General features: G+C 53.3%; 112 protein-coding genes, 1 tRNA gene, 1 pseudogene and 2 riboswitches (2 of these 116 running past the window's edge). Of the genes and pseudogenes, 91 read left to right on the top strand and 23 right to left on the bottom strand.

Going from position 1 to position 113,600, the window contains the following annotated elements; genetic code table 11:
- From MHFGQ_RS10630 to MHFGQ_RS10610, 5 genes are all read left to right on the top strand, one after another.
- Window positions 1-30 carry the end of a thiamine pyrophosphate-dependent enzyme gene (locus MHFGQ_RS10630; RefSeq protein WP_106005221.1) on the top strand. The gene continues 783 nt to the left of window position 1, outside the view, so the window shows 30 of its 813 coding nt (coding positions 784-813); its start codon lies beyond the left edge, outside the window; the stop codon is at window positions 28-30.
- A 146-nt stretch (window positions 31-176) separates the two neighbouring features.
- The gene (locus MHFGQ_RS10625; protein ID WP_106005596.1) at window positions 177-692 is read left to right on the top strand and encodes a 4Fe-4S dicluster domain-containing protein; all 516 of its coding nucleotides are present in this window, start codon (window positions 177-179) and stop codon (window positions 690-692) included.
- Window positions 692-2,521 carry an aldehyde ferredoxin oxidoreductase family protein gene (locus tag MHFGQ_RS10620; RefSeq protein ID WP_343105504.1) on the top strand — a complete coding sequence of 610 codons (1,830 nt, stop codon included), beginning with the start codon at window positions 692-694 and terminating at the stop codon, window positions 2,519-2,521. Before MHFGQ_RS10625 ends, MHFGQ_RS10620 begins: the two co-directional genes overlap by 1 nt.
- A 116-nt stretch (window positions 2,522-2,637) precedes the next feature.
- Window positions 2,638-4,077 carry an aldehyde dehydrogenase family protein gene (locus tag MHFGQ_RS10615; RefSeq protein ID WP_106006623.1) on the top strand — a complete coding sequence of 480 codons (1,440 nt, stop codon included), beginning with the start codon at window positions 2,638-2,640 and terminating at the stop codon, window positions 4,075-4,077.
- 130 nt (window positions 4,078-4,207) lie between these two features.
- The gene (locus MHFGQ_RS10610; RefSeq protein WP_106006578.1) at window positions 4,208-4,981 is read left to right on the top strand and encodes a GntR family transcriptional regulator; all 774 of its coding nucleotides are present in this window, start codon (window positions 4,208-4,210) and stop codon (window positions 4,979-4,981) included.
- 41 nt (window positions 4,982-5,022) lie between these two features.
- Here MHFGQ_RS10610 and MHFGQ_RS10605 read toward each other — a convergent pair whose 3' ends face one another.
- The 6 genes from MHFGQ_RS10605 to MHFGQ_RS10580 all read right to left on the bottom strand — a co-directional run bounded on the left by MHFGQ_RS10605 (window position 5,023) and on the right by MHFGQ_RS10580 (window position 10,409).
- On the bottom strand, window positions 5,023-5,409 hold the full coding sequence (locus tag MHFGQ_RS10605; RefSeq protein ID WP_106006579.1) for a DUF1634 domain-containing protein: 387 nt from the start codon (window positions 5,407-5,409) through the stop codon (window positions 5,023-5,025).
- Between the two features lie 9 nt (window positions 5,410-5,418).
- A complete protein-coding gene (locus tag MHFGQ_RS10600) occupies window positions 5,419-6,258 on the bottom strand; it encodes a sulfite exporter TauE/SafE family protein (protein WP_106006580.1) in 840 nt (279 codons plus the stop codon).
- 27 nt (window positions 6,259-6,285) lie between these two features.
- Window positions 6,286-7,020 carry a GntR family transcriptional regulator gene (locus MHFGQ_RS10595; RefSeq protein WP_170066425.1) on the bottom strand — a complete coding sequence of 245 codons (735 nt, stop codon included), beginning with the start codon at window positions 7,018-7,020 and terminating at the stop codon, window positions 6,286-6,288.
- 52 nt (window positions 7,021-7,072) lie between these two features.
- The gene (locus MHFGQ_RS10590) at window positions 7,073-8,494 is read right to left on the bottom strand and encodes a lactate racemase domain-containing protein (RefSeq protein WP_106006582.1); all 1,422 of its coding nucleotides are present in this window, start codon (window positions 8,492-8,494) and stop codon (window positions 7,073-7,075) included.
- Window positions 8,479-9,441 (bottom strand): triose-phosphate isomerase family protein, encoded by a 963-nt coding sequence (locus MHFGQ_RS10585; RefSeq protein ID WP_106006583.1) that lies wholly within the window; start codon window positions 9,439-9,441, stop codon window positions 8,479-8,481. The genes MHFGQ_RS10590 and MHFGQ_RS10585 overlap by 16 nt, the downstream gene beginning before the upstream one ends.
- Window positions 9,442-9,563: 122 nt before the next feature.
- A complete protein-coding gene (locus MHFGQ_RS10580) occupies window positions 9,564-10,409 on the bottom strand; it encodes a class II fructose-bisphosphate aldolase (protein ID WP_106006584.1) in 846 nt (281 codons plus the stop codon).
- 111 nt (window positions 10,410-10,520) lie between these two features.
- Here MHFGQ_RS10580 and MHFGQ_RS10575 point away from each other — a divergent pair, with 111 nt between their 5' ends.
- From MHFGQ_RS10575 to MHFGQ_RS10515, 13 genes are all read left to right on the top strand, one after another.
- Window positions 10,521-11,288: a GntR family transcriptional regulator gene (locus MHFGQ_RS10575; RefSeq protein ID WP_106006585.1), complete on the top strand. Its 768-nt coding sequence runs from the start codon at window positions 10,521-10,523 to the stop codon at window positions 11,286-11,288.
- 68 nt (window positions 11,289-11,356) lie between these two features.
- Window positions 11,357-12,586, top strand: a complete 1,230-nt coding sequence (locus tag MHFGQ_RS10570) for a diphosphate--fructose-6-phosphate 1-phosphotransferase (protein ID WP_106006586.1) — start codon at window positions 11,357-11,359, stop codon at window positions 12,584-12,586.
- On the top strand, window positions 12,579-13,685 hold the full coding sequence (locus MHFGQ_RS10565; RefSeq protein WP_106006587.1) for an ABC transporter ATP-binding protein: 1,107 nt from the start codon (window positions 12,579-12,581) through the stop codon (window positions 13,683-13,685). The genes MHFGQ_RS10570 and MHFGQ_RS10565 overlap by 8 nt, the downstream gene beginning before the upstream one ends.
- A gap of 39 nt (window positions 13,686-13,724) precedes the next feature.
- A complete protein-coding gene (locus MHFGQ_RS10560) occupies window positions 13,725-15,029 on the top strand; it encodes an ABC transporter substrate-binding protein (RefSeq protein ID WP_106006588.1) in 1,305 nt (434 codons plus the stop codon).
- A complete protein-coding gene (locus MHFGQ_RS10555) occupies window positions 15,019-15,945 on the top strand; it encodes a carbohydrate ABC transporter permease (protein WP_106006589.1) in 927 nt (308 codons plus the stop codon). The genes MHFGQ_RS10560 and MHFGQ_RS10555 overlap by 11 nt, the downstream gene beginning before the upstream one ends.
- A 29-nt stretch (window positions 15,946-15,974) precedes the next feature.
- Window positions 15,975-16,820, top strand: coding sequence for a carbohydrate ABC transporter permease (locus MHFGQ_RS10550; RefSeq protein WP_106006590.1), 846 nt, complete (start codon window positions 15,975-15,977; stop codon window positions 16,818-16,820).
- 22 nt (window positions 16,821-16,842) lie between these two features.
- Window positions 16,843-17,985, top strand: a complete 1,143-nt coding sequence (locus tag MHFGQ_RS10545) for a uroporphyrinogen decarboxylase family protein (RefSeq protein WP_106006591.1) — start codon at window positions 16,843-16,845, stop codon at window positions 17,983-17,985.
- 72 nt (window positions 17,986-18,057) lie between these two features.
- A complete protein-coding gene (locus MHFGQ_RS10540) occupies window positions 18,058-19,359 on the top strand; it encodes an L-fucose/L-arabinose isomerase family protein (RefSeq protein ID WP_211292956.1) in 1,302 nt (433 codons plus the stop codon).
- Between the two features lie 14 nt (window positions 19,360-19,373).
- The gene (locus tag MHFGQ_RS10535; protein ID WP_106006593.1) at window positions 19,374-20,750 is read left to right on the top strand and encodes a Na+/H+ antiporter NhaC family protein; all 1,377 of its coding nucleotides are present in this window, start codon (window positions 19,374-19,376) and stop codon (window positions 20,748-20,750) included.
- A 14-nt stretch (window positions 20,751-20,764) separates the two neighbouring features.
- The gene (locus tag MHFGQ_RS10530) at window positions 20,765-21,931 is read left to right on the top strand and encodes a Gfo/Idh/MocA family protein (protein WP_106006594.1); all 1,167 of its coding nucleotides are present in this window, start codon (window positions 20,765-20,767) and stop codon (window positions 21,929-21,931) included.
- Window positions 21,932-22,031: 100 nt separating this feature from the next.
- Window positions 22,032-23,138, top strand: coding sequence for a M24 family metallopeptidase (locus tag MHFGQ_RS10525; RefSeq protein WP_106006595.1), 1,107 nt, complete (start codon window positions 22,032-22,034; stop codon window positions 23,136-23,138).
- Between the two features lie 7 nt (window positions 23,139-23,145).
- The gene (locus tag MHFGQ_RS10520) at window positions 23,146-24,255 is read left to right on the top strand and encodes a type I phosphomannose isomerase catalytic subunit (RefSeq protein WP_106006596.1); all 1,110 of its coding nucleotides are present in this window, start codon (window positions 23,146-23,148) and stop codon (window positions 24,253-24,255) included.
- Between the two features lie 170 nt (window positions 24,256-24,425).
- A complete protein-coding gene (locus MHFGQ_RS10515) occupies window positions 24,426-25,097 on the top strand; it encodes a superoxide dismutase (RefSeq protein ID WP_106006597.1) in 672 nt (223 codons plus the stop codon).
- Here the strand turns inward: MHFGQ_RS10515 and MHFGQ_RS10510 are convergent, their stop codons facing one another.
- A complete protein-coding gene (locus MHFGQ_RS10510) occupies window positions 25,098-26,684 on the bottom strand; it encodes a glycoside hydrolase family 57 protein (RefSeq protein WP_106006598.1) in 1,587 nt (528 codons plus the stop codon). It abuts the gene before it with no gap.
- A gap of 66 nt (window positions 26,685-26,750) precedes the next feature.
- Window positions 26,751-27,350 (bottom strand): DUF4912 domain-containing protein, encoded by a 600-nt coding sequence (locus MHFGQ_RS10505; protein ID WP_170066426.1) that lies wholly within the window; start codon window positions 27,348-27,350, stop codon window positions 26,751-26,753.
- Window positions 27,351-27,505: 155 nt separating this feature from the next.
- Here MHFGQ_RS10505 and MHFGQ_RS10500 point away from each other — a divergent pair, with 155 nt between their 5' ends.
- From MHFGQ_RS10500 to nrfD, 8 genes are all read left to right on the top strand, one after another.
- Entirely contained in the window at window positions 27,506-27,706 is a 201-nt protein-coding gene (locus MHFGQ_RS10500) for a hypothetical protein (RefSeq protein ID WP_106006600.1), read from the top strand.
- A gap of 35 nt (window positions 27,707-27,741) precedes the next feature.
- Window positions 27,742-28,440 (top strand): CPBP family intramembrane glutamic endopeptidase, encoded by a 699-nt coding sequence (locus tag MHFGQ_RS10495; protein WP_106006624.1) that lies wholly within the window; start codon window positions 27,742-27,744, stop codon window positions 28,438-28,440.
- A 1-nt stretch (window position 28,441) separates the two neighbouring features.
- On the top strand, window positions 28,442-29,719 hold the full coding sequence (gene rlmD / locus MHFGQ_RS10490; RefSeq protein ID WP_106006601.1) for a 23S rRNA (uracil(1939)-C(5))-methyltransferase RlmD: 1,278 nt from the start codon (window positions 28,442-28,444) through the stop codon (window positions 29,717-29,719).
- A gap of 83 nt (window positions 29,720-29,802) precedes the next feature.
- The gene (locus MHFGQ_RS10485; protein ID WP_106006625.1) at window positions 29,803-31,494 is read left to right on the top strand and encodes a sigma 54-interacting transcriptional regulator; all 1,692 of its coding nucleotides are present in this window, start codon (window positions 29,803-29,805) and stop codon (window positions 31,492-31,494) included.
- 15 nt (window positions 31,495-31,509) lie between these two features.
- Window positions 31,510-33,720 carry a molybdopterin oxidoreductase family protein gene (locus MHFGQ_RS10480; RefSeq protein ID WP_245907925.1) on the top strand — a complete coding sequence of 737 codons (2,211 nt, stop codon included), beginning with the start codon at window positions 31,510-31,512 and terminating at the stop codon, window positions 33,718-33,720.
- A 221-nt stretch (window positions 33,721-33,941) separates the two neighbouring features.
- Window positions 33,942-36,500 carry a molybdopterin-dependent oxidoreductase gene (locus MHFGQ_RS10475; protein WP_245907926.1) on the top strand — a complete coding sequence of 853 codons (2,559 nt, stop codon included), beginning with the start codon at window positions 33,942-33,944 and terminating at the stop codon, window positions 36,498-36,500.
- Window positions 36,500-37,186: a 4Fe-4S dicluster domain-containing protein gene (locus MHFGQ_RS10470; RefSeq protein WP_106006604.1), complete on the top strand. Its 687-nt coding sequence runs from the start codon at window positions 36,500-36,502 to the stop codon at window positions 37,184-37,186. The genes MHFGQ_RS10475 and MHFGQ_RS10470 overlap by 1 nt, the downstream gene beginning before the upstream one ends.
- A gap of 72 nt (window positions 37,187-37,258) precedes the next feature.
- Window positions 37,259-38,506, top strand: coding sequence for an NrfD/PsrC family molybdoenzyme membrane anchor subunit (gene nrfD, locus MHFGQ_RS10465; protein WP_170066427.1), 1,248 nt, complete (start codon window positions 37,259-37,261; stop codon window positions 38,504-38,506).
- Here the strand turns inward: nrfD and MHFGQ_RS10460 are convergent.
- The 3 genes from MHFGQ_RS10460 to MHFGQ_RS10450 all read right to left on the bottom strand — a co-directional run bounded on the left by MHFGQ_RS10460 (window position 38,503) and on the right by MHFGQ_RS10450 (window position 40,417).
- Complete coding sequence (locus MHFGQ_RS10460; protein ID WP_106006605.1) at window positions 38,503-38,766, bottom strand: AbrB/MazE/SpoVT family DNA-binding domain-containing protein; 264 nt, start codon at window positions 38,764-38,766, stop codon at window positions 38,503-38,505. The two genes, nrfD and MHFGQ_RS10460, sit on opposite strands and share 4 nt — an antisense overlap.
- A 169-nt stretch (window positions 38,767-38,935) precedes the next feature.
- On the bottom strand, window positions 38,936-39,322 hold the full coding sequence (locus MHFGQ_RS10455) for a PAS domain-containing protein (protein WP_106006606.1): 387 nt from the start codon (window positions 39,320-39,322) through the stop codon (window positions 38,936-38,938).
- Window positions 39,323-39,391: 69 nt separating this feature from the next.
- Window positions 39,392-40,417, bottom strand: coding sequence for a hypothetical protein (locus tag MHFGQ_RS10450; protein WP_106006607.1), 1,026 nt, complete (start codon window positions 40,415-40,417; stop codon window positions 39,392-39,394).
- Between the two features lie 318 nt (window positions 40,418-40,735).
- On the opposite strand from MHFGQ_RS10450, the gene MHFGQ_RS10445 reads away from it, so the two are divergent.
- The 6 genes from MHFGQ_RS10445 to MHFGQ_RS10420 all read left to right on the top strand — a co-directional run bounded on the left by MHFGQ_RS10445 (window position 40,736) and on the right by MHFGQ_RS10420 (window position 46,500).
- Window positions 40,736-41,431, top strand: a complete 696-nt coding sequence (locus MHFGQ_RS10445) for a 4Fe-4S binding protein (protein ID WP_170066428.1) — start codon at window positions 40,736-40,738, stop codon at window positions 41,429-41,431.
- A 25-nt stretch (window positions 41,432-41,456) separates the two neighbouring features.
- Window positions 41,457-42,050: a TetR/AcrR family transcriptional regulator gene (locus MHFGQ_RS10440; protein ID WP_106006608.1), complete on the top strand. Its 594-nt coding sequence runs from the start codon at window positions 41,457-41,459 to the stop codon at window positions 42,048-42,050.
- A gap of 140 nt (window positions 42,051-42,190) precedes the next feature.
- On the top strand, window positions 42,191-43,378 hold the full coding sequence (locus tag MHFGQ_RS10435; protein ID WP_106006609.1) for an HlyD family secretion protein: 1,188 nt from the start codon (window positions 42,191-42,193) through the stop codon (window positions 43,376-43,378).
- A 3-nt stretch (window positions 43,379-43,381) separates the two neighbouring features.
- Window positions 43,382-44,353, top strand: a complete 972-nt coding sequence (locus MHFGQ_RS10430; protein WP_106006610.1) for an ABC transporter ATP-binding protein — start codon at window positions 43,382-43,384, stop codon at window positions 44,351-44,353.
- A complete protein-coding gene (locus tag MHFGQ_RS10425) occupies window positions 44,350-45,294 on the top strand; it encodes an ABC transporter ATP-binding protein (protein WP_106006611.1) in 945 nt (314 codons plus the stop codon). Before MHFGQ_RS10430 ends, MHFGQ_RS10425 begins: the two co-directional genes overlap by 4 nt.
- A 57-nt stretch (window positions 45,295-45,351) precedes the next feature.
- Window positions 45,352-46,500 (top strand): ABC transporter permease, encoded by a 1,149-nt coding sequence (locus MHFGQ_RS10420; protein ID WP_245907927.1) that lies wholly within the window; start codon window positions 45,352-45,354, stop codon window positions 46,498-46,500.
- Between the two features lie 182 nt (window positions 46,501-46,682).
- Here the strand turns inward: MHFGQ_RS10420 and MHFGQ_RS10415 are convergent, their stop codons facing one another.
- Window positions 46,683-47,015 (bottom strand): cupin domain-containing protein, encoded by a 333-nt coding sequence (locus MHFGQ_RS10415; protein ID WP_106006613.1) that lies wholly within the window; start codon window positions 47,013-47,015, stop codon window positions 46,683-46,685.
- Window positions 47,016-47,246: 231 nt separating this feature from the next.
- On the opposite strand from MHFGQ_RS10415, the gene MHFGQ_RS10410 reads away from it, so the two are divergent.
- The 3 genes from MHFGQ_RS10410 (at window position 47,247) to pckA (ending at window position 50,432) form a co-directional block, all read left to right on the top strand.
- The gene (locus tag MHFGQ_RS10410) at window positions 47,247-48,239 is read left to right on the top strand and encodes a hypothetical protein (protein ID WP_106006614.1); all 993 of its coding nucleotides are present in this window, start codon (window positions 47,247-47,249) and stop codon (window positions 48,237-48,239) included.
- A gap of 161 nt (window positions 48,240-48,400) precedes the next feature.
- On the top strand, window positions 48,401-48,694 hold the full coding sequence (locus MHFGQ_RS10405; protein ID WP_106006615.1) for a carboxymuconolactone decarboxylase family protein: 294 nt from the start codon (window positions 48,401-48,403) through the stop codon (window positions 48,692-48,694).
- A 157-nt stretch (window positions 48,695-48,851) separates the two neighbouring features.
- Window positions 48,852-50,432, top strand: coding sequence for a phosphoenolpyruvate carboxykinase (ATP) (gene pckA / locus MHFGQ_RS10400; protein ID WP_106006616.1), 1,581 nt, complete (start codon window positions 48,852-48,854; stop codon window positions 50,430-50,432).
- A gap of 58 nt (window positions 50,433-50,490) precedes the next feature.
- Here pckA and MHFGQ_RS10395 read toward each other — a convergent pair whose 3' ends face one another.
- Window positions 50,491-50,934 (bottom strand): OsmC family protein, encoded by a 444-nt coding sequence (locus MHFGQ_RS10395; protein ID WP_106006617.1) that lies wholly within the window; start codon window positions 50,932-50,934, stop codon window positions 50,491-50,493.
- Window positions 50,935-51,032: 98 nt separating this feature from the next.
- On the opposite strand from MHFGQ_RS10395, the gene nth reads away from it, so the two are divergent.
- Window positions 51,033-51,710, top strand: coding sequence for an endonuclease III (nth, locus tag MHFGQ_RS10390; protein ID WP_170066429.1), 678 nt, complete (start codon window positions 51,033-51,035; stop codon window positions 51,708-51,710).
- Between the two features lie 29 nt (window positions 51,711-51,739).
- Entirely contained in the window at window positions 51,740-52,114 is a 375-nt protein-coding gene (locus MHFGQ_RS10385; RefSeq protein ID WP_106006618.1) for an ATP-binding protein, read from the top strand.
- Window positions 52,115-52,209: 95 nt separating this feature from the next.
- On the opposite strand, the gene MHFGQ_RS10380 is transcribed toward MHFGQ_RS10385, so the two are convergent.
- Complete coding sequence (locus MHFGQ_RS10380) at window positions 52,210-54,132, bottom strand: aconitate hydratase (RefSeq protein ID WP_106006619.1); 1,923 nt, start codon at window positions 54,130-54,132, stop codon at window positions 52,210-52,212.
- Window positions 54,133-54,218: 86 nt separating this feature from the next.
- Here MHFGQ_RS10380 and MHFGQ_RS10375 point away from each other — a divergent pair, with 86 nt between their 5' ends.
- Both MHFGQ_RS10375 and trmL read left to right on the top strand, forming a co-directional pair.
- Window positions 54,219-54,500 (top strand): DUF503 domain-containing protein, encoded by a 282-nt coding sequence (locus tag MHFGQ_RS10375; protein ID WP_245907928.1) that lies wholly within the window; start codon window positions 54,219-54,221, stop codon window positions 54,498-54,500.
- Between the two features lie 21 nt (window positions 54,501-54,521).
- Window positions 54,522-54,986, top strand: a complete 465-nt coding sequence (gene trmL, locus MHFGQ_RS10370) for a tRNA (uridine(34)/cytosine(34)/5-carboxymethylaminomethyluridine(34)-2'-O)-methyltransferase TrmL (protein ID WP_106006621.1) — start codon at window positions 54,522-54,524, stop codon at window positions 54,984-54,986.
- Window positions 54,987-55,056: 70 nt separating this feature from the next.
- Here the strand turns inward: trmL and MHFGQ_RS10365 are convergent.
- Window positions 55,057-55,135, bottom strand: a tRNA-Pro gene (locus MHFGQ_RS10365).
- A gap of 137 nt (window positions 55,136-55,272) precedes the next feature.
- Between MHFGQ_RS10365 and MHFGQ_RS10360 the strand changes: the two genes are divergently transcribed.
- Genes MHFGQ_RS10360 through MHFGQ_RS10350 form a run of 3 tightly spaced genes read left to right on the top strand, consistent with a single transcriptional unit; the run spans window position 55,273 to window position 59,135 of the window.
- Window positions 55,273-56,835 (top strand): spore germination protein, encoded by a 1,563-nt coding sequence (locus MHFGQ_RS10360; RefSeq protein ID WP_106006622.1) that lies wholly within the window; start codon window positions 55,273-55,275, stop codon window positions 56,833-56,835.
- 23 nt (window positions 56,836-56,858) lie between these two features.
- Window positions 56,859-58,007 carry a Ger(x)C family spore germination protein gene (locus MHFGQ_RS10355; protein WP_343105503.1) on the top strand — a complete coding sequence of 383 codons (1,149 nt, stop codon included), beginning with the start codon at window positions 56,859-56,861 and terminating at the stop codon, window positions 58,005-58,007.
- Window positions 58,008-59,135 carry a GerAB/ArcD/ProY family transporter gene (locus MHFGQ_RS10350; RefSeq protein ID WP_106004149.1) on the top strand — a complete coding sequence of 376 codons (1,128 nt, stop codon included), beginning with the start codon at window positions 58,008-58,010 and terminating at the stop codon, window positions 59,133-59,135.
- A gap of 9 nt (window positions 59,136-59,144) precedes the next feature.
- Here MHFGQ_RS10350 and MHFGQ_RS10345 read toward each other — a convergent pair whose 3' ends face one another.
- Window positions 59,145-59,567, bottom strand: coding sequence for a ferritin-like domain-containing protein (locus tag MHFGQ_RS10345; protein WP_106004150.1), 423 nt, complete (start codon window positions 59,565-59,567; stop codon window positions 59,145-59,147).
- 200 nt (window positions 59,568-59,767) lie between these two features.
- On the opposite strand from MHFGQ_RS10345, the gene MHFGQ_RS10340 reads away from it, so the two are divergent.
- Complete coding sequence (locus MHFGQ_RS10340) at window positions 59,768-60,793, top strand: YeiH family protein (RefSeq protein ID WP_106004162.1); 1,026 nt, start codon at window positions 59,768-59,770, stop codon at window positions 60,791-60,793.
- On the opposite strand, the gene MHFGQ_RS10335 is transcribed toward MHFGQ_RS10340, so the two are convergent.
- On the bottom strand, window positions 60,767-61,684 hold the full coding sequence (locus MHFGQ_RS10335; RefSeq protein ID WP_106004151.1) for a selenium metabolism-associated LysR family transcriptional regulator: 918 nt from the start codon (window positions 61,682-61,684) through the stop codon (window positions 60,767-60,769). The two genes, MHFGQ_RS10340 and MHFGQ_RS10335, sit on opposite strands and share 27 nt — an antisense overlap.
- A 129-nt stretch (window positions 61,685-61,813) precedes the next feature.
- Here MHFGQ_RS10335 and MHFGQ_RS10330 point away from each other — a divergent pair, with 129 nt between their 5' ends.
- Both MHFGQ_RS10330 and MHFGQ_RS10325 read left to right on the top strand, forming a co-directional pair.
- A complete protein-coding gene (locus tag MHFGQ_RS10330) occupies window positions 61,814-62,962 on the top strand; it encodes a YkvI family membrane protein (protein ID WP_106004152.1) in 1,149 nt (382 codons plus the stop codon).
- 18 nt (window positions 62,963-62,980) lie between these two features.
- A complete protein-coding gene (locus MHFGQ_RS10325) occupies window positions 62,981-63,220 on the top strand; it encodes a small, acid-soluble spore protein, alpha/beta type (protein WP_106004153.1) in 240 nt (79 codons plus the stop codon).
- Here MHFGQ_RS10325 and MHFGQ_RS10320 read toward each other — a convergent pair.
- Both MHFGQ_RS10320 and MHFGQ_RS10315 read right to left on the bottom strand, forming a co-directional pair.
- Window positions 63,145-63,660, bottom strand: a complete 516-nt coding sequence (locus MHFGQ_RS10320) for a hypothetical protein (protein ID WP_106004154.1) — start codon at window positions 63,658-63,660, stop codon at window positions 63,145-63,147. The two genes, MHFGQ_RS10325 and MHFGQ_RS10320, sit on opposite strands and share 76 nt — an antisense overlap.
- Window positions 63,660-63,983, bottom strand: a complete 324-nt coding sequence (locus MHFGQ_RS10315; RefSeq protein ID WP_106004163.1) for a YtrH family sporulation protein — start codon at window positions 63,981-63,983, stop codon at window positions 63,660-63,662. Before MHFGQ_RS10315 ends, MHFGQ_RS10320 begins: the two co-directional genes overlap by 1 nt.
- Before the next feature lie 133 nt (window positions 63,984-64,116).
- Between MHFGQ_RS10315 and MHFGQ_RS10310 the strand changes: the two genes are divergently transcribed.
- From MHFGQ_RS10310 to MHFGQ_RS10280, 7 genes and pseudogenes are all read left to right on the top strand, one after another.
- Window positions 64,117-67,542, top strand: coding sequence for a DNA polymerase III subunit alpha (locus MHFGQ_RS10310; RefSeq protein ID WP_106004155.1), 3,426 nt, complete (start codon window positions 64,117-64,119; stop codon window positions 67,540-67,542).
- 82 nt (window positions 67,543-67,624) lie between these two features.
- Window positions 67,625-68,107 carry a pantetheine-phosphate adenylyltransferase gene (coaD, locus tag MHFGQ_RS10305; RefSeq protein ID WP_106004156.1) on the top strand — a complete coding sequence of 161 codons (483 nt, stop codon included), beginning with the start codon at window positions 67,625-67,627 and terminating at the stop codon, window positions 68,105-68,107.
- Between the two features lie 45 nt (window positions 68,108-68,152).
- On the top strand, window positions 68,153-68,386 hold the full coding sequence (gene mtrB, locus MHFGQ_RS10300; RefSeq protein ID WP_106004157.1) for a trp RNA-binding attenuation protein MtrB: 234 nt from the start codon (window positions 68,153-68,155) through the stop codon (window positions 68,384-68,386).
- A 6-nt stretch (window positions 68,387-68,392) separates the two neighbouring features.
- A complete protein-coding gene (locus tag MHFGQ_RS10295; protein ID WP_106004158.1) occupies window positions 68,393-68,593 on the top strand; it encodes a glutamate decarboxylase in 201 nt (66 codons plus the stop codon).
- A 35-nt stretch (window positions 68,594-68,628) separates the two neighbouring features.
- Window positions 68,629-69,588, top strand: a complete 960-nt coding sequence (gene pfkA, locus MHFGQ_RS10290) for a 6-phosphofructokinase (protein ID WP_106004159.1) — start codon at window positions 68,629-68,631, stop codon at window positions 69,586-69,588.
- Window positions 69,589-69,611: 23 nt separating this feature from the next.
- Window positions 69,612-71,030, top strand: a pseudogene (pyk, locus tag MHFGQ_RS10285) (pyruvate kinase); the annotation flags it as partial.
- A gap of 61 nt (window positions 71,031-71,091) precedes the next feature.
- Window positions 71,092-71,862: a DUF169 domain-containing protein gene (locus MHFGQ_RS10280; RefSeq protein ID WP_106004160.1), complete on the top strand. Its 771-nt coding sequence runs from the start codon at window positions 71,092-71,094 to the stop codon at window positions 71,860-71,862.
- 2 nt (window positions 71,863-71,864) lie between these two features.
- On the opposite strand, the gene minC is transcribed toward MHFGQ_RS10280, so the two are convergent.
- Entirely contained in the window at window positions 71,865-72,542 is a 678-nt protein-coding gene (minC, locus tag MHFGQ_RS10275; protein ID WP_106004161.1) for a septum site-determining protein MinC, read from the bottom strand.
- A gap of 158 nt (window positions 72,543-72,700) precedes the next feature.
- On the opposite strand from minC, the gene MHFGQ_RS10270 reads away from it, so the two are divergent.
- Window positions 72,701-74,506, top strand: coding sequence for a hypothetical protein (locus MHFGQ_RS10270; protein ID WP_106004164.1), 1,806 nt, complete (start codon window positions 72,701-72,703; stop codon window positions 74,504-74,506).
- A 43-nt stretch (window positions 74,507-74,549) separates the two neighbouring features.
- Window positions 74,550-74,714: riboswitch (cobalamin riboswitch) on the top strand.
- Window positions 74,715-74,980: 266 nt separating this feature from the next.
- On the opposite strand, the gene MHFGQ_RS10265 is transcribed toward MHFGQ_RS10270, so the two are convergent.
- Window positions 74,981-76,228, bottom strand: coding sequence for an IS4 family transposase (locus MHFGQ_RS10265; RefSeq protein WP_343105502.1), 1,248 nt, complete (start codon window positions 76,226-76,228; stop codon window positions 74,981-74,983).
- A 176-nt stretch (window positions 76,229-76,404) separates the two neighbouring features.
- Between MHFGQ_RS10265 and MHFGQ_RS10260 the strand changes: the two genes are divergently transcribed.
- Both MHFGQ_RS10260 and MHFGQ_RS10255 read left to right on the top strand, forming a co-directional pair.
- Window positions 76,405-78,501, top strand: coding sequence for a ribonucleoside triphosphate reductase (locus MHFGQ_RS10260; RefSeq protein ID WP_106005577.1), 2,097 nt, complete (start codon window positions 76,405-76,407; stop codon window positions 78,499-78,501).
- An 81-nt stretch (window positions 78,502-78,582) separates the two neighbouring features.
- The gene (locus MHFGQ_RS10255; protein WP_245907845.1) at window positions 78,583-79,401 is read left to right on the top strand and encodes an anaerobic ribonucleoside-triphosphate reductase activating protein; all 819 of its coding nucleotides are present in this window, start codon (window positions 78,583-78,585) and stop codon (window positions 79,399-79,401) included.
- 133 nt (window positions 79,402-79,534) lie between these two features.
- Here MHFGQ_RS10255 and MHFGQ_RS10250 read toward each other — a convergent pair whose 3' ends face one another.
- Window positions 79,535-80,026, bottom strand: a complete 492-nt coding sequence (locus MHFGQ_RS10250) for an ABC transporter substrate-binding protein (RefSeq protein ID WP_106005582.1) — start codon at window positions 80,024-80,026, stop codon at window positions 79,535-79,537.
- Between MHFGQ_RS10250 and MHFGQ_RS10245 the strand changes: the two genes are divergently transcribed.
- The 13 genes from MHFGQ_RS10245 to MHFGQ_RS10185 all read left to right on the top strand — a co-directional run bounded on the left by MHFGQ_RS10245 (window position 79,952) and on the right by MHFGQ_RS10185 (window position 88,861).
- On the top strand, window positions 79,952-80,812 hold the full coding sequence (locus MHFGQ_RS10245; RefSeq protein ID WP_340637896.1) for a double-cubane-cluster-containing anaerobic reductase: 861 nt from the start codon (window positions 79,952-79,954) through the stop codon (window positions 80,810-80,812). The genes MHFGQ_RS10250 and MHFGQ_RS10245 overlap by 75 nt on opposite strands.
- Before the next feature lie 340 nt (window positions 80,813-81,152).
- Window positions 81,153-82,007 (top strand): metal ABC transporter substrate-binding protein, encoded by an 855-nt coding sequence (locus MHFGQ_RS10240; RefSeq protein ID WP_211292899.1) that lies wholly within the window; start codon window positions 81,153-81,155, stop codon window positions 82,005-82,007.
- Between the two features lie 12 nt (window positions 82,008-82,019).
- Window positions 82,020-82,742: a metal ABC transporter ATP-binding protein gene (locus MHFGQ_RS10235; protein WP_106005576.1), complete on the top strand. Its 723-nt coding sequence runs from the start codon at window positions 82,020-82,022 to the stop codon at window positions 82,740-82,742.
- An 86-nt stretch (window positions 82,743-82,828) separates the two neighbouring features.
- On the top strand, window positions 82,829-83,659 hold the full coding sequence (locus tag MHFGQ_RS10230; protein WP_422879834.1) for a metal ABC transporter permease: 831 nt from the start codon (window positions 82,829-82,831) through the stop codon (window positions 83,657-83,659).
- Between the two features lie 40 nt (window positions 83,660-83,699).
- Window positions 83,700-84,305, top strand: coding sequence for a class I SAM-dependent methyltransferase (locus MHFGQ_RS10225; RefSeq protein WP_106005575.1), 606 nt, complete (start codon window positions 83,700-83,702; stop codon window positions 84,303-84,305).
- A 287-nt stretch (window positions 84,306-84,592) separates the two neighbouring features.
- Entirely contained in the window at window positions 84,593-85,654 is a 1,062-nt protein-coding gene (gene yedE / locus MHFGQ_RS10220; protein ID WP_106005574.1) for a YedE family putative selenium transporter, read from the top strand.
- 23 nt (window positions 85,655-85,677) lie between these two features.
- Window positions 85,678-86,229, top strand: coding sequence for a DUF3343 domain-containing protein (locus MHFGQ_RS10215; RefSeq protein ID WP_170066288.1), 552 nt, complete (start codon window positions 85,678-85,680; stop codon window positions 86,227-86,229).
- Window positions 86,205-87,107 (top strand): ATP-dependent (S)-NAD(P)H-hydrate dehydratase, encoded by a 903-nt coding sequence (locus MHFGQ_RS10210; protein ID WP_343105501.1) that lies wholly within the window; start codon window positions 86,205-86,207, stop codon window positions 87,105-87,107. The genes MHFGQ_RS10215 and MHFGQ_RS10210 overlap by 25 nt, the downstream gene beginning before the upstream one ends.
- A 28-nt stretch (window positions 87,108-87,135) precedes the next feature.
- The gene (locus MHFGQ_RS10205; RefSeq protein WP_106005573.1) at window positions 87,136-87,354 is read left to right on the top strand and encodes a sulfurtransferase TusA family protein; all 219 of its coding nucleotides are present in this window, start codon (window positions 87,136-87,138) and stop codon (window positions 87,352-87,354) included.
- 192 nt (window positions 87,355-87,546) lie between these two features.
- Window positions 87,547-87,837 carry a hypothetical protein gene (locus MHFGQ_RS10200; RefSeq protein WP_106005572.1) on the top strand — a complete coding sequence of 97 codons (291 nt, stop codon included), beginning with the start codon at window positions 87,547-87,549 and terminating at the stop codon, window positions 87,835-87,837.
- The gene (locus MHFGQ_RS10195; RefSeq protein ID WP_106005571.1) at window positions 87,827-88,495 is read left to right on the top strand and encodes a nucleotidyl transferase AbiEii/AbiGii toxin family protein; all 669 of its coding nucleotides are present in this window, start codon (window positions 87,827-87,829) and stop codon (window positions 88,493-88,495) included. Before MHFGQ_RS10200 ends, MHFGQ_RS10195 begins: the two co-directional genes overlap by 11 nt.
- A 40-nt stretch (window positions 88,496-88,535) precedes the next feature.
- A complete protein-coding gene (locus MHFGQ_RS10190; RefSeq protein ID WP_106005570.1) occupies window positions 88,536-88,742 on the top strand; it encodes a hypothetical protein in 207 nt (68 codons plus the stop codon).
- Complete coding sequence (locus MHFGQ_RS10185; RefSeq protein WP_245907843.1) at window positions 88,739-88,861, top strand: hypothetical protein; 123 nt, start codon at window positions 88,739-88,741, stop codon at window positions 88,859-88,861. Before MHFGQ_RS10190 ends, MHFGQ_RS10185 begins: the two co-directional genes overlap by 4 nt.
- Window positions 88,862-88,927: 66 nt before the next feature.
- On the opposite strand, the gene MHFGQ_RS10180 is transcribed toward MHFGQ_RS10185, so the two are convergent.
- Window positions 88,928-89,323 (bottom strand): MerR family transcriptional regulator, encoded by a 396-nt coding sequence (locus MHFGQ_RS10180; protein WP_106005569.1) that lies wholly within the window; start codon window positions 89,321-89,323, stop codon window positions 88,928-88,930.
- A gap of 220 nt (window positions 89,324-89,543) precedes the next feature.
- Here MHFGQ_RS10180 and MHFGQ_RS10175 point away from each other — a divergent pair, with 220 nt between their 5' ends.
- The 23 genes from MHFGQ_RS10175 to malQ all read left to right on the top strand — a co-directional run.
- On the top strand, window positions 89,544-89,864 hold the full coding sequence (locus tag MHFGQ_RS10175) for a MerR family transcriptional regulator (protein WP_106005568.1): 321 nt from the start codon (window positions 89,544-89,546) through the stop codon (window positions 89,862-89,864).
- 36 nt (window positions 89,865-89,900) lie between these two features.
- Complete coding sequence (locus MHFGQ_RS10170) at window positions 89,901-91,133, top strand: (Fe-S)-binding protein (RefSeq protein ID WP_106005567.1); 1,233 nt, start codon at window positions 89,901-89,903, stop codon at window positions 91,131-91,133.
- On the top strand, window positions 91,130-94,363 hold the full coding sequence (locus MHFGQ_RS10165) for an FAD-dependent oxidoreductase (protein ID WP_170066287.1): 3,234 nt from the start codon (window positions 91,130-91,132) through the stop codon (window positions 94,361-94,363). Before MHFGQ_RS10170 ends, MHFGQ_RS10165 begins: the two co-directional genes overlap by 4 nt.
- Before the next feature lie 21 nt (window positions 94,364-94,384).
- Window positions 94,385-95,593: an NAD(P)/FAD-dependent oxidoreductase gene (locus MHFGQ_RS10160; protein WP_106005566.1), complete on the top strand. Its 1,209-nt coding sequence runs from the start codon at window positions 94,385-94,387 to the stop codon at window positions 95,591-95,593.
- Window positions 95,594-95,700: 107 nt separating this feature from the next.
- Window positions 95,701-96,255: a 4Fe-4S dicluster domain-containing protein gene (locus MHFGQ_RS10155; RefSeq protein WP_106004949.1), complete on the top strand. Its 555-nt coding sequence runs from the start codon at window positions 95,701-95,703 to the stop codon at window positions 96,253-96,255.
- Window positions 96,252-97,115, top strand: a complete 864-nt coding sequence (locus tag MHFGQ_RS10150) for a CoB--CoM heterodisulfide reductase iron-sulfur subunit B family protein (protein ID WP_106004948.1) — start codon at window positions 96,252-96,254, stop codon at window positions 97,113-97,115. The genes MHFGQ_RS10155 and MHFGQ_RS10150 overlap by 4 nt, the downstream gene beginning before the upstream one ends.
- A gap of 33 nt (window positions 97,116-97,148) precedes the next feature.
- Entirely contained in the window at window positions 97,149-101,612 is a 4,464-nt protein-coding gene (locus MHFGQ_RS10145; protein ID WP_106004947.1) for an FAD-dependent oxidoreductase, read from the top strand.
- Window positions 101,613-101,615: 3 nt separating this feature from the next.
- Window positions 101,616-102,095, top strand: coding sequence for a hydrogenase iron-sulfur subunit (locus MHFGQ_RS10140; protein ID WP_245907810.1), 480 nt, complete (start codon window positions 101,616-101,618; stop codon window positions 102,093-102,095).
- Window positions 102,092-102,763, top strand: a complete 672-nt coding sequence (locus tag MHFGQ_RS10135) for a methylenetetrahydrofolate reductase C-terminal domain-containing protein (protein WP_106004946.1) — start codon at window positions 102,092-102,094, stop codon at window positions 102,761-102,763. The genes MHFGQ_RS10140 and MHFGQ_RS10135 overlap by 4 nt, the downstream gene beginning before the upstream one ends.
- The gene (locus MHFGQ_RS10130; protein WP_106004945.1) at window positions 102,760-103,683 is read left to right on the top strand and encodes a methylenetetrahydrofolate reductase; all 924 of its coding nucleotides are present in this window, start codon (window positions 102,760-102,762) and stop codon (window positions 103,681-103,683) included. Before MHFGQ_RS10135 ends, MHFGQ_RS10130 begins: the two co-directional genes overlap by 4 nt.
- Window positions 103,684-103,776: 93 nt before the next feature.
- Window positions 103,777-103,914, top strand: a riboswitch (molybdenum cofactor riboswitch).
- A gap of 89 nt (window positions 103,915-104,003) precedes the next feature.
- Entirely contained in the window at window positions 104,004-104,732 is a 729-nt protein-coding gene (locus tag MHFGQ_RS10125; protein ID WP_106006429.1) for a Rossmann-like domain-containing protein, read from the top strand.
- 19 nt (window positions 104,733-104,751) lie between these two features.
- The gene (gene modA / locus MHFGQ_RS10120) at window positions 104,752-105,555 is read left to right on the top strand and encodes a molybdate ABC transporter substrate-binding protein (RefSeq protein ID WP_170066404.1); all 804 of its coding nucleotides are present in this window, start codon (window positions 104,752-104,754) and stop codon (window positions 105,553-105,555) included.
- 26 nt (window positions 105,556-105,581) lie between these two features.
- Window positions 105,582-106,373, top strand: coding sequence for an ABC transporter permease (locus MHFGQ_RS10115; protein WP_106006431.1), 792 nt, complete (start codon window positions 105,582-105,584; stop codon window positions 106,371-106,373).
- A gap of 461 nt (window positions 106,374-106,834) precedes the next feature.
- On the top strand, window positions 106,835-107,059 hold the full coding sequence (locus tag MHFGQ_RS14000; RefSeq protein ID WP_106006432.1) for an FmdB family zinc ribbon protein: 225 nt from the start codon (window positions 106,835-106,837) through the stop codon (window positions 107,057-107,059).
- Between the two features lie 19 nt (window positions 107,060-107,078).
- Window positions 107,079-107,921: an MBL fold metallo-hydrolase gene (locus MHFGQ_RS10110; RefSeq protein WP_106006433.1), complete on the top strand. Its 843-nt coding sequence runs from the start codon at window positions 107,079-107,081 to the stop codon at window positions 107,919-107,921.
- 70 nt (window positions 107,922-107,991) lie between these two features.
- A complete protein-coding gene (locus MHFGQ_RS10105) occupies window positions 107,992-109,080 on the top strand; it encodes a radical SAM/SPASM domain-containing protein (protein WP_106006434.1) in 1,089 nt (362 codons plus the stop codon).
- A 172-nt stretch (window positions 109,081-109,252) separates the two neighbouring features.
- Entirely contained in the window at window positions 109,253-109,630 is a 378-nt protein-coding gene (locus MHFGQ_RS10100; RefSeq protein ID WP_106006435.1) for an iron-sulfur cluster assembly scaffold protein, read from the top strand.
- A gap of 3 nt (window positions 109,631-109,633) precedes the next feature.
- Window positions 109,634-110,053: a Fur family transcriptional regulator gene (locus MHFGQ_RS10095; protein WP_106006436.1), complete on the top strand. Its 420-nt coding sequence runs from the start codon at window positions 109,634-109,636 to the stop codon at window positions 110,051-110,053.
- A gap of 80 nt (window positions 110,054-110,133) precedes the next feature.
- Window positions 110,134-111,033 carry a metal ABC transporter solute-binding protein, Zn/Mn family gene (locus MHFGQ_RS10090; protein WP_106006437.1) on the top strand — a complete coding sequence of 300 codons (900 nt, stop codon included), beginning with the start codon at window positions 110,134-110,136 and terminating at the stop codon, window positions 111,031-111,033.
- A 14-nt stretch (window positions 111,034-111,047) separates the two neighbouring features.
- Window positions 111,048-111,809: a metal ABC transporter ATP-binding protein gene (locus tag MHFGQ_RS10085; protein ID WP_106006438.1), complete on the top strand. Its 762-nt coding sequence runs from the start codon at window positions 111,048-111,050 to the stop codon at window positions 111,807-111,809.
- Complete coding sequence (locus tag MHFGQ_RS10080; protein WP_245907911.1) at window positions 111,796-112,605, top strand: metal ABC transporter permease; 810 nt, start codon at window positions 111,796-111,798, stop codon at window positions 112,603-112,605. The genes MHFGQ_RS10085 and MHFGQ_RS10080 overlap by 14 nt, the downstream gene beginning before the upstream one ends.
- Window positions 112,596-113,024: a Fur family transcriptional regulator gene (locus MHFGQ_RS10075; RefSeq protein ID WP_106006439.1), complete on the top strand. Its 429-nt coding sequence runs from the start codon at window positions 112,596-112,598 to the stop codon at window positions 113,022-113,024. Before MHFGQ_RS10080 ends, MHFGQ_RS10075 begins: the two co-directional genes overlap by 10 nt.
- A 53-nt stretch (window positions 113,025-113,077) precedes the next feature.
- Window positions 113,078-113,600, top strand: partial view of a 4-alpha-glucanotransferase gene (malQ, locus tag MHFGQ_RS10070; RefSeq protein ID WP_106006440.1) — the beginning only. Its footprint extends 1,523 nt past the window's final position; 523 of the gene's 2,046 nt are visible here — the first part of the coding sequence; the start codon lies at window positions 113,078-113,080; its stop codon lies off the right edge, out of view.

Genomic DNA, 113,600 nt, shown 5'->3' with positions numbered 1-113,600 from the left:
CCCCAGGCGCGCTTTGCCCATATGCTTTAATATCGTACATCCGTTACCCGACTCTAGAGAGTCGGGTTTTTATTTTAATATCTACTTGCGATTAGCGGGGTTTAATATTATAATGAATAAAAATATAAATTTATATAATTTAACCCCTGGATAATTAAGTTGAGGGGAGTTGTTTTATGAACGTCCTGGTAACTTATCCCGAACGCTGTGTAGGATGCCGCATATGCGAGCAGTGGTGCTCCTGGAAGCATGAAGGACAGGTTAATCCCACCAAATCCCGGATACGGGTCCACAGGGTGCACAGCAAGTATCTAAATATCCCGGTTACCTGTATGCAGTGCGCCAAAAGCCCGTGTATTGCCGCCTGCCGGGAGGGGGCCCTGAGAAAAGATTCTGCTACAGGGGCCGTTATAGTGGACGAAGAAAAATGCATCGGCTGTCGTCGCTGCGTCCGCGCCTGCCCTTATGGCGCCGTGGCCATCGATAAGGATAAAAGGATCGTTCTCATATGCGATCTTTGTGGCGGTGAACCGCAGTGCGTGGCCCATTGCCGCGAGGGAGCCATCGAATACGTGTCCCTGGCCGTAGCCGATCGGGGCCACAGGGCCGCCTATGTGGAAACGGTTGTCGCCACCATGGCGGCAGAAACAAAGGACGGTATAAAAGCTACAGGGGAAGGGGGTTGCCAGTAATGGCCTTAAAAGGGCTGGCCGGAAAGATCTTAAGGGTAAATTTGACCAGTGGCAGCATTACCAAAGAGCCGACGCCTGATGATGTATTTGCCGGTTATATCGGCGCCCGCGGCGTAGGAGCTTACCTGTTACTTAAAGAACTCAAGGCCCATACTGACCCTTTGGGGCCCGACAACAAACTGATTTTCCTCACTGGACCCGTGGAAGGCACCCTGGCGCCGGGGGCCAATAAGATTACCGTGACTTTCCGTTCGCCCCTGACCGGGACCTATTCCTTTTCCCTGTGCGGCGGTCACCTGGCGCCGGAAGTGAAGTTTGCTGGTTATGACGGCATTATCATTGAAGGTCGGGCCGACCGCCCGGTTTACCTGTGGATTGACGACGACAGGGTGTCTTTAAAGGATGCCTCCCACCTGTGGGGAAAACTGACCCATGCCACCGAGGACGCCATCCGGGCGGAATTAAAGGACGACGCCATCCGCGTAGCCTGCATCGGCCCTGCCGGGGAAAAACTAAGCCGCTTTGCATGTATACAGAGCGATTACCACCGGGAATTCGGCCGCGGCGGCGCCGGGGCCGTGATGGGTGCCAAAAACTTAAAGGCCATAGCCGTACGCGGCACAGGAAGCGTTGAGGTAGCCGACCCGGAAGCCCTGGAAGCCCTGACGGAAAAGGTCTACGGCATCCTGGCCGCAAATCTTAAAGCCAGGGCTCGGCGTTATTACGGCACACCGGAGATGGTAGACGGGACAAACGGCCTGGGCTACTGGGGCACCCGCAACTTCAGCACCGGATATTTTGAAGAGGGACATAATATAAATGCGGCAAATATGAAAGAAAAAATATTCGTCGGCAGTATGTCCTGTTATGCCTGTCCCATCGCCTGCGGCAAAGTAAGTTTAATAAGAAGCGGTCCCTACGCCGGCACCATGATTGAAGGGCCCGAGTTTGAATCGACTGGGCTTCTGGGAGCCAACTGCGGCGTCTCCGACCTGGAGGCCCTGGTGAAGGTAGTGGAGATCTGTGATATCTACGGTCTGGATACCATGTCCGCCGGGGCGGTAGCCTCTTTAGCCATGGAGTGTTATGAAAAAGGAATAATTACCAAAGAAGACACCGGCGGGCTGGAGCTTAATTTTGGCAACGGTGAAGCCTTGGTAGCCTTAATGGAAAAGATCGCCCGCAGAGAGGGTATCGGCGACCTCTTTGCTGAAGGGGCGAAACGGGCGGCGGAGAAGCTGGGCGTACCTGAACTGGCCATGCAGGTCAAGGGGCAGGAATTCGCCACTTATGAACCGCGGGGCTGCAAGGGCATGGGCTTGGGTTACGCCATTTCACCTAAAGGAGCCCACCATATGATCGCGCCCACTATGGGGCCAGAGACAGCCGGCGACGGTAGTAAGCGCTTTGAATACAAAGGCAAGGCCGCCCTGGTGCGGGAAACCCAGTTTCTTATGGCGGTTGTCGACTCCCTTTCCCTGTGTTCCTCCATGCGTTTCGCCCTGGGATTGAAGGAACAGGTTGAGCTCTATCGCGCTGTTACGGGACTATCTTTGGACGAGACCGGTGCTTTAAGTCTAGGGGAAAAAATAACAAATTTAGAGCGCCTATTTAATCTGCGGGAAGGTTTCGACCGCAAGGACGACTATCTACCATCGCGGATGCTCAAAGAAAAGATGCCCACCGGTCCCAGTCAGGGTCACCTGGTAGAGTTAGATCCTATGTTGGACGAATACTACGACCTCATGGGCTGGGACCGCCAGGGCCGGCCTACGGCGGCCAAGCTGGCCGAGCTCGGTTTGGCTGAACTATGGCAGGAAGTTAAGTAAGCCAATTCCTCCCCTAAAATAAATATAATGTAAATGGGGAAGGGCAGATACCTTCCCCAAATTCTTTAAAATACGTTATGTTTTTATAAACATAACCACAAGGAGGATTCATGAATATGCTTCCTGAATACCGTTTGTTTATTAATGGTGAGTGGGTGGCCACGGAGCAAAAGGATATGGTAATCAATAAGGCCACCGGCGAACCCCTGGCGGAGTATTGCCTGGCCGGCCCAGCGGAAGTAGAAGCTGCGGTGACCGCTGCCCATAACGCCTTCCAGCGAGAGAAAATAGAACCTTATCGCCGTTATGAAATACTAAAGAGGGCAAGTGAACTTTTGCTGGAACGCCGTGAAGACCTAGCCCGCACCATTAGCCAAGAAGTGGGCAAAACCTTAAAGGAGGCCCGGGTAGAAGTTGAGCGTGCCAGCCAAACCCTGCTGGTATCGGCGGAGGAAGCCAAGCGCCTGCAGGGAGAGATTGTACCCATTGAAGGTTCCCCCGGTAACGCCAACCGCCGAGCCTGGACAATACGGGTGCCCAGGGGTGTGGTCTGCGCCATTACACCCTTTAACGCGCCCCTGAACCTCTCCTGTCATAAAATCGGCCCGGCCCTGGCTGCCGGTAATGCTGTCGTCTACAAGCCGGCCAGCGCCACTCCCATTATCGGCGCCAAACTATGCCAGGCCCTGGCCGACGCCGGTTTGCCGGCAGGTTACCTGAATATGGTCCTGGGTTCCGGGGCCGTGGTCGGCGACGCCCTGGCTAAAGATGAGCGTATCGCCTTCTACAGTTTTACTGGCAGCCCGGCGGTGGGCCTGCGGCTAAAGAAGAGCGTCGGCTTCCGGCCTGTAGCCTTGGAACTGGGCTCCAATTCACCTAATATCGTCCACAACGACGCCGACCTCTCCCTGGCGGTTGAGGCCTGCACCCGTTCCGCCTTTGCCAACGCCGGCCAGCTCTGTATTTCCGTCCAGCGGGTCTATGTCCAGCGCCGGGTCTACGACGAATTCTGCCGGCGGGCCGTTGCTCTAACCCGCACTTTAAAGTTGGGCGATCCCCTGGACCCGGCCACCGACATCGGTCCCATGATCAGCGAGGCCGAAGCCCGGCGGGCGGAAAGCTGGATAGAAGAGGCCGTTACCGGCGGCGCCCGGGTACTGGTGGGCGGCCGGCGCCGGGGCGCCTGGCTGGAGCCAACTATTCTCACTGATGTAACCCCGACGATGAAGGTGTGCGCGCAAGAGATCTTTGCCCCGGTTTTTAGTATTATCGCCTACGACACCATTGATGAGGCCATCGCCCTGGCCAACGACTCCCGTTACGGCCTCCAGGCCGGGGTCTTCACCAACTCTCTGGATGTGGCCACCCGCTGCGTCCTGGAACTGGAATATGGCAGCGTGATCATTAACGATTCTTCCGCCTTCCGTGCCGACCTCATGCCTTACGGCGGCGTCAAGGAAAGCGGCACCGGCAAAGAAGGTCCGCGTTACGTTATCCGGGAAATGACGGAGGAGAGGTTGGTAGTGCTGCGCCTACCCTGCCAGGCATTACTGTAGCGCCCCCTGTCGAAAGTGCAGTAGCATTTGTAGCCGGAAAGCAGTTTTTCTGTTGCCAGGCTATAAAAATACGGGTATAATGTCTATATGTATAACTTTATAATAATCGCAGGAATTGCAGGTGGGCTTTGTGAGCATTGATCGCACAAAACCGATCCCCTTACATTACCAGATTAGCGCCGATTTGCGCCGAGCCATCAAGGAAGGCGAGTACCGGGTAGGGGATCTTTTTCCCACCGACAAGCAGCTCATGGAGAAGTACGGTGTCAGCAGCATTACCGTACGCCGGGCCGTGGCGGCCCTGGTGAATGAAGGCCTGCTCGAGCGAAGGCCGGGTAAGGGGACCTTCGTCAAGCGGGAACCGGTGGAAGAAACCCTGGGTAGGCTAACCGGCTTTTTTGAAGAGATGAAAGCCAGGGGATACGAGCCCAGTGCTCGCATTATTTTTACCGGACCGGTAAAGGACCCTGCCAAAGAAAGGCAAAGGGTACCGGAACTCCGCGTTTTCGGTGACGAAACCCTTTATATAATAGAAAAAATCCAGCAAATGAACGGGCAGCCCATAACTTACCTGCGCAGCTACTGGCCGTATGAATATGGAAGCCGCCTGGCGGAAGAGGACCTGGAACATCGCGGTTTGTATGAATTGGTGGAAGAAAAATTGGGTCTGGTTTTGGACAGGGCGGAACAAACTATTACCGCTGGTAAAGCAGGGAAGAGGGAAGCCGAATACCTTAAGGTAAAAGTGGGGACGCCTTTATTGATAATGGAGCGGACGGCTTACGACGATCGGGGTAGACCGATAGAGCTTTCCATCAACGCCTACCGTCCAGACCGCTATAAATACCGTGTGGTGCTGGACCGTAATCGTCCACGACCGGGAAGCGGGGTGATTGTGGAGTGAGAGGGACAATAGAAGCGGGGTTGTTCTCCCGCTTTTTGGGTTTATTCCGCTTTTCCCAGCAATAAGCTTAAAATTAACATAGCCAGTACATAAGTAGTAATTAAAACATAGGGGCGGTCACCATCAAAGAGAAAGGCGATAATCGAAGCGGCGACGCGGAAAATGGGAGTGGCGATGAGCAGCAATAGTCCCAGGTCAATGATGGCAAAGGATTTAAAATAGACCACATCTTTTAGTACCTGCGGTATGCTGGTCGGGAAGAAGCCAGCGGGGTAGCCGCTGTCGCCGGTGAGCAAGTAAATTACCAAACCCACGGCTATTATTATGGCACTAATAACTACTCCCCAGCGCAAAGATCGGCTAATGACATCCTCGACAACGAGGGCGTGGGATTCTTGCGTTAAACCTTTGCTCTCGTTTTTTTCCATAATTAATTCTTACCCCCTCAGCCCTTTTAACAGCATTTCCAGAGAAACGTATAACAACACCGGCACAAAAATTTTCCTCAAGGTAGTATTGCGCAAGCGGACCATGAGGCGTGTACCCAGGGTGGCACCGATAACTACTCCCAGGGCTACCGGGGCGGCAATGGCGGGGTGGATATTACCCCTGGCGAAATATATACCGGCGCTGGCGGCGGCGGTGACACCGATCATGAAGTTGCTGGTGGCTGTGGATACCTTCATGGGCAGTTTCATAAACATATCCATGGCCATTACTTTAAAGATGCCGTTACCGATACCCAGCAGGCCGGAAATTACCCCCGCGCCGTACATTATGCCGAAGCCTTCGTATACCCCCGTTGATGTGTATTCAACCTTGCGCTTTAGAACCTGATCGTAGTAACTCCCCTCTAATTTTAACTTTTTGGCCAAGGGATGGGGCGTAATTCCTTCCGGCAGTTCCTGGTTACGCCGTTTAAACATGGCCAGGGTGGAGTATCCCAGGACCACGGCAAAAATAATATAAAGATAACGGGGACTAATCAATCCTCCTAAATAAGCACCGGTAATGGCTCCGGTGGTAGTCGCCATTTCTAGAAACATTCCGATACGGATGTTGGTAATACGATCGCGGATATAGGCCGCCGCCGCGCCGCTGGATGTGGCGATGACGGAGACGATGCTGGCGCCGATGGCATAGCGGATGTCGATGTTAAGGAGTAGGGTAAGGGTGGGAATAATGACGATACCACCACCCAAACCCAGCAGAGCACCTACTATTCCTGCCAAAACTGCACTGATAAAAATTAAAACAATGAGGGATAGACTGATCAAACTTCAAACCTCCCCACAAATTCTTTTTTAACTGTGGGGGTGTCTTTGCAGGATAACGGTATATTCATAACGATCCCCCCGGTAGACGGCATGGAAAAAACCTATGGGTAATCCCCCTTCAACATAGGTGGTACGTTTGACGACTAATACCGGATATCCCTGCCTGTATTGGAGATGGAGGGCGTCTTCCCGTGAAGCCCTACCGGCGCTAATCCTCTGCCTGCCGTTGCTGATCTTATATCCGTAGAGCTCCAGATGGGTGTAAATGAGATCTTTGGAGAGGTCGAGATTTTGCAGGAGCTGACCAATGGATTGCGGGAAATAACTGTGATCCAGCAATAAAGGCTGACCAGCAACGTTGATTAAGCGGGTGACGCAAAAGGCCGGCTCTTTTTCGGCAAGCCGGAGTTCGTGGCGTATCTCGGATGTGGGTTCTTCCATACCTCTTTTAATAACCTTAATTGCGACCTCCAAGCCTTCTAGGGCCAGCTCTTCGGCCACGCCCAGGAGCCTGGCCAGGGGTCGCTCGATTCTTTTAGGGGCGACAAAGGTTCCTTTCCCATGATGGCGGTATAATAATCCTTCCCTCACCAACTCGCCAATTGCCTGCCTAACGGTAACCCGACTGACTCCATAAATATCCATTAATTGTCTTTCGCCAGGCAAGGCTTCCCCGGGCTTTAATTCGCCGCTGGCAATTTTTTGTTTGAGGATGGCCTTCAGCTGTTCGTATAAGGGTTTGGCACTGCCGGGGTAAAGCACGGGGAAGCCTCCAATCATCCTACTGGGCTTTGCGGCACCGGCCGTTCTGGGTTTATTTTCGTTTTAAATGTACCGCAACCTTCAGGAAGGTTTCCGGGAGTACCAGGATGCGGGGGTTTTTACCGACATATTTTTCCGCCTGCTTTAAAGCATCGGCAAAGGTATTGGTGGGGATACAACCCATGGCCCGGGCATAACCCGGTTTTCTGGCGCCGGGAATAAAAATGGCACTGGTGTGCTTTAAGGCTACACCTCCCATGGAAACCATGGAAAGGGCATGGAAAGGATGATAGCCGTAAGCGTAACGATATTTATATATATACTCCGGATCATGGGCAATTTCATCCTCGAAACGGACTGCTTCGGCAAAATCGGCTACTTCCTGGAGTTTGTGAAATACCTTGCGATAAGAGGGGAACCACTCATCGTTGAACCAGCCGTCGCAGAGGGAAGCCGCTATAATAACCCCGCCATCATTAAAGACGTCATAATTACGGGCTAAGTTAGCGCCGATGGCTTGGAGCATAAGTATCGGATTGGTGCCCATACCCGGTCCATAGTGAAAAGTACGGGGCAAACCAAACACCATAATATCAAATTTGTCTTTGATGTCCAGGTAAACATTGGTGCGACGTTCGGCCAGCTGCCAGCTGGCTTCCTGAACCTCTTTAGCCGCACCGGCATAAACCCCTAGGACTTGGGAATTGGTACCGGTGACGGCGTCGACACAGAAAAATTTTTTCCCCATGCCCTTTTCAATGGCCTGACCGATGGAATCGAACTGCCGGCGCATTAAACTTTTTTCAGTATTGACAGGGATGAAGTCATCCCGGTGCATGGTGTCCGGACAGTGGTGGCAGCGGATGGAGCGCCAGGTAGTTATGCCGGTGACGCACATCTTATAGCCGCCGCTGTAGCCACCGTAGGGGTTTCCCTGGACGTGCCCGATCATAATGGCCAGGTCGGCTTCGGCCACCTCACGGTTGACATTGACGACGTTACCCATTTCGTCGTAGCCGTATTCGACGATACCTTCTGGGTCTTCGGCATCGTGCATAACCAGGCGGTCCGGCCAGAAGGCATCGACAATCTCCCGGCCGAGATACCAGTAGAGTTCTTCTTTGGTATTTTTCCGGTGCAAACCCATGGCGCAAATGAGCTTTATGTCCTTATCTTCAACGCCGGCCTTCTTCAGTTCCTCAACTATAATGGGGATACATACCCGCCGGTGGGCCCTGGGGTGGGCGCCTCCTTTGACCCTATCGGGGAAAGCAATAACTACTTTGCTACCTTTTTTAACTAAGCGATGAAGGGGGGGCATTCCTAAGGGGTTGGCCAGAGCTTTACGAGTGGCCTCCCACGGGTCCACTTCCGGAGGGTCCACGTTATCTCGTCCGACCTGGAAAACGGTTGCCGTATCAGGCACTTCAATGGGCATCTTGCCGTCGCCGTATTCTATCAGGACTTCTTGCATAGGGGGACAGCTCCTTTCTTTGTAGCGTATTTGGCAATGATATTTTTCAACCCTTCCGGCTCAAAAGCGATGTCACCGGTGAATCTGGTTAAAGCCACCAGCCCGCCATCTATCGTGTCAATTTCGGCGATCATTTTCGCGTTTTCTTCTTTCAAACCTCCGCCGTAGACAACAGCCGGCTCGAAATTGAACTTTTCTTTAACTATGGATTTTATAGTTGCCGACACAAAACTTATATACTCCTTCCCCGGCGGTGTCTTGCCCGGGCCTATAGCCCAGACTGGTTCGTAGCCGATTACAATCTCTTGGGGGCCGATTGCACCTTCAATGCCTTGTAAACCCATTTCAAGCTGGGACCTTAAGACGGCTGCAATACGCGGCTTTTGCTCAGCAAAGGGTCCGTAGCCTCTTTCTTCTTCGGTTTCACCTACACAGAGCAATACATTAAGTCCGGCCTTGAGGGCGCACAAGACCTCTTCGTTTATAATTCCACTTACAATTTGTCTTGCCTTTGCCTGTGACCTTTCATTATGGCAACAGGAAGGATCGTAACGCTCTATTATTCCTAGTTTATCCTTACGTTCTTCGGAATGGCCGATGATGGTCCAGGTACAACCAAGATTTTTGGCGGCAGTTGCGGGCAGATTAGTAGTAAAGGCGCCGAAGTTACCACCAGGGGTGATGTCTTCGCGGAATACTCCCTGGCAGCCGACCTGCAGATTTCGCACTTCATCTGTTGGGTAGGAAGCCAGTTTTTCTATAGCACTGATAATAAGGGCTTCAGGTAAAAGACAGATAACCCTTATATTGGGTAGTTTTCCTAACCCGTGTTTTACTATGTTCTCTAACACCCATTCAATCCATTTTTTAGGATTATCGAAAGAGCATATACCTCCTAGACGTCGTGGTACCTCAAAACGCTTAAGGTTAACGAAGATTTTTTTCATCGACCACCCTCCACCTCCAGGTATGCTGGTTAGTACCAGTATAATGCACCATAAAAAATATGGCAAGACTTTATGCTAAGTTATTACGCACTCGTCTGTGAATCCGTGTTTATTTCCACTTTTTACCCTTTTCCACCGCACCCGCATAGCCATATTTTTTGCCTTACCACTTTCCCTACGGCCTCACGGACCTTTACCGCTATCTTCCAGGGCTCTTTTTCTCCAGCCGTCAGCACTTCTGCCACAGCTACTGCCCAAGCGACTTTTAATTCCGTACCGATATTAACTTTGTTAATTCCACCGGCGATGGCTTCCCGGATCATATTATCAGGTATGCCTGAACCGCCGTGGAGGACGAGGGGGATTGGAACTCGTTCCCGAATTTTTCTCAAGCGATCAAAATCGATTTTCGGCTCGGAAGTATATAAACCGTGGGCCGTTCCCAAAGCGGGGGCCAGGGCGTCGATCCCGCTTTCCTGCACCAACCGTACCGCTTCATCAGGATCGGCGAGGCCGGCGTTTTTGCTACCTCGATCGACGGAATCCTCCACCCCGCCGATATGCCCCAGCTCAGCCTCGGCGGTAGCGCCGACGGCATGGGCGGCTTCGGCCACCTGCCGCGAGATTTCGATATTTTCCGCCAGGGGTAATTTAGAAGCATCAATCATAACCGAGGTAAAGCCGTGGGTCAGTGCCCAGATAACCCATTTAATACTGTCGCTGTGGTCCAAGTGTAGGGCAACTGGTACTTTAGCGGCGGTCGCCGCTCCCCGGGCCATGGCGGCTGCAGCAACGGCCCCGATTTTCTCTAAATAAGTAGGTGTAATTTGCAGGATAACAGGGGCTTTTTCGGCTTCTGCGGTTTCGATTATGGCCTGCAATATTTCCAGGTTGTGAAAATTAAAGGCGGCAACGGCATAGTTTCCCCTTTGGGCGCGGTTTAATAACTCAGTGGCTGATGTTAACATTTTTTTAACCTCCCGTTAAAAATTCACTTGACGAAATAATACTAACAAAATATAATTAAAGTGTAAAGACGCAAATATATAATATTACAAAGTGATTGGGGAAACTCTTAAATGGTTTTCAATAAAAACGAACCCCTACCGCTACATTATCAGATTACCAACGACCTGCGCGAAGCCATTAAAAATGGCAGATGGAGCGTAGGCGATCTTTTTCCCACCGATAAAGAATTGATGGAGAAGTACGGCGTGAGCAGCACCACCGTCCGCCGGGCGGTTGCCCAGCTGGTGCAGGAAGGATGGCTGGAGCGCAAACCTGGAAAGGGTACCTTCGTAAAAAAGGAACACGTTGAAGAGACCCTAGGCCGGCTGACGGGATTTTTTGAAGAAATGCGCCGCCACGGTTTCACTCCAAGCGCCGACGTTCTTGATCTCCGTCCGGTAGAAATTACCCCGCGAGAACTGGAAAAGACGCCGGGCCTTAGTGTTTTTGGCAACCAGAAGATGTTCCTGGTGGAAAGGCTCCAGAAATTAAACGGTAAACCCGTGGTTTATTTGCGCAGTTACTGGCCCTATGAATACGGCCGGCGTATGGCCGAATTCGACCTGGGTAAAGAAGCGCTATATGAAATTGCAACCAGGGAATTGGGCCTGACCCTCACCAGGGCCGAGCAGACCATTGCCGCCAGTGTGGCCCGCAAAAAGGAAGCCCAACTGCTGGACGTAAGGGTAGGATTCCCTGTACTTGTCATGGAACGCCTCGCCTATGCCGGTGACCGCCCTGTTGAGCTTTCCATCAACATTTACCGGGCCGACCGCTATAAGTACCGCGTCTTTTTGTACCCGTCCAATAATAACTTCGAAGGTGTCTTGCTGCCGTAAAATTTAAGCTCTTTACCGTTTTCATTGCTTCCCATTATTAAAATAGACGGAGTGAGTGGTAATTTAATATGAAGCAGAAGTCGTTGTTTGTAGCCCAATCAGGTGGCCCTACGTCGGTAATTAACAGCACCTTGGCAGGGATCGTCGCCGAGGCCGGGTACCAGCCGCAGGTGGGGCGGGTATACGGGCTGTTCCATGGCCTGGAAGGTGCTTTAAGGGGTGAATTCGTCGAGCTTAGCAATCTAAGAAGGGATGAGCTGGATAAACTGCGGCATACACCGGCGGCTATCCTGGGCGGAAGCCGATATCCTCTTACAGATGAAGATATACTTAAAGTTATTAAATTTTTAAAAGCCAATGATTGCCATTATTTTCTATTTATTGGCGGTAACGGCACCATGGATACTTGCCTGCGAATGCAAGATATGTGTCGCCAGGAAAATGTGGCGATAGAAGTGGTGGGTGTACCAAAGACCGTTGATAACGACCTGGAGGTAACCGACCATGCCCCCGGTTACGGCAGTGCGGCTCGTTATGTCGCCCTGTCGGTGCGGGACCAGGTTTTGGACCTGCAGGCCATGCGGCGTTTTGAACAAGTGCGGATCATCGAAACTATGGGCCGTATGGTTGGTTGGCTTGCCGCCGCTTCATTTCTGGCCACAGACCCCACCGCGACCATTAATCCCCTCTTCATCCCGGAAGTACCTATTGATGAAGACGAATTTATCGCTCATATTGAAAAGGTATATAAAAAACAAGGTTATGTATTGGCTGTCATCGGTGAGGGATTACGAAATAAAAAGGGAGAACCTATGGGTGACATACCTTTTGCCGGCATGAGCGATTCGGGATGTCATGCGGTACGGACGGGGGCGGCCGAATACTTGGCGCGGCTGGTTAACGAAAGGCTCGGAGTGCGGGCTCGGGCACAGATCCTGGGAATGAATCAGAGAAGTTTTGCCGCCTGCGTATCGCCGGTTGATGAGGAGGAAGCCTACCGCGTGGGTCGGGCGGCCGTACGGCTGGCCGTTGCGGAAGGAGGAGGGCAAATGGTAACCCTCGTCAGGCAAGGGGATTACTCGGAAACCGGTTTTACTCCCCTGGAACGGGTAGCCGGGATAGAAAAACAATTACCTTTGAACTACTACGACCGGGTTAATAAACGGGTAACCCCGGAATTTGTAGAATGGATAAAACCACTTGTAGGAGAAATCGAACCGGTTTTATGGCCGGCTGATTTAAGAGCCACCAATAAATCTTCGTGTGTTGTCTGTGGAGGGAGGACTTACCTTGGCTGAAGTCAGACTTGTAGGAGTAACTAAGGTATTCGGCAACACCACGGCGGTCGCCAAAACCGATTTAGAAATTAAAGACGGGGAATTTTTAGTCCTCGTAGGCCCTTCCGGATGTGGTAAAAGTACCACCCTGCGTATGATTGCCGGCCTGGAAACACCAACAGAAGGAGATATTTACATCGGCGAACGTAAGGTAACCCATCTGGAACCCAAAGATCGGGATATTGCTATGGTTTTTCAGAACTACGCTCTTTATCCCCATATGAAAGTTTTCGATAATATGGCCTTCGGCCTGCGGCTACGTAAAGTACCAAAACAAGAAATCGAAGTCCGCGTCAAAGAAGCGGCTGAGATTTTAGGTATAGCCCACCTTTTAGACAGATATCCCAAGCAGCTTTCCGGCGGCCAGCGGCAACGGGTAGCCCTTGGTCGAGCCATCGTCCGCCATCCCCAGGTGTTTCTTATGGATGAGCCGCTGAGTAACCTCGATGCCAAGCTGCGGGTGCAGATGAGGGCCGAGTTAATAAAGCTTCACCAGCGGCTAAAAACAACAGTTGTTTATGTAACCCATGATCAGACCGAAGCCATGACCATGGGCATGCGGATTGTTGTCATGAAGGACGGGATTGTCCAACAAGTCGGGACGCCAAAGGAAATTTATAATAATCCGGGCAATATCTTTGTAGCCGGGTTTATAGGATCGCCGCCGATGAATTTTTTAAAGGGTGTGATTGAACAACAGAACGGCAAAGTTTTGTTTAAGACCCAGGGATTTACTCTGAACCTACCGACTACAAAGGTGCCTATAATGGCAAGCCAAGAAGTTATCTTAGGCATTCGTCCCGAAAGTTTGACCATAGTAAATAATGATGATAAGGGGGCTTGCATCCCCTGCGAAGTGGAGGTGGTGGAGAATATAGGATCAGAAACAATAATTCACGCTAGAACGTCAGGTAAAGAGGAGGTTGTTATTAAAACGAGCGGCTTTGAGAAAGCTCCGCAAATGGGGGCGGCTATTAAAGTTAAAGCTTGGCAAGGCAATTTACATTTATTTGACGCGCAGAGTGGCAAATGTATTATTGATTTTAGCGTTGGCCAGTAAATTTAAGGAAAGAATTAATTAGGAGGTCAATATTAAGTGATGCTAAAAAAGAAATGGGTCCCTTTGACGCTGGTGCTGGTATTAGTTGCTATGATTCTTACGGCATGCGGCGGTGGGAGTTCAGGGCAAAAAAGTAGTGATTCCCAAGGCACGGTAGAAATCACCTTCGTTAATTGGGCTACGGCGGAAGAAGCAACTAAACAACAAATGTTGGATGTAATAAAAGAATTTGAAAAACAAAATCCTGGAATTAAAGTTAAGAATGTACCAATACCTGTGGGGGAACAATTAAATCAGCTAACTATTATGACCACTGGTGGGAATGCACCTGATATTGCCCAAGTACACTTTGACGTAGGGATAAGTCTTGCCGCAATGGGAGCTTTGGAGCCAAATGACAATTTGCTTTCCAAGGAATTCTTAGATGATGTAAATAAAAAACTATATGATTTTGGTATGTATGAGGGAAAACATTATCTTATACCTTGGGTAGGCCATCCCCTTGGCTTCTGGTATAATAAGAAGCTTTTGCAGCAGGCTGGATTGGATCCAAATAATCCGCCGCAGACAATAGATGAGCTTACAAAAGCTATGGAAATAATAAAACAAAAGTTACCTAACGATGTTGTTCCGCTCCAAATCGATACAACAATTCGCACATTGGGACTATCCCACGAATGGTCATTTATGAGTGCCTTCGGCACAGTACCCGTTGATGGTGATAAAGTCCAGGCTAATAAAATGGGACCCTATGCTGAGTGGTTACGCATGCTGGTACAGAAGGGTTATACCCTGCCGGGTAAAAAATTTGGTGAATTCCGGCCCCTGGCAGCCCAGAATCGTTTAGTATTTGGCTTTGATGGCCCATCCTTTAAAGGAATAGTCCAGAGCTTTGATAAATCAATCACCGATGAAAAATTCTATGAAACCTGGGGAGTAACGACCTTACCTGTAGGTGCCGACAAAAAGCCTTATTCTGCACCTGACGATCATAATTTGGCCATATTCAAAGCTTCCAAGCATAAGGAAGCCGCGGCTAAGTTTGCCGAATTCTTGGCACGAAGCGATTTTTCAATAAAAACTTATGTTATACCGTTAGGGTTTTTACCAACCGTTCAAAGTGCGGTACAAAGATTCCCAAAAGAGTTTAGTGACCCGGCCAGAAAAGCCTTTATCGAAAAAATTGTTCCGGCGGAAGTAAGGTTACCATACGGACCTAATTATTCTAAAATAGCAACAGTAGTCATGGCAGGTATGCAAGAGGTAATTACTACTAATAAGCCAATTCCTGAGATATTAAATAACGTCCAAACAAAGCTGGAGGGTATCATTAATGGTAAATAAGAAAATTGGTAAAGAATTAAACGAAGAAGAAGGCAAGCGGGGATGGCTCCGCTTGCCTCTCCCCTTCCTTTTAGTATTTCCAGCTATTTTTGTTTTAAGTATAGTCATCCTTTATCCACTAATTAGTTCATCCTTTCTTTCCCTTTTTCATTATGAGTTGACTAAACCGAACGAAATAGAATTTAATCTACTAACAAATTACAAAAATATGCTGCATGATGATACCTTCTGGTTAGCCTTTAAAAATACACTGATCTTTACGGGGGTTTCAGTTGTTGTAAGTTTAGTGATCGGTTTAATCGGAGCCATTGCCATTGATCAGCTGCCAGAGCGATTTGCCGGCCTTCGCGGTGTGGTATTGGTGCCATGGATTATTCCCGGAGTTGTAGTTGGTTTTCTCTTTATGTTAATTTTTGATGTTGAAGTCGGGATAGCCAATGTTATTCTCAAACACGCCGGCATTATTAAGGAATTTCTCCCTTGGCTAATGGATGAACATTTGGCGATGATCGCTGTCATCGTGGCCAACATCTGGAACCAAGTACCCTTTTATATCTTAATGTTTACAGCAGGTTTGAAGGCAATTCCTATGGATGTCAAAGAAGCCGCCATTGTAGAAGGAGCGAGCCGTTGGCAGGAATTTATTCATGTAACCTTGCCTTATTTAAGGGGGATCCTGGTAATTACAAGCCTGCTAATGGTAATTCGCAATTTCAACAACTTCCCGATCATCTACACAATGACAGGGGGAGGACCCGTTTTTTCAACAACTACCTTAGTTATCTATATTTATCGTCTGGCTTTTGAACAGTTTAATCTTGGTTATGCCTCAGCGGTAGGTATCGTTTGGTGTGCAGTTTTATTGATTGTATCTATGATTTATGTAAAGATGCTTTATAAACAAGTACATGGGTAAATATTAAGTTAACGCGGGAGGATAAGTTCATGTTTCGGCGTCGCTTTTCTTTAGGCTGGACATTAAGTGTATGGGGAACGGTAATAGTTATCTTAGGTTGGTCGCTTTTCCCGATTTACTGGATGCTGGTAACGTCATTAAAAACCAACATGGATGTCTTTAAAGTGCCACCAGATTTCTGGCCTTTAAAACCGACCTTGGAGAACTATACTGCCTTAACTACCGGCATATCGCCGATAGGAAGGTTTTTCTTCAACAGCCTGATAACGGCTTTATTAACCGTTTTGATTACCATTGTCCTTGCAACTTTAGCAGGTTATGCCTTGTCAAGGCTTAAATTTCGTTTTCGGGACCAGATTTTGGTGAGTGTTTTGGTAACGCAAATGTTTCCCCTGGTCGTTATGCTGGCTCCTTTATATCTCTTATATGTCAAGGCGCACCTTCTTAATACGTATACGGGAATGGTAATTGCCTTTACATCCTTTGCCCTTCCCTTTGGAATCTGGATGATTAAAGGTTTTATCGATTCAGTGCCGGTAGAAATCGAACAGGCTGCCATGGTAGATGGTTGCAGTAGGCTAAAAGCCATGTGGACAGTCGTTCTTCCCTTGACGATTCCCGGAATAGTAGCGACAGGTATTTTTGCCTTTTTAGACGCCTGGAATAACCTGCTGTTTCCTTTGACCCTTACCAACGATATAATGATGAAAACTCTACCGGCAGGGATGGTTTTAGCTTTTACCGGGCAATTTAAGCATGACTGGAGTGGCATGATGGCTGCCTCTTTTATCACCACCCTACCAGTCCTTATTCTCTTTGTCTTACTGCAACGTTATCTAGTTGAAGGCCTTACCGGCGGCGCCGTCAAAGGGTAAAGCAAAGAGGAGGAAATAAAGAGTGACAGGGAGAGAAAGGGTCTTAACGGCCCTTAATCATAAAGAACCCGATCGGGTACCCTTTGATCTGGGTTCATCAGGGGTTACGGGTATTCATATCCTTGCTTACCAGCGTTTACGACAGCATTTAGGTTTGCAAGTTGGTTCTGGCAAGTTATATGATCCAATTCAACAACTGGCGTTGGTAGAAGACGACGTAGTCAATTGTTTAAGAATAGATACACGTCCAATAACGCGACGCCTGCCGCCTACCTCAATAACCGAGGACGGAAATTATTTTAGTTTTAATGATGAGTGGCAAGTTTTATGGCAAATGCCTAAAGTAAATGGCTTTTATTATGATGCCATGTCTAACCCCTTAAAACATGTGGAGATAGTGCAAGATGTTGAAGAATTTCCTTGGCCCGATTTTAATGAACCGGAACGGTATCAAGGATTAGCTGAGGAACTAAAGGTTATAGCCGAAAAAACGGGATGTGCCATAGTAGCCCAGGACATTTGCCCTGGGTTTACGGAAACTGCCGCCCGTTTACTTGGGATGGAAAAGTTTTTAATGGGTTTAATTCTTAATCCTGATATGGTATGCGCGGTGATGGATAAGATTATTGAAAATAAAAAGCAGTACTGGTACAACATGTTAACAAAATGCGGCGGCTATATTGATATTGTCCAGCAAGGTGAAGACCTGGGTACCCAATACTCCTTGCTTATATCACCAGACCTGTATCGAAAATACGTTAAGCCCAGGCAAAAAGATTTATATGGCTTTATAAAAAGCTTGGCGCCGGTTAAGATATTCTTTCATTCCTGCGGGGCAATAAGAGAATTGATACCTGATTTTATTGAAGTAGGGATCGATATTTTAAATCCTATTCAATTAAGTGCAGCAGGGATGGATGATACGGCTAAGCTAAAACGGGAATTTGGTAAGGATGTTTGCTTCTGGGGTGGAGGTATTGAAACGCAAACAATTCTTCCCCATGGTAAACCGGAAGAAATAAAAGATGAAGTTCGCCGGCGAATTGATGATCTTGCACCGGGTGGCGGTTTTATCTTCAATACGGTACACAATATTCAACCGGATGTTCCGCCGGAAAACATCATGGCTATGTGGGAAGCCCTACAGGAATATGGAGTTTATTAAAGTTAAAATTAAAGGTTTAAGGCGAAAGGGTGTTGCTCATTGGTTAGAATAGCTCCAAAAGTAGGTTTGGTAATGCTGGGCCGGCCGTTTTTTGACATGCCGCTGGCCAATGAATTTTTCGTGGGTGTTAAAAAAACTTTACAGGAAGCAGGAATTGCTGCGGAAACCATCGAGGCGCCGGTAACCATACCCCAGGAAGCAATCGCTGCAGCTCGGAAACTCAAGGAAATGGACCTGACGGCCATCATTGCCGTTCAGGGAACTTTTACCGATGCCTCCTTAATCCTTAACCTGGCCGGAAACGTTGATTTACCTTTACTAATCTGGGCCGTAAAAGAAGAACCTACCGGCGAGCGCTTGCGTCTAAACTCTTTCTGCGGGCTGAATTTAGGTGCCCATGCATTAAATGCTGCCGGGAAGAAGTTCAAGGGAGTTTATGGTAACCCGGGCTCACCCAAAGTAGAACAGGAAGTCCTGGCCTTTATTAGGGCCGCCGGTGCCATGAAATGGCTTAAGGGCAAGCGTATCGGTCTGGTGGGCCACCGCCCGCCAGGGTATTATACCTCTAATTTCAACGAACTGGATTTATACAGTACTTTAGGAGTGGCTGTAGAATACATTTCCCTTGCGGAAGTTTTTAGCCTTGCTAATGAAATAAACCTGATTGATGAACCCGCCTTGACTGTCGGCTTGGCAGGCTACGATCAAGTTGACGCCGTGGCAGCGCAAAAATCCCTGCGCGCGTACCTGGCTTTGAAGAAAATAGTAGCTGACAAATCCCTCGATGCCGTAGCGGTAGAATGCTGGCCCGATTTTATGGTTACTTATGGAGGGGCGGCTTGTTTTTCTCTTGGAAAACTGAATGATGACGGAATAGTAGCCGCCTGTGAAGCCGATGTTAACGGTGCTGCGACCATGCTCTTGGGGCAGTATTGGTCGGGTCAAGCCATTTTCTTGGCAGACCTGGTAATTGGGGACGAAGAAAAGAATGAATTGACCTTTTGGCACTGCGGAGCGGCACCCCGGTCTTTAATTGCCACCAATGCTAGGGCTACAGCTGGAGTACATCCAAATCGCAAGATCCCGCTATCCCTGTATTTCCCTTTACGGGAAGGGCAAGTAACCATCAGCCGGCTGAGCCCCGACAAGAATGGCAAGCTGAGGTTATTGTTAGGCAAAGGAACGGGTCTTCAGGCGCCGTTGTTATTTAGTGGTAATACTTTACCTGTGCGTCTAGAAACGCCAGTAAGTCAGGCCTTGGACACACTTATTAATAAAGGATTTGAACATCATTATGTTTTAACCTATGGCGATTTTACAAAAGAAATGCGGGAGTTTGCCCGACTTTTAGAATTAGAGATAGTTGAGATTTAAGGGCTGAAAAGTTCATGGTAGGAACCACAAAAAGAGAAGTGAGTCTTCCGGCAGCACTGGGAGCCACGATACCGGCGATATTAGCGTTAATAACGGCAAGCCTTATGGGCTTGCCGTTACAAATTCCCTTTTTGTTAGGTATTTTTTTAGCCGGTGTTGTTGGCCGGCGTTGCGGCTACAGGTGGCCGGAAATCGAGCAGGCTGCCTTACAGGGCATGGGCCAGTGTTGCTTTGCCTTATTGATCGTTATCTTAATTGGCGCCACCATTGGCATTTGGATCGCGGCGGGTATTATCCCCACCTTTATATACTATGGCCTCCAATGGTTGTCGCCACGGTTTTTCCTGGCGGAAGCATGCCTGTTAACCTTTTTGATGGCCCTGGCCACCGGATCCGATGCTGGTGCCTTCGGAACTATAGGGATGGCCTTGCTGGCTATTGGCTATGGTCTGGGGATACCTGTACCCATCACTGCCGGGGCAGTTACGACCGGGGGTATAGCGGGACACATTGTTTCGCCTTTAAGCGACCTTTCGGCAATGGCTATCAGTGCCAATGGTGGCAGTTTGCCTGAGCTGGTAAAACTGTTTGCCCGCCGGGTGGTACCGGCCCTGGTTATCAGCATGTTGTTTTACGGCGTATACGGCATTTTCCAGACGGGAAAGACGAACGATTTAGCAACGACAGGATTATTGACCGAGCTGGAAAAACTTTTTGTCATCAGCCCCTTGTTGTTTACGCCTGTGGTCTTGCTGTTTCTCTTGATCATTTTGCGGGTGCCGTTGGTACCGGCATTGGGAATAAATTTATTGTTATCAGCAGCAATATCCATGCTTTTTCAGAGAGTAAATTTTAGGGATGTAATTAGATTTATGAGTAACGGCTATACCGTTCCTGCCGGTAACCAATTGGCTGCTATGCTCAATAAAGGCGGTATAATCGGTTTCGGTAATATTATTGAGTTAATTCTCCTGGCTTCGGCCTGGGCCACCGTATTACAGCACATAGGGGTGCTGGAGTTGTTGTTGGGAAAACTGGCTAACGTGAAGTTGCTAAGAGGCAGGATATGCGCTACCGGTACTTTGCTGGGCGTTTTAATGTCGATCCTAACCTGCGCCATAATCCCGGCGGTACTGGTGCCTTCCCTGTGGCTCAAAGAACGGTACAAGGAGGCGGGCTACGGGCCGGAGCACCTTTCCCGTGACCTGGTGGAAGGTTCCTTTGCTGTAGCTGCCCTGGTACCCTGGACGAATTTAAATTTTATCGTTCTTGGTACCCTGGGGGTTGGGGCCTTTCAAACTACACCTTATAATATCTTTTCCTGGCTTATAGTTATTTTCGGGTTTGTGGCGGGTTTGCGCCGGCCGAGCAGATCCGGTTCCAAATACTGACGGGAGGAAGGGCGATGATGCCAGTTAAATTTGGTATTGGTATGTTGGGATACGGTTTTATGGGTAAAGCCCATACCAACGCATTTAAAAAGATACCCTATATTTTTTACCCCTTTCCGGTGGAACCGGAGCTGGTGGCTATCTGCGGCCGCGATAAGGCCAATGTCCGGGAGACCGCCGCCCGCTACAGGTATCAAAAATGGACCACCGACTGGCGGGAAATGATTGCCGACGATAGGATACAAATCTTCGATAATACCGGCTCCAATGATATTCACTGTGAGCCCTGCATTGCCGCCCTTAAAGCCGGCAAGCACGTCATCGTCGAAAAACCCATGGCCTTAAACCTGGCTGAAGCCTGGAGGATGTACCGGGCGGCCAGGGAAGCAGAAGAGAAAGGTACGAAACACCTGGTGGCCTTTAATTACCGCTTCGTTCCTGCCCTCCGCCTGGCGCGGCGGATTATTGCTGAAGGGTGTTTGGGGAGAATATATCACTTTCGTTCTGCTTACCTGCTCGACCGCCTGTCCGATCCGACGGCTCCCTTTTTTTGGCGCCTGAATAAAGAACGAGCCGGCTCCGGCGTGCTGGGAGATTTAAATTCCCACGCCATAGATATCTTGCGCTTTCTCTTGCAGACAGAAATTAATGCGGTCATGGCCTGGAACCATACTTTTATTTCCCAAAGGCCCGGTCCCAACGGGGATAATTGCCCGGTAGATGTTGAAGACGCCTCAATGCTGTGGCTCAAACTGACCAATGGCGCCATGGCCACCCTGGAAGCCAGCAAGGTGGCCACCGGTTATAAAACCGTGTGGCGCATTGAAATCCACGGCAGCGAGGGGGGACTGGCCTTTGAACTTTCACGGGGGAATGAGCTGCAGTTCTATACCAAGAGCGATCCCTTACACCTCCAGGGGATGCGTACCATCCATGTAACCGAACCCGAGGCCCATGATTATGCCCGTTACTGGTGGCCCAGGGGTCACGGGCTAGGTTGGGAGCACTATCATATCCATATGCTTGAACATTTCCTGCGCTGCATCGCAACCGGGGCAGATGTAGCTCCATGGGGGGCAACCTTTGCCGACGGTTTCCGCTGCCAGGAAGTGATAGAAGCTGCCCTGGTTTCCGGCGAAAAAGGCGGCTGGGTAGATATAAACCATACACAGCTTGAATAGCAACTTACAGAATAGCTCCCTTTATATTTCTGATGGAAGATGCGTCATACTGCGACTATAGAGAGCGAAATGGATATTAAGCTTGCAGGAGCGTGGAAAAATGACAAACAAGCAAAATGAAGTAGCTAAAAAAGAACAGCGTATCAGGGAATTATTGGCCAGGATGGGCCTGGATGGTCTTTGCCTTTCCCGGGCCGTCAATTTTTCCTGGTTTACAGCCGGCGGCAATAACCGTGTCGTGACCGGGTCGGAAACGGGCGCCGCCGCCCTGGTGATCCTGGGCGACAGGAAGTATATAGTAGCCCCTAAAAATGAAATCGAGCGTTTCCTGGAGGAGCAGGTGCCCGACCTGGCTTTTGAGCCCTGGACCTATGAATGGTATGAAAGCAGGGAAAAGGCCATTGCGGACCTCGTCGGTAGCCGCAGGATCGGCAGCGATATACCCATGGGCGACTGGCCGGTGCTGGGCGCCGATCTCAACCGGCTCCGCTATAGCCTGACAGAAGAGGAGATTGCCCGGGCCAGGGAAATAGGGGCCATTTGTTCCCGGGAACTGGCCGCCACCTGCGTTAATATAAGCCCGGGGATGACAGAATGGGAGATCCAGGCCGAGCTATCTTACCGTCTCATCAAGTATGGTATACGGCCGGCTGTATTGCTGGTAGGTACTGATGAACGTGCCTTCAAGCACCGCCATCCTGTACCAACGGACAAAAAGCTGGACAAATATGCCGTTATCGGCCTGGTGGGCGAAAAGGGCGGTCTACACCTGGCTTTGACGAGGTCGGTCTATTTTGGCCGGCTCCCAGATCATTTGCGCCGTCTATATGACGCGGCCCTGAAGGTAGAAGCAGCCTTCTTGCAGGCCAGCAAAGCCGGTACCGGCAGCCGGTTCATTTTTGACCGGGGCCGGGAGGCTTATGCGAACGCCGGTTTCCCGGACGAGTGGCGGCGCCATCACCAGGGAGGAGCCATTGGCTATGCGCCCCGGGAATACCGGGCCGGGGAAGGAGACGAAGAAACCATCCAGCCCGACCAGATGCTGGCCTGGAATCCTACCGTCCAGGGCACCAAATGTGAAGACACGGTATTGGTGAAGGGCGGAGGTGGCCTGGAGTTTTTAACCTCAGTGCCGGGATGGTGGCCGGTAGAAAAGATAATGATTGGACACCAAGAGGTCAGTCGACCCCTTATTCTGGAGAGGTAAGGGCAAGATGCTTAAGAAGCAGCCTTTAAGGCTGGCAGAAAACCGGGTCTGGCGGATGTACACCGGCGGCCGGCTATTGGATCGATTTTTAGGCAAACCGGGGCCGGCCGACGGACATTTTCCGGAAGACTGGATCGGTTCCACTGTTCTGGCTCGTAACCTTGGCCATGACCGACAGGGAACCGAGGGGTTAAGCTATATTATCACGCCGGGGGGAGAAAGATCCAGCTTAAAGCGTCTTCTGGAACAGGCGCCGGCGGCCTTGTTGGGGGAAGAGCATTACCGTAAATATGGTCCCAATCCGGGTATTTTAATTAAACTTTTGGACGCGGCAATGCGGCTCCCCATACAAGTCCATCCCGATAAGGGCCTGGCGCAGAAGTTTTTTAATTCACCCTTTGGTAAAACGGAAGCATGGTTGGTCCTGGCGACCAGGGAGATTAATAGTTCGCCCCCCTATATTCTTTTTGGCTTTCGCGAAGGTGTCTCCTGGGAACATTTTGTCGCAGCGGTACGGGGAAATAATTCACCGGCCCTGGAGCAATGCCTGCATCGCCTGCCGGTACAGGCAGGCGATGTTTATCTCATCGAAGCGGGGGTACCCCATGCCATTGGACCGGGAAATTTAATCCTGGAAATCCAGGAGCCTACGGACATTACTATTCGCGCCGAGAAAAATGTTGGTGAGATTGTAATGACCGACGAAGTCGCCTACCAGGGCTTGACATTGGAACAATCCCTGGAATGTTACCGCTTTGAACCATTGACTGTCGATGAAACGCTGCGAAAATACAAATTAAAACCACGCCTTATTAAAGAACGGCCGGGTCAAGGCCGGGAGCAATGGTTAATCAGTTATACCGATACCCCTTGTTTTGCGCTACGCTATCTCGAGGTGGAATCTTATTGGGAGGTTGAAGGCCATAGTACCTTCCATTATATGATAGTCATTAAGGGAAAAGGGCGGCTGGTGGCTGAGAAAGCAACGGCTGACGCCTCAACGATTATTATTCAGCGCGGCGATTACTTTTTTATTCCCGCCCTGGTTTCCTATCGTATTGAGAATTTACGTGAGGAGTCGGTAGAAATAATAACCTGCTGGCCGCCGCAATCCTAAACTGTTTGTCCCCACTATTGCCATGTCAACCGGCAAAAAGGGGAAGGGGGCTTATGCCGGGCAGGATGGGAGGACCACTTCCTGGCAGAGGAGCAGAGCTTTGTATTTGATAACCGTCCGTTAGAGGGAATGCATAGAATATAAGGAAATGAGATCCGGGAGGAATGGGCATGGCCGAAATGCTGAATTTCTGGCCATCATGGCCGGCGGTTCCTCCGGGCGGGCACCAGTTGCCGCCCCTGCCTTACCCGTATGATGCTTTAGAACCTTTAATCAGCGAAAGGCAACTGCGCCTCCACCATGACCGCCATCATCTGGCTTATGTCGAGGGCCTCAATAAAGCGGAGTTAAAGCTTATTGAAGCGCGCCAGCAAGGCGATTTTGCCCTGGTGAAGCACTGGGAGCGGGAGCTGGCTTTTCACGGTTCGGGTCATATTCTGCACAGCATCTACTGGACGGTGATGACCCCCTGGGGGAAAGGTGGCCCAAGTGGTTTACTGCTAGAGAAAATAACTAATTATTTTGCCAGCATGAGGGCCTTCAAGGAACAATTCGAAAAGGCGGCTATTGATGTGGAAGGCTCCGGCTGGGCGATTCTGATCTGGCAACCGGCCTGGAGCCGCCTGGAAATTTTGACGGCGGAAAAGCACCAGGATTTGACCCAGTGGGGCGGCATTCCCATCCTGGTGCTTGATGTGTGGGAACACGCCTATTACCTGGATTATCAGAACCGGCGCGCCGATTATGTCAAGGCCTGGTGGCAGTTGGTCAACTGGCCGGAGGTAGAAAGACGCCTGCAACTTGCTTTGGCGGCCCAGGTGCCCTTAAACGCGGCTAGCTGATTATCTGCTGGCAAAAACTCGGTAATTTATATCGGGGAAAATATTGTTGGCCTCCTCCAAGGCCTGGATTTTATCCTGGTCCAGGTCATTATTTTTTATTGCCTGGGCAAGCTCCCAGAAATTCAACAGATGCCTTTTTGTACGCTGGACGGCGTAATCTACCATGGTGCCGGTTTTCATAATGAAGGCCCAGTCGCTACTCTGGGCGACCAGTAATTCCCGGGCGGCCTGATTTAAGGCGCGGAGCAGCAGGCCAGCGGCTTCGTGGTACCGGTTGGCCAGGCGGATCATTTCGTCGGCGGCATGGTGGAGATGACGGTAAATCCAGTCGTTGGACCCTTCCAGCCACACCTCGTTGTAACCGTTATTGCCCCAACTGGACATACAGGGCGTGGCCGGCTGGTTAACGGGGAACCGTTCCAGGTACTCGCTCGGGGTGATGAAGATAAAGGGTTGGTGGGCGAGACCGGCGACCTGGCGGAAAAGGGATTCTAAAAATTGGGGTCCCTCAAACCACCAGTGCCCGAAGAGCTCGGCGTCATAGGGACAGACAACTATCGGCGGCCGGTCCATATATTCGGATAAATATTTAATCTGGTGTTCGCGATTAAAAAGGAAGTTGCCGGCATGGGTATGGGCCTTGAAGCTTGCCCATTCTGGTACGTAAGGCTCTTTATAGTTGGATTTGCCGGTGATGCGGTAGTATTTCATGCCGGTATCCACCCGCAGGCCGGAAGGATGAATGTAAGGTTTGATATACTCGTAATCCAGGTCGTAGCCGATATCCCGGTAGAACTCCCGGTAATCGAAGTCGCCGGGGTAGCCTTCCTGGGCGCTCCACACCTGTTCCGAGGATTCCAGGTCGCGGCCGAAGGCAGCCACGCCCGCTGGGGTGTAGACCGGGGCAAAAATGCTGTAGCGCGGCCGCGGTGTGGCGTAGAGGAGGCCGTGGGCGTCGACAAAGAAATATTTAATGCCGTAATCCCTTAATATAGCGTCATCTCCCGGATTATAGGCGCATTCGGGCAGCCACAGGCCCGCCGGCGGGCGGCCGAAGTGGCGGCGGTGATTGTTAACGGCCACCTCCACCTGGGCCCGGACCACTTCTCGCTGCAAACCGATCAAGGGGAGATAACCGTGGGTGGCGGCGCAGGTGATTATTTCTACATTGCCGCTGTCCTGGAGTTCCCGGAAGGCCTTGATCAGGTCGCCACCGTAGGCCAGGTAAGTACGATAGATGTCTTCAAAGAGATTTTGATACATGCGGGCAACCAGGTGGAAACTAGGATCGTTCCTGGTGCGCCATACCTCACGGGCGGCCAGCTCCCGCAAGCGCTCCAGGTAACGGCGGTAATGTTCCTGAACCAATGAATCGGCCATCATGGCCGTCAACGGCGGACTTAAGGACAAGGTCAACTTATACGGCACCCCGTCCCGGTTCAACCGCCGGCACACATGGAGCAAGGGGATATACGTTTCCGTCATGGCCTCGTGGAACCACTTTTCGGCCAGGGAAAAGTCGTCTTCTGTATCCCGGACATAAGGCAGATGGGCATGTAAAACCAGGGCGACATAGCCACGGGGCATAAAGTCCTTCCTTTCATAAGGTACTTATGTAATGATTTAAGGACGGGTTTTATATAATCCCCGCCCTTATTCCTCAGGTTTTACCAGCAGGGAAGAACTGATACCCTTTGCCTTGCCATAACCCTCGACGGCCTGCCAGCAGGCTTCCAGGGGCGGCCAGAGGGGATCGATAACTTCGCTGGGTCTGTCGGCCGGAGTGGTGACTATATTGGAGCGGGCTATGGTGACAAAGCCGTGTTCCGGAAACCACCGCCCCAAGTCGACACAAAAGGTGCTGCAGGGCTTACCTGTATGAATGTACCAGTTGTCGGCCATTTCCGTTATGGCAATTTCAAAAAAGGGAGCGTGAAGAAAATCATAGGGATTATTAGTCAGATCGTAGATGCGCAGTAGGGGGCGGGATTTCTCCCAGGCGCTCAGGCCGAAGCGATTTTTAAGCTCTTCCTTTTTGGCATCGCTTAACTCCCAGTAGGCATAAAGCCAGTAGGGGTCCTTCACCATCAGGACAATCTCATCTTTGCCGTATTTTTGCGGTAACTCTTTCCTTGGCGATGTCTCGACCACCGGCAGGGGTTTGGCTGCTGGGCGGGCGGTCTGTCGGCGCCGATACCAGATAAATATCCCCGCCAAAAGGGCCAAGGCCAACAGGACGATAAGGGTTATCATGCAATAATCACCGCTCTCTGGTGGAATAATGCTAATGGGCCGTTTTGGCTCATCGCATAGTATATCCACTTACTTTAACTTTATTGCCGCCGAGCCGAGGAAAGTAAAGGGGCGATAACCATGCCGCGCGAGCTGGTTTTGGGAAACGGGCGCTGTTGATCAATTTCGACGCCGAATTTAATATGCGTGATTTATATTACCCTTATGTCGGTTGGCCCAACCATATCGGGAGAGAAAGAAACCGCCTGGGATGCTGGGTGGACGAGGTGTCGGTTTCTCCTTTAACCTGGTCCCATGCCGCCTTCGTAAGCGCCGTGGAAAGGTACATCAACCGTAGGCAGCAGTTGCAAAGGTAGGGGGCTTGTTATATATTTTTAGCGAGGTGAAACCGATGGCGGGAGAAACGGAGAAAATACCTTGGAATCTATGGCAGTGTCTCCTGGTCTTGCTGGGGATGGTGACGGCGGGTTACGGTACGGCGTTGCTGGTGCGTTTTTTTGCTCCGGGTTTGGCCCCGGCCTATCGATATCTGATGGTAGGCTTGGCCCAGGGTGCGGCCGTCCTGGGAGGGCTCCATTATATCGTCCGCGTTAAAAACGGCCTGGGATTGGAAGCCGTTGGCTTAAAAACAACTACTGTCCCTAGAGCCATCACCTCAGGTCTGGGTGGCGGGCTGGTTTTATTTTTGCTGGTAATTTTAGTGGGCAGCCTGTTGCAGTTGTTTTTACCCGATCAGGCTCCCCAACCCTTCACTGAACTGGTCATCCACGCCCGGCGGCCCAGCGATTTGCTTATACCGCTGTTTCTTGCCTCGTTTTTAGCCCCTGTAACCGAGGAACTTTATTTCCGGGGCTTTCTTTTTCCCGTCCTCAAAGAACGTTACGGGTTGAAAAAGGGACTTCTCGGCAGCGGCTTAATCTTTGCCCTGCTCCACTTCGATCTTGTCCGCTTCCTCCCCCTTACCATGGGGGGCGTCGGCCTGGCCTATCTTTATGAACGGACGGAAAACATCGTCGCGGCCATTATCGCCCATGCCACCTGGAATACAATCATGATTTTCCTTTTATATTTTGCCCTGCGGTGGGTATAAAATGCAGAAAATCGAAATAACCGGGCTCAACCACGAGGGGGCGGGCGTTGGGCGCTTGCCGGACGGCATGGTCGCCTTTGTGCCGGGGGCCCTGCCGGGAGAGAGGGTAAAAATCGAGCTCAGCGCCAGGAAAAAACATTACGCCCTGGCGCGGCTGCTGGAGATCGAAAAAGCTTCCCCGGATCGGGTTTTACCGCCTTGCCCCGAGGCCGGCTCCTGCGGCGGCTGTCAACTGCAGCACCTGGACTATCGCGCTCAGCTTTTATGGAAACGGCGCCTGGTTGTTGAAGCCCTGCGGCGCCTGGGAGGTTTACGGGACGTTAGTGTCTTGCCCGTTTTGGGAATGGTCAACCCGTGGGGATACCGCAACAAGGTGCGACTTCATGTGGCCGATAACAGCCTCGGTTTTTATCGGCCGGGGAGTCATGAGGTGGTTCCCTTTTTCCACTGTCGTCTGGTGCCGTCAGAATTTATGGAAGTAGTCCGGGAGTTGGCGCGGTTGTTGCCGGTCCTGGGAAGGGGACCGGAACATGTTATCTTACGGCGGGGATGGGCCACAGGAGAGATGCTCTTAGCCCTGGAGGCCCGGACCGGTTGGACGGAAGGGGAGGTTCTGGCCGGAAAACTATCCCGCCGTTTTCCGGAACTGGTAGGGGTAGTGGCCCTGCCTTCAGGAGAAGGTTATTGTGAAACAATCCTTTTGGGAAGGAATTACCTGGAGGAACGCCTGGACGGGTTGCGTTTTCATATATCGGCGACGACCTTTTTTCAGGTAAATTCGGCCCAGGCCCAAGTCCTTTACGAGCTGGCGGCGGCTATGGCAGGACTACAGGGAGGCGAAAAGGTCTTGGATGCCTACTGCGGCAGTGGAGCTATCGCCATGTGGCTGAGTAGGCGGGCGAGTATGGTTATCGGGGTGGAAGTGGTAGAAGGAGCCGTGCAAGACGCCAGGCGCAACGCCGTGTTAAATAAGGTTGACAATCTCCGGTTCCATGTCGGGGCCGCGGAAAGGTTACTGCCGCATCTGGCGGCGGAAGGTTACCGTCCGGAAGTAGTGGTTTTGGATCCGCCTCGGGCCGGCTGCGATCGCCGGGTGATTGATGCCGTAGCGGTCATGCAACCACGCCGCATAGTTTACGTTTCCTGCAACCCGGCGACCCTGGCCCGGGACCTGGCCCTGCTGCAAAAAAGGGGATACACTCCCGGCCCGGTGCAGCCGGTGGACATGTTTCCCCACACCTACCACATTGAATGCGTGTGCCGTCTAGACCGGATGTAGGAAAAGTGGCCGGGTTGCAGGAAGGAAGGCGAGATGTTAACATAATAACGGACAAAAAGATTATTGGGGAGGGGAGGGAAAAGATGGCCGGGAATACCGGGGAATTTTGGGCCGCAACCTTTAACACCCTGCACCAGGGGATGATTTACGTCGATGCCGGCGGCCGCATTCAAGTCGCCAACCCCCTGGCCGCCGCCATCCTGGGGCTGGCCGGGCGGGATCTAAAAGGCCGCCGCTTGCCGGAGATTTTTCCGGAGACGCGCCTGGCCGAGGTCTTAACCAGCGGCCATCCCCTCCTGGGAACTAGTTTTGCCTCCGGGTCCGCAAACTACCGCGTCGATTATTTTCCCGACAACCGCGGGGGCGTCGTCGTCCTTTTTACGGAACATCGACCGGATGCAGCGCAGCTTCACGCCCTTAATGACCTTTATGCCGCCATCCTTGATGATTTACCCCTGTATCTTGCGGTTGTGGACCGCCGGGGTATAATTGTAAGCATCAACCAGATGTATGCCGAACTCCTGGGGCGCCGGGCGGAGGCTCTTGTCGGACTAAAAATCGACGAGGTTTTGCCCTTCAGCCGTATGTCGGAGGTCCTGGCTAAGGGCCGGCCGGTAGTCGCCTTTGAAGCCAGTTGCGTGGGAAAGAAACTGATGTTGTCGGAAATGCCTGTCAAAGATGCGGCCGGCAACCTTTTAGGTGCGGTAAGCAAGGCCGTGGCCTGTGAGGAGCTGGCCGCTGCAGGCATAAAGGACATCACCCGCCGCCTGCAGGTTCTAGAGGGCAAAATCCTCTTTTATCAGCAGGAACTGGCCTCCCTTAAGGGTGAGCAGGACGCCTGGCAGGGCATCCTGGGGACCAGTCCGGCCATGACGCAGCTAAAAAGACTGGCGGCCCGGGTGGCCCGGGGCGACGCCAGCGTTTTAATCACCGGTGAGAGCGGTACCGGCAAAGAACTCCTGGCCCAGGCCATCCATCGGGCCAGCCCGCGCTGTAATGAACCCCTGATAAAGATCAACTGCGCCGCTATCCCGGAAAACCTGTTGGAGGCAGAGCTTTTCGGCTACGAAGAAGGCGCCTTTACCGGAGCGGCCCGGGGTGGGCGGCCGGGTAAGTTTGAACTGGCCGACGGCGGTACCATCTTCCTTGATGAAATCGGGGATTTGCCCTTAAGCATGCAGCCTAAACTCCTGCGCGTCTTGCAGGAGAGGGCCTTTGAACGGGTGGGCGGCCGCCGCACCATCAAGGTGGACGTGAGGATCATCGCCGCCACCAATCAGGACCTCCTGGCCCTGGAGGCGGCCGGCAAATTCCGACGCGACCTTTATTACCGCCTTGCAGTAGTAAACCTCACTATTCCACCCTTAAGGGAAAGGCCGGAGGACATCGAGGTTTTGACGGCGGCCATTATTCGGCGCCTTAACAGCCGCTACGGTACGGACGTCAGGGGTCTGGCGCCGGCGGTGCGGGAGTTCTTTTACCGCTATCCCTGGCCGGGTAATGTCCGCGAGCTGGAAAACGTTTTGGAGCATGCCTTTAATTTCCTGGAGCCCGGGGAAGACATTATCCGCCGCGAACACCTGCCGGCTTCGATGCAACAGGTCAGGGACGGCGGGGCCGGCCTGGATTTAAAGGAGGCCGTTGCCGAAGCAGAAAAGGCGGCCATTCAGAGGGCCCTGGCGGCCGCCGGGGGTAACAAGCAAGAAGCGGCAAGGCTTCTGGGAATTCACCCTTCCGGCCTGTATCAGAAATTAAAGCGTTATGATATAGAATAAAAAAGGATGATGCCGGTGGCACTTTCAGAGTTGCAGCACGGAATAGCCAACCTGTTTCATGAACGGGAAGATTTGGCCGTAGATCGCTGGGTAGCTACAACCTGCGGCTACTGCGGTACCGGCTGCGGCCTCTACCTGGGGATTAAAGGTGGACGGGCGGTAGCGGTCAAGGCCGACCCTGCCGCGCCGGTAAATAAAGGCCACCTGTGCCTTAAAGGTCTTTATGAATGGAAGATATTGGATCACCCGGAGCGGGCGACGGTGCCCCTCCGGCGCCGGAATGGGGCGATGGAACCCGTCATCTGGGAAGCAGCCCTGGCCGAGGTGGCGCACCGCTTTCGGGAGGGCCTGGCCACCGGCGGGCCGGAGGCCGTGGGCATCTACCACGGTGGGCAGCTGACCCTGGAGGAATACTACGCCATCCACAAGCTGGCCAAAGGCGTCCTGGGAACGCCCAACATCGACGCCAACACCCGGCTGTGCATGGCTTCCACGGTAAGCGGCCATATCCGCTCCTTTGGTGTGGATGCCCCGCCCGGCTGTTACGAAGACCTGGATGTGAGCGGCCTCATTTTCATTTTCGGTGCCAACCCGGCGGAGATGCACCCCCAGCTATGGCAGCGGATTTTACGCAACCGTAAACTTAACGGGGCCAGAATCATGGTGGCCGACCCGCGCCTGACCCTGCCGGCCCGGGCGGCCGACCTCCACCTGCGTTTGCGCTGCGGTAGCAATATTCCCTTACTCTACAGCCTGATTAATGTTTTGATTAAGGAAGACATGCTGGATAAAGATTTTATCCGGCGTTCTACGGTGGGGTTTGAAGAACTGGCAGAAGCGGCCGCCGCCTTTCCACCGGAGCGGGCGGCAAATCTTACCGGCGTACCGGCGGCGGATATTGTGGCCGCCGCCCGCCTTTTCGGCCGTTCCCCAAGCGCCGTGACCGTATTCTGCCAGGGCGTCAACCAGAGCTGCCAGGCGGTCGATACGGTAACCCTGATTAACTCCCTACATCTTGTAACTGGTAAAATCGGCAAGCCGGGCTCGGCCCCCCTTTCCCTGACCGGCCAGGCATCGTCCATGAGCATGCGGGAAATCGGCGGGGGCGGTTCCCTGCCGGGTTTTCGCAATCCAGAGAATCCCGAGCACCGCCGCCAGGTGGCCGATTATTGGGGTATACAGGTAGAAAAGTTACCGCGCAGGATAAATGACATCAATCGTATGCTGGAGATGATAGAAGACGGGAAGCTTAAGGTCCTCTGGGTTATCGGCACCAACCCGGCCGTATCTTTACCGGATCTGGGTTTCAGCCGCCGCCAGCTGGAAAAGGTCTTTTTAATCGTCCAGGACATTTTTTATCCCATGGAGACGGCGGCCTATGCCGATATCTTCCTGCCCGCCGCGGGATGGGGGGAGAAAACGGGAGTAGTTACCAACTCGGAACGGCGCCTGAATCTGGTCCGCCGAGCCGTTGCTCCACCTGGAGATGCGTGGGAGGATTTGGCCATCGTCGCCCGGGTGGCCCGGTATCTGGGGGCGGAAGAATTATTTGCCTGGAAGGGGCCGGAAGACGCCTTTCGTGAGCTGCGGGAGCTGACCCGCGGCAGGCCCAATGATATTACGGGTGTGGACTATGCCCTGCTGGAAAGGAAGGGCGGCGTCCAGTGGCCCTGTCCGGAAGGCGGGCGGGAAACGCCGCGCCTTTACAGCGACGGCGTGTTTCCCACGCGGCCGGAAGAAGCCCAGGGTTACGGAGCATTCAATAATCCGGAGGGCCGAGCCCGCCTGTGGGCTGTTCCGTATGTACCACCGCCGGAGGTTCCTGACGAGGAGTTTCCCTTCTGGCTCAATACCGGCCGGATTATCGAGCATTACCATACCCGCACCAAGACCAAGCGCATACCGGAGTTGCAGGCCCTGGCCCCTGAAGCCTATGTCGAAATTAACCCCCGGGACGCGGCCCAATTGCAGGTGGTCGAAGGAGAGATGGTGCGGGTGGTAACCCGCCGGGGCTGGGTCGAAGTACCTGCCAGGCTTACTGAGGTTGTGGCACCGGGGGAAGTCTTTATACCCTTTCACTTCGGCGACCTGGACCCCGGTGAAGGGAGGAAACGTCGGGCGGCCAACCTTTTAACCGGACGGTTCGTCGATCCCCTTTCCGGCCAGCCCCGGGCCAAGGCAGGCGCCTGTCGGATTGAAAAGCGGGTTCCCGGAAATGGGGGGTAGTACAGGAGCATGGGGCATGAGGGAAGGGGTAAAAACTAAAACGGCCAAGGGGTTTCTATAAAACTAGAAAGGCATTCTAAGATTTTAGAGACATTATTGATATGACATAAAAAAGGGTCCCGGAAAGACATGGTCCGGGGCTTTTTGTTTTATTGGCATGCAACTTGCAATACAACACAAGTAAAAATATGTTACTTTCACAATCCATGGAGGTAGGGATAATGGGTGTAAAGCTCAAACGACGCCAATTTTTAAAGGCGTCGGCGGCTGCCGCCGTCATGATGGGGGTTGCCGGAACGGGCAAGTATCTTGTTTCCGAGGCCGCGGTAGGGGAAAGCCCTGCTCCTTTAAAAGACGTTAAATACGTGCGCAGCACTTGCTCGCCCAACTGCACTTCTTCCTGCGGGATAAAGGCCATGGTAGTAGACGGGCAGATAAAGGCCCTGTTTCCCACCAACGACTATCCCGAGCCCGAGTACGGTCCGCGGGGCTGCTTAAGAGGCCTGAGTTATATTAACGTTATTTACGGCCCCGATCGCATTAAAAAGCCCCTCATCAGGACAGGAGAACGGGGTAAGGGGGAATTTAAAGAGGTTTCCTGGGAAGAAGCCCTGGACTACGCCGCTGACCGTTTAAAGGAAATAGCCGCCAAATATGGCCCGGAGTCTATTTGCTTTAGCTTTCAGGTGGGCGGAACCGGACACGTTCAGAAGGGGGCGTGGATTGCCCTTTCCACCCTGGCGGGATGGAATTTGAACCATCCTTATGATAAAAACGGTGACCTGCCCATGTTCTGGCCCCAGACCTTTGGCGTCCAGTCAGAAGAGCTGGAACCCCTGGAATGGACCAATTCCCGCTATATCGCTGTTTTCGGCTCGAATATTATGGTCACCCGTTTGATCGATTCCGATTTCTTAATCAAAGCGCGCAATAACGGCGCCAAACTCGTTGTCTTTGATCCCAACTACTGTGCCACGGCCGCCAAGGCGGATGAATGGGTGCAGCTTAAACCCAGTAGTGACGCGGCCTTAGCCCTGGGGATGGCCCGGGTGATAATCGAAGAAAAGCTGTACGACGAAGAATTTATCAAAACCTTTACCGATATGCCCCTTCTGGTGCGCCTCGATACCGGAAAACGCCTCAGGGCGGATGAAGTAAAAGGCCTGGAAAGGCCCGCCGACGTACCGCCCTACAGGGAAGCTTTTGTCGCTTATAACGGCGGTTTCCTTGTTGTGCACCCGGAAAAACTCGAGCTTCCCCTCAATGTGGCCCTGGAAGGGGAGCTGGAAGTGGAATTAAAGGACGGCACCAGGGTGAAGGCAAAACCAATCTTCCAGCTGCTGAAGGAACACCTGGCTGCCTATCAACCGGCCTATGTGGAACAAGAAACGGGGGTACCGGGGGATACCGTTGTCCGCCTGGCCCGGGAGATGGCGACTACAAAACCCCTCCATGTCATCTACGGTGCCAGCAACTACCAGTGGTATCACGGTGACCTTAAGGGTCGCGCCCTGGCCCTGCTGCCGGTGCTAACAGGCAATATCGGAAAGCCCGGGGCAGGTATTTCGACGTACGCCGGACAGTACAAGATCCGGTTTAACGTAAAAGAATGGTGGTTCCCGAAAACACCGCGCTGGTTGCCCTGGCTTTATATCCTCCACGGCCCCACAGCAAACATGAAAGCGAAGTGGCCGGCCCACGGGGTAAAGGCCTTGATTTTTGGATGGGGAAATCCCTTCGATCAGCATAATATGGCCGACCGCCTGCGGCAGATGGCGGTAAAAGGCGAGCTGGAATTCATTGTGGGGATGGACCACCAGATGACCACCAGCTGCCTTTACAGCGACGTCATATTCCCCGTATCCAGCTGGTACGAAAAGACGGAGCTGACGACTACACCCCTGCATCCTTATATGCAGCTGCAGCAGCCGGCCATAAAGCCCTTGTATGAATCGAAATCCGAAATTTGGATCGCCAGGGAAATTGCCAGGAGACTGAACCCCGAGTTTGAAAAACATTTCTTTCCCGGGCTGGATGAAAACGCGGCGGCTGAAAAGGTGATTGAACTGCTCCTCAAAACCGGCGGCTCGGAGGTGGCCGGGATTACCCTGGAACAGCTCAAGAAAGGCCCTGTGCGCCTGAAGTCGGAGGTGCCGGGAAACCGCCAGATCCCCTTTTACGAGCAGGTACAGTTTAAAAAGCCCTTCCCACCCGTCAGTCGGCCGGCGGCGCTGGAAGCTACCGCTCAATTTGTAAAAAGCGGCAGGATCGAATTTTACAAGGAAGAGGATACCTTTATGCAACTCGGCGAAACCTTGCCTGTGCACAAGCCGCCCTTTGTAGAAAGCGAGTATGCCTTAAACCCGGGAGCCAAAGGCAAGTACCAGTTTGCTTTCATTACCCGTAACTCCCTTTATCGTATTCACTCCAATCACTCCAATAATATCTGGATGAACGAGCTGCAGGATAATGAGCCGAAGGTTTTCTTAAACCCTGAGGACGCGGCTGAAAAAGGGATTAAAGAGGGAGACCTGGTCGAAGTTTACAACGACCGCGGCAAGGTTAGAGGTTACGCCGTTCTGGACCCCGGTCAGGGGAGAAAAATCATCGTCTTTGAGCAGGGTTGGTGGAGCCGCTATCTCAAAGGAGATTCTTATAACTCATTAACCTATCCCTTTATCAAGCCCACCCATGAGGTCTACTTTGTGCCCGGCATATGGGCCCCCAATACCGCCTGGAACGAAACCCTCTGCGATGTCAGGAAGGCTGGTGAAGCGTAATGAAACTGGGAATGGTCATCGACCTGGACCGCTGTATCGGCTGCCGTACCTGCGCGGTGGTCTGTAAAGAGCATAATTCGCAACCGCCGGGCACCTGGTGGAACCGGGTATTTACACCTGGAAGTAAGGAGCACCAGATCCCCCTCGCTAAAGACGGGGAAGCGCAGATGTACTTTTTACCCGTGTCCTGCCAGATGTGCGAGAACGCTCCCTGCGAAAAGGTCTGCCCGGTTGGGGCGACTTATACCGACAAACAGGGCCGGGTGCTGGTTGACTACGAGCGCTGCATCGGCTGCCGTTACTGTATGGCTGCTTGTCCCTATGGCGTGCGCCAGTTCAACTGGGAGGACCAGCAAAAGGCCAAAGCGAAGGCGGGTTATATGCCGGGGTATGATTACGGCTATCCTTTCGAGCATCGTGACCAGAACGGCCGCCTGGTTTACAAGCCGGATCGTCCCAAAGGAATTGTGGAAAAATGCACCTTCTGCGTGCAGTATACCGATAAGGGAGATCCACCTATTTGTGTCCAGGCCTGCCCTGCCGGGGCCCGCTTCTTTGGCGACCTCGATGACCCCCGGTCGGAGGTAAGCCGCCTGGTGCGGCAACGACAGGCCCTGAGACTGAAAGAAGAATTGGGTACAAAGCCCAAGGTCTTTTACCTGCCGCCCGCAGGACCACGGAAGTAAGGGAAGACCTTTACTCGGGATAGCGCCATTCAACAAAGCCAGGCAAGTAACATTTTCTAGGAGGGAGACCTTGTGAGGAAACTAAATGTGCCTTTTGCCCTTGGTCTGGTTCTTTTGCTGGTAAGTTTATTTACCTGGGGTTACCAGCTTAAAAACGGCCTGATTGTGACCGGTATGCGCAATCCCTTTAGCTGGGGACTGTACATTGCCACCTTTGCCTTCTTTGTGGGGATTGCCGCCGGGGGGCTAATCGTTTCTTCTTCGGTTTACCTTTTCAATCTTGAGCAGTTGAAGCCCTTTACCCGCATTGCTTCCCTTTCCGCCTTTGCCAGCATTATGGCCGCGGCGGTAATCATCCTGCCTGACCTGGGGCGGGTAGACAGGATTTACAACTTGCTGTTGCACCCCAATTTCCGGTCGCCTTTAATATGGGACGTAATAGTTGTTAGCGCCTATACCATATTAACTTTTTTAAGCGTCTATTTTCAGCTTTTGCCTGACTGGAAAAAGGGAGGATGCGGTTTTCTTAACGGCTGGACAAGGAAGCTTTCCCAGGAGGAAGTAGAAAGCATTTCTGCCAGTTGGTCCCGGCGGGTAGCCATGGTGGGGCTCCCGGTGGCGATTCTAATTCACACCATCACGGCCTTGATTTTTGCCACCCAGGCCTCCCGCGGCTGGTGGTATACGGCGGTTTTACCTCCGGATTTCATTGCTGTGGCGGTGGCTTCGGGGACGGCCCTGGTCCTGGTGATTGCCCTCCTGGTAGCCGGGAAAGAGAGGTTTAACCAGTATGCCGGCGCCTTTAATACCCTGGCCCGGATTACAGCCGGCGCCCTGGCCGTCCACTTCTTTTTCGTAGCCATGGATATCTTAATTCACTGGTGGTGGGGCAGCCCCGAAGCCCTGGGGGTTCTATCCCTGGTGTTTAACCGCTACGTACCCCTCTACCTGGTGGAAATAGTCCTGCCGGCCTTTGTTATGATTTATTTCTTTACGGCAAAAGCCAGGCGATCGCCACGTAACCTCCTTTGGGGATGTTTTCTCCTTTTTGCCGGTGTCTTTGTCCACCGCTTGATGTTAATGTTCCCGGCCTTCAATCAGTACCCTTTAAGCCTTTCCCTGCCCGGAATGGAGGTAGAAGGCTGGCACTATCCGGTGGCCGTAGGCACCTATCAGGCGAATGCTCCAGTGTTTGTCGGCTCTTGGCCCTACATGCCAACCGTCCTGGAAGTTGCCGTTGATCTCTTACCCTTCGGCCTGGCCCTCCTGATTATCGCCTTGTTGGTAGGCTCGTACAATTTCTTGCCGGAAAAACGTTAAGCCGGGACGACGGTCCCGGCTTTATAGTTTTCTTTTTCGGTTTCCCCGGCATGTTCTGCTAGCAGCGACCGGACCAGGCTGGTTTCACCCTTTAACGCTCCGTACAACCGCGCGAAGGGTTTTTCCTTCAGGGGGACCAGTACCAGCTTCCCCTCGGCCACCTGCACCTCAAACTTGTCCCCCTGCTTAATGGCATATTTTTTTCGGATGTCAGCGGAGATAATTAGCTGCCCTTTTGAAGATATCGTCACTACCGGCACTGCCTTACTTCCTCCTCAACTTACATTATAAAGGTAAGGCCGAGGAGAATCAACGTATACGAAAGCCCATTTGGCTATTAACAGGATTTTCCGTGGGAAGAAAGAAATATCAAACCTGAATCCATGACAACCCAATAACAAAACAGTTTTTGTATGGCTCAAAATTTTTCTAGAGAAAAAGTTTGCCAGGCTGGACAAAATAGGGGCGCCTGTGTTTCCCGGTAATTTCGCGGCTGATGATGACCAACCCTTGAAAATAGCCGTTTTGGCTTAAAGGGATAAAATAGTTCTGCACCCAGCGGTGGCCATGGTAAATGGTGTGCTGCCATATAGAGGAGGATTGCTTTGTAATTTCTTGCCAGCACGCCTGAATTCGCCCGTGCAAATGGGGTGGGTGGCAGTCCAGGAAGGTGGCGGTAGCGCTCGGTGCCGGTCCCAGAAGCTTTTCGGCCAAAGGGTCGGCATAGAACAAACGGCCGTTAGCATCCATCCAGGTTACCCCCATGGGGATTTCGCCAAGTAGTTGCAGCAGAAGTTCTTCTATCAGATTAACCATCGCCCTGGTCCTCGTTTTACAAAAAGAGATGGTTTCAACGTCAGCTTTGTGACCACCAGGGGTTACAGGTTATAATAACCCGTAGTTTTTTCTAATTACTCCGGCAACTTCTTTGAGCAGCCGGAAGGATTTTTCGACGGAAGCGGTGCCGTCGGCATTTACCAGGCAGCAGCGGGCCGGCGCCAGCCAGGCCTGGGTTATAATAGTTTCTTTGCTAATCCCCTGCCCTTGCAAATAATCCCAGAGATTTTCCAATTGGGCTACCAGCTTTTCAATCGTTACCTTTTCTACCTCTTCGGTCAGGGTGGGGGTGATGCCCCAGGAGATAATACCGCCCCTTTGCAGGAATTCTTTTACTTCTCCGGTGTAACGGGTAAAAATGTGCCCCCATTGCAGGGCATCGAGGGAGATAATGTCAAGTTCCAGGCCCAGCAAAAAAGACCAGTCAGGATTGCCGCAGAGATGTACCCCTTTAGGTCCGGGGAGCATGGCCAGGAAATGGCGATAATCTTCCCTGGCCCTTTCCGAATTGTAGCCGGTAAGGGCCATAAAGACCAGTTCCAGGCCCGGTTCATCTACCCAGACAAAAGCCCTGGGATTCCTGGTGACCAGATCCAGGTACTGGGCCTGGATTTTTTTAGCTATAAAATCATAGAGGAACCCCCTGACTTCGTCATTGTAGATGATCGGTGCCTGTTTCTCGTCAATTATTTTGAGACCAAAGCTAACGGGGCCGATTGACTGGCCGCGAATGGCGGGATAGTGAGCTAAATCTTCCGCCAAAAAACGCTGGTAAACCCTAGCGTACCTGGGTGAGAGGCGAAAGTAATCCGGGTCTTCCCAGTTATCGATATAAGCAGGAAGTTCTTCGTAAAAGTCGTTTATATTGAAGCGGATAACCTTCGCGTTAAAATCCAGTTTAATGCCGGGCAGGTGCTCTGATACCTGGGCATACATATCTTCATAAAAGCTCAGCCTGGGTAGTTGCGGCCAGAAGGGTATGTCCAGGGACAGGGCCAGTCTCAAGGCTGTATCCGGATCGACATGGGGAAGAATACCCATGGCCGTTGTTAAACAATTACCGGGGAGTTTCATGGAGCGGTTCTCCCTTATCATGGTGATTTGCTGCTCTTTTAGACCATATGCCAATTTTACCCCTTTTTCCTTGCTGCGATTGTGAGCAAAAATGTTTTGTCAGTGTGATCCTTATCACATGCCGCTTATTGCAAGTTGGTTTATAATGAAATCTTTAGATGGGAATTAGCCGGAGCCTTGACCAGGCCATCCGTGCCGAAGAGGAAAAGCTTTACCCTTTAGCTAAAAGGTATATAGGCTGGGGAATTTATACCCTTGACAGGGAAGTTATTACCAGCCATAATGTAAGTGAATATTTACTTATATAGGAGGGCGGCGATGAAACGGATGAAACGGAAGCATTTACTACAGCACTGGCGCCTGGTGGTGCAAATCCTTGCGTTTCTGTTGTTCGTTTACTTGTTAATAAGCGGTAAAAACAAGCTCTGGATGCTAATCATGATGGCTTTCCTGCTCATAACTCCCTTTTGGGGGCGCCTCTACTGCGGTTGGCTCTGCCCCCTTAATACCCTCTTGCGCCCCGTCAACTGGCTGGTGAGTAAAAAGGCGCGGCGGTTGGCAAAAGACATACCCCTTATAGGCAAGAGCCCATGGTTGCGGGCTGTAATTTTTATCCTTTTCCTCCTTGTTTTCTTGATGACGCTGCGGGGTATTATCAAAATAAACCTCATTGTGCTCCTTGCCCCCTTCGCCATTTTGACCACTATCTTTTTCACCGGGGCTGCCTGGCATCGTTACCTTTGTCCCTTTGGCGTACTCTTTAGCTTGCCCGCAGGCGTTAGCCGCTGGAGATTCCATATTAACCCGGATCGCTGCCTGGCCTGCGGCCGCTGCCGGCGGGTATGCCCGGCGGGGGCCATCGCTGTCAATGAAGCCCCGGAAAAAAGCTACCGCATCCTGCCCCGTTACTGCCTTTTTTGCTTCGCCTGCCAGGAGGTTTGCCCGCGCAGCAGCATTGAACTAACTGCCGCTAGGCCGGCTAGCTCCAGGGAGAAAATGACGAGAAACCTTTGAATCTACCAGCAGGGAAGGTGATAGCATGACTGTGAAAGAGACCAGCGCCACCAGGCAACAACAAATAATAGCCGCTGCGCTGGATATTATAGCTAAGCGCGGGCTGGCCAATCTTACTACCGCCGCCATCGCCCAGGAGGTAGGGTTCAGCGAGGGGGCTATTTTTAAGCACTTTCCCGGTAAAGAGGCCATCCTGGCAGCGGCCGTTAAGAGCGTCGGCGGCCGTTTGGCCAGCCAGGCTGCAGCCATAGCCGGCCGCAAGGACGTGCCGCCGGGGGAGAAATTGCAATTAATTTTAGACCTGCACCTGTCCCTGGCGGCAACCAGCCCGGCTATGCCGCGCATTCTCTTTTCCGACGAATTATATACCAGCTATGCGAGTCTGAAGGAAATCATCAGGGGGATTATTGCCGGCTATACCCGGACCCTGGAAGCGATTTTTAACGAGGGGATGGAAACGGGTGAATTTAAGCGTTTTTTCCCGGCCCATACCCTGGCCTTTATCTTTATTGGCCTGATTCAGAGCACCATAATTCGTTGGCGGCTTGACGATGGCATTGATCCCCGGCAGCAGGGCCAGCACATCTACCGAGCTATCATGTTTATGGTCGGACGGTAGCCAGGTCAATGCCGGCCGCAGGTGAGTTCTTTGCTATTGCCGGCCCCAAATTAGTTGCATACTAAATGGCATTACTAGCTACTAACCTTAAGGAAGTAATCGGTTACTTACAAAGGGTTTTCATACGGAGGGATGTCTTGATGTTAGTCAAAAAGTGGCCCCCCTTATTGAAAAGATTGTTAATAGCCGGTGCCATCATTTTTACCGGCGTCGCCTTTGCCCTTATTAGCCGTAATCCTAAGCCCGCCACCGTCGGCATATACGAAGGGCATCCGGTTCTCTACGGTTCCGGGGTCATCGAGACAACCGAAATTGGTGTTGGTTCGGAAATTCCCGGCAGGATCCGCCAGGTGCTGGTGCAAGAGGGCCAATTTGTAACGGCAGGGAGTATTATTGCTGTTTTAGATGACGCCGAGCTGCAAGGACAGGTGGCCCAGGCCAAAGCCGCGGTTGCGGCGGCCGAAGCTCAGTTGGCCCAGGTGAAGGCGGTATATACCGCCGAACAGGCCAGGGTGGAAGGGAACATTCAAACCGCCTTGGCTACCCTGCAGAAGCTGACGGCGGGTGCCCGCCAGCAAGAGATTGATGCCGCCCAAAAAAAAGTCGACCAGGCCAGGGCCAAATTACAAAGCGCCCAGGATCACCTCCGCCGCATGGAAACGCTGCACCAACAGGGGGTTATCTCCGACGAGCAGTACCAGCAGGCCAAAACAAATTATGAAGTTGCCCGGGCCGATTTGGGAGCGGCCGAAGACAATTTGTCTTTGCTTGCCTCCGGTTCCCGGCCGGAAGATATAGCCGCCGCCAGGGCTAATTATGAAGTCGCCCTTGCCGGTCGCTTCCAGGTAGAAGCCCGCCGCAAAGATGTAGATGTCGCGACAGCAGCCCTTGATAAAGCAAAGGCCGCGTTAAAGACTGCCGAAGAGCAACTGGCCAAGGCAACCATCCGGGCTAAAACTAGCGGTATTGTTCTAAGGTGTAATTTTAGTGCCGGCGAGGTTGTGAATCCCGGTATTCCCATCGTTACCCTTAGCGATCCCGCGGACATCTGGCTGGCAATCTACGTCCCTGAGACGGAAATCGGTAAGGTAAAGGTGGGCCAGCAGGCAGTCGTAACGGTGGATTCCTTCCCGGGCAAACGCTTTAATGGCAGGGTGAAGGAGATCGCCGGCCAGGCCGAATTTACGCCCAAGAATATCCAGACCAAGGAAGAGCGGGTAGACCTGGTGTTTAAGGTGAAAATCGCCTTAGCCAACGAAGAACAACTGCTAAAACCGGGCATGCCGGCGGATGCCATGGTTTACCTGGACAGCCAGGAGGCAAATTAAACCATGGTTAATGACAATCCTGCCATGATCATTGCAGCGCGCGGTCTGGTAAAAAGCTTCGGACCGATCCGGGCCGTGGATCACATTGATTTACAGGTGGAGAAGGGGGAAATTTTCGGCCTGGTTGGACCGGACGGGGCCGGGAAGACAACGACCATGCGCATGCTGGCAACTATCCTCCCGGCTGATGCCGGAGCGATATCCGTTCTGGGTTATGACGGCCGGACGGAAGCTGAGCGCATTAAGGAGCATATTGGTTATATGCCTCAGCGGTTCAGCCTGTACGGGGATCTAACAGTGGCGGAAAACCTGGAATTCTATGCTGAAATCTATGAAGTTCCCCGCCGGTTGCGGGAGCAGCGCCAGAAAGAGCTCCTGGCGTGGGCCAATCTCAGCCAGCACAGTTATAAACAGGCTGACCAGTTGTCAGGGGGAATGAAACAAAAACTGGCCCTGGCGTGTAACCTGATCCACGAACCCGCCGTTCTTTTCCTGGACGAACCCAGCACGGGAGTAGACCCGGTGGCGCGACGCGATTTCTGGCGCATCCTCTTCAGGTTGCGCGAGGAGGGGGCGACGATCATGGTCAGCACGCCTTATATGGATGAGGCCGAGCGTTGCGACCGCATCGCCTTTACTTATAACGGCCGCATCCTGACTTGCGGTACCCCGGCGGCAGTTAAGAATTTATTCCGGGGCCAACTCCTGCTCCTGCGTGCGGAGACTATTGCCATGCTCCACGCTGCCAGGGACTACCTCCGCCGGGAACAATTGCTGGCTGATGTCTTGATTTATGGCGACGCTTTGCACCTGGTGACCGACGATGCCCTGGAAACGGCAAGGCTTCTACCGGGGCTCCTGGAACGCCAGGGCATCCGGGTTACCCATCTCCAGCCTATTCCTCCTTCTCTGGAAGATACCTTTGCTTACCTGGTCAGACAGGCAGGAGGATTTGCGGGGAGGGAGTCCTCTTGATAACCCAAAGCGCACCCGCGGCGATCATTGTCGAAGGCCTGACCAAACGTTTTGGCAACTTTACTGCCGTTGAAGACGTTTCTTTCCAGGTCCGCCGGGGAGAGATCTTCGGGTTTCTTGGCCCCAATGGTTCCGGTAAGTCCACCACCATCCGGATGCTCTGCGGCCTCCTATCACCCACCAGCGGCAGGGCTTCTGTCCTCGGCTATGACATCGTACGGGATGCCGAGGCAATCCGCTTGAACATCGGGTACATGTCCCAGAAGTTCAGCCTTTACGAAGACCTTACCGTGGAAGAAAACCTGGAATTTTACGCCGGCATCTACCAGCTGCCCCCACGGCGGATAAAAGAGCGCAAACAAGATATCCTGGCCATGGCCGGCCTTTTGGGACGGGAGAAAAGTATTACCGGAACCCTTTCTACAGGCTGGAAACAAAGGCTGGCCCTGGGCTGTGCCCTGATTCACGAGCCGGGGCTGGTTTTTTTGGACGAACCCACCGGGGGTGTCGACCCGGTGTCGCGGCGCAATTTTTGGGATTTAATTTACGATCTCTCCCGGTCCGGCGTTACTGTCCTGGTAACAACCCATTATATGGATGAAGCGGAACATTGTCATACCATCGGTTTTATCTATAACGGTAAAATGATAGCCCTGGGGACGCCGGAGAACCTGAAGAAAACAAAAATGCGGGGCCAGATACTCCAGGTCGAATGTGCCCCCCTGCTGCCGGCCCTGGAGGCAATTAAGGACGTACCGGAAGTGATAGAAGCGGCCATGCATGGGGCGGGCCTGCACGTAGTGGTAGAAGATATAGCCAGGGATACTCCCGTGGTACGCCAGGCCTTGAAGCGGGCCAATGTCCGGGTGGAGGCCATTACGCCGGTAGAGCCGGCCCTGGAAGACATTTTTGTCTCCCTGGTCGAGGCCCAATCCCGCTAGGAACTGCGCGCCGCCTCCGGCGGCACCCGTCTATAAACAAAGGTTGAAAAAAGGAGGGTGCGACAATTGAGCTGGAAACGCATCTGGTCCATTGTCCGCAAGGAGTTTATTCATATCCGGAGAGACCCCCGGACCATCGCCCTGATTTTACTCATGCCCATAATGCAGATGTTTCTTTTCGGTTATGCCGTTTCCACTAATGTTGAGCACATCAAAACAATAATCTGGGATCAGGCCAGGGATCAACGGAGCCGGGAGCTGATCCAGGCTTTAGTCCAATCTAATTACTTTGATGTCGTGGCCTACGTCGAAAGCCATGACGATATTCGCGGCTGGGTGGACCGGGGCAAAGCCCGGGTAGGCTTTGTCATCCCGGCCGATTTTTCCCGGCGCATTGACCGGGGTGAAGCGGCTCCCGTCCAGGTGCTGCTGGACGGCTCCGATCCCACCACGGCCAGCACCGTGCTGTCGGCGGCAGGGGCGATTGTCCAGGCTAAATCCGCTCAATTGACGGCGGTAACTTTAGAGAGGCGGGGGATAGCGAGCGGTAAGCTGGGCCTGCCCAGGATAGACCTCCGGCCCTGGGTGTGGTACAACCCGGAGATGAAAAGCGTTAATTTCAACATCCCCGGCCTCATTGGCGTAATCCTGCAGAATATCACCATGATGCTTACCGCCTTTGCCGTGGTCAGGGAGCGGGAAAGGGGGACCCTGGAACAGCTCATCGTAACGCCCATCAAGCCCTTTGAATTGATGTGGGGCAAGGTTATTCCTTACATCATCATAGGTTTTGCTGATTTGCTGCTGGCAATTGCCGTAGGAATTTTATGGTTCGGTGTACCTGTCCATGGAAACCTGTTGCTTTTGCTGGCCCTTTCTTTTATCTTCCTGGTAGGCGCCCTGGGTATCGGCCTCCTTATTTCAACTATTTCCCGCACCCAACTCCAGGCCATGCAGCTGACGATGTTTTTGGTCATGCCCAACATCCTGCTGTCGGGGTTCATGTTCCCCCAGGATGCCATGCCGGGGTTTATTGAAAAAATCAGCAACGTCATCCCCCTGACTTATTTCATCGAAATTTTGCGGGGCATTATACTAAAAGGCGTCGGCTTCAGTTACCTGCTGTTCCAGGTCTTCTACCTGCTGGTTTTCGGACTGGTTATTATCGCCATAAGCGCCCTGAAATTTCGTAAGAACCTGGAATAGAACTTTTCGGGTTTTACGGGTCTCCATGTAAAAAATTAGGGAGAAGAACTGCGGTTTTTACCGCGTCTTCTCCCTATACTTCATCGAGAACAAAAGCTTTGGTACGGCGCCCGCTGTATCGGGGCTGTTATCGGGAGCCAGGGGCGAAATTCCTCCCACCGGGCTGGGTCATGGGTACAGTTTTATTTGGCTTTCCCTTTGGGGTTGGGTATTTTCATTACCAGGACGCTGAAAATGGTGCCGGCATCGGCATTTAACGCGTGGGGGATACCGGCCGGGCTGACTACTATTTCCCCGGCTTTGACCTTCGCCGTTTCCGGTCCCACAGTTACGGAGCCTTCACCCTCAATGATGTGGAAGAGGACGTCCACCGGCGTGGTGTGGGACGGTACCTCGTCACCGGGGTTCAAAGTCAGATTCATGATGTTGATGTAGGGGACGTCAAGTACAGTCCGGGCCTTAACGCCCCTCGGGGTTACCTGCTGCGGCAGCTCGGCGATACGAATGATTTCCATATATTATTCCTCCTATGGTTTATGGTTTTGTTTTATTTTAAAGTTTTTTATATAGGAAAGCAGTGATGTAAATCACTTAAATTTATCGCGATACATTGCCAGGTCGGCCTCCCGGATCAAGTCTTCCAGTTGTGTCGCCGAACCGGAGGCCAAATCCCCGCATCAATGCTAGAACAAATAATGCTAGAATAAACACCACCGCCATACCATATGGTAGGGGTGATTTTTTATATGGAAGCCCTTATCCGCCAGGAAGCAGACTGGATTTTAAGCCAGCAGTTGAGCAGCGGGGCGGTGGTCACCGCCTATCCGGGTCAAGCGAAGATCGTACCCTATTTCGCCCATCTGGCCCTTTACGGTCCCGCGGCCTGGGGCCTGCACCTTCCACGTATACAGGCTTACCTGCACTGGTATCTGTCCCGTCTGGAAAGACCAGATCGCTTCGGCGTCACTGGTACCGTATATGATTATTACCTGGATGAGGAGGGCATGGAGGTCCCTACCTACGGTTACGATTCCTCCGACTCTTATGCCGCAACTTTTCTCACGCTGGTGCGGTTTTATTATGAGGCCGGCGGTGACAGGGAATGGGTGGAAGCCCACTGGCCGGAACTGGAAGTTGTAGCAGGGGGCATGCTGGCAACGTTACAAAAGGACAATCTCACCCTGGCCCGGCCGGACTGGCGGGTGAAGTACCTGATGGACAACTGCGAGGTTTATCGGGGGTTAAAGGATTACGCCTGGCTCCTGATTAAGGCCGGGAAGGAAGGAGAAGCAGAAAGGTATGAAGTCCTGGCCGGAAAAGTTAAAAAGGCCCTGGAGACCAAAATGCGGTGTAACGGCGGTTACTGCCCGGCAATTTATCGCGCCGGGCTGCGCCGGCGGCCCAACTGGCGGCGCTGGTACCCTGATGCCCTGGCCCAGCTTTTCCCTATCATAACCGGCGTTCTTCATCCGCAAGAAGAAAACGCTAGGCGCCTGTACGCCAATTTTCTCCGCAACTATCCCGACTGGTACCTACAGACGAAACCGGAAAATTTCTTGACTACCCTGGTGGTTTACACCGCCGCTTTGATGGGAGACAACTGGCGGGTGCGCCGTTACGTAGAAGGGCTTGAGGAAGATATTATCGGCCGGGGACACCCCTGGCCTTACCACGCCGCCGAGGCGGGCGTTCTGCTCCTGGCCCTGAAAACTTATTTAGCCGGGAACTCTTCATATTAGCGAGCTATCACCGGCGAGACCTTGGCAGGAAATCGTTTTTGCAGGGAGAATATGTAAATGAGCAGGAATAGGGAGGTTGCCATCAAGAATCGGCCTTAGCTGCTCCAAGCCAGATTCTAACCTTCCATCTGCCATATATCATAAATGGAGGCGATATTAAAATGCCCTTACCACCCTTTATTGAAGCCCTGGCGGAACGGGACCCGGAGTTCTACCGGGCTGTCAAAGCCGTGGCGGAAACGGCCATGGCTCCCGGCGCCCTGGACGCCAAAACCAAAACCCTGATTACCCTTGCCCTGGATGCCGCCCACGGAGCCAGTGAAGGGGTGGCCGTCCTGGCCCGGCAGGCCCGCGATCTCGGCGCCAGCGAGGAGGAAATCAGGGAAGCCCTGCGCCTGGCCTATTTTGTCGCCGGCAACGGCGTTCTGGCCACGGGCGGCGCCGCCTACAGGTAAGGGAGGTGGCGTTTAATACGTCGACCATGGTAGGAAGACCGTGGTCGACGACATATTAAGTGTACTGTATACATGTGGCCGTTTTGTTGACCTTCCCGCCGGGCTTATGATATATTGCAAAAGATCATAAACCAGTAATAAAGGGAAGGGAGAAATCGTGGGTAATACTCTCGGTTTGGAAAAATTGGGTATAATAAATACAGGAAAACTTTACCGCAATCTCCCGCCTGCACGGCTGGTGGAAGTGGCCCTAGCCCGGGGGGAAGGCATTCTCGCCCCCAACGGTGCCTTAAGTGTAATAACCGGAAAGTATACCGGCCGTTCACCCGGAGACAGGTTTTTCGTAGATACCCCGGCCGTGCACGACAGCATCAGCTGGGGCGGCGTCAACCAGGCGATGACCGAGGCGAATTTTGAACGCCTCTACAGACGCTTTACAGCGTACCTTCAGGGAAGGGACCTCTTCATTTTTGACGGTTTCGTCGGCACCGACCCGCTCTATCGCATGCCCATCAGGATTATCAATGAATATGCGTGGCAAAACCTCTTCGTCCATCAGCTTTTTGTCCGTCCTTCAGCTGACGAACTGGCCAGACATGCGCCGGGGTTTACCGTTATCTGTGCCCCCGGTTTCATGGCCGATCCTGAAGAAGACGGCACTCATTCCGAAGCCTTTATCATTTTAAACTTCGACCGGCGTCTGGTAATCATCGGCGGGACTTCCTACGCCGGCGAGATGAAAAAGTCTATCTTTACCGCCATGAATTATCTTTTGCCGGAGCGGGGCGTCTGCCCAATGCATTGTTCGGCCAATATGGGACCGGCGGGGGATACGGCCCTGTTCTTCGGCCTTTCCGGCACCGGCAAAACCACCCTCTCGGCCGACCCGGAACGGCGCCTCATCGGTGACGACGAACACGGCTGGTCGGATAACGGCATCTTCAATTTTGAAGGCGGCTGCTATGCCAAGTGCATCAAGCTCTCCGCCGAGCATGAACCGCAGATTTATAACGCCATTCGTTTCGGCAGCGTCCTTGAGAATGTGGTCGTGGATCCCGAAACGAGGGCAATTGACTACGACAGCGACGCCCTGACGGAAAACACTCGTGCCGCCTACCCGGTAGACTTCATTCCCAACGCCGTCATCCCCGGTATAGGCGGTCACCCACGGGCGGTGATCTTTCTCACCGCCGACGCCTTCGGCGTTATGCCGCCCATAGCCAAACTCACCCGGGAACAGGCCATGTACCATTTCCTCTCCGGCTATACCAGCAAACTGGCCGGTACGGAACGGGGGATTACCGATCCCCAGGCCACCTTCTCCACCTGCTTCGGGGCACCCTTTTTGCCTCGGTCACCTTTTGTTTACGCCGACCTCCTGGGCGAGAGGATTGCCAGGCATAACGCCAATGTTTACCTGGTCAACACCGGGTGGACGGGTGGGCCGTACGGTATCGGCCGGCGTATGAGCCTGCCCTATACCCGTGCCATGGTGCGGGCGGCGTTAAACGGTCACCTGGAAAAGGTGGAGTTTGTCCGCGATCCCATCTTCGGTTTCCTGGTGCCTACGAGCTGCCCGGGTGTACCCGCAGAGATTTTGAATCCCCGCAATACCTGGGCGGAGCCGGAAAAATATGAGGCTATGGCCCGCAGACTGGCCGGGCTGTTTAACGACAACTTCCGTAAATTCCACGAAGCACCGCAGGAGATCCGCGCGGCGGGACCTGTAGGAAAGTGACTTGGAATAACTTGATGCAGGAAGAAAGCCGGTACAAACCGGCTTTCTTGCTGTAGAGTTATTTATTGACGTCGGTGACCCGGACGACTTTCACGCCCTTCAGGGTGTCGGACACCGGACAACGTTCTTCTATGAGATCCAGCAGGCGTTTTATATTGCTCTCCGGGGAAGGAGATTCTATGTAAATGCGGTAGCGGATCTCCTGGTAACCTTTACGGACCTCGCGGTTTTTGCCCAGAAAGCCGTCGGGATCCAAATCGCCTTCCAGCTCCACCCGGAAATCTTTAAGTTCTACATGGCAGGCCGGGGCGAAGGCGGCGGCGCAGATGGACATGCAGCCTCCCAGGGAGCAGAGGAGGAGTTCCACCGGGTTCATGGCTTTATTTTTACCGCCTAATTCTTCCGGCTCATCCACGGCCACTTTAAATCCCCGGGCTTCACCTTCGCAGTAAAGGCCTTCTCCTGACCAGCGCACGGTAGCACTGAAGGTGGTTTTTGCCATACCGTTCATCCTTTCCCATGGATATTTTTTATGCTTTAATTAAAGCTATCACAAACAATCATAGGTGTCAAATGAAGTGTATAATGGAGCTGGGATTTATGGAGAAAGAAAAGGTGGAAGGGATTTTAAAAACATTGCGTGCCGCCTATCCGGGCGCAAAATCGCGCCTTAAATATGACAATCCCTTTGAACTCCTGGTGGCGGCCGTGCTTTCGGCCCAGACCACTGACGATCAGGTAAACAAGGTGACCCAGGAGCTTTTCCGGCGTTATCCCACCGCTGCGGAGTTAGCGGGGGCGGAGCCGGAAGAGGTGGCGGCGTGCATCAAAAGCCTGGGCCTATACCGCATGAAGGCGCAACACCTGGTGACCGCCTGCCGTATGCTGGTGGAAAAATACGGTGGTCGGGTGCCGGACACCCTGGAGGAACTTCTGGAACTGCCGGGGGTGGGGCGCAAGGTGGCCAATGTGGTCCTTGCCAACGCCTTCGGCCGTGACGTCATTGCCGTCGACACCCATGTTTTCCGGGTGGCCAACCGCCTGGGTCTGGCAACGGCCGGAGACGTCCGGGAGACGGAAAGGCAGCTGATGACCGTGTTGCCTTCCGGCACTCGCAACGAGGCCCATCACCTCCTCATCCACCACGGCCGGGCGGTCTGCAGGGCTAGAGCTCCGAAATGCGGGGAATGTGTAGTCAAGAGTTACTGTCGTGATGCGGATCACAAGAAGCGGGGGGAGGCATCACATTCGGCTAAAGATAAAGGCGATAAAATATAAGCAGACAAATCTATTGAGAAGGTGATTTTATGAAACGCAAAATCGTCCGCATAGATGAAGAAAAGTGCACTGGCTGCGGTCTGTGCGTATCGCCTTGCGCCGAAGGGGCCATTGAGATTGTCGATGGTAAGGCCAAGGTACTGCGGGAAGAGCTTTGTGACGGCGCCGGGGTCTGCCTGAACGTGTGTCCCACCGGGGCCTTAAGCATTGAAGAACGGGAGGCCCCGGCCTTCGACCCCGCTGCCGCGGAAGAAAACCTGGCCGCCAAAAGGGCGGAAGGTACGGCGCCACGCTGTCTGCGCTGCAGCGCCGACGAAAGCCGTGCCGTGCTCCTCTTCGCCCGCTACCACGGCGAGAGTACCTGGGTCTGCACCCGCTGCCTGCCGGTGTTAATCCACGGCTAAAGACTGAAAAAGAAAATTAAAAAGGGGCTAGATGGGTAAAAAGCTACCGCGTCTAGCCCCTTAAACATTTTTCCTAAAGCCATCGACTGCTTTTACTATATAGACTGCTTTTTGGTGTAATTGAGCAACCCACCGGCCAAGATGATAGCCCGCTGGCGGGGAGATAGCCCGTGGCGCACCTTAAAGGTAAAGCCCCTCGTAACGTTGGTTACCGGGACTTCGTCCTGATCCAGGCCGCCACGCAAATCAACAGCCAGAGTGTCACCGGGTTCGATCCGGTCATAGTCGGCCGGGTCAACAAAGGTTAAAGGCAGGATACCAAAGTTGACCAGGTTGCTGCGGTGGATGCGGGCGAAGGATTTGGCGATAACGGCTTTGACGCCCAGATACATGGGGCACAGGGCGGCGTGTTCGCGGCTGGAACCCTGGCCGTAGTTTTGCCCGCCGACGATGATGCCCCGTCCGGCTTCCTTAGCCCGTCGGGCAAAGCCGGGATCAATCCCCTCAAAGGCGTGCTCGGCCAGGGCGGGAATATTGGAGCGCAGGGGCAGGTATTTGGCACCGGCCGGGGAAATATCGTCGGTGGTAATGTTGTCGCCGGTTTTTAAAAGGACCGGTGCCTCAATCAATCCTCGCGGCGGCTCGGGAAGGGGCAGGGGCTTGATGTTGGGACCGCGCCGGATTTCTACTGCAGAGCCGTCTTCCGGCGGGAAAATAAACATGCCGTCGTCCACGGGGAACCTTTCCGGCAGAGCGATGTTAATGGGCTCGCCCAGCTCCCGGGGATCGCTTAAAAACCCGTTGATGGCCGTAACGGCGGCGACTTCCGGGCTGACCAAGTAAACGTAAGCGTCGGCCGTGCCGCTGCGGCCTTTAAAATTGCGGTTGAAGGTCCGCACCGAAACGCCGCCCGAGGGGGGAGCCTGTCCCATGCCGATGCAGGGACCGCAGGCGCACTCCAGTATCCGCGCCCCCGCCGTGACCAGGTCGGCCAGGGCGCCGTTGGCGGCCAGCATGCGCAGGACCTGGCGGGAACCGGGGGCGATGACCAGGCTGACGTCGGGATGGACGCGCCTGCCTTTAAGGATGGCCGCCACCCGCATAAGATCGGCATAAGAGGAATTGGTGCAGCTGCCTATGGCCACTTGATCGACTTTAATGGGCCCTACCTCGCGCACGGTAGCCACGTTGTCCGGCATGTGGGGTCTGGCCACCAGGGGTTCCAGGCTGCCAAGATCGATATCGATTACCTCATCGTAAACCGCATCGGGATCCGGTTTTAATTCTACCCAATCAGCCTCCCTACCCTGGGCAGCCAGGAAGGCCCGGGTAACCTCGTCGCTGGGGAAGATGGAAGTGGTGGCCCCCAGCTCGGCGCCCATATTGGTGATGGTGGCCCGTTCCGGCACGGAAAGGGTGGCCACGCCGTCGCCGCCGTACTCGATGATTTTACCGACGCCCCCTTTGACAGTCAGGCGCCGCAAAACCTCCAGGATAATGTCCTTGGCGCTGACCCAGGGGGACAGGCGGCCGTGCAAATTGACACGAACGACGGCCGGCATGTTAAAATAGAAGGGCCCGCCGGCCATGGCCACGGCGACGTCCAGGCCGCCGGCGCCTATCCCTAAGGCGCCGACCCCGCCGGCGGTGGGGGTGTGGCTGTCGGAGCCCAGGAGGGTTGTCCCCGGTACGGCGAAGCGCTCCAGGTGTACCTGGTGGCAGATGCCGTTGCCGGGACGGGAGAAGATAATGCCGTATTTAGCGGCAATAGTCCGCAGGAAAAGGTGGTCGTCGGCGTTTTCAAAGCCGGTCTGCAGGGTATTATGATCCACATAGCTGACGGAAAGTTTGGTCCGCACCCGGGGAATGCCCATGGCTTCTAATTGAAGGTAGGCCATGGTGCCGGTGGCGTCCTGAGTCAGGGTCTGGTCGATGCGGATAGCCACCTCTTCGCCGGGCACCATCTTGCCGGCCACCAGATGTTGACCGATTATTTTTTGGGCAATATTTTGGCCCAAATCGGTTCCTCCTCTCTTATGGCTGTAGTCCATTATAATATAACAGAATCCAAGGGGAATGTGAACCCGGAAAGGGGATGCCCCTGATGGTAATCGGGGTCGGCCGGGCTACCTTGCGCATCGCTGGGGCCAGGAGTTTAAAGGACAAACGGCGGGTGTTAAAAAGCCTGCTCACCCGTCTGCACAATCGCTTTAACGTCGCCGCCGCCGAAGTGGGACTGCATGACCGCCATCGGGAGGCGGAAATAGGCATTGCCTGTGTAAGCACAGCCGGGAGCCATGCCGACAGCATCCTGGCAGCCATCCTGGAATTTTTGCAGATCCAGGGAGATATTGAGCTTATCGATTATCATACGGAGCTATTTTAAAGCAAAAGGGGGCGGTTTGCCTTGCCGTTGCACGTCGTCCTCTACCAGCCGGAGATTCCCCAAAATACCGGCAATATCGCCCGTACCTGCGCTGCTACCGGGGCGATACTCCATTTAATCCATCCCTTGGGTTTCCGCTTGGACGAAAGGCACTTGAAACGCGCCGGTCTGGACTACTGGCAGGAGGTAACCATCCGGGAACATAACAGCTGGCAGGATTTCCTGGCGGCCTATCCGGAAGCCTCTTGCTATTACCTATCGACCAAGGGGCGCCGCCATTACACGGAGGCTGCTTATTGTCCTGGAGATTTCCTCGTCTTCGGCCCGGAAACCCGGGGGCTGCCGCCTTCCATCCTGGAGCCGGCCGGGGAGAGGGTGCTGCGCATTCCCATGCGGCCGGGGCTCCGTTCCCTGAATTTGGCCAACACCGTGGCCCTGGTCCTCTACGAAGCCCTGCGCCAGCTGGCCTTTCCCGGTCTGGTGTAGATGACCGTAAAAAAGATAATTAAAAAGGCCCATCCCTTCGGGAGATAGGCCTTTTTTTCTTTATAAAAAATGGTCGGGATGACTGGATTCGAACCAGCGACCTCACGGTCCCGAACCGTGCGCTCTAAGCCAAGCTGAGCTACATCCCGATGCAAGACAATTATAGATCAAAACCCCCATTAAAGTCAATGTACCTTTTTGCTAAAAAGAAGGTGCTTTATGGTTATATTTTACTTGTTTTCCAGGCAAGATAAAACTGCATTATAACATTATAAGGAGTAACCCTATGGTTAAATCCTGGCGATACCTGGGACGTAGAAATAAGGAACAACCCCTGGTCAACGAAGGTCAGGCAGCAGCGCTGCCGGTCCAATACAGCCTTATGGCCAATGTGGATATCCTGGAGGCTATTTTTGCCGCCTGCGACGACGTGGTTTTCCGGCGGATGCGCCTTGGCGGGATCACGGGGCGCCAGGCGGCCCTCGTTTACGTCGACGGCCTGGTGAACAACGAACTGGTCAACGACGAGATCATGAAATCGATTCTTTTACAGGGCCCCCTCACCGTACCCTTGGCGGCGGACGAAGGCTTTGAATTGTACCGTTTGGTAAGGGATTCCCTTTTGACGGTGGCCAATGTACGGGAAATAACGGAATTCCGGGAGGCATGCCGGTGTATCTTAAGCGGGTTTGCCTTGTTATTTCTTGAAGGCATAAACCGGGCCCTGGCCGTTGACGTCTGCGGCTGGGAACACCGGGGGGTGGAAGAACCCCAGGCGGAAGCCCTCATCAGGGGATCCCGGGAGGGTTTTTCCGAGTGCCTGCGGATCAATACGGCCCTCCTGCGCCGTCGCCTGCGTGATCCCCAACTGAAATTCAAGACATATTTCATGGGGCGGCGCAGCCAGACGACGGTCGGTCTCATGTACATTGAAGGCGTTGCCAACCCCGAACTTATAGCCGAGGTGGACCGCCGCCTTAAAAAAATCGACATCGACGGCATCCTGGAGAGCGGCTACATCGAGCAGTTTATAGAGGATAAATGGTATTCGCCCTTTGCCCAGCTTCAGAACACGGAAAGGCCGGACGAGGCCGCCGCCGCCCTCCTGGAAGGGCGGGTGGTCGTTCTGACCGACAATACCCCCTTTGCCCTGATTATACCGGCGACCTTCAACTCTTTGATGCATAGCCCGGAGGACCACTACCACCGCTGGTTTATCGCCTTTTTGATCCGCCTTCTGCGGTTCAGCGGTTCCTTTCTGGCCCTGATGCTGCCGTCATTTTACATTGCCATGGTATCCTTTACGCCCGAGATGATCCCCACCTCTCTGGCCATGTCCATCGGCGCCGGCCGCGAAGGCCTGCCTTTTCCAACTATTATTGAGGCCTTTATTATGGAAGCAGTCCTGGAACTATTGCGGGAGGCGGCCATTCGTCTGCCGGGCCCCCTGGCGGAAACCCTGGGGGTGGTGGGGGCCCTCATCCTGGGCCAGACGGCGGTCCAGGCGGGAATCGTCAGCTCGGCCATGGTAATCGTCGTGTCCCTTACGGCCATTGCTGGCTTTGTCGTACCTAGTTATGACGCAGCGATCTCCTTAAGAATTTTACGCTTCTTTTTAATGATTATGGCCGCCCTTTTGGGCCTGTACGGTATTATTTTAGGATTGATGATCATCCTTACCCATATAGTTTCGTTAAAAAGCTTCGGCGTTCCTTATCTTAAACCCTGGGCGCCCTGGACAGCCAGAGATTTAAAGGACAGCATCTATCGCGCGCCCCTTTTCAGGGAGCGCCTGCGCCCGGCTTATCTAAAGCCACGGGAATTCAGACGCATGGGTGAAAAGAAATAATGAGACAGAAGGGTGTACTCTGGTTGACGTTATTTTTGTGTTTGATTTTCCTGGGCGGCTGCTGGGACAACAAAGACCTGGAACGCCGGGCCCTGGTCCTGGGGGCGGCCGTGGACCTGGCGGCTGAAGGCGGGCGGGCGGCCGAACCCTGGAAGATTACCCTGGAAATGCCCATTTTGCGCCGGATGGTTGCCCGGGGAGGAGGCGGGGGCGGCGGGGGTGATGGTGGTCAAGGGGGCGACACCATGCCTACCTGGCGTTTAACCTTAACGGGGGCCACCTTTGCCGAGGCCATCAATAAAGGGGCCACACGCTCTGAGCGGACCCTCTTCTTCGGCCACCAGAAAATAATTGTTTTAGGGGAGGAACTGGCCCGCCGTGACGCCCTGCAGTCGGTTCTGGATTGGTGGACGCGCAACCGGGAGAGCTATGTGGCCATAAATGTCCTCCTGGCCGAAGGAGACGCCGCTGCTATAATGGAAGGCCGTCCCGAGTTTGCCCGCAGCGTCAGCATGTTTTTAAATGATGAGATGCAACAAGTAATTAAGACCACCCGCTTTGTCAAGCATTCTCTCCAGGAAGTACTGGTCGCCCTCGATGCCGGGGAGGACATTTTATTAGCCAGGGTCAAGGTTTTACCTGACGGTAAGCCCCAGGTCGCCGGGACGGGGGTGATACACAGGGGGCGCTTGGTGGGATGGCTCAGCCCGGAAGAGACCCAGGCCGCCCTGTGGATAACCGGGGAAACGAAGGGTTGTGACGTCCTGGTCGTACCAGTACCGGAACTGGATAACGTTTTTAGCTTAGAGTTCTGCAAGATTAAACCGGAGATAAAACCCAAGATGGAAAATGAGAGTTTAAGCTTTGAGGTGAAAATAGAATTTAACGGCCGAATAGCCGAGAAAATGGGCAACCCCGGCATTTTGAAAGCCGGCGATCTGCAACTGGTGGAGGGGAAAGCCGAGGCTGTAATCACGGAGCGCCTGCAGCAGGTTATGAGCAAGCTGCAGCGTCAGTATCGGGCCGACGTACTGGGCTTCGGCCGTAGGATAGAAAAAAAGTGGCCGCACCGGTGGGAAGGGATGAAAGAGCAGTGGCCTCAGATATTTGCCGGGATTCCGGTTACGCTGCAGGTAAAGGTAAAAATCCTTGGAACAGGATTGGTGAGCTAAATGTTAACCCGGGAAAAGATCGGCACCGATGAAGCCTTCTTTTTAACCGTCGCCGCCATGATCGAAGTGGGTACGCTGATGGGCGCCAGGGATATCGCCGAAAAGGTGGGGGTAGATACGTGGCTGGTTTCCCCCCTGGAAACCCTGTTCAGCCTTGCGGCCGTTTATATCCTCACCCATCTGGCCATGAAATTTCCCGAGGAAGACTTTTTCGGCTTCAGCCGGAAGATTGTCGGCCGCTGGCTAGCCTGGCCCTTGAGTTTGGGTCTTGCCTTTTACTGGCTGGCCCTGGCGGCCCATGTGGCCCGCATCACCACCGATGTGGTCAAAAACTCTCTGCTGGCACGCACACCGGCCGAAGTAGTCCTCGCCTCTTTACTTTTAGCGGCCGCCTATCTGGCCGCTAAAGGGCTGGAACCTCTAGCGCGGGCCTGCATCATCATCACCATTGTTACTTTGCCGTTGCTTATGCTCCTCTTTGTCCTGGTTTTGCCCCATCTCCGCCTGGACAATTTCCTCCCCATCATGCCCCGGGGGCCCTGGCCGGTCCTGCAACTGGCCTTTTGGCGCATCAGCAACGCCGAAGAAATGAGCCTTTTTTTGATTCTGGTGCCTTTCATGCAGCAGCCCAACGAGGCCTGGAGGGCGGCTGGCAAGGGGTATCTGCTGATCATGGCCGTCGTCATTACCGTTTTGACCACCTGCCAGGGCGTTCTGGGGGCTGAAACACTCAAGCGCACGGTAATTCCGGGGCTGACCGTCACCCAGCTTGCCGAGTTTGCCGGCACCTTTATCGAACGCATCAGCCTCCTTTTTATCTCCCTGTGGATTCTCCTGGCCTTTCCCACCGTTACGGCCCTGCTCTGGGCCGGGGCATATCTTGCCGGCAGCAGCATGTTTAAGTTAAAGGATTACCGCCCCCTTGTCTTTTTTTATCTGCCCTTCGTTTTCTTCCTCGCCCGCCTTCCGAAAAGCAACCTCGAGGTGAAAAGTTTTTTTTATTTTTTACAGCCCCTGGGTTTTGCTTATCTATGGGTAATACCGGTGTTCCTCTATATAATCGCCGTTATTCGTTTTCCCGGCAGGCTTAAAGAAAAAGCCGGGAAATTTCCCGGCAGGAAAAGGTAATTTATAAACTTACTTGAAGTAGCGGTTGAGGAGACCTTCCAGGGCCCGGGCGTGGCGGCCTTCGTCCCGGGATGATTCATCGAAGAAGTCGTGGGCGTGATCGAGGTTGTTTTCCTTAGCCTTGACGGCGGCCTCGCGTTTGCCCTTATTGGCCCCCAGCTCGCCGGCCAGCATCTTTTCCAGGTTTTCCTTGGTGCTGGCGCTGATCTTGCCGTTTAGTTCGGCAAAGTGGGCGGCGTGCTCGGCCTCTTCCCAGGCGATTTTCTCCAGTACCTGGGCCACTTCCGGGTAACCTTCCCGCATGGCCTGACGGGCCATGGCCAGATACAGGCCGACCTCCATGGTTTCCCCTTTGAAATTGGCCTCGACGGCGTCCTCCACTACAGTACCTTTGGTGACTCCCAGTTTAACCTCGTTGACCAGTTCGGTCATATCTGCATCCTCCTTCAATAATAATAACTATTACTGAATAACTTTATCTTTATTTTATATCCTTCCACCCGAGCTGTCAAGATTTTCATCGTAAAAAATAAAAGCCCGCTAATGGAAGCCATAAGTTTTATGTATTTTACACCGCGGACGGAACCGTGTTATCCTGGGTTTAAAATTGAAGAGGAAGGGAGAGGATGTTGATGGCAAGCAAAAGCCTTGCCGCCGTAAGGGCCGGCTATGGCCTTGGAGTTATCCAGGGCGTGGGCCTGGCCGTAGTCCTGGCCGTGGTGGCCCGGCAGCTGGCCCTCCTGCCGATATTAAACATCATGGGGAGCATGGTGCTGGCCATACTTTTGGGCATCGCCTGGCGAACCGTTATGGGGGTTCCAGCTACGGCCGAGGTGGGCATAAATTATGCCGGTAAAAAAATTCTGCGCTACGGCATTATCCTTATGGGGCTCCGTCTGGATATACCCAAGATAGTTGCCGCCGGTCCCCGGGTCGTTATCCTTGCCGCCTTTGCCGTTGCCTTGGCCTTTGGCGCAATCACCTTTTTAGGGCGCAGGGTGGGCCTTGATAAAAGGTTAACCTTGCTCATCGCCGCCGGGACGGGCATTTGTGGGGCGGCGGCCATTGCCGCCGTAGCACCGGTAGTCAGATCCAGGGACGATGAAACGGCTGTGGCGGTGGCTGTTATCGCCCTCCTTGGTACACTGTTTACGATAATTTATACTTTTATCTATCAATCCATTTATTTAACATCTTACCAGTACGGTTTATTGGCCGGGAGCAGCCTCCATGAATTGGCCCATGTCATCGCTGCCGCCCAGGCCGGCGGTACGGCCGGTACAGATATCGCCATTCTCGTAAAGCTGGCGAGGGTGGCCCTCCTCGTACCGGTGGTCCTGGTACTGGGTCTAGTTTTTGCTCCGCGCCATCAGCAGGATGCCGGTCGGAAGTGGCGTCAGTTGCAGGTTCCATGGTTTATTTTGGGCTTTCTGGCGTTAAGCGGCCTCAATACCCTGGCCATCCTGCCGGCTTCCTTGACGGCCGCCCTGATCCAGATCGGGGTATTTCTCCTCACCACGGCCATGGCCGGTTTGGGCCTCAACGTAGATGTGGATATGATTAAAAGGGTCGGCGCTAAGGGGATGTTTACCGGGCTGGCGGGTTCGGCCATCCTCAGTTTAACCCTTTTCCTATTCATCGCCTTCTGGGCGCGTTAACGGAGGGGTGGCGCGCAAAAAATCAAGAAAGGCCTGGGCGGCGGCGCTGTGGTGTTTATGGCGGCTGTAAGCAAGGTGAAAGGTGCGCCGGAAATCGGCGCCCTTAAGCCTTACTTCCCTGAGCAGGTTGTGTCTGCTCTCTTTTTTTACGGCCAGCCGCGAAATAATGGCCGCTCCCAGCCCCGCTTCCACGGCTTCCTTAATGGCCTGGGTGCTGCCGAGCTCCATTATGACCTTTAAGTTTGCCGGATTTAAACCCACCTGCTTTAAACCGGCTTCGGCCACCTGTCTGGTCCCGGAACCCTTCTCCCGCAGGATTAAAGGTTCCGCCTGCAGCTCTTCTGGAGTGATTTCCCCGCGGCAGCTCCAGGGGTGATTGGTGGAGACGATTATCACCAGTTCGTCCTGGAAGAAATCTTCCTGGATAAGGTTGGGATGCTCTATCTGGCCCTCGATGACGCTTAAATCCAGTTCCCCGGCCAGAAGCCGACGGATTATCTCCTGGGTGTTGGCTATTTGAACGGTTATATCCACATCGAGATACTGCTTTTTGAACTGCCCGGTAAAACGGGGAAGGAGATATTCGCCGATGGTGAGGGTGGCCCCGACGACCAGCTGTCCCCTGACTTTCCCGCCGATCTCGGCCAGGGCCTTTTGGGCTTCGTTGTAGAGCCTGCTGAGCTCCTGGGCGTAGTTATAGAGGATACGCCCGGCCTCGGTAAGGGTGACCTGACGGTTGCTGCGTTCCAAAAGGCGGGTACCGAAATACTCTTCCAGGGTCTGAATGTGGAGGCTGATGGCGGGTTGGGTCAGGTGCAAGAGTTGGGCGGCGCGGGAGAAACTTTTTTGTTCGGCCACGGCTTTAAAGACAAGCATTTGCGTATCGAGCAAGGGGCATCACCATTAAAAACTATAACAGTTTTTCAATTGCCGGTCTATACATTGCAAGAGTCTTTATTTAAAGCCTTGGCAATCTAAACTGTATGTGCGGCTGTTCATTTAGGCATAATAAAACCTGCTATGGACAAACGGTATTCTACCTGGCGGATCGCCGCCACATATATCGGTACCGTCGTGGGTGCCGGTTTCGCCTCCGGCCAGGAGGTACTGCAGTTTTTTGGCTATTTTGGGATGTGGGGAATTGTGGGTCTTATCCTGGCAACGGCTCTTTTTATCTTTTTTGGCTACGCCGTCTTACGCCTGGGACATCAACTAGCAGCCGAATCCCATCTTGAAGTGATGAACAGGGCCGCTGGCAATTGGATTGGTAAAGCGGTAGATGCTATTACTACTTTTTTTCTTTTTGGTGCTACGGCTGTCATGGCTGCCGGTGCCGGGGCTATTTTTAGCCAGGAATTTCACCTGCCGTCTTGGCTGGGCAGCAGTTTAATGATACTTCTTACCTTAATCACCGTTCTGGCGGGTATCAACAAAGTAATAAGTTCCATTAGTTTGGTAGCACCGGTTCTGGTAGCCACAGTAGTAGGAATAAGCATCTTAACGATATCCCAAAATCTACCCGTCCTCCTGGCCAACCTTTCCTGGAGTCTGGTGCCCAGGGCTGTTGTGCCTTTCTGGCTCCTGGCGGCCCTGTTATATGTTTCTTATAATCTCATCCTGTCGATAGCGGTACTGGCTCCCCTGGGAGCCCGAAGCCGTTCAGAAAATCTTCTACCGGGTGCCCTTTTGGGCGGCCTTGGCCTGGGAGGGGGGGCTATGGCTATTGTCCTGGCACTGCTTGCCACTGTCCCTGCGGCAACTGCCGTAGAAGTCCCCATGCTGCACATAGCCGGTAGTTTTAACCCTTTTTTGCGTGTCTTCTACAGTGCCGTTCTGCTGGCAGAGATTTATACTACTGCTGTTAGCAGCCTCTATGGTTTTAGTGCCCGGATGGCCCGGCAGGGAGGGAAAGGTTTTCGCTGGCTGGCAATAGGAGCCGGCATTGTGGCCTTGATATCTTCACAGTTCGGTTTTTCCCGTCTGGTGGGCACCCTTTTCCCCCTTGTCGGTTATGCCGGGCTTCTGCTCTTGGGGGCATTGTTTCATTCCATTTTAAGGCAGTTCTGGTCGACGTCGCAGATTGCCCCTGCAACGCGAGCTGCACCGGCTCCAGCCCGTAAACCCCTTCTAGAAGGGTATACCGGGAAAGACGGGGAAGAAAAGAATTAAAATGCAGGTGATGCATTTATGGGTAAGAAAAAAACAGATCCGGAATCCCTGGCCCTAAAATTGGAAGTGGCCGCTGAGCTGGGCCTGCTGGATAAAATAAAAAAAGAGGGCTGGGGGGCCTTGAGCGCGGCGGAAAGCGGCAGGATAGGAGGTATGCTGGCGAGGATGAAGATGGGTTCTGCTTATATGGCCACGTTGGCGGGCCAACCGGCCATCAGGGATACTGTTGACGACGATACGGACGCCGGCAGCCCTTGAGCCTGGACGTGGACGATTACTTTATCGCTGATTAAGAGGAGGGTAACCTTGAGTTTAAACTGGCGGCCGTTGACCTTGACGGTGCGGCCGTCGATCATTGCGGGGACAAGGGCCGGGTTTAAATGGCGCACGTCCTGACCCTTCAAGGGAGCCAGAATGTCTTGCACCTCCTGGCTGAGGGCCTGGGTGAGGGCGCGTCCTTCCACTGCCGGAGGCCTGTCGCCGCTGAAAATTATAACTGGTTCGATGGCAACAATGGCCAAGCGGCTTTCCCGGTCCAGATTTTCTTTTAACTGGACCAGCTCTTCATTGGCCGCCACCAGACGCTGTTCCAATTCCGAACGGGCCAGGTGAAGTTGCTCTTGCTGGCGGGCCATGAGGAGGTTGGTCAGGCCGGCACCCAGGAGAAGCCCTAATATAAAAAGAGCCAGATAACGCATTACTTACCTCCGGCCAGGTTGTGAATGAGCCAGTAACCGATCTGGGCCCCGATAAAAGCGGCGATGATAAATAACACCTGCTTGACCAGCACGCGGAATTGGCCTTCCAGAAGACCCTGACCCAGGATTTCGATGGCGCTGAAGGTACCGCCCATGGCGGCGGCGATAGCCCAGATCTTTATTTCCAGGGCCAGACGGGTCATGGTCCGTAAAGGAGGTTGCCCGACGAGGACGGCAGCGAGGGAGCCGATTAAAGCGGCCCCCAGGACGACCCCCAGGGCAGTAAAAAAGATAAGTAGGAGCCTGGAGAAAAAATCATCCACCGGGATAATACCTCCGCCCTTTTTGCGGTTCAGCCCCAACAAGCCCCCTACTTTTAATTATACGGGTACGGGGGCCGGCCTATGCCGGAGCCCTACAAGAGGAATTTAGAGATGGGTGTAGAAATGACTCCCCATGAACAACTTTGTCCACCTTCACGTCCATAGTGAATACAGCCTTCTCGACGGGGCCTGCCGCATAAAGGATCTGGTCAGGGCCGCCGGGGTGATGGGGATGCCGGCTCTGGCCCTGACGGATCATGGGGTGATGTACGGAGCGGTGGATTTTTACAAGGCAGCTAGGGAGGAAGGGATTAAGCCGATTATCGGCTGCGAGGTTTATGTGGCGCCCCGTTCGCGCCATGACCGGGAACCCCATAAAGACGATTACCAGTATCATCTCGTGCTTTTGGCCGCCGATGAAAGGGGCTACCGCAACCTCACGGCCCTGGTTTCTGCCGCCTATTTAGAGGGCTTTTATTACAAACCGCGGGTGGACAGGGAGCTATTGAGCCGGCACAGCGAAGGCCTCATTGCTTTAAGCGCCTGCCTGGCTGGCGAGGTACCTGATTGGCTTTTAAAAGATCGGCCCGATAAGGCCCGGGAAGCGGCCGCCTGGCTGCGGGATGTATTCGGCCGCGAGAATTTCTATCTAGAACTCCAGGATCAAGGACTCAGGGAACAGCGGAAGATCAATGCCGGGCTCGTTGAGATAAGCCGAAGGTTGGATGTGCCCCTGGTGGCCACCAACGACGTTCACTACATTACCCGGGAACAGGCCCGCCTTCACGACGTCCTTCTCTGCATTCAAACGGGTAAGACCCTTGACGACCCCAATCGCCTGCGCTTCCCCAACGACCAATTTTACTTAAAAACGGCCGCGGAAATGGTGGACATGTTTAAAGAGGTACCTTCCGCCCTGACCAACACCCTGGCCGTTGCCGAACGGTGCAACTTTGAGTTTACCTTCGGCCGGCTGCACCTTCCTGCTTACCGGGTACCGGAGAGAGAGGACGCGGCAAGTTACCTGCGGCGTCTCTGCCATGAAGGTTTAAGCCGGCGTTACCCCAGTGATGACGGCAGGGCGAGGCAGCGCCTGGATTATGAATTGTCAATAATCGAACAGATGGGGTACCCGGGGTATTTTCTCATCGTCTGGGATATCGTCAACTTTGCCCGCCGACAGGGAATTCCCGTAGGCCCGGGCAGGGGTTCGGCTGCCGGCAGCTTAGTAGCCTATTGTCTGGGTATAACTTCCATCGATCCCCTGCGTTACAACCTCCTCTTTGAGCGTTTCCTCAACCCCGAACGGGTAAGCATGCCTGATATCGACATCGACCTCTGCTTTGAACGCCGGGATGAGGTTATCCAGTATGTACAAGAAAAATATGGCCGGGAGCACGTGGCCCAGATTATTACCTTCGGTACCATGGCCGCCAGGGGAGCCGTCAGGGATGTGGGTCGTGTTTTAGGCATGCCTTTAAGCGAAGTCGACCGCATCGCCCGGTTGATCCCCCTGGAACCGGGCATCACCCTGGAACGAGCTCTGGCCACTATGCCGGAACTGCAGGAAAGCTACGAAAAAAGCGAAGAGGTACGCGAACTCCTGGATACGGCCCGGGCGTTGGAGGGTATGCCGCGCCACGCCTCCACCCATGCCGCCGGCATTGTCATCACCCGGGAACCGCTGATTCACTACCTGCCCCTGCAGAAAAACGGCGAGGTCGTGACAACCCAGTTTCCCATGCAGGTGGTCGAAGAACTGGGTCTTTTAAAGATGGACCTTCTGGGTCTGCGTACCCTGACGGTCATCGAACGGGCCTGCCGGGCCGTTGAAGCAAACCACGGCCGCCTGATAGATCTGGACAACCTGCCCTTAGACGACCGGGATACTTACCAACTCCTTGCCAGCGGAGAAACCAGCGGGATCTTTCAACTGGAGAGCGGCGGCATGCGGGCTATATTAAGGGAACTCAAGCCGGAACGCTTTGAAGATATTATCGCCCTGGTGGCCCTTTACCGCCCCGGTCCCCTGGGAAGCGGTATGGTCGAGGATTTTATCGAGCGCAAGCACGGCCGAAAACCCATTACCTACCTCCACCCCGCCCTGGAACCTATCCTAAGGGACACCTACGGCGTCATCCTGTATCAGGAGCAGGTCATGCGCATAGCCAGCGAATTGGCCGGCTTTACCCTGGGTCAGGCCGATATTTTACGCCGGGCCATGGGCAAAAAAAAGCCGGAAGTCCTGGCCGCCCAGCGTGAGCACTTTCTTGACGGAGCCCATCGTAAAGGAATACCAGTTGAGACTGCCGCTAAAATATTTGAACTTATGGAATACTTTGCTGGCTATGGATTTAACGCCAGCCATTCGGCGGCCTATGCCATGGTGGCCTATCAAACGGCCTATCTCAAGGCCCACTACCCGGCAGAGCTTATGGGAGCCCTGCTTTCCAGCGTGGCGGAACATCTGGATAAAATGGGTCCCTATCTTGCCGAATGCCGCCGCATGGGCATCAAAGTTTTACCGCCGGACGTCAATGAATCCGGCATAGATTTCACCGTTAGCGGGGGGCACATCCGTTTCGGACTGGCGGCAGTCAAAAACGTCGGCCGTACCGCCGTAGAAGCCATCATCGCCGCCCGGGAAGCAGGTGGCTCCTTTACTTCCCTCCTGGACTTCTGTCGCCGGGTGGATTCAAGACATGCCAATAAAAGGGTGGTTGAAAGCCTTATTCGTTGCGGTGCCTTTAGCTCTTTGCATCCCAACCGGCGGCAGCTGCTAGCAGTCCTTGATGCATGTTTTGAGCTGGCGGCCCAGCGCCAGGAAGAACGCCGCAGCGGCCAGATGTCCTTGCTGGAGATGATACCGGAGGATATTGCAGGGCCCCCTATGCCGGAAATACCCGATTTTACCATGGCTGATATTCTAGCTATGGAAAAAGAACTGTTGGGTTTTTATCTAAGTGGTCATCCCCTGGAGCCCTATGCCGCAACTTTAAAACGGGCCGTGTCCCATACCCTGGCTGAATTAGCCGATTTATCCGACGGCAGCCAGGTGGTCGTCGGCGGCCTGGTCGGCGGAATGCGTAGACTTATAACACGCAACGGGGAAACCATGGCCGTACTCAACCTGGAGGATTTCGGCGGCCAGGTGGAGGTCGTTCTCTTTCCCCGCCTTTACGGCAAAATCCGTACCTGGCTCGCGCCCGAGGCGGTGGTTCTAATAAAGGGCCGTATCGACAAACAGGAGGAAGGCGTCCAAATTTTGGCCGAGGAGATAAAACAGGTATCAGCCTGCCGGAGCGCCGCCCCTGAGAATAACGGCGAGGTTGGGCCGCGGTTGTACCTGAAGCTGGCGGACAAGGGACTAAGGGCGGCGCTACAGGAGGTTTTAAAGGCTTATCCCGGCGACTGCCCGGTGTACCTGTATTTAAGCAACGAAGGGCGTACTTTTATCCTCGACCGCCGCCTCTGGGTCAATCCCGTGCCGGCGCTTTTGTCCAGTTTGGCCACCCTCCTTGGTGGGCAAGATAAAGTTAAATTAGTACCAGAAAAATGATAAATTAAAGGTTTATATAAGCAGGAATATCTATCGAGGAGTGGAATTAGCTAAAAATAAGGAGAAAAGGGGGTGACAGCTATTGAGGGTAGCTGTATATCCTGGTACCTTTGACCCTATCACCAACGGACATCTGGATATTATCCGCCGGGCTGTTGAGATCTTTGATCGCGTCGTTGTCGGCGTGGCCCAAGATAATTACAAAAATACCCTGTTTTCCCTCGAAGAAAGGGTCCAACTTGTACGTGACGTGACGCGGGATTGGCCGACGGTTACGGTCAAATCTTTTTCCGGACTGCTGGTCGATTTTGCCCGGCAGGAAGGGGCTGTAGCTATCGTACGGGGTCTGCGGGCTGTATCGGATTTTGAGTATGAATTCCAAATGTCCATCATGAATAAAAAACTCGCCGGCGACCTGGAAACCGTGTTTTTAATGACGGCCACAGAATATTCCTTTATTAGTTCCAGTATCATCCGCCAGGTGGCTTCTCTGGGCGGATGTATTCGCGGCCTGGTGCCGCCGGAAGTTGAACAGGCCTTGTTAAAACGTTATGGTTTTCTATAGGCCATTTTAAATAAAGAAAAGGGGGATAAAGGAGGTGGGTTTAAAATGGAGAACAGAGAAAACGTAACTGCTGCCGATTTTATTGCCATAAAAGCCCTGGAAAATGGGGTAACTATTATCGGGTTGACCCGCGGTAAGGACACCAAGTTCCATCATTCAGAAAAACTGGATAAAGGCGAGATCATGATCGCCCAGTTCACCGAGCATACCTCGGCTATGAAAATTCGCGGACGGGCACTGGTGCTCACCAAATACGGGAGTTTGGAAGCGGGGGAGTGAGGCGGAATGTGGACGGTGATCTACATTGCGTCCAGCCGGAAGCAGGCCCTACGCCTGAAGGAAATTCTGGCGGGGGAGGGCATTATGGTCAACTTGCGGCCCATCGGCTCCTGTCAGATGGAAGAAGTAGGCGGCTACGAGCTCTTAGTTCCCGAATCGGAAGCTGAAGAAGCCAATGAAATATTAAGCACGGCCTTGATCCGCTAAAACCACAAAATCTGCCTTTTTAAGGAGGGAACTTGTTGCGGACCATAGGGGTACTGACCAGCGGCGGGGACGCTCCCGGAATGAATGCGGCCATCAGGGCGGTAGTCCGCCAGGCTGCCGCCCTTGATATGGAAGTTATCGGCATCGCCCGGGGCTATGCGGGATTAATCCAGGGCGACTTTCGCCGCTTAAACACGGGTTCGGTAGCCGACATTATCCACCGGGGCGGCACTATTCTGCTCACGGCCCGCTCGGAGGAATTTCGCACGGAAGCCGGCCGGGCTATAGCTGTGGACAACCTGCGGCGGGAAGGCATCGAAGGCCTCGTGGTTATCGGCGGTGACGGCTCCTTTCGTGGAGCCCTCCATTTAGCCCAAAAAGGCATTCAGGTTATAGGCATCCCCGGTACCATCGATAACGACATAGCGGGCACCGATTATACTATTGGCTTTGATACGGCCGTCAATACGGCCGTAGAGGCAATAAACCGCATTCGCGATACGGCGACGTCCCATGAGCGGATTTTTATAATAGAAGTTATGGGGCGCAACTCCGGCCAGATTGCCCTGGCCGCAGGAATCGCCGGCGGGGCGGAGTCCATCCTCATACCCGAGTATCCCGTTGATTACGACCGGGTGGTGGAGCGCATCGAACGGGGCCGCCACCGGGGCAAGCTCCACTCAATCATCGTGGTGGCCGAAGGTGTGGGCAGCGCCCTGGAAGTGGGCAGAGAGATCGGCAGGCGTACCAACTTGGAAAGCCGGGTGACGATTCTAGGCCATATTCAACGGGGTGGAGCGCCGACGGCCTTTGACTGCCTGCTGGCTAGCCGCCTGGGGGCCTATGCCGTAGAACTCCTGGCCGCCGGAGCGAGCGGACGCATGGTGGGCATCGCCGCCAACGAACTTGTCGACCGGGATTTAGAAAAGGTTTTACAGGAAAGGAAAACCATCGATCCTGATTTGTATCGCTTGGCGGAAGTGCTGGCACTGTAAAGAGTAAAGATTGGGGGAAAAAGATGCGTCATACCAAAATCGTCTGCACCCTAGGTCCGGCAAGTTCCCGGGTGGACGTCATCAAAAAAATGATCCAGGCCGGTATGAACGTGGCCCGCTTTAATTTTTCCCACGGCAGTCATGGCGAGCACGGGGCGCGTATGGCCGCCGTCCGCCGGGCGGCGGCGGAGCTGGGCGTCCGGGTGGCCCTGATGCTCGACAATAAAGGCCCTGAAATACGCTTGGGGGAAATCGACGGCGAGGTAACTTTGCGGGATGGCGAAGAAGTAGTCCTGACGACTGAACCCGTCGTCGGCAATGACAGGGTTCTGCCCGTAAGTTTTGCCGGCCTGCCGGGGGACGTTAACCCGGGACAGATAATACTCCTGGACGACGGTCGAATTGAACTTGAAGTTTTGGCCACATCGGCTACAGAAGTACGCTGTCTGGTCCGCCACGGGGATGTAATATCTAGCCATAAGGGGGTTAACGTTCCCGGGGTTGAAATAAGCCTTCCGGCCCTTACCGAGCAGGACATTCAGGACATTGAATTTGGGCTGGAGCAGGGAGTAGATTTTATCGCTCTTTCTTTTGTGCGGACGGCTGCCGACGTCCTGGCGGCCCGAAGAGAGCTGGAAAAACGTGGCGCCAGGGTGGCCCTCATCGCCAAGATCGAAAACCGGGCCGGGGTCAACAACCTGGAGGAAATACTCCAGGCGGCCGACGGAATTATGGTGGCCCGCGGCGACCTGGGAGTAGAAATCCCCGTAGAAGAAGTTCCCCTGGTGCAGAAAAAGATCATCGAGGCCTGCAACCGGGCGGGAAAGCCGGTTATTACGGCTACGCAGATGCTGGAATCCATGATCCATAATCCCCGCCCCACCAGGGCCGAAACCAGCGACGTGGCCAACGCCATCTTTGACGGCACTGATGCCATAATGCTTTCCGGCGAAACGGCCACCGGGCGCTATCCGGTAGAAGCGGTGGCCACCATGGCCCGCATTGCCTGTCGGGTAGAGAAAGAACTGCCCTATCGCGAACTTTTGCTAAAAAAAGGCCTGGCCGCCGAAAGAACGGCCACCGATGCCATCAGCCATGCCAGCTGTACCATCGCTTTAGAGCTCGACGCGGCGGCCATCATCACTCCCACGGCTTCAGGTTCCACGGCAAGGCGGGTAGCCAAGTACCGTCCCCAGGCCCCTATTATTGCCACCAGCCCGGACGAAAGGGTTTTAAACCAGCTCTGCCTCGTCTGGGGTGTCGAGCCCCTCCTGGTCAAGGCCACCGGCGGTACTGATGAGATGGTGAACGCCGCCGTGGCTGCGGCGGTCAACTCCGGTAAAGTCAAAAAGGGCGATCTGGTCGTCATCACCGCCGGCGTGCCCGCCGGGGTACCGGGCACGACCAATCTCCTGAAAGTACATACCGTCGGCGAAGTGCTCTAAGGGGAAGGCCTACAAGCACAAACCGGCGAATATGGAATAAAAAAGAGGAGGAGAAACCATGGCCTTGGACAAAACAATGATGGTCAAGAGATTGACGGAAGTGCTGCGCCTGGACACGGGCATTGTCGGCGTAAAGCTTTATAAAGATAGGGGAGATTTGCCCCGGCGGCCGTACAACTGGAAGGTAAACATCTGCCAGCTTGTGGCCGCCGCTCGCTACCAGGGACGGGCCGGCTCCGGAACGCCGGACCTCATGGTCTGCGCTATCGGTGCGGCCTGCACCGGCTTGATTAAAACGCCGGAACGCTTTACCAGCGGCAAGGCGCCCCTGGGTCGCTACGTGGCTGATGTTGAGGCCGGCCGGCGCTTTATGGCCAATACCTACAAGCTGGGAGATGAGGGGAAGGTATTTGACGGGATTTTTGTAGCCCCGGTGGAAGGATTTAAAGATGAACCCGATGTAGTAGTTATATATGCCAACCCGGCACAAATCATGCGATTGGTACACTGCTGCCTCCATGAAACGGGGGAACCGGTCAAAGCCGATACAGTGGCCGAAGCGGCCCTGTGTTCATCCATCGCCTTCGCCCTTAAAGAACAAAAACCGATCATCGGCTTTCCCTGCGCCGGCGACCGTACCTTCGGGGGGACGCAGAAGGACGAGCTGGTTTTCGCGGCGCCTTACGGTCTGCTGGAAACAATAGTGGAGAATATGGAAAGCCTGCTTATGGGACACGGCCAGCTGTACCCCGTCGCTCCCTTTACCAATTACACCCCCACCATGGTACCGGCCTATACCATGCAACCGGAAGATCTGGAAGAAAAATAAGTTCAATGGTCCGGGGTGTTGCGACGTAAATAAGGCTCGACAATGATGCAGTTGCCGTCCAGGCGGGCTATCTCCGGATAGGCCCGCCTTACATTTTGTTCCGGGGAACGGGCGATTATCCCGGCGATGCCCAGCTGTTCGGGAACCAGACGGTAGGCCACGATGACCGCCTTCCTGTTACCGGAAACGCCGGCATAGGCGCTGCCGCGGAGGGTGCCCATGACAAGGATATTGCCTTTTGCTTTAATGGTGGCCCCCTCATGGACGTTGCCCACCAGCACTACGTGGCCGTCATAGACCAGCTCCCGGCCGTTGCGGAGATTGCCTTCTTCCAGCAGGGTGGACAGCTCGGCGGTGTCCTGGTAAGCGTCTACTTCCCGAAGGGTTCCGCTTTTAGCGGTATGCGCCGGCTTTTTAAAAGGACGGTAGCATTCCGGTAGGGTTATGTTATTCCCCGGCACCAGACCGTGTTCCCGGCAAATGGCCTCCAGCTCTGCCGTTTCCCGGCTGCCTAAAGGAGAGGTCGGTACCAGGGCGAAGGTTGCGCCGCGGAAAAATCCCCGGGCTGCAGCGAATTTGGCGGCGAGGTTGGTGCGGAGTTCGTTGAAATCCCGGCTGGCATCAAGCAAAATCAGCAGCCCGCCGCGAGTTCCTTTAAAGGTTATACAGTCCTGGGCCATAATACCGCTCCTTTCCGGGGAAAAATCTAACTGGAAATATTCGTCTCAAACCTCCATTTTTCCTGCCGCCGGTAAAAAAGTTGCCGCTATTTGTTGCTTAAACCAAATCTGGTAGAATAAACGTGACCCTTGTCGATGTTGAAGGGGTAAAAGGTAAAATGATGAAGGTGAAATTACGACGTTATTTTTTAATTCTGTCGATGCTGTTATTATTGCCCTTGGGGGCAAGCACCGGATGGTTGCAGCCCAAATCCATCTCCCATCAGGTACGGGCGGGGCTCCTGGTTACCGCGCCGGCAAATGATGGGGGCCTTTTAGAGGCCTATGCAGCGGTTCTCAGGGAAGAAGGTTTTCCCTGGGCGGCGATGGGTGTCGCCGACCTGAACATGGCTCCCCGGGAGCTGGCGGAACGTTATCCGGCCTTGATTTTGCCGGAAGGGTTAAATCAGGTCTTACCTCCTTCCGTGCCTTTGATTTTAAACGATTACGTCCAAGCCGGCGGCAAAGTTTTACTGGTCTATGACCCCGGAACCAGGGGAGAGGGCGAAGGGCCGGCGGCTGCGGAGGCGCTCGCGGGCCTGAGCGGGGTGAATTATGCCGCCTCAACCGATACTTATGACCACGGTTTCTGGCAGTTTGTCTCTTCCGAAGCAGGGACGTCCTGGGGCATAACTCCGGGCAAGCTAGATCAAGGCAATGCTATCAGCAGCTACAGCTATGGGCGGTTACACTACCGCCATCGCCGGGCGCGCCTTTTGGATGCCCGGGTAATCGCCTTCGATGGGCAGGATGGCTATAATCCCGTCATCACCGAAAAGACTTACCCTTCCGGCGGGGCGGTGGTTTTTGTCAACGTACCCCTCGGTTATTATAAGCAGATGTCCGACGATCTGCCTTTACGCGCCATCCTCCGCACATTTCTTATCGAGTACGCCCGCCTTCCCCGCCTGGTCAACACCCCCGAAGGCAAAGGCGGTCTGGTGGTAAACTTTCATTTGGACAGCAACGCCCATATAACTCCCCTGCGGGCCATGATCCAGCGGGGCGTTTTTCGACCCGGTCTGCAATACTCCATTCACATTACCGCCGGACCCGATACCTACAAACCCGGGGACGGTTACGGCTTTGACGCCCGTTCCCCCTGGAAGGGTCGTCCCTGGGTGAAACTTCTTCAAAAATATGGCGCCATCGGTTCCCACGGCGGTTGGATTCATAATTATTTTGCGGAAAATCTGGAAAAGATGCCTCGTCAAGAGGTTTGGCGCTACCTGGCCCTCAACTGCGACACCTTAAGCAGCATTACCGGACACCCGGTATTGGAATACAGCGCTCCTGCCGGGCATCACCCAGCCTTTGTCAATGAATGGCTAAAGGAGCACGGTGTTTTAGCCTACTACAGTCCCGGTGATACCGGTTCGAGCCCCACCCGCAGCATATTTCACGGTCGGCAGGTAAGCGGGACTTTATGGTCCTTTCCCATAACACCTTACCGGCAGTATGCCGCCCTAGAAGAACTTATAGCTGCCGGCGTACCCCTGGCAGAAGTAAAGGGATGGTTCGACGAACTTCTAAATTTCGTTGAGAATGAGCACGTCATACGCTTGATCTACACCCATGCCAACAGAAGCGAATACGCCCTGGAAGCCCTTGCCTATCTAGCCGAGCGGGCGGAAAGGGATCAAGAAGGGGGCCGCCTCCTCGTCTGGCCCATGAGCCGTTTTGCGGACTTTTTAAACCGGTACGAGCAGGGGGAAGCGTCCTTCAATAGAGAATCTTACGGCTGGAGCATCAAGCTTAGAAATAAGGCCGGTCTGGCCGATATGACGGTGGCCGTTTATACCGGAGACGATCGTTACCGCGTAATCGGCCGCCATCTATCCTGGCGGCAGGAAGGGGCATGGCTGTATATCACCACTACCGCCGACATAACTGCCAACGACATCTATTTATACCGGACAAAATAATCAGGCAGGAATTTTTCCTCTCCTTGTCGAACTTTACCTTCTATCTAAAAATATATCCGCGGGCGTTAGGGAAGCCGGTGCAAATCCGGCGCGGTGCCGCCACTGTGAGGGGGAGTACCTGCTAGTGGTGCCACTGGGGTAAAACCTGGGAAGGCAGCAGGGGACGTTGAACCCGAGCCAGGAGACCTGCCCGTGAGAGTTCACCGTCAAACCACGGCCATGGTGAAGGTGAAGGAAAGGAGGGAATACCCCAGCTACGCAGGCGTGGTTGGGGTTTTTCTTTCTATTTTGTGAAGGGAGATCACTAGCGTTGCATAAAAATTTTTAGCACAGTGCAAGGCAATATATGGAAGGAAGAATATGTTATATAATAACATTAATGGTGTATACAACCATGCATTTTCTTCCTTCACTGGCCAAAGGACTTAGGTTATCAGGGGTAGTCCTTATCCACATATTGCCATATAAAGTTGCTTAAAGAACTAAGGGGTCATAAGTTACGTCGTTTAAATAATCAGCTTCGCCAGCTAAAACTTGCTTTACTAAATCCTGATAGATGCCTTCATAGTCTATCTTGTGCCGCCCATAAGACCTTCGTTTGGGTTTACGGTGCAGGCTTTGGACGAAGAAGGTAAAGGGCTCATATAGACAGGTGCGTATTAAACGTTTAATAGTGAGCAATGGTCCTTGATAGCCGGCCTTTAATTGCAGCATAACCATCAGGCAGTAGGTTATTAGCGCTATGAAGAGCTGGTTTTCTACAGCCTGTTCGCTTTTACCATAAAAATGTTTCACCTGCAGGTGTTGTTTCATCCATTTGAAGAAGAGTTCTATCTGCCAGCGCTTACGATAAATCTCGCTTAATTCTTCCGCCGGTAACTCGAAATCATTGGTGACTATAATTACCGGTTGCCCTTGGGTATCTTCGGTTGTTATCAGCCGTAAAGGGTGCTTCATTTTGGTAACTCCATCTTTGCCAAGGTAAACAAGCTGTTCCTTTTTAACCTTGCTGTCAGGGTTTACCGGCAACTCGGCGATTATTTCTACCAGAGCATTACCCTTTAAGCGGCTGGCAAAGCGGACGCCTTCTTCACAGTATCTGTCAAACTTCTTGTAATCGACATAGCCGCGGTCAAAGACGTTTAAGGCTTCTTCTTCCTCTACTACGAGGGTATCCATCTGGGTTTTATCTGCCTTCCGGGCCGGGGTGACAATTGCTTTATCAGGTAGAACCTCTTCTTCACAGAACTTTAAGCGCAGGTGGAGTTTTATCCCGCTTTTAGTCCTGCGAAACTCGGCCCAGAGGTACTGGGTAAAACAGAGACTAATGATAGTGGAATCGATGAGGTAAATACGTCCTGCGGTATTTCTTAAGTTTTCAAAGCCGATTTCCCGGCCTATCCGGGTGGTGAGATGGCTGAATAATAGCCGGATGAATTGCGGCGATAAATCCCTTAAACGGCGCGCTATCTGGGAGAAACTGATACTCTCTAAATTGATAGCCCGGCTAAATTGCGGGTCATTGAAGCTATTGCTGATATCCCGCAAGCCATTAAGTTGTTCCAGCTGAGCGAAGGCTATTAGTTTAATGAGTTGAAGGGAATTTAGCTTCTTAGCGTACTTATCGACCCCCATACCGGCGGTTAACTGCCAAAAATAGTCGTTAGAAACCGGAGCAAACAGTTGATGAAATGTGGATAATGTGGTATCCTTACCTTGCATTTGGGCCTCCTTATGTTAGAGGTTGGGGCAAGGACTACCCTCAATCTCTAGTATAAGGAGTTTTTTCTTGCAAGGCTAGGTTATTTCAGGAATTTGGCTGTTTTTTGGGCGTTATGTCCCTTGACAAGTTTATTTTTTCTTTATGCAACGCTAGTGAAGGGAGATAGGTTTTTACCATGATACCTAGAAAGATAATCAAGCGTGACGGACGGGTAGTGGATTTTGACGAGGAAAGGATTATCAATGCCATCTACAAAGCGGCCCAGGCCGTCGGCGGCCAGGACCGCCGCCTGGCCAGCCGCCTGGCCAACGAGGTGACGGCCCTCCTGGCGGAGAAATTTGTCGACAGATTGCCCACCGTCGAAGACGTCCAGGACCTGGTGGAAAAGGTTTTGATTGAAAACGGCCACGCCCGGACGGCCAAAGCCTACATCCTTTACCGGCAGCAGCACGCTGAATGGCGAGACTTTCGCCGCCTGATGGTCAACGTCCAGGAAATGGTCCAAGGCTACCTCGACGGCCAGGACTGGCGGATTAACGAAAACAGCAACATGAATTACTCCCTGCAGGGGTTGAATAACCACATTATTGCCGCCGTCAGCTCCCGTTACTGGCTGGAGAAGGTCTACCCGCCGGCCGTACGCGAGGCCCATGAAAGGGGCGACATCCACATCCACGACCTGGGGCTGCTGGCGCCCTACTGCTGCGGCTGGGACCTGGCCGATTTGCTGGAAAGCGGTTTCGCCGGCGTGGGACAAAAGGTGGAGAGCGCTCCGCCCCGGCATTTCCGAACGGCCCTGGGGCAGATAGCCAACTTCTTTTACACCCTGCAGGGGGAGGCCGCCGGCGCCCAGGCCTTTTCCAACTTCGATACTTACCTCGCCCCTTTTATCCGTTACGACGGCCTGGACTACCGGGAAGTCAAGCAGGCCCTGCAGGAATTCATCTTTAACCTCAATGTACCCACCAGGGTGGGATTCCAGACGCCCTTTGTCAACCTGACCATGGATGTGGTTGTGCCGCAGATTTTAGCTAACGAGCCGGTGATTATCGGCGGCGAGCGCAGGAAAGAATGTTACGGCGACTTCCAGCAGGAGATGGACTGGCTGAATACGGCCTTCTGCGAGGTGATGATGGAGGGAGACGCCCGGGGCCGCATTTTTACCTTCCCCATACCTACCTACAATATCACACCGGATTTTCCCTGGGAAAGCCCGGTGGTAGAAAAAATCCTGGCCATGACGGCCAAATACGGCATCCCCTACTTCGCCAATTTTATCAATTCCGATTTAAAGCCCGAAGACGTGCGGAGTATGTGCTGTCGCCTGCGTCTGGATAACCGGGAACTGAAAAAACGCGGCGGCGGCCTCTTCGGGGCCAACCCCCTGACCGGGTCGATAGGTGTAGTCACCATAAATTTGCCCCGACTGGGTTATCTTTCTAAAACGAAGGAAGAATTTTTCACCGGCCTCAAAGCGAAGATGGACCTGGCCAAAGAGAGCTTGCTTCTCAAACGCAATATCCTGGAAAAATTTACTGAGCAGGGGCTTTATCCTTATTCTCGATTCTATTTACGGCAGGTTAAAGAACGCTTCGGCAGGTACTGGGAGAACCATTTTAACACCATCGGCATTGTGGGCATGCACGAGGCCCTCTTGAACTTCATGAAGAAAGGTATCGAGACCCGCGAGGGGAGAGCTTTGGCCCTGGAGATCCTGGATTTCATGCGCTCAGTTTTGACCGCTTACCAGGAAGAAACCGGCCAACTCTTTAACCTGGAGGCCACGCCGGCGGAGGGGACGTCCTACCGTCTGGCGCGGCTGGACAAACGCAATTATCCCGATATCTTCACTTCCGGAACAGAGGAGCCGTATTATACCAATTCCACCCATCTGCCGGTCGGCTACACCGACGACGTGTTTACCGCCCTGGAGCACCAGGACGAGCTGCAGCTAAAATATACCGGAGGTACGGTCTTTCACGCCTACTTGGGGGAAAGGGTGACTGATACAGCAACCTGCCGGCGTTTTCTGCAGACGGTGATGCATAATTTCCGCCTGCCCTATTTCACTATTACGCCTACCTTCAGCATCTGCCCCGAGCATGGGTATCTTTCCGGCGAGCAGTGGACCTGCCCGGATTGCGGCCGGGAAACGGAGGTCTGGAGCCGGATCGTCGGTTATTACCGGCCGGTAAAGAACTGGAATAAAGGCAAGCAGGAGGAGTTCCGGGAGCGGCGGAGCTTTCGTCCTGTCACCGGCAGCGGCGAATAACCCAGCCGTGGAGTGGTTCGGGAAAAGCCAGGTAAGATGCTGCCCAACGTAGCCCCGTAAGGGAATATTGACGGCCTGTTGTTGCCCGGCGGGAACCAGGCAGGTCCACCAGGCCTGGCAGGGAGCCCGGTTTTCCTCACGCTGCAGATGCAGGAGAAGAGTGCCAAGAGTGCCCTGGAGACTATTTTAAGGGGGGCGGTACCCATAACCATTAGAGGCATCCAGTTAACGAGCCTGGTGGACTTCCCCGGCGAGGTCTGCACTACCATCTTTTTGGGCGGGTGCAATTTCCGCTGCCCTTGGTGCCACAATGCCGACCTGGTGCTGCGCACTGCTACTTTGCCGGAAATCAGCCCCGGCGAGGTTTTAAACCTGTTGATTCGGCGCCGCTCCTGGGTACAGGCCGTTTGTATAACTGGAGGAGAGCCAAGCCTGACGCCGGGCCTGGAGGAATTTATCCGGTCACTGAAATCCCACGGTTTCAAAGTCAAACTGGATACCAACGGCACGCAGCCGGAAGTTATAGCCAGGCTACTGGCCGGTGACCTCCTGGACTATGTGGCCATGGACGTAAAAGCGCCGCCGGAGAAGTATGACCTTTTAACCGGCACCAGGGCGAACCTGGAGGCTGTAAAGGAAAGTATTGCTCTCATTAAAAACAGCCGGGTTGCTTATGAATTTCGTACCACGGCAGTTCCCAGCCTGTTACTGGAGGAAGATTTCCTGGCCATAGGCCAAATGCTGGCTGGAGCCCGGCATTATGTTTTGCAACAATTCCGGCCCGCCAGAACCCTGCTGAACCCCGGATTGCAGGAACTCCTTCTTTACCCGGAGACAACTTTAAAAAATATTGCTGTGAAATTACAGCCTTTTTTTGCCAGGGTAGAAGTCAGGAGCTAAAGGAATAAGGTAAGAGCTAGCGCCTGTAGCTACCTGAAACCATGGGGGGTTGTTAAGGGAGCTCCTCCCATGGTTTTCTTTATGCATGACACATAACAAATAGTTAATATAACAGGAATGTGGGACTGAACGTCTAACTCGTCGTAAAGAAAGCAATAACCGGGCCTGGGATGGAGATAAACATGGAAAGTTCCACCCAGCCAGGCAGCAGCATCTTTTGCTGCCCGTCACGATTTTGGTTTACCTCATGGGTAGCCAGAATTAAAAGTTCTTCCAGTTTTTTAACCTGATCACGATGTTTGCTAATGACAGCTTCAGTTGCTTTCACCGTGCAACAGGCATGATTCTGCCATCGCCCCGCAGGTGGTAGAGTTTCAAGGCTGGTTATTTTTTGGGCTTCACTATCCTGGACGGCTAAAGTTGGAAAGGGTTCTGCCCCTATAAAACCATCAACAAGATGATTCGCGAGGGCAGTAGCCAGATTACCATGACCATTCATGTCGACAAAAGTAATGTCTACGGGAGCTGTCCTTATTTTTATTTTGCCGACCTGCTTATTGCCGAAACCACCTGTGATGGCAAGATCAAGATGTACGAATTGCTCAGGGAATATAAACCCATACATATTCTCAATTTACCGCCCACTTCGCTGGGCGAAGACGCCTTTGTCTACTGGTATAATGAAATACTTAAAGCCAAAGAACGGCTGGAAAGAGAATTTGCTGTTGAGATCACAACGGCAAAATTGCAGGAAGCCATTCGCCTGGTTAATGAAGAACGCCGGGCTTTACTGGAATTTCATCGCTTAAACCGGCACGACCCAGCACCGTTATCGGGTTTGGATCTTTTGAAGGTGCTTTGGGCAAAGGGCTTTACTCCCGATATAGCCGCCGGTACGGCCGTGATTCGCCAGGTCACTCTAGCGGTAAAGGAACAGATGGCCAGGGGCGTGTCTGCGGCACCACCGGGCTCACCTCGAATACTCTTAACCGGTTGCCCGGTAGGCCTGGGTTCCGAGAAGGTGATTAAACTGGTGGAGGCCGGGGGCGGGGTGGTTGTTTGCCTGGAGTCCTGCAGCGGCATTAAAGCCCTGGAGCCACTTGTGGATGAGGAAGGTGATCCCTTGCAGGCAATTGCTGCCAAGTATTTGCAAGTACCCTGTCCCTGTTTAACCCCCAATCGGGGTCGTCTAGAATTGCTGGAACGTCTTATTAAAGAATACAGGGTCGATGGGGTAATCGATCTCACCTGGCAGGCCTGCCATACGTATAATATTGAATCCTATAGCATTAAGAAATTTGTCCAGGAAAAAGAGGGACTGCCTTTTCTACCAATCGAGACTGACTATTCAACAAGTGACTTGCAGCAGCTTAAGGTCCGGATTGACGCTTTCCTGGAAATGATTAAATAGGAGGACTGCTGGTTACTTGAAGGGCGACCTGCCGGGAGATAAACACCGTCGAGGTGCTGACGGTTGTGCCATGATGAGGGGGGCAACCATTTTATCGCCCACCAGGTTAACAATTAAAATGGCTTGGGGAACCGGAAATTAAAAAATTGCTTTGTTGACAGGAGGAATTTTTGAACCAGTGACGAATATAACTAGCGACTAAATTACCTGGCAGGTAGCCAGGGTAAAAAGAGAACCATGGAGGTTCTTCGCTGGCGCGGAGCTGCTTCCATGGTTTTTTATTTGCCAGGAATAGGCTCCGGGCCAGAACTGCATTCCGAAATTTTGGGAGGTCGATATTATGTTTTCCTCAAGAACCATGGGGCGTTTCATGGCCAAGATCGTTTTGCTGTTCCTTTTGCTATTTGTTGCTACTGGTTGTAATTCCCGGCAGACGGGTAATAAGCTCAAGGTAGTAACCGGCACCTCTCTTTTGATGACTGCTGTGCAGGAAGTAGGTAAGGACAGGGTGGAAGTAAAGAATATTATCCCGCCGGCCTCCTGCCCCGGACACTTCGACATCAAGCCTTCCGATGTAGCCGTACTTAGCCAGGCCCGGGTTTTCCTGATGCATGACTGGCAGGGTAAACTTTTTACCAAAGAATTGGTGGCTTCCGCCAATAATCCCCAGTTAGAAGTAGTCCCGGTGGCAGTAAAGGGTAACTGGATGGCACCACCGGTATGGCAGCAGGCGTTACAGGCAGTAGCCAGTATACTCGCAGAGAAAGACCCGGCTAATAAAGATTACTATAAGGCTAAGGCCCAGGAAGCTGTTGACCAGGCAGCCAGGGTGGGACAAGAAACGCAGGCCCGCCTGCAGGCAGCGGGCGCGGGGAACTTGAAAGTTCTTTGCTCCGACCAGCAAGAGGGCTTTGTTCGCTGGGCCGGTTTCCAGGTTATAGGTACTTATGGCCGTCCGGAAGAACTTACACCGCAGCGAGTGAAGGAACTGGTAGATAAGGGCCGGCAGGCAGGTGTGCAATTAATAATTGATAATCTCCAGAGCGGGCCGGATGCTGGCGCCGGCATGGCTAAGGAACTGGGAATACCCAGGGTTACTATTTCCAACTTTCCCGGCGGCCTCCCTGGAACAGATAAATGGGACCAGGCTTTACAAAAAAACGTCGAATTGCTGCTGGCGGCCCTCCCCAAATAGGGAAGAAAAGCAATGGTACCAGTAGTTATTAAAATTAAAAAAGCAGTAGTATCCTATCGTGAAGATGTAGCGCTGCGTGGCGTGTCGCTAGAAGTTAAAGCAGGGGAACTTATAGGGATCATTGGTCCCAATGGGGCCGGGAAAACGACACTGCTAACCCTGGTCAATGGCCTGGGACATTTGCTCCAGGGAGAAGTGTGGGTGCTGGGCCATAACCTGGCACGTGGCTGCCCGGCGGCCCTGCGCAGTAAAATCGGCTACGTCCCCCAGTTGCCAGTCATCGATCCCCGGATGCCGGTAACAGCAAGGGAAGTAGTCATGATGGGGCGTTACGGACGGCTGGGCTTTTTCCACCGGCCGGGATCCAGCGATTGGCAGGTAGTAGACCGCATGCTGGAACTGGTAGGTATGACGGCTTTAGCCGGGCGTCCCATCGGCCATCTTTCCGGCGGCGAACAGCAGCGGGTAGCCATCGCCCGCGCCCTGGCCCAGGAACCGTCAATTCTCCTGCTGGATGAACCCACCGCTTCCCTGGACCGGCGGGCGCAGCAAATATTACAGCTGGTACAACGTATTCACCAGGAACGCAAGTTAACTACTTTAATGGTTACCCATTCCCTGGCAGGGTTGACTGGATTGTGCGACCGCCTGGTGCTCATGAAAAAAGGGCGTATCTGGAAAACAGGAAACCCGGAAGAGCTCCTCCAGGACAGGGTGCTGGAGCAGCTATTTTAACTTGCTTGAAAATAGCAACTGCCATTTTCATCCTTTCATAGTGCCGCCTGCCGGCCTGGGTGTTCCAAATTAATTTTAGGAAGAAGCTGGAAATGTCTATTTTAAGCTACAAGTTTATGCAGGAGGCCTTGCTGGCCGGCCTGCTGGCCGGCGTAGCCTGCTCCTTGATCGGCGTTTTTGTCGTTACTATGCACCTTTCTTTTATTGGGGTTTCCCTTTCCCATGCCGCCTTTGCCGGCGCCCTCTTTGCTACCTGGCTGGGGTTTGAACCATTGCTGGGAGCCATACTCTTCAGCTTGGCCGGGGCGGCTGTCATCGGGCCCCTGGCCGACCGGGGCGAATTTAACCTCGATACGCCCATCGGCATCATATTTTCCATAACTATGGGTCTGGCTTTCCTTTTTATGGGCCTATTGCCCGGTCCCAAAACCCAGGCCTTAGAACTCCTGTGGGGCAGTATCCTGACGGTCACGACAGCGGATCTCTGGCTACTGGCCGTGGTGACGATCATAGTTACCGGGCTGGTTGTCATGTTTTTTAAAGAGATCCAGGCGGTTATCTTTCACCGGGAAATGGCCCGGGCGGTAGGCATACCTGCCGACGCCATCTTTTACAGTATCCTTTTTCTTACCGGAGCAACGGTAACCGCTTCCCTGCGCAGCATTGGCGGCCTGTTAATTTTTAATCTGATTTTAAATCCGGCAGCCGCTGCTTACCAGCTCACCTATAGCTTGAAACGCATGTTTTTCCTGGCGGCGCTTTTTGGTGTCCTTTCCTGCTGGGCCGGGCTTGGTGTTTCTTATATCTTGGATGTTCCTAGCGGAGCAGCTATAGTCATTACTTCGGCGGTTATTTTTGTCCTGGCAACAATTTTCTCCCCGAAACGCAAGGTAAAACAGTGGCAAGAAAATGAGTGATTGCGGGTTAAAACAATATGCGGGCGCAGGAGGGAGTTATATGCTTACCCACCGCGAGTATTTTAACAGCAAGGCTGATATTTGGGACAGCCTGTGTGCGCCGGAAGAAAAAGCCAAGCTGGAAACAATTATTAGAGGATTGAACATTGCTCCCGGCAGCACGGTGTTAGATGTGGGTTGCGGCACAGGGATATTAATTCCCTATTTACTGGCTGCCGTAGGCCCTGCTGGCCGGATAGTGGCCCTGGATATAGCCGAGGCTATGCTGGAACGGGCGCAAAGTAAAGGGTTCCCCGCTAATGTGGAGTTCATTTGCGCCGACGTTGTTTCCATACCCTATCCGGATGCTACTTTCGACGAGGTCATCTGCAACTCGGCTTTCCCCCATTTTCCCCATAAACTTAAGGCCTTAAAAGAGATGGCCCGGGTGTTGAAACCGGGCGGGCGGGTGATTATCTGCCATACGAAAGCAAGGGAAACCATAAATAATTTGCATAGATCCCTGGGGGGCGTTATAGCCGGGGACCAAATCCCGCCGGGCAGCGAAATGATGGGCATGCTGGTAGCTGCAGGGTTAACGGAAATAGAGATTGACGAGGGTCATGATTATTACCTGGCATCTGGGGTCAAGGCGAGGTATCAGTAATCGCCAAACTACCATCAGGATTTTGCTGTACGGTTCAGAGAACTTTTAGAGTTTGTTTAAAAGGTCTCTGAACCATTTTTTATTTTTTAAAGCCCTGTTTTGTTTCATAGGTATAACAAAAAGTCATACAAAATATGAAGGAATATCCTTCCGACGGATAGAAATGGTTGTTATAAACAGGTGACCAATATCCTGATCAAAAAGAAGACGCAAGGGGGGTGGAACAAATCCTTTAATCATTTTATATTTATCCCTATTATTTTTATAACCGGAGGTGTTTTAAATAAATGAATAGGTTTTTTTCGCCAAAGAACTTCATGATTATGGCAGGGTTTATTGGCGGAGCCCTGGCAGCCTTTATGACCTACCTTGGCAATCCCGCCAATATGGGCATTTGTATCGCCTGTTTCTACCGGGACATTGCCGGTGCCCTGGGTCTGCACCGGGCGGCGACAGTCCAGTATTTGCGGCCGGAAATTATGGGGATCGCTTTAGGGGCCTTCCTGTCCGCCCTTGTTTTCGGTGAATTCCGGGCCCGCGGTGGCTCGGCACCCTTGGTACGATTCTTTTTGGGCGCCTTTTTCATGATAGGTGCCCTGGTGTTTTTAGGATGCCCGGTAAGGGCTGTATTGCGCCTTGCCGGCGGTGACTTGAATGCTGTCGCCGGCTTGGCGGGGGTAGTGGCAGGTGCTTTGTTGGGTATTTATTTTCTCAAGCGAGGTTTCAACCTGGGCCGCTGGCAATCTACCTATACAGCCGCCGGCTGGTTGATGCCGCTCTTCATGCTGGGGTTGCTCCTCCTTGCTATTGCCAGGCCCTCATTTATTTTCTTCAGCAAGGAAGGCCCCGGCGCTGCCCATGCCCTGTTGGGAGTTTCCCTGGCGGCAGGTTTAATTATCGGTTTTTTAGCCCAGAGAACCAGGATGTGTTTTGTCGGCGGCTGGCGCGATCTTTTCCTGGTAAAGGATACCTACCTCTTCAGTGGCATCGCGGCCTTTTTTGCGGGGGCTCTTGTAGTTAACGCCATCATTGGTAAAATTAACATCGGTTTTGCGGGCCAGCCCGTGGCCCATACAAATCAATTATGGAATTTTTTAGGAATGACCCTGGCCGGACTTACCGCTACCTTGCTGGGCGGCTGTCCCTTGCGGCAAACAGTTCTCGCCGGTGAAGGTGACACCGACGCAGGAGTGGCTATAATGGGCATGCTGGCAGGGGCTGCCTTTGCCCACAATTTCCAAATTGCCTCCAGCCCCCAGGGCCCCGGCCCCTTCGGGCCCACAGCCGTAATAATAGGTCTGGTTTTCGCCGCCGGCGTCGGTTTCTTTATGCGGGAGAGTCTAGATTAACGTAATAAGCGGGGGAATGCCAAATGGTTTTAAGCTGGCTGAAAAAAAGCTCAGAGGCCCGGGCCGGAACTGCTGACGCCAGGGGTTTGGTGATTTTCACTACGGTGGAGGAAGCTATGAAAGCCGAAAAGGTGTTGAAAAAAGCCGGCTTCGACTGCAAACTGGTAGCGCCCCCGCCCGATATGCGCAAAGGCTGTGACCTGGCCCTGGAAATCGACCTGGTCGAGCAAACGGCAGTAGCCAGGGCCCTTACCGGCAGGGTGTCCTTCATGGGTATTTATCCCTTCAAGGGCGAGATGGAACCCCTGCAGGTAGAAAAAGTAACCCGGTTTGCCGAGCACGTTATGATAAAGTCAGGTAATATGAAACTTGTTTTTGATATAAAGACAGGTGTGATAGTTAATATTTCCGGTGGAGGGTGTCCCGATATCCCCTATCTTTATACCAGGCTGGTGGGGACCCACCTGGCCGCAGCCCCCCGGCCCAAGGACGAAGGCCGTACCCTGTGCGCCCTGATGCTCGACCGCGCCTTGGAAAAGGCTTTAGAAATTTGGAAAGGGGTAGCGCCCAATTGATGCTTATTGCCGGGACCGTCCCAGTAACAGACATGCCCTTGATCTTTGGCCGGGTGGAAAAGGAAGGGGAAAAACTTCGCGTCGACGGCCATTATTTGCCCTGTACCCAGGGGACAATGGCCATGGTAAGTGCGGCTCTAGCTACTACCTGTCACCTTGGGCTGGAACCGCCCCGGGTATTGCTGGCAGGCGATATTGGCACAGGAAAAGGAAGCAGGTTGATTTATCATTATCTAATAGAACATATAGAGGAGCTGGCGCCCAGGGTTTTAGCTCTCCATTATTGTCTACCCATCGTTACGTTAATGCAAAAGCTCTATACCGCAGTAGAAAAATGCCGCCCCCGGCCGGTGCTAATTGCCGATGCCGGCTCCATGTATGCGGCAAAGGCGGCAGGTGTAGCGCCCCACTTTGATATTTTCACCCCGGACCCCAGTGAAATTGCTTTCCTGGCCGACCCGGAAGCCGTGCACCCGGCTTATATCAGCCGCCATCTGTTCGAGGATGCCTTCGCCCGCGTACCCGAACTAATTAAACGCGCTTATGCTAACGGGGGTGCGGCTAAATGCCTCCTGGTTAAAGGAGCTGTCGATTATATAGTAAAAGATGGAGTTATCGTTGATGAGATTAAGGAGCCGGATATCCCCCAAATGGAGTGCATAGGCGGCACGGGCGATACCATCACCGGTATGGTCACTGCTTTTACTTATGCCGGGATGGATCCGGACCAGGCGGCCAGCATCAGCGCAAAAGCCAACCGGGCAGCAGGCCAGAGGGCAAACCCGACGCCTGCCACCAGTGTTGCCGAAATCATCGACCAGTTGCCAGTCGTTTTCAGGGAAAATCTCTGCAGCTGGAGCGGTATTTGTACCAGGTAACATCAGGACAAAAGGAGGAGATATTTTTATGGTGGAAGTTGATGTGCGCGGGCTTTCCTGTCCCATACCTGTAGTAAAGACAAAAAAGGCCATGGAACAAAATCCTGGCCAAACCCTAGCAGTATTGACTGATAATGAAACCTCCAGAGAAAACGTGACCCGCCTGGCAGGAAACCGGGGTTATCAGGTTCAGGTGGAAAAGATGGCCGGTGGCTACCGGCTGTTGTTGACCCCCAATAAAAGCTAAATTGGCTTCTTTCATATGAAACTCCTGGGGAATAGTCCCAGGGGTAATTTTTTTGCAATTTCTTCCTCGTTTTTCTCTTTAATGCTGTCCTTGTTCAATTTTTCAGGCCGCTTCCTACTAATATTTTATATCGGTCCTGGAGACATAGATAATGGAATAATGGTATAATGGCAACTAGAAGGGAGTGATTCCATGGCGGAGAAGAGTAGCAACTTTATAACAGTAGAAACTACTATCAATGCCCATACGAAGGTGCGTTTGCCGGAAGAAAGCCTGGCCAGGATTATTAAGAATATGGAATTACCTTTGGAGTACGCGGCCCAGATTTACAGCTTCTTTGCCGATGTACCTTTGCCGGATATAGATAAATTTACCGCCAGGAACGATATTGAGGATAGGGTGCTGAAGAAGTATTATCTGACTTATATAAAAAATATCTACCCCAATCCCGGTCTTGAGGAGATGCTGGCCTATGCAGACTGAACCGTGGCGCGGGCTTTTTCGAACGGCCCTGGCCATCCTGGCGGACCGGAATATTACTACCGATGCCTGGACTTTCGGTGGAGGTACGGCACTGGCCCTTTTCTTGCGCCACCGGGAGAGCCGGGATGTCGATATATTTTTAAGCGATGCCCAACTTCTTAACCTGCTGACGCCCCGCCTTAATGAAGATGTAGCAGAAGGGGTTTCCGACTATACCGAAGGCTCCAGCTTCTTGAAGTTAAAGTATACTGAGGGCGAGATTGATTTCATTTTAGCCCCTTTTCTTACTCGTAACCCTTGGATACTAATGGAAGTAGATGGGGTAACAGTGCGGGTGGAGACACCGGAAGAAATAATTATCAAGAAGCTGTTTTACCGCTCTGAAACTCTAAGGGCCAGGGACATTGTTGATACGGCGGCGGTGTTTGCCGCCAGGAAGGAGTACCTGCTGGCAGCAGCTACGGTTCTAGGGTCACGGCTGGAGGCCTTGCAGCGGCGATGGGAAAGGCTACAGCCGGCGTTTCTAGCGGAAGCGAGGTTGTTGCAGGTAAAGGAAGGTTTGGTGGAGAAGACCCCGGCGCTTTTTACAGCTTTTTTGTACGAACTGCAAAGCCGCATAGGGAAATTACAAAGCGGGAGAAAAGCAAACGATCTTTAATATATCTCTTTGCGGGAGCAACTAGCTGGAGAGGGCGGCCATGGCGGCGGCTTTCAAGGCCGGGATTATCAGCGGCCGTGAAGACTTCATTGATGGCATAGATGCGTTTTTTAATGGAGCGTTGCCGGTTATGAAAGGCACCTCCTACAGCTATACCGCCTGCTGGATCTTTTTTTACGGTACGGGTGATAATCCGTACATTGCACCAGGTAACTTCAAGTCGACAAGGAGGGTATTACGGTATTGACCGATAACGAAACTTCCAAAGAAAACGTGACCCGCCTGGCAGGAAACCGGGGTTATCAGGTTCAGGTGGAAAAGATGGCCGGTGGCTACCGGATATTGTTGATCCCCGGGAAGGGCTAAAGTTTTTTATCAAAGTGGAACTCCTGGTAAACTGTTACCAGGAGTTATTATTTTCATCGGGAACTTTTACTCATTGTTCTTGCCTTTTTCCTGTTTCTTATAGGGGCAATTTTTACACAGGGAAGGATCCTCAAAGGAGATCAGGCAGTAGGTACCCTCTTCCTTCCAACACGGCTTGGCGCAGTCTATGCGTTCAGTTTTACGGGCGCAGGCCGGGCAGTCTTCATAGAGCCAGCAAGGATAAAAGGCCAGGTAATGCTTAATGGAATTCAAATTGAAACCTTTGTCGATGAGCTTTTGGATGAAGCGTAGCCTTTTTAAGTCATTATTGGAGTAAAGGCGCCGCCCATTCTTGCGTGCAGGCCGGATGAGTTTATGCCTTTCCCAGACGCGCAGGGTACCCGGCTGGATGCCCAGCAACTCGGCTACTACACTGATGGTGTATAACATTTGTTCAGCCATTGCAACCGCCTCATTTAAAAATAAACGTATATAAAACCTGCTACAATTATTTTATGTTATCTTAACATATAATATCAAGTATCACTTTGCCTAATGTGAAAACTATATTTAACTATATCTAAACAAAAAAGTTATAAAAAATATTATAGGTTAGTTGACAAAATAAAGAACAATAAATATGATGTAATTAAGACAAGGTAAAGCGGGGCGAAAGAGACGGGTGTATCCCATCGGTATGGTTATAAAGGTTTTAGATATTTCTTCTCAACGTTTGCGGCGTTGGGAAGAAAAGGGTTTGGTCATGCCGAAGAGAAAGAACGGGCGGCGTTGCTATTCGGAACTGGATTTACAGCGGTTAATGCTGATTAAGGATCTTGTTGACAGCAAGCGTTACCGGTTGGCTGATTTGCCCCGTTATCTCACCGCGTATCCCTGCTGGCAGGATGGCAAGTGCACATGTACCCCCTCAAATGATCCGGTGGGAACAAAACGCCCCTGCTGGCAAAGGAAGAATAAATATTGTCCACATCATCAAGGTTAAGTGAAGAGTTACCTTGAATTATCAGGGGTGTGACTTATGACAGCATTACCTGTTGAGAAAACATTTGAATTTAAATCGCAAGAATTAACTTCAAAATTATTCCAAATACTGGGCGCAGCCAGCCTGCAAACTTGTCTGGCCTGCGGTGTGTGTACCGGCGGCTGTCCTACCGGTAACATAGGTGCTCCTGTAGATCCCCGTAAAATGGTGCGCCTGCTCCTCATGGGAATGGCAGAACGATTGCTGGCTTCAGACATGATCTGGTTATGTACCATGTGCGGACGTTGCACGGTTTATTGCCCGGCCGGCATAAATATGGGCGACCTGGTCCGGGCCCTGCGTTCGGAACTGGCGGCCATTGGGCGCGTTCCCGAAAACCTGCAGAAAGTGGTAGACCTGGCTTTGGAAACAGGCAACAACATGGGGATCAGCCAGGAGGATTACCTTGATACCCTGGACTGGATGCAGGAAGAACTCCAGGCGGAATTTGGTCCGGAAGCGGTGATTCCAGTTGATAAAAAAGGCGCCCGGGTGCTATACGTTATAAACCCGCGGGAAGCTAAATTTTTTCCTCTTTCCATTTTAGCGGCAGCAAAAGTATTCCATGTGGCCGGAGAGAGCTGGACCCTTCCAAGCCATTACTGGGACGCCACCAACTATGCCCTTTTTTCGGGCGACGACCGGGCCGGTGCCGTGCTGGTACAGCGGTTGGCCGACGAGATGGAACGCCTCGGGTGCCAGGAACTGATCATGACCGAATGCGGGCATGCCTTTCGCGCCATTCGCTGGGGACCCGAACAGTGGCTGGGGCACAAATTGCCTTTTAGCGTGCGGAGTATCGTCCAGCTTATGGCTGAATACCTGGAGGACGGCCGCCTTCGCCTTAATCCCTCGCGCAATACCGAACCGGTGACCTATCACGATCCATGTAACCTAGGCCGCAAAGAAGGGATCTTTGAAGAACCACGGCAGGTATTGCAGGCGGCCGTTACCGATTTTCGGGAGATGACGCCCAATCGTGAAAACAATTACTGCTGCGGCGGCGGGGGCGGCCTCCTTTCTTTAAGCGAATTTGGGGGAGAGCGTATGGCCAAAGGCAGGGTAAAAGTTGAACAGATCCAGCGTACGGGAGCAAAGATTATCGCCACGCCCTGCCATAATTGCGTAGATCAGTTGAATGATTTGTGCCGCCATTATCGTCTTGATGTTAAAGCCAAAAACATCGTCGAGCTGGTAGCCGACGCCCTCATAAGGGGGGACAAGGAGTGAAAAGGGATATGGACAAAGAAAGCATCCTGCCGGTAGCAGTCCTTGGGGCTGGTATCGCCGGCGTGCAGGCGGCCATTGATCTTTCCCGCCTCAATTATAAGGTCATCTTAATAGAACGCGCAGATCGGCCGGGAGGTAAGCTGGCAGTCCTACCCAAAACTTTTCCCACCAACGACTGCAGCGCCTGCGCCTTGACGCCCCAGGATGGCTTCTTCTGTATACGTTCCCCCTACTTTTTGAGGCTGGCTGGTGAAGATAGAATTGTACTTTTAACCGGTGCCGAAGTAAAAAAAGTCAGCGGCGAGCCCGGCCATTATTATCTTTACCTTTCCCGGAATGGGCGGGAGGAAGTCATCGAAGCTGCAGCCGTCATCCTTTGCCCGGGTTATGAGGAATATTTGCCTCCGGTTTTAAAAGTTCGTTATGGTTACGGCCGGTACGACGGTGTTTTGACCGGCCTGGAGCTGGAGCGGCAATTGGCAGCCAATGGCTATCCCCGTCGTTTCCCAGATGACGCACCCGTGGAGCAGGTGGCTTTTATCCAGTGCGCCGGTTCTCGTGACCCCGCCGGTGGTGCGCCTTACTGCTCGGCGGTATGCTGCATGTATGCTTTAAAGGAAGCCATGATGCTTTATGAAAGTGCCGTCGCCTCAAATCTACCCTTACCTAAAATAACAATTTTTTACATGGATTTACGCACCTACGGCAAGACCTACCAGGAATATCTTGATAAAGCCCGGAAAAAGTACGGGTTAAGACTTGTGCGCTCTCGTATTCACAGCATTGTTCAGTATCCCGGAGAGTCAAGGCTTTTAATCCGCTATGTCGAAGAAGACGGTCGGGTTAACTTCGAAGAATTTGACCTGGCCGTTCTGGCAACAGGCCTGCGGCCGCCCGATGGCGCCCGGGACCTTGCCGGCGCCTTTGGTATTGCTGTCGAACCATATGGTTTTTGCCAGTTTACTTCCCTCAATCCTTCGACTACCACAAGGGAAGGAATCTTTTTCGGCGGGGCCTTTGGCGGTCCGTGTGATGTAATCGATGCCGTCAACCAGGGTTCGGCTGCGGCTGCTGCCTGCGCTTCCTGGTTAAAGAAAACGGGTTTTCCTTCCCGGACTGCAGCGGTAAAGACTAGCTGTCCGGTGATAAACGACACTGGGGAAGCCTTGCGGATGGGCGTCTTTATCTGTACATGCGACATCTTATCGACAGGTCTGGATTTACATGAACTGGAGGAGTACAGCCGTAAATTACCCGGGGTGGCTGTCGTTGAAAAAATAAACTTATGTGACGAAGGGAGAAAGGAGCACCTGATGCGGGCCGTTAAAGAACACCGCTTAAATGGTTTGGTGTTGGCGGCCTGCAGCGCGCGCGCCCTGGAACCCATGGTCAATACATTCCTGGAACAGGCCGGGCTACCGGCCAATGCAGCCCGAACAGTCAATGTCCTTGAACACGCCGCCCGTCTCTACAATGGACGCAAAGACCGTGCCACCCAAAAGGCAAAAGAATTGTTGGGTACGGCTGCGGCCATGATTGGGGCAGCACCTCCAGTCACTGTAGAAGAAGAAACGATAACACCCGCCGCTTTAGTAGTCGGCGGCGGGGTGGCGGGCATGACGGCCGCTTTGACCCTGGCCGAACTTGGTTGTGATGTCCACCTTGTAGAAAAGGAAGGAATACTGGGAGGTAATGCCCGGCGCTTGCGCCATACTTTACAGGGCGTTAATGTTAAGGAATATCTGGATGAACTTATAGGGCAAGTAAGGGAGCATCCCCGCATTCGTGTCCATCTTAACGCCTGCGTAAGGGCTGTAAGCGGCGGACCGGGCAATTTTACCACTGAAATAGAAATAGAAGATAAAACCAGGGAAGTTATTGACCACGGCGTAACTGTCATTGCCATCGGAGCTGAAGAGAAAAAGCCCCGGCAGTACTTATACGGCAATCATCAGGCGGTAATGACCGGTCTGGCACTGGAAGAAGCCCTTGGGGCCGGTAAATTGTCAGCAGATAATCTGCAGCAAGTTGTTTTTATCCAGTGTGTAGAATCCCGCGACGACGGTCATCCTTATTGCAGCCGGGTTTGCTGCGGTACCGCTATAAAAAACGCCCTGGAACTTAAAAGAAGGAATCCTGACGTAAAGGTTTACGTAATCAACCGGGATATTATGACCTATGGTTTGCAGGAGCAATGGTATGAAGCGGCCCGGGCGGCAGGTGTCCTGTTTTTGCGTTACAATCCCGATACTCCTCCGGAAGTTGCGCCTTTAAATACGGGAACGGATGGCAAAGTACAGATTCGGGTTAAGGATTCCATCCTGGATGAAGTTATCACCATTGAAGCCGATCTCCTGATATTGTCAACGGGAATGGAACCGCGTGCTGATAGCCGGGAGGTGGCTTCATTATACAATGTTTCTTTAGACGATAACGGTTTCTTTGCTTCCGAACACCCCAAACTAAAGACGGTAGAGACGGCTGTCCCGGGCATTTTCACCTGCGGCCTGGCAGAAAGCCCGAAAAACCTGGAAGAAACAATCGCTTCGGCTCGGGCTGCAGCGGTGAAGGCAGCGGCTTTAGTGCTGCGGGAACGAAGATTACTGCCCGCGAGGGTAGCCAGGGTAGAAGGAGATTGTGCGGCCTGCCTTACCTGCGTGCGCGTATGTCCCTACGGCGCTCCGGCAATACAAGAACACCGCTCTTATATTGACCCCCTGCTTTGCCGGGGCTGCGGCGCTTGTGTGGCGGCCTGCCCGGCCAGGGCTATTACCCTTACCGGATATTCCCATGAAGAAGTGGAAGCGGGCATCAAAACCCTGGCCAAAACTAACCGGACGAATTCTTCTACCATTGTCTTTACCTGCAGCTACTGTGCTTATGCCAATTTTGAAAACGCTGTTGGATGGGAATGCCAGAAAGACGTGTCAGTTATCCAGGTGCCGTGTTTAAGCCGGATCGGTACCCTGGAGGTGCTGAAGGCCCTTGAGGCCGGGGCTGCGGAAATCATCCTCACGGGATGCGTCGAAGGACAGTGCCATTTCCGTCCGGCTAGGGCCTTCGGTAGCAGAAAAGCAATGCCTGAGCCCATGTTTTGCCAGGAGCAGGCCTGGCGTCGCGTCCGGAAAATACTAGGAGAAATTGGAATGGATGCCGAAACGGTAAAGGTATGGCGTTTGCCTCCACCAATGCCGGATAATAACAGGAATTTGGCCGGTTGCCTAGGTTAAAAAACAGAAAGGAGTGCAGCCATGAAGCAGGTCGATGTGCTCGTTGTCGGTGGGGGTATTTGTGGATATACGGCGGCCATGGCAGCCAGGCGCTATTATGGGGAGAAAAAAATCGGTCTGCTGCGCAAGGGGCTCAGGGCATTAATCCCCTGGTGTCTGACTTACAATTGCGCCAGGGGTGCCATCCACGAAAATATCTTACGGGACGATCGCCTCTACGACGAGGGAATTGAGCTGATAATCGATGAAGTGACGGACATCGACCGCAAGGGGAAATGTGTCGTCACTACCTGTGGTGAAGAAATAGAGTATGATAAATTAATTCTGGCTACCGGTTCTTTGCCCCAACCGCCGCCTTTTAAAGATGACGGTTTATATGGTGTTTTCTCTTTTAAAAAGGAATACCCTTATTTACAAAACCTCTCCGTCCATCTAGATTCCGCGACGGATGTGGTCATTGTAGGCGGCGGGTCGACGGGCATAGAGTTTGCCGAGGCATGCTCCGCCACCAGACAGCTGAATGTTACTCTGGTAGAACATCGGCCCCGTCTTCTGGAGTGGGCCTTTGACGAAGAGATTGGTAATCTCATGGAAGATAATCTCCGCCAGCGCGGCATCAATATTATAACTGCCACCGGGGTGGAAGAATTATACGGCAATAAACGGGTTGAAGGAGTGAAGCTCACCAACGGCCAGGTAATACCTGCCGATACAGTGATCCTGGCAACAGGTATAATACCGAATACTGCCCTGGCGCGGGCGGCCGGCCTGGCAACCCATGAATACGCAGGTATTCTTGTTGACGCGTATATGCGCACAACAGATGAAAATATCTTTGCCGTGGGTGATTGTGCCATTAAGGAAAATTTGCCCGGACCGGGAGGCACCGGGGTCAGACTGGCATTAGAAGGGGGCCGCGAAGCCCGCATTGCCGCCGCCAATCTTTTTAACCTTAAACGTTCGAAGGAAGCGATTATAGATAAATTCTCCCTGGCCATAGGCAACAAAGCCTTTGGTGCCGTGGGTCTTTTGCAAAATCGGCAACCAGGCGGGGCTTATATGTTGACGGTCGGGGAAATCGCGGTTAAGGTGATTTATTCCCCAGAAACAGGAGCGGCTGTCGCTGCTCAAGTCCACGGCAAGCCATTTACCCTGGTAAGGGAAATAATGGACCGTATGGCCGGTGCTATTAAACAGCAGACGCGTTTCGACGAAATCTCCCTGGTCTGAAAATGGCAGCTTGTTTTTTCAAAAAAGAAGCTAATATGCTAATGAAAAGGGAGGTACCGGCGAAAGGCAGTACCTCTCTTTTTCGGCAAGAGAAAGGAGGAAGGGGGATGGCCGGGCAGCAAACCATCCCGTCTCAGGAGCTGGCGGCGGAAGTAGCCGCAGGGAGCGGGCAGATTGTTAACCGCTGCTACCAGTGCCACAAATGCACAGCGGGGTGTCCGGTGGCCATGGCCATGGACCTCATGCCCCATCAAGTGGTCCGCTATGTGCAGCTCGGATTGGAAGAAGAACTCATAAAAAGCAAAACCATCTGGCAATGCGCCGCCTGCCGGACATGCGTATCCCGCTGTCCCAACGGCATCGATATCGCCGCCATCAACGATGCCTTAAAACAACGGGCCCTGGCCAGAGGGGCAGTACCGGCCCTGCCGGAAGTAGCCGCCTTCCACCAGGCCTTTCTGGCATCGGTAAAAAGCAGGGGACGGGTGCATGAACTGGGGATGCTGGCAGCGTACAAGCTAAAGACAAGGACCTACCTCCAGGACGCCCCCCTGGGCTTTAAGATGCTGCGCCGGGGGAAGCTGCCCATATTTAGCGGAGGAATAAAAAACAAAGGCCGCTTCCGGGCCATGTGGGAAGGGTCCAAGGAGGAGCGAAGATGAAACTATCATATTACCCTGGTTGTTCCCTGCACGCCACCTCGGCCGAATATTCCGCCTCCACCGAAGGCGTCTTTAAAGCCCTGGAGGTAGAGCTAGAAGAGCTAAACGACTGGAGCTGCTGCGGGGCCACCTCGGGCCACTCCCTAGACAGTAATTTAAGCCATGCTCTACCCCTGTACAACCTGATACTGGCCGAAGCCGCCGGCAACGACCTGTTGGTACCCTGCGCCGCCTGTTACAACACCCTAAGGACCACCCAAAACTTTATGGCGACAGCAAGCCGGGAAGCAAAAGAACTGGGGCAAAGGGCCAAAGAAATCATGGGGCGAGAGTACCGGGGCACAATCAAAGTACGGCATGTAATCGAGGTACTGGCCGAACCCGGCGTTTTTACCGCCCTGGAAAGGAAGGTCACTAAAAAATTAGGAGGAATTCCCCTGGCGTCATATTACGGCTGCCTTTTAACCCGGCCACCGAAGGTAGCCAGCTTTGAAGCCAATCCCGAACAGCCCCGACTGATGGACCGGCTGTTAACCTTATGCGGGGCGACAGCGGTGAGCTGGAGCCATAAAAACGAATGCTGCGGCGCCAGCCTCTCCATACCCCAGCCAAAACTGGTAGAAGAACTGGTAGGGAAAATAGTAGAAGCCGCACGGTATGCCGGAGCGAAGGCCATAGTCACCGCCTGCCCCTTATGCCACACCAACCTGGAAAGCCGCCAAACAAAGGATGAAGAACCGCTGCCTGTCTTTTTCATAACAGAGATCCTCGGTCTAAGCCTGGGGCTGGACCCAACCCCCTGGCTAAAAAAACACCTAATCGACCCCTTTCCCCTTTTGCGGCAGTATGGGTTAGCATGAGCTTCCCAGGAGAAAGGAAGGTGAGACGCAAAAATGCAAGCACAGCAGGACAAAGAAAAAGCCACAGGGGCGGTACTGGTAGCAGGCGGCGGCATAGCCGGGATGCAAGCAGCCCTTGATCTAGCCAATGCCGGCTACCTGGTACACTTGGTGACTGAAAGCTCATCTTTAGGCGGGCGCATGGCCCAGCTGGACAAGACCTTTCCCACCAACGAATGCGCCATGTGTCTTCTGGGACCCCGCATGACGGACACCCTTACCCATCCCAACATCCGCCTGCACACCCTGGCCAGTATAGAAAAAATAGAAGGAGAAAAAGGCAGCTTCACTGCCTATGTGCGCCAAAGCCCCCGCTACGTCAATAGCGAAGAATGCACGGCCTGCGGCGACTGCGAACAGGTCTGCCCGGTAACAGTCCCCAACGAATACAACCAGAATATGGGCAGCAGGAAAGCCATCCACAAAATGTTTCCCCAGGCGGTGCCCAATAAATACCTCATCACCAAGAGGGGCACTCCGCCCTGCCGCAGCGCCTGCCCGGCGGGGACCAACGCTCAAGGGTACGTAGCCCTGATCTCCCAGGGGAAATTCGCCGAAGCATTAGAAGTCATCCACCGGCGCATGCCCTTTGCCGGGATCTGCGGCCGCATCTGCCACCACCCCTGTGAGACTGAATGCAACCGGGGGCAGTACGACGACCCCATCGCCATAGCCACATTGAAGAGGGCGGCCTACGACTACGGCTGGGAAGAAGAAGCCGCCCGCGAAAAACAACAAAAAGCGGATATACCCGCCAAAGAAGAAAAGGTAGCCATCATCGGCGCCGGTCCTGCGGGTCTTACCGCCGCCCAGGACCTGGCCCTGGAAGGATTTCAGGTCACCATCTACGACGTCCTGGACAAACCCGGCGGCATGCTGCGGGCCGGCATACCCCGGTACCGCCTGCCCCTGGAGGTAGTAGAGCGGGAAACGGAACGCATCCTCGCCCTGGGGGTAAAATTTATCGGCAACATCACTGTCGGCCAAGACATCACCCTGGCCGAACTAAAAAAAGAATACGACGCCGTCATCATCGCCACCGGATTGCAAAAGAGCCGCATGTTAAATATCGCCGGAGCCGATTTAGGAGGGATACTACCCGGCGTATCATTCTTACGGGAAACGGCCCTGGGCGGCAGGCCTAAAGTAGGCAAAAGGGTGGTAGTTATCGGCGGCGGCAACGTAGCCATAGACGTCGCCCGCACGGCCAGGCGCCTGGGGGCCGCAGAAGTCCACCTGGCCTGCCTGGAAAAGAGGGAAGAGATGCCCGCCCACCCCTGGGAAGTCGAAGAAGCCCTGGAAGAAGGCGTCATCATCCATCCCTCCTTAGGACCCAAACGCTTCCTGGGGAAAGACGGCCGGGTCACCAGTGTAGAGCTCATGGCGTGCACCCGGGTCTTCGACGAACAAGGCCGTTTCAATCCCCAGTATAACCCGGAAGTCACCACGGTTCTAGCCGCCGACACCGTAATCTTAGCCATCGGCCAAGCCGCCGATCTTTCTTTCTTAAAAGAAGACGGTAGCATAACTACCAGCCGGGGGCTAATCGCCGCCGATCCCGTAACCCTGGCCACAGCTATACCTGGCATTTTCGCCTGCGGGGATGTAGTGAGCGGTCCCGCCTCGGTGGTCGAAGCCGTAGCCGGCGGCCACGAAGCCGCCGAAAGCGTAAAACGCTACCTGGAAGGAAAAGACCTGGCCGCCGGCCGTAAGAAAGAAAAACAACCCAGGCTGGACCCGCCGCCCAATGTCGTGCCCTTCCCCGGCAGGCGCCAAAAACAGGCCATGGCCACGGCCTCCGAACGTATACGGGATTTCCGCGAAGTCTACCAGGGCTTTACCCCGGAGGAAGCCATAGAAGAAGCCAAAAGGTGCTTAAACTGCGGCATCTGTTCCGAATGCCTCCAGTGCGAAACCGCCTGTAAGAAAAAGGCCATCGAGCACTGGCAGGAAGAGAAGGTCATCAAACTCCAGGTCGGCTCCGTGGTCCTGGCCCCGGGGTACGAGCTGTTTGATGCCGCTTTAGCCGGGGAGTACGGTTACGGCTACTACGCCAATGTAGTCACGAGTTTAGAATTTGAGCGCCTCCTTAGCGCCACCGGTCCCACGGAAAGCCATGTACTGCGGCCGTCCGACGGCAGACCGCCGAAAAAGGTGGCCTTCATCCAGTGCGTCGGCTCCCGGGACATTGATGGGGAAGGCAGCCCCTACTGTTCGGCCATCTGCTGCATGTATTCCACCAAAGAAGCCCTTATCGCCAAAGAGCACGACGCCAATATCGAGCCGACCATCTTTTACCTCGACATCCGCGCCTACGGCAAGAACTTCGACCGTTACGTCGAAGGGGCCAGAGCCGCCGGGGTACGTTTCGTGCGGGCCATGATCTCCCGGGTGGAAGAAGACCCGAAGACCAAAAACCTCACCATCCAGTACTACGCCGACGGCCGGATAAACCGGGAAGAATTCGACATGGTGGTCCTGGCGGTAGGGGTGAAGCCCCCGGCCGGGGCGGAAAAACTGGCGGCCGCCGCCGGCATTGAGCTTAACCCTTACGGCTTTGCCCGGACCCTGCCAATGGAGCCGGCGGCGACCACCCGGCCGGGCGTATATGTGGCCGGGGTATTTCAAGGCCCCCGGGACATACCGGAGACGGTGGTCAACGCCAGCGCCGCCGCCGCCCTGGCCGGGGCCGCAATATCTTCCGGGCGCAACACCCTGGTTAAACCCAAAGAGTACCCGCCGGAAAAAGACGTAAGTCACGCAGAACCGCGGGTGGGGGTTTTCATCTGCCACTGCGGCATCAACATCGCCGGGGTCGTCGACGTCAAAGCGGTAGTCGAAGCTGCGGCCAAACTTCCCGGCGTCGTCCATGCCGAGGACAACCTCTACACCTGCTCCCAGGACACCTTGAACAAGATAAAAGAAGCCATCCACGAATACAACTTAAACCGGGTGGTAGTGGCCTCCTGCACCATCCGCACCCACCAGCCCCTTTTCCGGGAAGCCTTGAAGGAGGCCGGCTTAAACCCCTTTTACTTTGAAATGGCCAACATCCGCGACCAGTGTTCCTGGGTGCACCGCAACGAACCGGACAAGGCCACAGAAAAAGCCATCGATTTGGTACGCATGGCCGTGGCCAAGGTCAAGCGCCATGAAGCCCTGCACCTTAAGCCCGTGCCCGTCGTCCAGAAGGCCTTAATCATCGGCGGCGGCATATCAGGGCTCACGGCGGCATTAAATATCGCCGACCAGGGGTATGAGGCCATCATCGTCGAACGGGAAGATGAGCTGGGAGGTCAGGTGCGCAATTTAAGGAAAACACTAGAAGGCGACGACCTCCAGGCCCTGTTAAAAGACCTCATCGCCCGGGTCCGGGAAAATAAGCGCATCACCGTGTTCACCAACGCCAAGATAGAAGACTTCGGCGGCCACCAGGGGCATTTTACCACCACCATCTCAGTAGCAGAACCGGGCAAAGAACATGTTCGCCGCACCCTGAAACTGGAACACGGCGTGGTGATTGTCGCCACCGGCAGCCGGGAGGTAACAACCACATCCTACCTCTACGGCCAGGACGAACGGGTGCTAACCAACACCCAACTGGAACAAAGCCTTGCCGCCGGCAAGTGGGAGGCACACAAAAACAAACAGGTGGTCTTCATCCAGTGCGTGGGCTCCCGGGATGAAGAGCGACCCTACTGCAGCCGCACCTGCTGCGCCCAGACCATTAAAAACGCCCTGGCCATAAAAGAAAGGAGCCCGGAAACGGCGGTTTACGTCCTTTACCGGGACATCCGCACCTATGCCTTCATGGAAGATTACTACCGCCGGGCCAGGGAAGAAGGCGTCATCTTTATCCACTACGACCCGGAAAAGCCCCCCGAGGTACGGCGCCGGGATATCGGCCTTCTGGAAGTGCTCATCACCGATCCCGATTCCGGCAAAGACCTGGTCCTCTGGCCCGACCAGCTGGTTTTAGCCACGGGTGCCGTAGCGCCTCAAGGTATAGAACAACTGGCCACCATGTTGAAGCTGCCCCTTAACGAAGATAAGTTCTATGTCGAGACCCACGCCAAGCTTGCGCCCATAGACTTTCCTTCGGCCGGCATATTCCTCTGCGGGGCCGGCCATGCCCCCAAGTTTGCCGCCGAGGCCATAGCCCAGGCCCAAGGGGCGGCGGCCCGGGCCTGCACCATTTTAAGCCGGGAGAACCTCATGGTGGGCGGCGTGGTGGCCGTGGTCGAGGAAAACAAATGCGCGGCCTGCCTGACCTGCGTCCGGGTCTGCCCCTACAGTGTACCGCGCATCAACGAGCGTAGCGTGGCCGAAATCGACGCCGTCCAGTGCATGGGCTGCGGCACCTGCGCCGGCGAATGCCCGGCCAAGGCCATCCAGCTCCAGTTCTACAAAGACGACCAGCTGCTGGCCAAGGTGGCCGGCCTCTTCGGGGAGGTGTAACCTTTGCAGGATTTTGAGCCGAAAATCGTCGCCTTCTGCTGCTACTACTGCGCCTACTCGGCCGCCGACCTGGCCGGGTCTTTACGGCTGCAGTACCCGGCCAATATCCGCGTGATTGAAATGCCCTGCTCCGGGAAGACCGACGTGCGGGTACTGCTGGAGGCCTTTGAAAAGGGCGCTGACGGTGTCTACGTCCTGGGCTGCATGGAGGGCGACTGCCATTTCTTGAAAGGTAATTACCGGGCCAAGCGCCGGGTTAAGCAAGCCAAAAAAATCCTGGACGAGATCGGCATCGGCGGCGAACGCCTGGAGATGTACAACCTCTCGGCGGCCATGGGCCCGCGCTTTGCGGAAATCGCCCAGGAGTTCACCGAACGGATTAAGAAACTCGGCCCTAGCCCGTTGAACAAAAACTATCCTCCTCCCCCAAAAGAAGGCGAAGGCCATAAAGGAAATTCGACGAAAGCAGGTGAAGGGGAATGATTATCGCCGAGGCTAAACCCCTGGCCGAAGTGGCAGGGTTAATCAATGATGCGCAAAAAATACTGGTGGTCGGCTGCGGCGGCTGCGTGACCGTGTGCCTGGCCGGCGGCGAAAAGGAAACGGGGATTCTAGCCGCTGCTTTGCGGATGTTAAGGAAAAAGGAAGGCAATCCCCTGGAAACGGTGGAAGTCACCCTGACCCGCCAGTGCGACCCGGAGTACGTCGACATGCTGGCTAAATATGTAACCGACGACATCGACGCCATCATCTCTTTGGCCTGCGGCGTCGGCGTCCAGTTTTTGGCCGAACGCTACCCTAAATGGGTAGTGCCGGCCTTAAACACCAAGTTCGCCGGCGCAACTATCGAGCACGGCGTCTGGGAAGAACGCTGCGGCCTCTGCGGCGAGTGCATCCTCTATAAAACCGGGGGGATCTGCCCCGTTATCCGCTGCTCCAAAAGCATTCTCAACGGCCCCTGTGGCGGCTCCCAGAACGGCAAATGCGAGGTCAACCCGGAAACCCCCTGCGCCTGGCAGCTCATCTACGACCGGTTGAAGACCCTCGGTAAACTCGACCTCCTCCTGGAAATCCAGCCGCCCAAGGATTGGTCCAAATCCCGGGACGGCGGTCCCCGCAAAGTGGTACGAGAGGATGTGAGGCTGGCATGAAGACGGAAAGCAAACTGGAAAGACTCCTTTCCCAGGGGCATTTCGTGGTGAGCGGGGAAATAGGGCCGCCGAAACACGCCAACCCCGAAGGGATAAAAAAACATGCCGCCCTCCTTAAAGACTACGTGGATGCCATGAATTTGACGGACAACCAGACGGCCATCGTGCGCCTTTCCAGCATCGCCGCCGGCGTCCACGTCCTTGCAAGCGGGGGCGAACCCATCATCCAGATGACGGTCCGGGACCGCAACAGGATCGCCCTGCAGAGCGACCTTCTGGGCGCCTACAGTTTAGGTATGCGCAACGTCCTCTGCCTCTCGGGCGACCACCAAAGCTTTGGCAACCACCCAACGGCCAAAAACGTCCATGACATAGATTCCATCCAGCTCATCAAAATCGTCAAGGACCTGCGGGACGAGAAAAAGTTCGCCTGCGGGGAAGAGCTGAAAGGTAATGAGCCCCGCTTCTTCATAGGCGCCGCTGCCAACCCCTTCGCCGATCCCTTTGAGTTTCGGGTCTTACGGCTGGAAAAGAAAATCAACGCCGGGGCCGACTTCATCCAGACCCAATGCATCTTCGACATGGAGCGTTTCGAGAAGTTCATGGCCATGGTCAGGGAAAGGGGGCTTCACAAAAGGGCCTACATCATCGCCGGCGTCATGCCCTTAAAATCCGCCAAAGCCGCCCGGTATATGCAGCAGTCGGTGGCCGGGATGATCGTTCCCGAGGAAATCGTCAGCCGCATGGAAAAAGCCGCCGACCCCAAAGCCGAAGGGGTGGCGATATGCGTTGAACAGATAAAACACCTAAGAAACATTGAAGGTGTAGCCGGCGTGCACATCATGGCCGTCATGTGGGAAGATATCATCCCCACCATCGTCAAGGAAGCCGGCCTCTACCCCCGCCCCAAAGTGGATTAAATCGGCTCCCCCGGGTTTATCCCGGGGGTTTTTTCGCCCATGCTGGCAGGAATTTGTTTTTTTAGCGCGAATAATACATTAAGAACGTATGCAAATAACTTTATCCTCCGAGCCAACCTGTCCTAAAGGAAAGATCCCATGGCGGGTAGGCCTGGACCTTTTGGTCCACGGGGTATACCGGGAAACTGGTATGCCTTCCAGGTATCGAAAAGGAGGGGGTGACTATATTAGCGCATTATTTTTGCCATAAGACCCCGCTCCCCAGTAGAGGCGGGGTTTTACTTTGGCGTTTATATAATCTGGGAAGGGAGTAGGTTTGAATGCAGTTTTTAGAAAGCATAAGGGAAAAATTCCGCCGAATGATAGAAACGAGGAACCTCAGCGGCGATGAAGAGGTAAAAATTGTCAGCGCCAGGCCGTTGACACCGGAAGAAGCTATCGGTCGGCCGGAACGCCAGGATTTTCCCCTTCTGAAGGGCAAGGAAACGATGATCCAGGCCACGTTTTTGGGTTCTTGCGGCCAAGCGTATACCGACATGCCCGGCAACTACCAGGGGACTCTCAAGGAAGTTTTGGCTATACCCCTATGCACCAATTACGAAAGGGCCGTTTTTATCGCCACCTTGAACGCCGTGATGCGCCATTTAAAGCTAATTGATAGGACCATTCACTGCCGCGACCGGGAACCGGGACTCTGTGCCGCCCGCCTGGTAGATTATGTCCGGGAGCGTTTCGGCAGTCCGCGCATTGCCTTTATCGGCCTGCAGCCGGCCATGATCGCGGCCCTGGCCGCCCATTTCCCCATCCGGGTGACAGATCTCGATCCCGATAATGTCGGCCGGCGCAAAGACGGGGTTTTGATAGAAGATGCCAGCCGTACGCCGGAAATAGTCGCCTGGAGCGATTTGGTTTTAGCCACCGGCACCACGGCCGTCAATGACACTTTATCCGGGGTAATGGGAGTAAAACCCGTCGTCTTTTATGGGGTAACCATCAGCGGGATTGCCCGTCTAGAGGGTTATGAGCAGTATTGTGCCTTTGGACATTAAAGCATAGGAGACGATGGCTGTGAATGTAAGACTGGTACGTATATTATTGGGTTTCATGTTGGCGGGAGTTCTGGCACTTAGTGGCTGTAGTAAAACGAAAGTCCAGCCGCAACAGCTAGATAAAGCGAAAGACGAACAGAGCCTTTTAGTTTACAGCGGCGCCGGCCTTAAAAATCCGGTTGAAGAGATCGGGACCGCCTTTCACGCCAAAACCGGCATAAAGATTAATTATACCTTTGGCGGTGCCGCCCAGCTCAACAACCAGATAATATTAACCGGGCAGGGGGACGTTTACCTGCCGGGGGATGTAGCGGAATTAAAGCCCGTTAAAGAAAAAGACCTGGTGGCCTGGGAAAAGGATGTCGTCTATCACATGCCGGTACTGGCTGTTCCCAAGGGGAATCCTGCTGGCATCCACAAATTAGCCGACCTGGGGCGTCCGGGAGTGAAAGTAGCCCTGGGGGACCCCCAGGCCCTACCTATTGGCAAGCTGGCCGATCAGCTCCTTAAGGAGAAGGGTTTGTTAGAAGCAGTCAATAAAAATGTGGTAGTCAGGACGCCGACGGCAAATGAACTGGTGGTGTATTTAAGTACCGGTCAGGCTGATGCTGCCATTATCTGGGAAGAAAATGCCCGGAGCGTAAAAGATAAGATCGAAGTATTAGCAATACCCGAATTACGGGAATGTGTTAAAACCGTGCCGGTAGCAGTGCTAACATGTTCCCAGGAAAAAGAGCTGGCTCAACAATTAGCCGAATTTTATACATCGGCGGATGCCTGCCAGATTTGGCAAAAATGGGGCTACAAACCGGTTAGCAGGTAAGGTTAAGCAGGGGGTAACGCTCGGGGATGAAACTTTTTAAAGCAGCTAATATATTTATTACCTGCCTGGTGCTACTTTTTATCATGGTTGCCGTGGGGACCGTGTTGGTTCGGGGGCTTCCCCATATTCCTTTTTCTTTAACGTCGCCGGAGCTTATTTTTGCCATCAGGCTCAGCCTTTTAACATCAATAATTTCTACAGCTGCTTGTCTGATCGTCGCGATACCTATAGCTTACTGCTTGGCCCGCTATAACTTACCAGGTCAGAGCTTAATGGTAAATATCCTCCGCATCCCCTTAACCTTACCGCCTGTTGTCTCCGGTGTTTGCCTTCTCCTCCTTTTTGGGACTACCGCCCTCGGCAAAACCTTGGCCGGCTTAGGCCTGCGTTTTGTTTTTACCGTCCAGGGGATAATTTTGGCCCAGTTTTTTGTCAATCTACCTTCTTTAATTACCGTTCTCAAGGCGGCCATAGAGAACGTGGATATCCGTCTGGAATACGTAGCCCGGACCCTGGGTTATTCCCAGGCCGGGGCTTTTTTTAAAGTTACCTTGCCGTTAATCCGTAATAATATCCTTGCCGGTTTGGTTCTTACCTGGGGCAAAGCTCTGGGAGAATTTGGCGCGGTGCTCATGCTGGCCGGCGCCACCAGGTTTAAAACGGAAACCCTGCCCATTTCTATCTATTTAAATATGGCTACCGGCGACATGGAGGCTTTGATGGCCTCAGCAACTATTCTGATCCTCATCGCGGTTATTACCCTCGCGATTTTTGAGCGGGTGGGGGCGAAACCCTTTGAAAGGCTGCCGGACCTGTAAAGTCGAAGACTGCCTTTAATAAGGACAGTGAACAATAATTCCAGGGATAAAATCAAAATGCTTTTTATTCCTTGTGGCGAGAACAGCGTCCAGATGTAATGCTGTTGCCGCTATCCCATTTAAGCCATCGAACAGCCGTACCATTTTTTCTTGCTGTTCAGCCGTAATATGGGGCGCAGTATATAATTCCATAACGGTATCTGTTGCCAATTTTCTTTTTTGGATTTATTAAGCATCACCTATGACAAGCTCGTCCTGGCTACCGGGTCGTCTCCTGTTATTCCCCCGGTAAAAGGGGCTGACCTGGAAGGCGTTTTCGTAGTCAAAAAAGACGTAGCCTATATAGCTAAGGTAATTTTCTACAGGAGGCCCCTCTTGTGAAGGAGGGGCCTTTTTGCAAGGCGATATTGACGTATGTTCTTTATAGATTTATACTAAAGTCAAGCGGGGGTGAACAGTAAATGCCGGAATTTGAATTCAAATGCAGCGATTGCGGGGCTATAAGTACATTTAACAAGCGAGAAGATGCGGATATTTGTCCTAACTGCGGCAGTACGAGGTTGGTGAGGATATTCTCGGTGCCGCATATAGTAAAAAGCCGCCCGGAGGCCGGCGGGAAAACGCTGTGCTGCGGGAGGGATTCCCGGCCGGAAGGCTGCACGCCTGGCGGTTGCTGCCACGGTTAAAAGGGGAGGGTAAATAAGAATGGCCGGAACCATTGAAATTATCAACCTGGTAGACAATACGGTCACCTCCAGGGGCTTGATAGCCGAGCATGGCCTGGCTTTCCTGGTACGAATCGGGAAAAGGACCATCCTTTTCGATACCGGGGCCGGGGGTGCCGTTGTCCAGAACATGTTGAGCCTGGGTCTCGATCCGCGGGAAATTACAGCTATTGCCCTGAGTCACGGCCATGACGACCATACCGGAAGCCTGAAAAAGATCTGCGAGATTACCGGCCCCCTTCCCGTATACGCCCACCCCGATATCTTCGTGGCTAAATACCGCCTCCGGGAAGGGGAGGAAGCCAGGTATATCGGTATCCCCTGGTCGCGGGCAGAATTAGAGGCAAGCGGTGCGGTATTTCACCTCTCCCGGCAACCCGTCGAGCTGGGGGAAGGAATTTTTTTAACCGGCGAAATCCGTCGTCGACAGGCTTTTGAAGCTATAAGCCGGGAATTTCGCCTCCTTGCCGGTGGCGAATACCTCCAGGACAGCCTCTGGGACGACCAGTCTTTAATCATCACTACCAGGGAAGGGCCGCTGGTGCTCCTGGGCTGCGCCCACTCCGGCTTGATCAGTACCCTGGAGCACGTCCTGGACCTTACCGGTGCCAGCCGCATCTTCGCCGTCATTGGCGGTACCCACTTAAAGGACGCCGGCCCGGAGCGGCTAGAGGAGACGATAAAGACTCTGCCGCGGTTTGGTCTCCAGTACCTGGTAGCGTGCCACTGTACCGGTTTTCGGGCCAGTGCCGCCCTCTACCAGGCCCTGGGAGATAAGTTTATTTACAATGAAGCAGGACGTACCTTCAGGTTCGATTGTTAACTACATACAGGACATGCGAGGCTCATATTACAAGGGCTCATATTAAAAGAAAGAAGCAATATGATTACCGATGAAATGGCCAGACCCCAGAAATTTTCTGCAGAGATTTTTTTCATCAAGGCGGAAAATACCGGTCCTCCAACTAGAGGTCACCAGCCGCTGCCAGCTTAAATGTTCTTTTTGTCCCCACACCTTTTTGCAAGACGGCTGGTATGGCGCTGACTTTCCGTGGGAACTTTTCGTGCGCTATATCGCCCCTTATTTGCAGCAGGTAGGTTTGATCTACTTCCAGGGCTGGGGCGAACCTCTCTTGCACCCGCGGCTATTTGATATGATGCAGCTAGCCAAAGAACAGGGCTGCCGGGTAGGCTTCACTACCAACGGCATCCTCCTGGGAACCGCTATTTTGGAGCGACTGGTGGAAATGCAGAGTGACATCCTGGGCCTTTCTGTAGCGGGGGGCAACCAGGTAACCCATGCTATGTTACGTTCCGGCTCCAGTCTCAAGCGATTGCTTACTAATATTAGCCGCCTGGCAGATATCAAACAAAAGCGAGGTAGCCCTTTACCCAAAATTATCTGTTCTTACCTGATGACCAGGAAAAATTTACTTGAACTCCCGGCCTTCATAGAACTTGCGGCCAGCGCCGGGGCCGATGAAGTGGTGGCCACCAACCTGGATCTCACCCTTTCCCCGGAGATGGAAGAGTTAAGGGTGTTTGCTTGTCCGGGAGAAGCACTTCCTGGAGACTACCTTTTTGCTGTTCAGGCTGCCGAAGAGCAAGCCGGGCGTCTGGGTCTTAATTTAAGAGTTTATCCACTGCAGTTTAATCTTGACGTCATGGTCTGCGATGCCTGGCCCTTAAAACACATTTTCATCAATAGCCACGGCGAGGTAGCCCCTTGTGTTTACCTTGGACTGCCCTATAAAGGTGTAGCACCCCGTTACTTTTGCCGGCAGGAAGCGCCCTTTACTCCTTTTAATTATGGCAAAATTACTGAAGGCTTGACCAGGGTGATTAAAAATAAAGCCGCCCGGGAATTTAAACAGCCCTTTCGTTACCGGCTGGACCTGACCAACCCTTTTCTCCTGGATAATCCGGAAGTACCGGTGCCTCCCCCGCCGTGTACCAACTGTTACAAGCTCTTTGGCTTGTAGCGCTATACGAAATAATGCGCTGCGATTGCCTTGAACGCCGCTCGAACTGAGGCTGCCGGCTACGGCGTCAAGGCCTTTAATATTTATTGACATGGGGCCATAAGGCGGATATAATAATAATGAACAAATGTCCAAAAGCAAGTTGAAGCTGATTCTCAGGGGGCTAGAGATAATGTACGGCGAACTGCTTCTCGATCATTTTATAAACCCGCGTAATGTAGGCGTCATAAAAAATGCGGATGGCATTGGCACTATAGGCGACCCTGACTGTGGCGACTATCTCTGTATTTATATAAAAGTAAAGGATAACCGGCTGGCAGACGTTAAATTTCAGGTTTACGGTTGCCCGGCGGCCATAGCTACTAGCAGCATTCTTACGGAAATGGCCAGAGGTAAGACATTGGAAGAAGGCCTTAAAATTACCGACGCCGATGTGGCGGCGGCAATTGGCGGTCTGCCGGAAGTTAAGCTACACTGTTCCAACCTGGGAGCCAGCGCCCTGCATGAAGCAATTCGCGATTATCAAAGAAAGTTTAAGGAAGGGGGTTAGGAAATGCCTGTCATTACCTCTTTACACCTGGAAAAATTTCAAGAAAGCGATCGGCGTTTAACCCCCCAGCGGCAGGCGGTTCTAAAGGCCTTTATGGAACTGTCCCGGGAACACCCTACGGCAGAAACCATTTACCATGCGGCGCGCCGGTACTGCCCGACGGTTGGAAGGGCGACCGTTTATCGGACATTGGATTTATTTACCCAGATGGGGATTATTGTTAAGGCTCCGACCCTTAACGGTTCGGCCAGATATGAGATGAATAGAAGCCCCCACAGCCACTTTGTCTGCTTAAAGTGCGGTCGTACCTACGAGTTTCAGAGAACGCAAGAGCCTCTAGGGAAATATACAAATGAGGAAGGGTTTGAAGTCCTAAGCACCTCTACAATCTTTTTCGGTTACTGCCCGGCCTGCCGCGAATAAAATTCATTGACATTTTTTAAGAGAAAAGTTATATAATTATAATGCAAATGCAAATCGATTGCAGGAGGCCGGGAGGTTAAATGAAAGTCGGTTACAAATCGCGGGGCATCGTCTTAAAATTACTGGTTATCGCCCTCATTTTTTTTATTGCAGGTTGTCGGGCAAAGGAAGGTCTAGTGCCGGCGGAAAGCGGCCCCTTAAAAATTTATACTACCTTTTATCCCCTTTATGATTTCACTAAAAAGATAGTTGGGGATAGAGCCGTGGTAGAGAATCTACAACCTGCAGGTGTCGAACCCCATGATTATGAGCCTTCGCCCCGGCAGATTGCTTCGATTTACAGCGGGAAATTATTTATTTTTTTAGGTGAACCCATGGATGCCTGGGCAAAGAAAATTGAGGGCCAGCTGCAGGAGAAGGGAGTCGTGACCTTGGAAGCGGGCAAAGGTCTGATAGAAAACAATGACCCCCACATATGGCTGGACCCACTCCTTGCCCGGGAGATAGCCAGGAGGATATTTGAAGCAGTGGCGACGGTAGACGGCGATAATAAAAGTTATTATGAAAAAAATTACCATGAATTGGACGAAAAATTTGCCATGCTGGACCGTGAGTACCGAGATACCCTGAACGCCGTTACTAGAAGAGATATCGTAACCTCCCATGCCGCCTTCGGTTATCTTGCCAGGCGTTACGGCCTCAACCAGATTCCTATCAGCGGGCTTTCACCCCAGCAGGAACCGTCGGCCCAGCAGATGGCGGAGCTCATAACCCTTTGCCGCAGCAAAGGCGTAAAATATATCTTTTTTGAAACCCTGGCCAGTCCTAAACTGGCCGAAGCCCTGGCACGGGAGGCGGGAGCGGGAACTTTGGTTTTAAATCCTATCGGCGGATTGACTAAGGAAGAGATGGAGGCCAGCGAAGACTACTTTTCCATTATGGCAAAAAATCTGGCGGCCCTCAAAAAAGCCCTGGAGTAGAAAGGAAAATCATTATGGACCGTTGCCTTGAATGTGGAGAAGTAGTTCGCATGAACGATGTCACCTTTGCTTATAACGGCATCCCCGTCCTTGAAGGGGTCAATCTAAAGGTGAACTGCGGCGATTTTCTTGCCCTTATCGGGCGCAACGGCGCCGCCAAGTCCACTCTGCTGAAAATAATGGTGGGCCTTCTTAGGCCCAAAAGCGGGGAAGTAAGGCTATTTGGCAGGGACATTAGGAACTTTCGGGATTGGGGCTTGATAGGTTACATTTCACAGAATGCCGGCGATATCAATGCTTCTTTTCCCGCAACTGTGGCCGAGGTAGTGGCTTCCGGGTATTACGGGGGCTTGAAAGGGTTTTTGGATAGACGCGCCAGGAAAAATATTATCGACGAAGCCATGGAATTGGTGGGTATTAGAGATTTGGCGGGTCGCCTCATTGGCGAACTTTCCGGCGGCCAGCGCCAGAAGGTTTTTCTCGCGCGGGCCCTGGCCAAAAAACCGGCGGCCCTGTTCCTTGACGAGCCTACCACCGGCATAGATGCCGCCGCACGGGAAGAGTTTTATCGCCTTCTCGCCCATCTAAACCGGGAAAGGGGCATGACGATAGTTATCGTAACCCATGATATAGGGGCGGCTTTTACTAGGGCCCAAAAAATTGGCTGTGTTCGCGATCGACACGTCTACATTCATGAGCAAATAAATGAAGTGGACCAGAACCACATCGCCGACGTTCTCGGTTACCGTATAGGTGATGATTATGTGGATCTTTAGCTTTGATTTCATGCAGCGGGCCTTGATAGCCGGTATGATTACCGCCGTTCTGGCCGCCACCCTGGGTGTCTTTATTGTACTTAGAAGGTTATCCCTGGTGGGTGACAGTCTGGCCCATGCCAGCCTGGCCGGCGTCGCCGGAGGGATGCTCTTGGGTTTTTATCCTTTTTACGGCGCCCTACTTGCGGCGGCCGGCGCCGCTTTAATCATCGAGTTTATCCGCCGGGCCTTTCCTCGCTATGCCGAAGTAGCCCTGGCGGTAGTCATGTCCGGCGGTATGGCCCTGGCTGTGATCATGATCAGCTTAAAAAAGGTCTTTAACGCCGATCTCTTTTCATATTTGTTCGGCAGCCTGGTGGCCGTATCCCCAAGGGATGTGGCGGTCATTGCCGGTGCCGGCATATTTATCCTTATATCCGTAACGCTTCTACACCGCGAGCTTTTTGCCATTACCTTTGACGAAGAGGCGGCGCGCCTGGCGGGAATACCGGTCACTGCCGTGAGCATTTATTTTACCTTGCTCACTGCCCTGACCGTCGCCCTGGCGGTAAGGGTGGTGGGGACCCTTTTGGTGTCGGCCTTAATGGTAATACCGCCGGCAGTGAGCCTGCAGGTTGCCCGCAGTTTCAAAGAAACTTTCGTTATAGCCATCCTGGCGGCCCTTATTTCGGTGACTTGCGGCCTGTACGCTTCGTTTATTTTCGATTTGGCCCCCGGGGGGACTATTGTGCTTATTGCGGCGGGGTTGCTGGTGGCAGTTATGGTTGGGAAAGGAGTAATAAAAAAGTGGATGTAGAAGAACTGTTAAGGCAAAACGACCTCAGGGTAACTCCCCAGCGAAAGGCCATCCTGGCGGTCCTTAAAAACACCCGCTCTTTTTTAAGCGCTCAAGATCTGTTCCAAAAGGTCATTGAAATTCTTCCCGGAACAAATTTTTCTACCGTTTACCGCAACATAGATCTATTGCTCGAAAAAGGGCTTTTATGCCGCGTTTCTTCCCAGACAGGTGCCGATTTATACGAACTGCGGCGGGAGGAAGGACACCATCATCACGCCGTGTGTAAAATGTGCGGCGCTTATTTTGCCGTTGACTTTTGTCCCATGGAAGAATTAGTACAGGAGTTGGACCGCAAAGGGTTCTTGCCGACGGAACATTGTTTTGAAGTTTACGGCTTGTGCGCGAAGTGCCGGGAGGGAAAAAGAAAAATTGAATAACCTTGGGAAGGGGAAAATTATATTTAATAACATCGCCTGGCAGGTAATAATTGATGGTTAGACGCGAAAAAGAATTGCATCTTTTGTACCAACTCTGCTGCCTATATGGCGTAGAGCCCGCCTATCGCGATGGTGAGGGTAACCTCCAGACGGCTGAACCGGAAACGTTGCTGGCGGTTTTACAGGCCCTGGGAGCGCCGGTGGCTAATATGGCCGACGTCTTAAGGGCCGTGCGTGAGCGACGTCAGGAGCGCTGGCGTAAATTTTGTGAGCCGGTAACCGTGGTTTGGTCCGGTAGTAGTCCCTGCTTAGAACTCCGCCTGCCTGCGGCAAAGATTGCTAGCCGCCTGGAATGCAAACTGCATTTAGAAGGAGGCGGGTTGTGGCGGTATAGCATTGTACCCTCTTCCCTCCCCCTAACCCGGGCGGCCGTGGTGGAAGGAGCTGTTTATGAAGCCCGGCTGTTGCGGCTGCCTATAAAATTACCCTGGGGCTATCACCGCTTGTCTTTAAGTTTTGCCGGGGACGATAAAGAGGTAATGCTGATTTCCGCCCCTTTTCAGGCATGGAACCTGC

The sequence above is a fragment of the Moorella humiferrea genome (assembly GCF_039233145.1).
GTDB lineage: Bacteria > Bacillota > DSM-521 > Neomoorellales > Neomoorellaceae > Neomoorella > Neomoorella humiferrea.
The sequence above is the reverse complement of the archived record's forward strand: the minus strand, read 5'-3'. Positions and strand labels throughout refer to the sequence as shown.

Excerpts from the sequence above, each read along its gene's own strand:
- MHFGQ_RS10415 (WP_106006613.1), bottom strand. The coding sequence starts at position 47,015 with ATGGAAATCATTCGTATCGCCGAGCTGCCGCAGCAGGTAACCCCGAGG.
- MHFGQ_RS10485 (WP_106006625.1), top strand. The coding sequence starts at position 29,803 with ATGGCCGGGAATACCGGGGAATTTTGGGCCGCAACCTTTAACACCCTG.
- MHFGQ_RS10620 (WP_343105504.1), top strand. The coding sequence starts at position 692 with ATGGCCTTAAAAGGGCTGGCCGGAAAGATCTTAAGGGTAAATTTGACC.
- MHFGQ_RS10405 (WP_106006615.1), top strand. The coding sequence starts at position 48,401 with ATGCCCTTACCACCCTTTATTGAAGCCCTGGCGGAACGGGACCCGGAG.
- MHFGQ_RS10115 (WP_106006431.1), top strand. The coding sequence starts at position 105,582 with ATGAAACTTTTTAAAGCAGCTAATATATTTATTACCTGCCTGGTGCTA.
- MHFGQ_RS10320 (WP_106004154.1), bottom strand. The coding sequence starts at position 63,660 with ATGCGTTATCTGGCTCTTTTTATATTAGGGCTTCTCCTGGGTGCCGGC.
- MHFGQ_RS14000 (WP_106006432.1), top strand. The coding sequence starts at position 106,835 with ATGCCGGAATTTGAATTCAAATGCAGCGATTGCGGGGCTATAAGTACA.
- MHFGQ_RS10270 (WP_106004164.1), top strand. The coding sequence starts at position 72,701 with ATGATGAAGGTGAAATTACGACGTTATTTTTTAATTCTGTCGATGCTG.
- MHFGQ_RS10475 (WP_245907926.1), top strand. The coding sequence starts at position 33,942 with ATGGGTGTAAAGCTCAAACGACGCCAATTTTTAAAGGCGTCGGCGGCT.
- MHFGQ_RS10110 (WP_106006433.1), top strand. The coding sequence starts at position 107,079 with ATGGCCGGAACCATTGAAATTATCAACCTGGTAGACAATACGGTCACC.
- MHFGQ_RS10625 (WP_106005596.1), top strand. The coding sequence starts at position 177 with ATGAACGTCCTGGTAACTTATCCCGAACGCTGTGTAGGATGCCGCATA.
- MHFGQ_RS10215 (WP_170066288.1), top strand. The coding sequence starts at position 85,678 with ATGGTTTTAAGCTGGCTGAAAAAAAGCTCAGAGGCCCGGGCCGGAACT.
- yedE (WP_106005574.1), top strand. The coding sequence starts at position 84,593 with ATGAATAGGTTTTTTTCGCCAAAGAACTTCATGATTATGGCAGGGTTT.
- MHFGQ_RS10440 (WP_106006608.1), top strand. The coding sequence starts at position 41,457 with ATGACTGTGAAAGAGACCAGCGCCACCAGGCAACAACAAATAATAGCC.
- MHFGQ_RS10395 (WP_106006617.1), bottom strand. The coding sequence starts at position 50,934 with ATGGCAAAAACCACCTTCAGTGCTACCGTGCGCTGGTCAGGAGAAGGC.
- MHFGQ_RS10435 (WP_106006609.1), top strand. The coding sequence starts at position 42,191 with ATGTTAGTCAAAAAGTGGCCCCCCTTATTGAAAAGATTGTTAATAGCC.
- MHFGQ_RS10310 (WP_106004155.1), top strand. The coding sequence starts at position 64,117 with ATGAACAACTTTGTCCACCTTCACGTCCATAGTGAATACAGCCTTCTC.
- MHFGQ_RS10280 (WP_106004160.1), top strand. The coding sequence starts at position 71,092 with ATGGCCTTGGACAAAACAATGATGGTCAAGAGATTGACGGAAGTGCTG.
- rlmD (WP_106006601.1), top strand. The coding sequence starts at position 28,442 with ATGCAGAAAATCGAAATAACCGGGCTCAACCACGAGGGGGCGGGCGTT.
- MHFGQ_RS10605 (WP_106006579.1), bottom strand. The coding sequence starts at position 5,409 with ATGGAAAAAAACGAGAGCAAAGGTTTAACGCAAGAATCCCACGCCCTC.
- MHFGQ_RS10450 (WP_106006607.1), bottom strand. The coding sequence starts at position 40,417 with ATGAAACTCCCCGGTAATTGTTTAACAACGGCCATGGGTATTCTTCCC.
- MHFGQ_RS10515 (WP_106006597.1), top strand. The coding sequence starts at position 24,426 with ATGGCCGAAATGCTGAATTTCTGGCCATCATGGCCGGCGGTTCCTCCG.
- MHFGQ_RS10090 (WP_106006437.1), top strand. The coding sequence starts at position 110,134 with ATGAAAGTCGGTTACAAATCGCGGGGCATCGTCTTAAAATTACTGGTT.
- MHFGQ_RS10575 (WP_106006585.1), top strand. The coding sequence starts at position 10,521 with ATGGTTTTCAATAAAAACGAACCCCTACCGCTACATTATCAGATTACC.
- MHFGQ_RS10325 (WP_106004153.1), top strand. The coding sequence starts at position 62,981 with ATGGGTAAGAAAAAAACAGATCCGGAATCCCTGGCCCTAAAATTGGAA.
- MHFGQ_RS10155 (WP_106004949.1), top strand. The coding sequence starts at position 95,701 with ATGGCCGGGCAGCAAACCATCCCGTCTCAGGAGCTGGCGGCGGAAGTA.
- MHFGQ_RS10085 (WP_106006438.1), top strand. The coding sequence starts at position 111,048 with ATGGACCGTTGCCTTGAATGTGGAGAAGTAGTTCGCATGAACGATGTC.
- MHFGQ_RS10265 (WP_343105502.1), bottom strand. The coding sequence starts at position 76,228 with ATGCAAGGTAAGGATACCACATTATCCACATTTCATCAACTGTTTGCT.
- MHFGQ_RS10295 (WP_106004158.1), top strand. The coding sequence starts at position 68,393 with ATGTGGACGGTGATCTACATTGCGTCCAGCCGGAAGCAGGCCCTACGC.
- MHFGQ_RS10145 (WP_106004947.1), top strand. The coding sequence starts at position 97,149 with ATGCAAGCACAGCAGGACAAAGAAAAAGCCACAGGGGCGGTACTGGTA.
- MHFGQ_RS10100 (WP_106006435.1), top strand. The coding sequence starts at position 109,253 with ATGTACGGCGAACTGCTTCTCGATCATTTTATAAACCCGCGTAATGTA.
- MHFGQ_RS10340 (WP_106004162.1), top strand. The coding sequence starts at position 59,768 with ATGGCAAGCAAAAGCCTTGCCGCCGTAAGGGCCGGCTATGGCCTTGGA.
- MHFGQ_RS10105 (WP_106006434.1), top strand. The coding sequence starts at position 107,992 with ATGAAATGGCCAGACCCCAGAAATTTTCTGCAGAGATTTTTTTCATCA.
- MHFGQ_RS10495 (WP_106006624.1), top strand. The coding sequence starts at position 27,742 with ATGGCGGGAGAAACGGAGAAAATACCTTGGAATCTATGGCAGTGTCTC.
- MHFGQ_RS10510 (WP_106006598.1), bottom strand. The coding sequence starts at position 26,684 with ATGCCCCGTGGCTATGTCGCCCTGGTTTTACATGCCCATCTGCCTTAT.
- MHFGQ_RS10235 (WP_106005576.1), top strand. The coding sequence starts at position 82,020 with ATGGTACCAGTAGTTATTAAAATTAAAAAAGCAGTAGTATCCTATCGT.
- MHFGQ_RS10130 (WP_106004945.1), top strand. The coding sequence starts at position 102,760 with ATGAAGACGGAAAGCAAACTGGAAAGACTCCTTTCCCAGGGGCATTTC.
- MHFGQ_RS10160 (WP_106005566.1), top strand. The coding sequence starts at position 94,385 with ATGAAGCAGGTCGATGTGCTCGTTGTCGGTGGGGGTATTTGTGGATAT.
- MHFGQ_RS10530 (WP_106006594.1), top strand. The coding sequence starts at position 20,765 with ATGATGCCAGTTAAATTTGGTATTGGTATGTTGGGATACGGTTTTATG.
- MHFGQ_RS10125 (WP_106006429.1), top strand. The coding sequence starts at position 104,004 with ATGCAGTTTTTAGAAAGCATAAGGGAAAAATTCCGCCGAATGATAGAA.
- MHFGQ_RS10170 (WP_106005567.1), top strand. The coding sequence starts at position 89,901 with ATGACAGCATTACCTGTTGAGAAAACATTTGAATTTAAATCGCAAGAA.
- MHFGQ_RS10080 (WP_245907911.1), top strand. The coding sequence starts at position 111,796 with ATGTGGATCTTTAGCTTTGATTTCATGCAGCGGGCCTTGATAGCCGGT.
- MHFGQ_RS10250 (WP_106005582.1), bottom strand. The coding sequence starts at position 80,026 with ATGTATGGGTTTATATTCCCTGAGCAATTCGTACATCTTGATCTTGCC.
- MHFGQ_RS10560 (WP_106006588.1), top strand. The coding sequence starts at position 13,725 with ATGCTAAAAAAGAAATGGGTCCCTTTGACGCTGGTGCTGGTATTAGTT.
- MHFGQ_RS10615 (WP_106006623.1), top strand. The coding sequence starts at position 2,638 with ATGCTTCCTGAATACCGTTTGTTTATTAATGGTGAGTGGGTGGCCACG.
- MHFGQ_RS10550 (WP_106006590.1), top strand. The coding sequence starts at position 15,975 with ATGTTTCGGCGTCGCTTTTCTTTAGGCTGGACATTAAGTGTATGGGGA.
- MHFGQ_RS10180 (WP_106005569.1), bottom strand. The coding sequence starts at position 89,323 with ATGGCTGAACAAATGTTATACACCATCAGTGTAGTAGCCGAGTTGCTG.
- MHFGQ_RS10190 (WP_106005570.1), top strand. The coding sequence starts at position 88,536 with ATGGCGGCGGCTTTCAAGGCCGGGATTATCAGCGGCCGTGAAGACTTC.
- MHFGQ_RS10430 (WP_106006610.1), top strand. The coding sequence starts at position 43,382 with ATGGTTAATGACAATCCTGCCATGATCATTGCAGCGCGCGGTCTGGTA.
- MHFGQ_RS10445 (WP_170066428.1), top strand. The coding sequence starts at position 40,736 with ATGAAACGGATGAAACGGAAGCATTTACTACAGCACTGGCGCCTGGTG.
- MHFGQ_RS10195 (WP_106005571.1), top strand. The coding sequence starts at position 87,827 with ATGCAGACTGAACCGTGGCGCGGGCTTTTTCGAACGGCCCTGGCCATC.
- MHFGQ_RS10520 (WP_106006596.1), top strand. The coding sequence starts at position 23,146 with ATGCTTAAGAAGCAGCCTTTAAGGCTGGCAGAAAACCGGGTCTGGCGG.
- MHFGQ_RS10150 (WP_106004948.1), top strand. The coding sequence starts at position 96,252 with ATGAAACTATCATATTACCCTGGTTGTTCCCTGCACGCCACCTCGGCC.
- MHFGQ_RS10580 (WP_106006584.1), bottom strand. The coding sequence starts at position 10,409 with ATGTTAACATCAGCCACTGAGTTATTAAACCGCGCCCAAAGGGGAAAC.
- MHFGQ_RS10410 (WP_106006614.1), top strand. The coding sequence starts at position 47,247 with ATGGAAGCCCTTATCCGCCAGGAAGCAGACTGGATTTTAAGCCAGCAG.
- MHFGQ_RS10350 (WP_106004149.1), top strand. The coding sequence starts at position 58,008 with ATGTTAACCCGGGAAAAGATCGGCACCGATGAAGCCTTCTTTTTAACC.
- MHFGQ_RS10260 (WP_106005577.1), top strand. The coding sequence starts at position 76,405 with ATGATACCTAGAAAGATAATCAAGCGTGACGGACGGGTAGTGGATTTT.
- MHFGQ_RS10385 (WP_106006618.1), top strand. The coding sequence starts at position 51,740 with ATGAAACGCAAAATCGTCCGCATAGATGAAGAAAAGTGCACTGGCTGC.
- MHFGQ_RS10360 (WP_106006622.1), top strand. The coding sequence starts at position 55,273 with ATGGTTAAATCCTGGCGATACCTGGGACGTAGAAATAAGGAACAACCC.
- MHFGQ_RS10345 (WP_106004150.1), bottom strand. The coding sequence starts at position 59,567 with ATGACCGAACTGGTCAACGAGGTTAAACTGGGAGTCACCAAAGGTACT.
- mtrB (WP_106004157.1), top strand. The coding sequence starts at position 68,153 with ATGGAGAACAGAGAAAACGTAACTGCTGCCGATTTTATTGCCATAAAA.
- MHFGQ_RS10470 (WP_106006604.1), top strand. The coding sequence starts at position 36,500 with ATGAAACTGGGAATGGTCATCGACCTGGACCGCTGTATCGGCTGCCGT.
- MHFGQ_RS10570 (WP_106006586.1), top strand. The coding sequence starts at position 11,357 with ATGAAGCAGAAGTCGTTGTTTGTAGCCCAATCAGGTGGCCCTACGTCG.
- MHFGQ_RS10555 (WP_106006589.1), top strand. The coding sequence starts at position 15,019 with ATGGTAAATAAGAAAATTGGTAAAGAATTAAACGAAGAAGAAGGCAAG.
- MHFGQ_RS10535 (WP_106006593.1), top strand. The coding sequence starts at position 19,374 with ATGGTAGGAACCACAAAAAGAGAAGTGAGTCTTCCGGCAGCACTGGGA.
- minC (WP_106004161.1), bottom strand. The coding sequence starts at position 72,542 with ATGGCCCAGGACTGTATAACCTTTAAAGGAACTCGCGGCGGGCTGCTG.
- MHFGQ_RS10455 (WP_106006606.1), bottom strand. The coding sequence starts at position 39,322 with ATGGTTAATCTGATAGAAGAACTTCTGCTGCAACTACTTGGCGAAATC.
- MHFGQ_RS10135 (WP_106004946.1), top strand. The coding sequence starts at position 102,092 with ATGATTATCGCCGAGGCTAAACCCCTGGCCGAAGTGGCAGGGTTAATC.
- MHFGQ_RS10525 (WP_106006595.1), top strand. The coding sequence starts at position 22,032 with ATGACAAACAAGCAAAATGAAGTAGCTAAAAAAGAACAGCGTATCAGG.
- MHFGQ_RS10330 (WP_106004152.1), top strand. The coding sequence starts at position 61,814 with ATGGACAAACGGTATTCTACCTGGCGGATCGCCGCCACATATATCGGT.
- MHFGQ_RS10240 (WP_211292899.1), top strand. The coding sequence starts at position 81,153 with ATGTTTTCCTCAAGAACCATGGGGCGTTTCATGGCCAAGATCGTTTTG.
- MHFGQ_RS10200 (WP_106005572.1), top strand. The coding sequence starts at position 87,547 with ATGGCGGAGAAGAGTAGCAACTTTATAACAGTAGAAACTACTATCAAT.
- MHFGQ_RS10375 (WP_245907928.1), top strand. The coding sequence starts at position 54,219 with ATGGTAATCGGGGTCGGCCGGGCTACCTTGCGCATCGCTGGGGCCAGG.
- MHFGQ_RS10225 (WP_106005575.1), top strand. The coding sequence starts at position 83,700 with ATGCTTACCCACCGCGAGTATTTTAACAGCAAGGCTGATATTTGGGAC.
- MHFGQ_RS10540 (WP_211292956.1), top strand. The coding sequence starts at position 18,058 with ATGCTGGGCCGGCCGTTTTTTGACATGCCGCTGGCCAATGAATTTTTC.
- MHFGQ_RS10505 (WP_170066426.1), bottom strand. The coding sequence starts at position 27,350 with ATGATAACCCTTATCGTCCTGTTGGCCTTGGCCCTTTTGGCGGGGATA.
- MHFGQ_RS10205 (WP_106005573.1), top strand. The coding sequence starts at position 87,136 with ATGGTGGAAGTTGATGTGCGCGGGCTTTCCTGTCCCATACCTGTAGTA.
- MHFGQ_RS10590 (WP_106006582.1), bottom strand. The coding sequence starts at position 8,494 with ATGCAAGAAGTCCTGATAGAATACGGCGACGGCAAGATGCCCATTGAA.
- MHFGQ_RS10585 (WP_106006583.1), bottom strand. The coding sequence starts at position 9,441 with ATGAAAAAAATCTTCGTTAACCTTAAGCGTTTTGAGGTACCACGACGT.
- nth (WP_170066429.1), top strand. The coding sequence starts at position 51,033 with ATGGAGAAAGAAAAGGTGGAAGGGATTTTAAAAACATTGCGTGCCGCC.
- MHFGQ_RS10095 (WP_106006436.1), top strand. The coding sequence starts at position 109,634 with ATGCCTGTCATTACCTCTTTACACCTGGAAAAATTTCAAGAAAGCGAT.